The organism is Nostoc sp. DedQUE05 (assembly GCF_034530955.1).
Lineage (GTDB): Bacteria > Cyanobacteriota > Cyanobacteriia > Cyanobacteriales > Nostocaceae > Nostoc.
Window position 1 is genome coordinate 1 of record NZ_JAVRCB010000014.1, and the last position, 115,343, is coordinate 115,343.

The 115,343-nt window shown below is 41.7% G+C and carries 95 protein-coding genes, 28 tRNA genes and 1 pseudogene (1 of these 124 running past the window's edge); 51 read left to right on the forward strand and 73 right to left on the reverse strand.

All coding sequences use genetic code 11. From position 1 onward, the window contains the following. Positions 1–197 (forward strand): hypothetical protein (locus RMZ42_RS12300; protein WP_322671848.1); only part of this gene is annotated, 197 nt, incomplete at its 5' end. A gap of 110 nt (positions 198–307) precedes the next feature. Here the strand turns inward: RMZ42_RS12300 and RMZ42_RS12310 are convergent. Further along, positions 308–511 (reverse strand): type II toxin-antitoxin system HicB family antitoxin, encoded by a 204-nt coding sequence (locus RMZ42_RS12310; RefSeq protein ID WP_322671711.1) that lies wholly within the window; start codon positions 509–511, stop codon positions 308–310. 75 nt (positions 512–586) lie between these two features. Between RMZ42_RS12310 and RMZ42_RS12315 the strand changes: the two genes are divergently transcribed. Next, on the forward strand, positions 587–715 hold the full coding sequence (locus tag RMZ42_RS12315; protein WP_322671712.1) for a hypothetical protein: 129 nt from the start codon (positions 587–589) through the stop codon (positions 713–715). Positions 716–718: 3 nt separating this feature from the next. On the opposite strand, the gene RMZ42_RS12320 is transcribed toward RMZ42_RS12315, so the two are convergent. The 4 genes from RMZ42_RS12320 to mfd all read right to left on the reverse strand — a co-directional run bounded on the left by RMZ42_RS12320 (position 719) and on the right by mfd (position 6,278). Then, positions 719–1,378 (reverse strand): hypothetical protein, encoded by a 660-nt coding sequence (locus tag RMZ42_RS12320; RefSeq protein ID WP_322671713.1) that lies wholly within the window; start codon positions 1,376–1,378, stop codon positions 719–721. Between the two features lie 54 nt (positions 1,379–1,432). After that, on the reverse strand, positions 1,433–2,041 hold the full coding sequence (locus RMZ42_RS12325; protein WP_322671714.1) for a hypothetical protein: 609 nt from the start codon (positions 2,039–2,041) through the stop codon (positions 1,433–1,435). A 161-nt stretch (positions 2,042–2,202) separates the two neighbouring features. Further along, positions 2,203–2,640, reverse strand: coding sequence for a VapC toxin family PIN domain ribonuclease (locus RMZ42_RS12330; RefSeq protein ID WP_322671715.1), 438 nt, complete (start codon positions 2,638–2,640; stop codon positions 2,203–2,205). 56 nt (positions 2,641–2,696) lie between these two features. Further along, the gene (gene mfd, locus RMZ42_RS12335) at positions 2,697–6,278 is read right to left on the reverse strand and encodes a transcription-repair coupling factor (protein WP_322671716.1); all 3,582 of its coding nucleotides are present in this window, start codon (positions 6,276–6,278) and stop codon (positions 2,697–2,699) included. 240 nt (positions 6,279–6,518) lie between these two features. Between mfd and RMZ42_RS12340 the strand changes: the two genes are divergently transcribed. After that, entirely contained in the window at positions 6,519–7,847 is a 1,329-nt protein-coding gene (locus RMZ42_RS12340) for a hemolysin family protein (protein WP_322671717.1), read from the forward strand. Between the two features lie 91 nt (positions 7,848–7,938). On the opposite strand, the gene RMZ42_RS12345 is transcribed toward RMZ42_RS12340, so the two are convergent. The 3 genes from RMZ42_RS12345 to RMZ42_RS12355 form a co-directional block, all read right to left on the reverse strand. Further along, positions 7,939–9,120, reverse strand: a complete 1,182-nt coding sequence (locus tag RMZ42_RS12345) for an aldo/keto reductase (RefSeq protein ID WP_322671718.1) — start codon at positions 9,118–9,120, stop codon at positions 7,939–7,941. A gap of 302 nt (positions 9,121–9,422) precedes the next feature. Then, the gene (locus RMZ42_RS12350) at positions 9,423–15,374 is read right to left on the reverse strand and encodes a non-ribosomal peptide synthetase (protein WP_322671719.1); all 5,952 of its coding nucleotides are present in this window, start codon (positions 15,372–15,374) and stop codon (positions 9,423–9,425) included. Between the two features lie 251 nt (positions 15,375–15,625). After that, positions 15,626–16,528, reverse strand: coding sequence for a methyltransferase domain-containing protein (locus tag RMZ42_RS12355; RefSeq protein WP_322671720.1), 903 nt, complete (start codon positions 16,526–16,528; stop codon positions 15,626–15,628). 973 nt (positions 16,529–17,501) lie between these two features. Between RMZ42_RS12355 and RMZ42_RS12360 the strand changes: the two genes are divergently transcribed. From RMZ42_RS12360 to RMZ42_RS12385, 6 genes are all read left to right on the forward strand, one after another. Then, a complete protein-coding gene (locus tag RMZ42_RS12360; protein ID WP_322671721.1) occupies positions 17,502–18,944 on the forward strand; it encodes a sugar transferase in 1,443 nt (480 codons plus the stop codon). Between the two features lie 214 nt (positions 18,945–19,158). Beyond that, complete coding sequence (locus RMZ42_RS12365) at positions 19,159–20,592, forward strand: oligosaccharide flippase family protein (protein ID WP_322671722.1); 1,434 nt, start codon at positions 19,159–19,161, stop codon at positions 20,590–20,592. A 97-nt stretch (positions 20,593–20,689) separates the two neighbouring features. Beyond that, positions 20,690–21,793, forward strand: coding sequence for a glycosyltransferase family 4 protein (locus RMZ42_RS12370; RefSeq protein WP_322671723.1), 1,104 nt, complete (start codon positions 20,690–20,692; stop codon positions 21,791–21,793). 53 nt (positions 21,794–21,846) lie between these two features. Continuing rightward, positions 21,847–23,019: an O-antigen ligase family protein gene (locus tag RMZ42_RS12375; protein ID WP_322671724.1), complete on the forward strand. Its 1,173-nt coding sequence runs from the start codon at positions 21,847–21,849 to the stop codon at positions 23,017–23,019. 276 nt (positions 23,020–23,295) lie between these two features. Further along, positions 23,296–24,492, forward strand: a complete 1,197-nt coding sequence (locus RMZ42_RS12380) for a glycosyltransferase family 4 protein (RefSeq protein ID WP_322671725.1) — start codon at positions 23,296–23,298, stop codon at positions 24,490–24,492. Positions 24,493–25,141: 649 nt separating this feature from the next. Next, positions 25,142–27,370 (forward strand): GumC family protein, encoded by a 2,229-nt coding sequence (locus RMZ42_RS12385; RefSeq protein ID WP_322671726.1) that lies wholly within the window; start codon positions 25,142–25,144, stop codon positions 27,368–27,370. A 263-nt stretch (positions 27,371–27,633) separates the two neighbouring features. Here the strand turns inward: RMZ42_RS12385 and RMZ42_RS12390 are convergent, their stop codons facing one another. The 5 genes from RMZ42_RS12390 to fabI form a co-directional block, all read right to left on the reverse strand. Next, the gene (locus RMZ42_RS12390) at positions 27,634–29,019 is read right to left on the reverse strand and encodes a choice-of-anchor Q domain-containing protein (protein WP_322671727.1); all 1,386 of its coding nucleotides are present in this window, start codon (positions 29,017–29,019) and stop codon (positions 27,634–27,636) included. A gap of 829 nt (positions 29,020–29,848) precedes the next feature. Next, positions 29,849–31,318: an SLBB domain-containing protein gene (locus tag RMZ42_RS12395; protein ID WP_322671728.1), complete on the reverse strand. Its 1,470-nt coding sequence runs from the start codon at positions 31,316–31,318 to the stop codon at positions 29,849–29,851. A 498-nt stretch (positions 31,319–31,816) separates the two neighbouring features. Next, positions 31,817–32,800 carry an ABC transporter ATP-binding protein gene (locus RMZ42_RS12400; RefSeq protein ID WP_322671729.1) on the reverse strand — a complete coding sequence of 328 codons (984 nt, stop codon included), beginning with the start codon at positions 32,798–32,800 and terminating at the stop codon, positions 31,817–31,819. Between the two features lie 497 nt (positions 32,801–33,297). Continuing rightward, entirely contained in the window at positions 33,298–33,939 is a 642-nt protein-coding gene (gene hisB, locus RMZ42_RS12405; protein ID WP_322671730.1) for an imidazoleglycerol-phosphate dehydratase HisB, read from the reverse strand. Positions 33,940–34,020: 81 nt separating this feature from the next. Further along, complete coding sequence (gene fabI / locus RMZ42_RS12410; RefSeq protein ID WP_322671731.1) at positions 34,021–34,797, reverse strand: enoyl-ACP reductase FabI; 777 nt, start codon at positions 34,795–34,797, stop codon at positions 34,021–34,023. Between the two features lie 379 nt (positions 34,798–35,176). Here fabI and ntcA point away from each other — a divergent pair, with 379 nt between their 5' ends. The 3 genes from ntcA to RMZ42_RS12425 all read left to right on the forward strand — a co-directional run bounded on the left by ntcA (position 35,177) and on the right by RMZ42_RS12425 (position 38,083). Continuing rightward, positions 35,177–35,848: a global nitrogen regulator NtcA gene (gene ntcA / locus RMZ42_RS12415; protein ID WP_017652326.1), complete on the forward strand. Its 672-nt coding sequence runs from the start codon at positions 35,177–35,179 to the stop codon at positions 35,846–35,848. Positions 35,849–36,016: 168 nt separating this feature from the next. Next, positions 36,017–37,507 carry a DUF3084 domain-containing protein gene (locus RMZ42_RS12420; RefSeq protein ID WP_322671732.1) on the forward strand — a complete coding sequence of 497 codons (1,491 nt, stop codon included), beginning with the start codon at positions 36,017–36,019 and terminating at the stop codon, positions 37,505–37,507. 123 nt (positions 37,508–37,630) lie between these two features. Further along, the gene (locus RMZ42_RS12425) at positions 37,631–38,083 is read left to right on the forward strand and encodes a resolvase (protein WP_322671733.1); all 453 of its coding nucleotides are present in this window, start codon (positions 37,631–37,633) and stop codon (positions 38,081–38,083) included. A 79-nt stretch (positions 38,084–38,162) separates the two neighbouring features. Here the strand turns inward: RMZ42_RS12425 and RMZ42_RS12430 are convergent, their stop codons facing one another. Further along, positions 38,163–38,426 carry a DUF3146 family protein gene (locus tag RMZ42_RS12430; RefSeq protein ID WP_069070640.1) on the reverse strand — a complete coding sequence of 88 codons (264 nt, stop codon included), beginning with the start codon at positions 38,424–38,426 and terminating at the stop codon, positions 38,163–38,165. 900 nt (positions 38,427–39,326) lie between these two features. Between RMZ42_RS12430 and RMZ42_RS12435 the strand changes: the two genes are divergently transcribed. From RMZ42_RS12435 to RMZ42_RS12455, 5 genes are all read left to right on the forward strand, one after another. Next, positions 39,327–39,527, forward strand: coding sequence for a heavy-metal-associated domain-containing protein (locus tag RMZ42_RS12435; RefSeq protein ID WP_104908368.1), 201 nt, complete (start codon positions 39,327–39,329; stop codon positions 39,525–39,527). A gap of 587 nt (positions 39,528–40,114) precedes the next feature. Then, a complete protein-coding gene (locus tag RMZ42_RS12440; protein ID WP_322671734.1) occupies positions 40,115–40,981 on the forward strand; it encodes an aldo/keto reductase in 867 nt (288 codons plus the stop codon). A 171-nt stretch (positions 40,982–41,152) separates the two neighbouring features. Continuing rightward, positions 41,153–41,692, forward strand: coding sequence for a GNAT family N-acetyltransferase (locus tag RMZ42_RS12445; protein ID WP_322671735.1), 540 nt, complete (start codon positions 41,153–41,155; stop codon positions 41,690–41,692). 83 nt (positions 41,693–41,775) lie between these two features. Then, positions 41,776–41,940, forward strand: coding sequence for a hypothetical protein (locus tag RMZ42_RS12450; protein WP_322671736.1), 165 nt, complete (start codon positions 41,776–41,778; stop codon positions 41,938–41,940). A 142-nt stretch (positions 41,941–42,082) separates the two neighbouring features. Continuing rightward, the gene (locus RMZ42_RS12455) at positions 42,083–42,574 is read left to right on the forward strand and encodes a hypothetical protein (RefSeq protein WP_322671737.1); all 492 of its coding nucleotides are present in this window, start codon (positions 42,083–42,085) and stop codon (positions 42,572–42,574) included. 44 nt (positions 42,575–42,618) lie between these two features. On the opposite strand, the gene RMZ42_RS12460 is transcribed toward RMZ42_RS12455, so the two are convergent. Beyond that, on the reverse strand, positions 42,619–43,317 hold the full coding sequence (locus RMZ42_RS12460) for a Crp/Fnr family transcriptional regulator (RefSeq protein WP_322671738.1): 699 nt from the start codon (positions 43,315–43,317) through the stop codon (positions 42,619–42,621). 2 nt (positions 43,318–43,319) lie between these two features. Beyond that, positions 43,320–44,723, reverse strand: coding sequence for an amidase (locus RMZ42_RS12465; RefSeq protein ID WP_322671739.1), 1,404 nt, complete (start codon positions 44,721–44,723; stop codon positions 43,320–43,322). A gap of 205 nt (positions 44,724–44,928) precedes the next feature. Between RMZ42_RS12465 and RMZ42_RS12470 the strand changes: the two genes are divergently transcribed. Then, positions 44,929–46,407: a hypothetical protein gene (locus RMZ42_RS12470; protein ID WP_322671740.1), complete on the forward strand. Its 1,479-nt coding sequence runs from the start codon at positions 44,929–44,931 to the stop codon at positions 46,405–46,407. 114 nt (positions 46,408–46,521) lie between these two features. Here the strand turns inward: RMZ42_RS12470 and map are convergent, their stop codons facing one another. The 5 genes from map to RMZ42_RS12495 form a co-directional block, all read right to left on the reverse strand. Continuing rightward, on the reverse strand, positions 46,522–47,349 hold the full coding sequence (map, locus tag RMZ42_RS12475) for a type I methionyl aminopeptidase (protein WP_322671741.1): 828 nt from the start codon (positions 47,347–47,349) through the stop codon (positions 46,522–46,524). Positions 47,350–47,569: 220 nt separating this feature from the next. Beyond that, positions 47,570–48,094 carry a plastocyanin/azurin family copper-binding protein gene (locus RMZ42_RS12480; protein WP_322671742.1) on the reverse strand — a complete coding sequence of 175 codons (525 nt, stop codon included), beginning with the start codon at positions 48,092–48,094 and terminating at the stop codon, positions 47,570–47,572. A gap of 103 nt (positions 48,095–48,197) precedes the next feature. Beyond that, positions 48,198–51,059 (reverse strand): pitrilysin family protein, encoded by a 2,862-nt coding sequence (locus RMZ42_RS12485; protein WP_322671743.1) that lies wholly within the window; start codon positions 51,057–51,059, stop codon positions 48,198–48,200. Between the two features lie 142 nt (positions 51,060–51,201). Beyond that, a complete protein-coding gene (locus RMZ42_RS12490) occupies positions 51,202–51,648 on the reverse strand; it encodes a VOC family protein (protein WP_322671744.1) in 447 nt (148 codons plus the stop codon). Between the two features lie 78 nt (positions 51,649–51,726). Beyond that, a complete protein-coding gene (locus tag RMZ42_RS12495; protein WP_292868208.1) occupies positions 51,727–52,239 on the reverse strand; it encodes a TIGR02652 family protein in 513 nt (170 codons plus the stop codon). 239 nt (positions 52,240–52,478) lie between these two features. On the opposite strand from RMZ42_RS12495, the gene RMZ42_RS12500 reads away from it, so the two are divergent. The 3 genes from RMZ42_RS12500 (at position 52,479) to RMZ42_RS12510 (ending at position 54,819) form a co-directional block, all read left to right on the forward strand. Next, on the forward strand, positions 52,479–53,006 hold the full coding sequence (locus tag RMZ42_RS12500) for a gamma carbonic anhydrase family protein (RefSeq protein WP_322671745.1): 528 nt from the start codon (positions 52,479–52,481) through the stop codon (positions 53,004–53,006). 242 nt (positions 53,007–53,248) lie between these two features. Next, a complete protein-coding gene (locus tag RMZ42_RS12505; protein ID WP_322671746.1) occupies positions 53,249–53,374 on the forward strand; it encodes a photosystem II protein Y in 126 nt (41 codons plus the stop codon). Between the two features lie 146 nt (positions 53,375–53,520). Beyond that, complete coding sequence (locus RMZ42_RS12510) at positions 53,521–54,819, forward strand: folylpolyglutamate synthase/dihydrofolate synthase family protein (protein WP_322671840.1); 1,299 nt, start codon at positions 53,521–53,523, stop codon at positions 54,817–54,819. 64 nt (positions 54,820–54,883) lie between these two features. On the opposite strand, the gene RMZ42_RS12515 is transcribed toward RMZ42_RS12510, so the two are convergent. Continuing rightward, on the reverse strand, positions 54,884–56,182 hold the full coding sequence (locus RMZ42_RS12515; RefSeq protein WP_322671747.1) for a sugar ABC transporter substrate-binding protein: 1,299 nt from the start codon (positions 56,180–56,182) through the stop codon (positions 54,884–54,886). 152 nt (positions 56,183–56,334) lie between these two features. Here RMZ42_RS12515 and RMZ42_RS12520 point away from each other — a divergent pair, with 152 nt between their 5' ends. The 9 genes and pseudogenes from RMZ42_RS12520 to RMZ42_RS12560 all read left to right on the forward strand — a co-directional run bounded on the left by RMZ42_RS12520 (position 56,335) and on the right by RMZ42_RS12560 (position 66,733). Continuing rightward, the gene (locus RMZ42_RS12520; RefSeq protein ID WP_322671748.1) at positions 56,335–57,441 is read left to right on the forward strand and encodes a type IV pilus biogenesis protein PilM; all 1,107 of its coding nucleotides are present in this window, start codon (positions 56,335–56,337) and stop codon (positions 57,439–57,441) included. 4 nt (positions 57,442–57,445) lie between these two features. Further along, positions 57,446–58,222, forward strand: a complete 777-nt coding sequence (locus tag RMZ42_RS12525; protein WP_322671749.1) for a PilN domain-containing protein — start codon at positions 57,446–57,448, stop codon at positions 58,220–58,222. Further along, positions 58,219–58,983 (forward strand): pilus assembly protein PilO, encoded by a 765-nt coding sequence (locus tag RMZ42_RS12530; protein WP_322671750.1) that lies wholly within the window; start codon positions 58,219–58,221, stop codon positions 58,981–58,983. Before RMZ42_RS12525 ends, RMZ42_RS12530 begins: the two co-directional genes overlap by 4 nt. 279 nt (positions 58,984–59,262) lie before the next feature. Then, positions 59,263–61,440 carry an AMIN domain-containing protein gene (locus RMZ42_RS12535; protein WP_322671751.1) on the forward strand — a complete coding sequence of 726 codons (2,178 nt, stop codon included), beginning with the start codon at positions 59,263–59,265 and terminating at the stop codon, positions 61,438–61,440. Positions 61,441–61,806: 366 nt separating this feature from the next. After that, positions 61,807–62,382 (forward strand): annotated as a pseudogene (locus RMZ42_RS12540) (Uma2 family endonuclease). Positions 62,383–62,435: 53 nt separating this feature from the next. Then, entirely contained in the window at positions 62,436–63,077 is a 642-nt protein-coding gene (locus RMZ42_RS12545; RefSeq protein WP_322671752.1) for a Uma2 family endonuclease, read from the forward strand. 686 nt (positions 63,078–63,763) lie between these two features. After that, complete coding sequence (locus RMZ42_RS12550; RefSeq protein ID WP_010998076.1) at positions 63,764–64,048, forward strand: HU family DNA-binding protein; 285 nt, start codon at positions 63,764–63,766, stop codon at positions 64,046–64,048. A gap of 26 nt (positions 64,049–64,074) precedes the next feature. Next, positions 64,075–65,133, forward strand: a complete 1,059-nt coding sequence (gene cobD / locus RMZ42_RS12555; protein ID WP_322671753.1) for a threonine-phosphate decarboxylase CobD — start codon at positions 64,075–64,077, stop codon at positions 65,131–65,133. A 148-nt stretch (positions 65,134–65,281) separates the two neighbouring features. After that, positions 65,282–66,733, forward strand: a complete 1,452-nt coding sequence (locus RMZ42_RS12560) for an NAD(P)/FAD-dependent oxidoreductase (protein ID WP_322671754.1) — start codon at positions 65,282–65,284, stop codon at positions 66,731–66,733. 256 nt (positions 66,734–66,989) lie between these two features. Here RMZ42_RS12560 and RMZ42_RS12565 read toward each other — a convergent pair whose 3' ends face one another. The 4 genes from RMZ42_RS12565 to RMZ42_RS12580 form a co-directional block, all read right to left on the reverse strand. Continuing rightward, on the reverse strand, positions 66,990–67,553 hold the full coding sequence (locus RMZ42_RS12565; RefSeq protein ID WP_322671755.1) for a hypothetical protein: 564 nt from the start codon (positions 67,551–67,553) through the stop codon (positions 66,990–66,992). 111 nt (positions 67,554–67,664) lie between these two features. Beyond that, entirely contained in the window at positions 67,665–68,258 is a 594-nt protein-coding gene (locus RMZ42_RS12570) for a DUF4360 domain-containing protein (RefSeq protein WP_322671756.1), read from the reverse strand. Positions 68,259–68,940: 682 nt separating this feature from the next. After that, positions 68,941–69,648: a phosphatidate cytidylyltransferase gene (locus RMZ42_RS12575; protein WP_322671757.1), complete on the reverse strand. Its 708-nt coding sequence runs from the start codon at positions 69,646–69,648 to the stop codon at positions 68,941–68,943. A gap of 111 nt (positions 69,649–69,759) precedes the next feature. Further along, positions 69,760–71,529: a DUF3685 domain-containing protein gene (locus RMZ42_RS12580; protein ID WP_322671841.1), complete on the reverse strand. Its 1,770-nt coding sequence runs from the start codon at positions 71,527–71,529 to the stop codon at positions 69,760–69,762. 143 nt (positions 71,530–71,672) lie between these two features. On the opposite strand from RMZ42_RS12580, the gene RMZ42_RS12585 reads away from it, so the two are divergent. Continuing rightward, positions 71,673–74,702 (forward strand): pentapeptide repeat-containing protein, encoded by a 3,030-nt coding sequence (locus RMZ42_RS12585; RefSeq protein WP_322671758.1) that lies wholly within the window; start codon positions 71,673–71,675, stop codon positions 74,700–74,702. 179 nt (positions 74,703–74,881) lie between these two features. Here the strand turns inward: RMZ42_RS12585 and RMZ42_RS12590 are convergent, their stop codons facing one another. Beyond that, positions 74,882–75,328, reverse strand: coding sequence for a Fur family transcriptional regulator (locus tag RMZ42_RS12590; RefSeq protein ID WP_322671759.1), 447 nt, complete (start codon positions 75,326–75,328; stop codon positions 74,882–74,884). 663 nt (positions 75,329–75,991) lie between these two features. On the opposite strand from RMZ42_RS12590, the gene RMZ42_RS12595 reads away from it, so the two are divergent. Then, positions 75,992–76,462 carry a CRR6 family NdhI maturation factor gene (locus tag RMZ42_RS12595; RefSeq protein ID WP_322671842.1) on the forward strand — a complete coding sequence of 157 codons (471 nt, stop codon included), beginning with the start codon at positions 75,992–75,994 and terminating at the stop codon, positions 76,460–76,462. 440 nt (positions 76,463–76,902) lie between these two features. On the opposite strand, the gene RMZ42_RS12600 is transcribed toward RMZ42_RS12595, so the two are convergent. Then, a complete protein-coding gene (locus RMZ42_RS12600) occupies positions 76,903–77,862 on the reverse strand; it encodes a glycosyltransferase family 9 protein (RefSeq protein ID WP_322671760.1) in 960 nt (319 codons plus the stop codon). A 69-nt stretch (positions 77,863–77,931) separates the two neighbouring features. Here RMZ42_RS12600 and ispD point away from each other — a divergent pair, with 69 nt between their 5' ends. From ispD to RMZ42_RS12615, 3 genes are all read left to right on the forward strand, one after another. Then, entirely contained in the window at positions 77,932–78,621 is a 690-nt protein-coding gene (gene ispD, locus RMZ42_RS12605) for a 2-C-methyl-D-erythritol 4-phosphate cytidylyltransferase (RefSeq protein ID WP_322671761.1), read from the forward strand. A 240-nt stretch (positions 78,622–78,861) separates the two neighbouring features. Continuing rightward, positions 78,862–79,410: an SMC-Scp complex subunit ScpB gene (gene scpB, locus RMZ42_RS12610; protein ID WP_322671762.1), complete on the forward strand. Its 549-nt coding sequence runs from the start codon at positions 78,862–78,864 to the stop codon at positions 79,408–79,410. Positions 79,411–79,578: 168 nt separating this feature from the next. Continuing rightward, on the forward strand, positions 79,579–79,926 hold the full coding sequence (locus tag RMZ42_RS12615) for a DUF760 domain-containing protein (protein ID WP_322671763.1): 348 nt from the start codon (positions 79,579–79,581) through the stop codon (positions 79,924–79,926). 97 nt (positions 79,927–80,023) lie between these two features. On the opposite strand, the gene RMZ42_RS12620 is transcribed toward RMZ42_RS12615, so the two are convergent. Next, the gene (locus RMZ42_RS12620) at positions 80,024–81,232 is read right to left on the reverse strand and encodes an HhoA/HhoB/HtrA family serine endopeptidase (RefSeq protein WP_322671764.1); all 1,209 of its coding nucleotides are present in this window, start codon (positions 81,230–81,232) and stop codon (positions 80,024–80,026) included. A 321-nt stretch (positions 81,233–81,553) separates the two neighbouring features. Between RMZ42_RS12620 and RMZ42_RS12625 the strand changes: the two genes are divergently transcribed. Continuing rightward, the gene (locus tag RMZ42_RS12625) at positions 81,554–82,444 is read left to right on the forward strand and encodes a M23 family metallopeptidase (protein ID WP_322671765.1); all 891 of its coding nucleotides are present in this window, start codon (positions 81,554–81,556) and stop codon (positions 82,442–82,444) included. A 64-nt stretch (positions 82,445–82,508) separates the two neighbouring features. Here RMZ42_RS12625 and RMZ42_RS12630 read toward each other — a convergent pair whose 3' ends face one another. From RMZ42_RS12630 to RMZ42_RS12640, 3 genes are all read right to left on the reverse strand, one after another. After that, positions 82,509–83,546: an isochorismatase gene (locus tag RMZ42_RS12630; RefSeq protein ID WP_322671766.1), complete on the reverse strand. Its 1,038-nt coding sequence runs from the start codon at positions 83,544–83,546 to the stop codon at positions 82,509–82,511. A 73-nt stretch (positions 83,547–83,619) separates the two neighbouring features. Then, the gene (locus RMZ42_RS12635; RefSeq protein WP_322671767.1) at positions 83,620–83,901 is read right to left on the reverse strand and encodes a type II toxin-antitoxin system mRNA interferase toxin, RelE/StbE family; all 282 of its coding nucleotides are present in this window, start codon (positions 83,899–83,901) and stop codon (positions 83,620–83,622) included. Next, on the reverse strand, positions 83,901–84,119 hold the full coding sequence (locus RMZ42_RS12640; RefSeq protein ID WP_190955524.1) for a hypothetical protein: 219 nt from the start codon (positions 84,117–84,119) through the stop codon (positions 83,901–83,903). Before RMZ42_RS12640 ends, RMZ42_RS12635 begins: the two co-directional genes overlap by 1 nt. On the opposite strand from RMZ42_RS12640, the gene RMZ42_RS12645 reads away from it, so the two are divergent. The 4 genes from RMZ42_RS12645 to ctpC all read left to right on the forward strand — a co-directional run bounded on the left by RMZ42_RS12645 (position 84,118) and on the right by ctpC (position 87,956). Then, positions 84,118–84,285, forward strand: a complete 168-nt coding sequence (locus RMZ42_RS12645) for a hypothetical protein (RefSeq protein ID WP_322671768.1) — start codon at positions 84,118–84,120, stop codon at positions 84,283–84,285. The two genes, RMZ42_RS12640 and RMZ42_RS12645, sit on opposite strands and share 2 nt — an antisense overlap. Before the next feature lie 44 nt (positions 84,286–84,329). After that, positions 84,330–84,908: an SMI1/KNR4 family protein gene (locus RMZ42_RS12650; RefSeq protein WP_322671769.1), complete on the forward strand. Its 579-nt coding sequence runs from the start codon at positions 84,330–84,332 to the stop codon at positions 84,906–84,908. Between the two features lie 246 nt (positions 84,909–85,154). Continuing rightward, positions 85,155–86,381, forward strand: coding sequence for a (E)-4-hydroxy-3-methylbut-2-enyl-diphosphate synthase (gene ispG, locus RMZ42_RS12655; protein ID WP_322671770.1), 1,227 nt, complete (start codon positions 85,155–85,157; stop codon positions 86,379–86,381). Positions 86,382–86,672: 291 nt separating this feature from the next. After that, positions 86,673–87,956, forward strand: a complete 1,284-nt coding sequence (gene ctpC, locus RMZ42_RS12660; protein WP_322671771.1) for a carboxyl-terminal processing protease CtpC — start codon at positions 86,673–86,675, stop codon at positions 87,954–87,956. Between the two features lie 78 nt (positions 87,957–88,034). Here ctpC and RMZ42_RS12665 read toward each other — a convergent pair whose 3' ends face one another. Then, a complete protein-coding gene (locus RMZ42_RS12665) occupies positions 88,035–88,220 on the reverse strand; it encodes a DDE transposase family protein (RefSeq protein ID WP_322671772.1) in 186 nt (61 codons plus the stop codon). A gap of 135 nt (positions 88,221–88,355) precedes the next feature. Between RMZ42_RS12665 and RMZ42_RS12670 the strand changes: the two genes are divergently transcribed. Further along, positions 88,356–88,493 carry a hypothetical protein gene (locus tag RMZ42_RS12670; protein ID WP_322671773.1) on the forward strand — a complete coding sequence of 46 codons (138 nt, stop codon included), beginning with the start codon at positions 88,356–88,358 and terminating at the stop codon, positions 88,491–88,493. Next, a complete protein-coding gene (locus RMZ42_RS12675; protein ID WP_322671774.1) occupies positions 88,490–88,690 on the forward strand; it encodes a DUF6887 family protein in 201 nt (66 codons plus the stop codon). Before RMZ42_RS12670 ends, RMZ42_RS12675 begins: the two co-directional genes overlap by 4 nt. An 82-nt stretch (positions 88,691–88,772) precedes the next feature. Here RMZ42_RS12675 and RMZ42_RS12680 read toward each other — a convergent pair whose 3' ends face one another. Both RMZ42_RS12680 and RMZ42_RS12685 read right to left on the reverse strand, forming a co-directional pair. Then, positions 88,773–90,500 carry a succinate dehydrogenase/fumarate reductase flavoprotein subunit gene (locus RMZ42_RS12680; RefSeq protein WP_322671775.1) on the reverse strand — a complete coding sequence of 576 codons (1,728 nt, stop codon included), beginning with the start codon at positions 90,498–90,500 and terminating at the stop codon, positions 88,773–88,775. Positions 90,501–90,740: 240 nt separating this feature from the next. Then, positions 90,741–91,058, reverse strand: coding sequence for a hypothetical protein (locus RMZ42_RS12685; RefSeq protein WP_099102821.1), 318 nt, complete (start codon positions 91,056–91,058; stop codon positions 90,741–90,743). A gap of 543 nt (positions 91,059–91,601) precedes the next feature. Here RMZ42_RS12685 and RMZ42_RS12690 point away from each other — a divergent pair. Beyond that, positions 91,602–92,423: a hypothetical protein gene (locus RMZ42_RS12690; RefSeq protein ID WP_322671776.1), complete on the forward strand. Its 822-nt coding sequence runs from the start codon at positions 91,602–91,604 to the stop codon at positions 92,421–92,423. Between the two features lie 139 nt (positions 92,424–92,562). On the opposite strand, the gene RMZ42_RS12695 is transcribed toward RMZ42_RS12690, so the two are convergent. The 4 genes from RMZ42_RS12695 to pds all read right to left on the reverse strand — a co-directional run bounded on the left by RMZ42_RS12695 (position 92,563) and on the right by pds (position 96,651). Further along, on the reverse strand, positions 92,563–93,885 hold the full coding sequence (locus RMZ42_RS12695) for an ABC transporter substrate-binding protein (RefSeq protein WP_322671777.1): 1,323 nt from the start codon (positions 93,883–93,885) through the stop codon (positions 92,563–92,565). 192 nt (positions 93,886–94,077) lie between these two features. Continuing rightward, positions 94,078–94,169: transfer RNA gene (locus RMZ42_RS12700), tRNA-Ser, on the reverse strand. A gap of 126 nt (positions 94,170–94,295) precedes the next feature. Continuing rightward, complete coding sequence (gene crtB / locus RMZ42_RS12705) at positions 94,296–95,228, reverse strand: 15-cis-phytoene synthase CrtB (RefSeq protein ID WP_322671778.1); 933 nt, start codon at positions 95,226–95,228, stop codon at positions 94,296–94,298. Continuing rightward, complete coding sequence (gene pds, locus RMZ42_RS12710) at positions 95,212–96,651, reverse strand: 15-cis-phytoene desaturase (RefSeq protein ID WP_322671779.1); 1,440 nt, start codon at positions 96,649–96,651, stop codon at positions 95,212–95,214. The genes crtB and pds overlap by 17 nt, the downstream gene beginning before the upstream one ends. 409 nt (positions 96,652–97,060) lie before the next feature. On the opposite strand from pds, the gene RMZ42_RS12715 reads away from it, so the two are divergent. Next, positions 97,061–98,149: a glycoside hydrolase family 3 protein gene (locus RMZ42_RS12715; RefSeq protein WP_322671780.1), complete on the forward strand. Its 1,089-nt coding sequence runs from the start codon at positions 97,061–97,063 to the stop codon at positions 98,147–98,149. Positions 98,150–98,236: 87 nt separating this feature from the next. Here RMZ42_RS12715 and RMZ42_RS12720 read toward each other — a convergent pair. The 26 genes from RMZ42_RS12720 to RMZ42_RS12845 form a co-directional block, all read right to left on the reverse strand. After that, a tRNA-Lys gene (locus RMZ42_RS12720) sits at positions 98,237–98,307 on the reverse strand. A gap of 136 nt (positions 98,308–98,443) precedes the next feature. After that, positions 98,444–98,526, reverse strand: a tRNA-OTHER gene (locus RMZ42_RS12725). Positions 98,527–98,533: 7 nt separating this feature from the next. After that, positions 98,534–98,607: transfer RNA gene (locus RMZ42_RS12730), tRNA-His, on the reverse strand. 9 nt (positions 98,608–98,616) lie between these two features. Continuing rightward, positions 98,617–98,690, reverse strand: a tRNA-Ala gene (locus tag RMZ42_RS12735). Positions 98,691–98,742: 52 nt separating this feature from the next. Then, positions 98,743–98,816: transfer RNA gene (locus RMZ42_RS12740), tRNA-Arg, on the reverse strand. 6 nt (positions 98,817–98,822) lie between these two features. Beyond that, positions 98,823–98,898, reverse strand: a tRNA-Val gene (locus RMZ42_RS12745). 5 nt (positions 98,899–98,903) lie between these two features. Next, a tRNA-Gly gene (locus RMZ42_RS12750) sits at positions 98,904–98,975 on the reverse strand. Between the two features lie 101 nt (positions 98,976–99,076). Next, positions 99,077–99,149: transfer RNA gene (locus tag RMZ42_RS12755), tRNA-Thr, on the reverse strand. Between the two features lie 7 nt (positions 99,150–99,156). Beyond that, positions 99,157–99,233: transfer RNA gene (locus RMZ42_RS12760), tRNA-Met, on the reverse strand. A 10-nt stretch (positions 99,234–99,243) separates the two neighbouring features. Continuing rightward, positions 99,244–99,317 (reverse strand) — tRNA-Leu (locus RMZ42_RS12765). A 3-nt stretch (positions 99,318–99,320) separates the two neighbouring features. Beyond that, positions 99,321–99,393 (reverse strand) — tRNA-Pro (locus RMZ42_RS12770). 1 nt (position 99,394) lies between these two features. Further along, positions 99,395–99,472: transfer RNA gene (locus RMZ42_RS12775), tRNA-Leu, on the reverse strand. Between the two features lie 6 nt (positions 99,473–99,478). Next, positions 99,479–99,555 (reverse strand) — tRNA-Leu (locus RMZ42_RS12780). Between the two features lie 5 nt (positions 99,556–99,560). Continuing rightward, positions 99,561–99,636 (reverse strand) — tRNA-Gln (locus tag RMZ42_RS12785). Between the two features lie 3 nt (positions 99,637–99,639). Next, positions 99,640–99,712, reverse strand: a tRNA-Gln gene (locus RMZ42_RS12790). A gap of 5 nt (positions 99,713–99,717) precedes the next feature. Continuing rightward, a tRNA-Asn gene (locus RMZ42_RS12795) sits at positions 99,718–99,792 on the reverse strand. A gap of 6 nt (positions 99,793–99,798) precedes the next feature. Further along, positions 99,799–99,874: transfer RNA gene (locus RMZ42_RS12800), tRNA-Phe, on the reverse strand. Positions 99,875–99,962: 88 nt separating this feature from the next. Further along, positions 99,963–100,037, reverse strand: a tRNA-Arg gene (locus tag RMZ42_RS12805). Positions 100,038–100,041: 4 nt separating this feature from the next. After that, a tRNA-Ser gene (locus RMZ42_RS12810) sits at positions 100,042–100,131 on the reverse strand. 4 nt (positions 100,132–100,135) lie between these two features. Next, a tRNA-Tyr gene (locus RMZ42_RS12815) sits at positions 100,136–100,218 on the reverse strand. A 7-nt stretch (positions 100,219–100,225) separates the two neighbouring features. Next, positions 100,226–100,296 (reverse strand) — tRNA-Glu (locus tag RMZ42_RS12820). A 91-nt stretch (positions 100,297–100,387) separates the two neighbouring features. After that, positions 100,388–100,459: transfer RNA gene (locus RMZ42_RS12825), tRNA-Trp, on the reverse strand. 3 nt (positions 100,460–100,462) lie between these two features. After that, positions 100,463–100,536 (reverse strand) — tRNA-Ile (locus RMZ42_RS12830). Positions 100,537–100,543: 7 nt separating this feature from the next. Further along, a tRNA-Cys gene (locus tag RMZ42_RS12835) sits at positions 100,544–100,616 on the reverse strand. Positions 100,617–100,619: 3 nt separating this feature from the next. Then, positions 100,620–100,696: transfer RNA gene (locus RMZ42_RS12840), tRNA-Glu, on the reverse strand. Between the two features lie 4 nt (positions 100,697–100,700). After that, positions 100,701–100,774, reverse strand: a tRNA-Asp gene (locus RMZ42_RS12845). A 177-nt stretch (positions 100,775–100,951) separates the two neighbouring features. Between RMZ42_RS12845 and RMZ42_RS12850 the strand changes: the two genes are divergently transcribed. Further along, on the forward strand, positions 100,952–101,074 hold the full coding sequence (locus RMZ42_RS12850; RefSeq protein ID WP_322660210.1) for a hypothetical protein: 123 nt from the start codon (positions 100,952–100,954) through the stop codon (positions 101,072–101,074). 200 nt (positions 101,075–101,274) lie between these two features. Further along, complete coding sequence (locus RMZ42_RS12855; protein ID WP_322671781.1) at positions 101,275–102,120, forward strand: polysaccharide deacetylase family protein; 846 nt, start codon at positions 101,275–101,277, stop codon at positions 102,118–102,120. Positions 102,121–102,301: 181 nt separating this feature from the next. Here the strand turns inward: RMZ42_RS12855 and RMZ42_RS12860 are convergent, their stop codons facing one another. Both RMZ42_RS12860 and RMZ42_RS12865 read right to left on the reverse strand, forming a co-directional pair. Continuing rightward, positions 102,302–102,691, reverse strand: coding sequence for an alr0857 family protein (locus tag RMZ42_RS12860; protein ID WP_322671782.1), 390 nt, complete (start codon positions 102,689–102,691; stop codon positions 102,302–102,304). A gap of 16 nt (positions 102,692–102,707) precedes the next feature. Further along, positions 102,708–103,214 (reverse strand): HNH endonuclease, encoded by a 507-nt coding sequence (locus RMZ42_RS12865; RefSeq protein WP_322671843.1) that lies wholly within the window; start codon positions 103,212–103,214, stop codon positions 102,708–102,710. A gap of 437 nt (positions 103,215–103,651) precedes the next feature. Between RMZ42_RS12865 and RMZ42_RS12875 the strand changes: the two genes are divergently transcribed. The 3 genes from RMZ42_RS12875 to RMZ42_RS12885 all read left to right on the forward strand — a co-directional run bounded on the left by RMZ42_RS12875 (position 103,652) and on the right by RMZ42_RS12885 (position 107,460). Next, on the forward strand, positions 103,652–103,987 hold the full coding sequence (locus tag RMZ42_RS12875; RefSeq protein ID WP_094347436.1) for a hypothetical protein: 336 nt from the start codon (positions 103,652–103,654) through the stop codon (positions 103,985–103,987). Positions 103,988–104,815: 828 nt separating this feature from the next. After that, positions 104,816–106,864, forward strand: a complete 2,049-nt coding sequence (locus RMZ42_RS12880) for a GAF domain-containing sensor histidine kinase (RefSeq protein WP_322671784.1) — start codon at positions 104,816–104,818, stop codon at positions 106,862–106,864. Between the two features lie 8 nt (positions 106,865–106,872). Next, complete coding sequence (locus tag RMZ42_RS12885; RefSeq protein ID WP_322671785.1) at positions 106,873–107,460, forward strand: SRPBCC family protein; 588 nt, start codon at positions 106,873–106,875, stop codon at positions 107,458–107,460. 93 nt (positions 107,461–107,553) lie between these two features. Here the strand turns inward: RMZ42_RS12885 and RMZ42_RS12890 are convergent. Next, positions 107,554–107,626, reverse strand: a tRNA-Glu gene (locus tag RMZ42_RS12890). A 326-nt stretch (positions 107,627–107,952) separates the two neighbouring features. On the opposite strand from RMZ42_RS12890, the gene RMZ42_RS12895 reads away from it, so the two are divergent. After that, entirely contained in the window at positions 107,953–109,872 is a 1,920-nt protein-coding gene (locus RMZ42_RS12895; RefSeq protein ID WP_322671786.1) for a cation:proton antiporter, read from the forward strand. Between the two features lie 156 nt (positions 109,873–110,028). On the opposite strand, the gene RMZ42_RS12900 is transcribed toward RMZ42_RS12895, so the two are convergent. Further along, on the reverse strand, positions 110,029–110,661 hold the full coding sequence (locus RMZ42_RS12900) for a cytochrome b N-terminal domain-containing protein (protein WP_322671787.1): 633 nt from the start codon (positions 110,659–110,661) through the stop codon (positions 110,029–110,031). A gap of 100 nt (positions 110,662–110,761) precedes the next feature. Then, a complete protein-coding gene (locus RMZ42_RS12905; protein WP_322671788.1) occupies positions 110,762–111,457 on the reverse strand; it encodes a lipase in 696 nt (231 codons plus the stop codon). 615 nt (positions 111,458–112,072) lie between these two features. Here RMZ42_RS12905 and RMZ42_RS12910 point away from each other — a divergent pair. Further along, a complete protein-coding gene (locus tag RMZ42_RS12910; protein ID WP_322671789.1) occupies positions 112,073–113,590 on the forward strand; it encodes a hypothetical protein in 1,518 nt (505 codons plus the stop codon). Positions 113,591–113,947: 357 nt separating this feature from the next. On the opposite strand, the gene petJ is transcribed toward RMZ42_RS12910, so the two are convergent. From petJ to psbV, 3 genes are all read right to left on the reverse strand, one after another. Continuing rightward, a complete protein-coding gene (petJ, locus tag RMZ42_RS12915; protein ID WP_322671790.1) occupies positions 113,948–114,292 on the reverse strand; it encodes a cytochrome c6 PetJ in 345 nt (114 codons plus the stop codon). A 244-nt stretch (positions 114,293–114,536) separates the two neighbouring features. Next, a complete protein-coding gene (petE, locus tag RMZ42_RS12920) occupies positions 114,537–114,956 on the reverse strand; it encodes a plastocyanin (RefSeq protein WP_322671791.1) in 420 nt (139 codons plus the stop codon). A gap of 234 nt (positions 114,957–115,190) precedes the next feature. Then, positions 115,191–115,343, reverse strand: partial view of a photosystem II cytochrome c-550 gene (psbV, locus tag RMZ42_RS12925; protein WP_322671792.1) — the final stretch only. It continues 339 nt past the right edge of the window; only the last 153 of its 492 coding nucleotides appear in the window; its start codon lies beyond the right edge, outside the window; the stop codon is at positions 115,191–115,193.

A 115,343-nucleotide genomic window follows, 5' to 3' on the forward strand; every position in this document is an offset into this window, starting at 1 on the left:
GAGTTTTTTCTTTTAATCCTTTTATTCAGAATACTCGGAAAGTGACAGAAGAGGGGTATAACAATGTTGCCAATTCTTCTAAGCACGCTTTAAGCCGTTCTTGTTTATCCTGCTTCATAGTTATTGAGGCACACGGTTTTATCTGTTGTTATATTCTCCCAGAATTTGTATATCTTCCAAAAGTGGATGCTCCCTAGGATTTTTTCTACTTTGGGGTTTTCATCAATATGATGACTGCCAGTAATTCTTTGTAAAACCCAACCTTTTTGTTCCGCAATCTTACAAAGTTGCTTGCCCGAAATAGATTTCATACAGCAATTTCGACAACTCGATCTGTTGACTCAATTGCATTACGACTGTTGGCAACTTCAAGCCAACCCTCAATAGCATCTTTTAAATTAGCCATCATTTCTTCTATAGTGTCTCCTTCGGTAATACAATCAGGAAGCGCGGGAACCTCTGCCCAATAACCACCTTCTTCTGCTGGATGAATGATTGCTCTGATTTTCATAAACTTGTTGAGCTAGTTTGTGAGAATATGCTAATAAGGATACCTGTTTGCTCTCAATTGTGGCTGCTTAAATTAATGTTGCTACAGTTCAAACAACAGCTGTTTGTGCGATCGCTCTTCATCGCAGAAGTAGTTAGGTTTGAGTATAAGCAAATATTCGGCTTCCTGCTATCAACCAAATCTAGGCAAAGGCGATCGCACTAATTACTATAAAAGTTGAGGGTTGATTCTAAGATCATCAGTGAATAAAGACAGTTGAACTCCTACCTTAAGCCTTCTCTGTTTTACTACTTTTCTAAGGCGCTTATCTGCTGTGTACACATTCTCAATAATGGGTAATGGCTGCGGTATATGTTTAGGGAGATAAAGCTCGAAACCAATACGAACAGCTTCTACTGGGTATGAAGAGCGATCGCTAGACTTCCATCCAGTTTTTTTATGGATGAAAAGCCTCATCCCAAGATGTTTGATCAAATCCAATGTTTGTTGAGCTTTGACTTGGCTTTCTTTGTTTACCTGCTTTGAGTATGAGGCATAATACTCAATCATAGCTGCACAAAAACCATCTGTAAGAATGTTTCTCCCTTCGATATCAAAGTATCCTGTGAGAACAAGATTCCATCCAGCAAAGGGCTTCAAGCAATTTGGTAAAGAATTTTCTGCACGATTAGCTTCTTGGACTCTTTTCACCCATTTCGAGATTCTCTGGTGTGGCACTCCCAGAAACCTAGCTAATCCAGAGTGAGACATCCCAGATTGACCTGTAGCTTTGACTGTGAAGTACTCCGCACCATCGGGATCTACATGGCGCAGTAAGTCATCTGAGCGGCTATCTCTGCCACCAAGTTGTGCTGCAAGTTGACGCATGGCGATTCTCCTTGTATTTCATTAACTTTGATTTATGACACGGGTAGCTAAACCTTAATTGTTTGTGCGGTTTCCATTGCTTGAAAAATCTGATGCAACTACATTTTTATCGCTCAAATATTTTGCTTGAATTGAAGCGAAAAAACCACGTCCTATTTGTTGCCATCTGCCTTCTCTAGCCCCTCGACGCAATTCAGTAGATAAAGAATTTCTAGCACGCACATACTCATCATTATTCTCTGTAATAAATATCGCTCGTGCAATGTCATCAGCAGTCAGAGCCTCATTACGGCTATTCAAAACAATTTCAGCTACCTCTGCTAACGTTTTGTTTGCAAATTCAGTGCGTAGCATTTCTTTCGGAGAACGCTTGTTATCATCTCCAACTCCATATCTGGCATTGTCGGCAAATGTATTATTGTTTGTTTGACTTTGGTTGGACTCTCCGTTAGAACTTTCATCAGAGTTAAACATTATAGAGGTATCTTGATTCAGGGCATCGGTATTAGCCTTCTCGTGTATGTTTAACATCAACTTAAAATACTCAATGTCATCTTGTAGCTGAGATACACGTACTTCAGCTTCAGTCAGGGCAGACATTTTCTCTTCTATTTGCTTGTTTAACCAACTAATGTGTTGTTGACGGGCAGTATCGTAACTCATAAGCTTGCCCCTAAACAAATATACTGTTTTTCAAAACAAGCATAACAAATAAAAAACAAAATAGGTATATTAAAGTTTATTTAGTTAAACAAATTTGTTAGTTAAACAACTAATCAAACCACAGCTACACAACGTAGACCTTCAGTAGCTTGCTGTAGGCATCACATCTTACATTTATATTCAAAACATCGCAGTGTTGAGTGGCTGTTAACGTGTGTAGGGTTGTGCAATAACAAGACCGGGAACAACACGGTAATGTTTAACATTGATGTACAAAGTGTTGCACCTTGCCCAACAGCACAAGCAGCTATCAGCGCATCTAACAACCCTAAACTGTGAGAGAAATGGTAGGTCGTAAAGTCAGACAAGGCGCGAGTCAAGTCAGCTTCAGTAGCCCAGACTACAGGTAGCGGCGCAACCTGTTTTAAAGCGTTACTCAATTGTTGCTTGTTTTGAGAATCCTGAATCAGTTCCATGACTACAAAGCCGGGCACACTGGGCAACTCTGATAAACTGGCAAACAGAGGAAGGTTTAGCCGAGAAGCTTCAGTAAAAAGCTCGTTTTCTAGCTCTGGTGGCAAATCAAGATTAATACTCACTCTGGTTATCCTCTGTAGGTTTGGTTCTTAATTCATAGAAACTTGAGCAAAGCTGCTCAAACACCAACCGCCTCTGGAATCGCACCCTGCATTCTCCCGAAAGCATCAATCAAATTTTGCAATTGTTGATCTGCCTTAAAAACTCCTAACCCGCGCACTGTCACTTTACCAGGAGAATACACAAAGCGCGTCTTGAGATTGTCTGGTAAATTCGCCGCCAACAAATTCCAAGCGGGTTCCTCCATTGGTGTTTCTAAAACGACGTGCTGCTTTTGTTCTGGTTTAATCCGGCTAAATCCAAGTTTTTTCGCTAGCTGTTTGAGTTCCATGACTCGCAAAAGTTGATTTGCCGACACTGGTAAAGTACCATAGCGATCGCTCCACTCGGCTGCAATCTGCTTTAATTCTGATTTAGATTTAGCTGTCGCTACCGCCCGATATGCACTCATCTTTTGATCCAAATCGGTGATATAATCTGCCGGAATAAATGCTGTCAAGTTGAGGTCAATCTGGGTATCCTCCACTTTCGGAATTTCTTGTCCGCGGATTTCCCGAATTGCTTCTTCAAGCATTTCCATGTATAAATCAAAACCGATGGCATCCATTTGACCGGATTGTTCTGCACCTAGCAAGTTACCCACGCCTCTGATTTCCATGTCGCGCATTGCTAGCTGATACCCAGAACCTAGCTGAGTAAATTCCTGAATCGCTCGTAATCGTTGCCGTGCCGCATCAGATAATGCCCGTTGCTTCGGATAAAATAACCAAGCATGAGCTTGTATCCCTGCACGTCCCACACGACCGCGTAATTGATACAGTTGTGCCAATCCAAAGCGGTGAGCATCTTCAATCAAAATCGTGTTGACTCGCGGAATATCTAAGCCAGATTCAATAATTGTCGTACAAACAAGGATGTCTGCATCGCCATTGCTGAAAGTGAGCATGGTTGATTCTAACTCGCTTTCATCCATTTGACCGTGAGCGATCGCAAACCTAGCCCCCGGTATTACTTCTCGTAAATTGGCTGTTGTCTCTTCAATCCCATCTACTCGTGGAACTACATAAAATACTTGTCCACCTCTATCTAATTCTTGACGAATAGCAGTACGGATACTTTCAGAATTAATCGGTGATAGATGTGTTTTAATCGGGCGTCTGGTTGGGGGTGGCGTGGTAATCAAACTCATTTCCCGAATTCCTGACAAGGACATATACAAAGTTCGGGGAATGGGAGTGGCGGAGAGGGTAAGCACATCAACTTGAGTTTTCAAGCTTTTAATTTTCTCTTTTTGGTTGACCCCAAATCGCTGTTCCTCATCTACTACCAAAAGTCCTAAATCTCGGAACGTCACGCCTTTACCTAAAAGTTGGTGTGTACCAACTACTACATCTAATTCACCTGTTGCCAATCGCTTTTGAATATCACGGCGTTCTTCGGCGGAACGGAAACGGTTGAGCAAACCGACATTCACAGGGTAGGGTGCAAAACGTTCTTTGAGTGTATGGTAATGCTGCTGTGTTAAAATAGTCGTTGGCGCAAGGAGTGCCACTTGTTTACCGGCGGTGACTGCTTTGAAAATAGCACGAATCGCCACTTCCGTCTTTCCGAAACCGACATCGCCACAAACTAAGCGATCCATTGGGCGATCGCTTTCCATGTCGCGTTTTACATCTTGTACAGCTTTGAGTTGATCCGTTGTGGGTTGGTAGGGGAAAGAATCTTCTAATTCCTCTTGCCAAGGCATATCATTTGGAAAGCTAAAACCTTGTTGTTGCGATCGCGCTGCATACAGTTTCAACAAGTCCACCGCCAATTTTTTGATCGCTTTGCGGACTTTATTCTTGGTATTTTCCCAAGCTTTACCAGTCATCCGGTTGAGTTCCGGTGCTTTATCACCTCCGGCGCGGAACCGAGATAAAGCACCTACTTGATCGGCTGCGACTCTGAGTAAGCCATCAGCATACTGCACTACCAAATAATCACGGGTTTCATTATTAATCGTCAAACTTTCCAGCTTGACAAATTTACCAACACCATGATTTCTGTGAACTACATAATCGCCTGGACGCAGCTTATTGGGATCGACTTGTTTAGATGTCGCTTTGTGGCGCTTGCGGATATAGCCGGGAGTCGCCAAGGAATGCTGCCCAAAAAATTCCCGATCTGTAACGATTACTATTCGGTACGTAGGTAAGATAAAACCTTCTAGTTCCGCAAGCCCAGAATATTTTAGAGCTATAGGAATATGGTTGATTTGCAGCTTATCTATCGCTTGGTAGTCGCGGGGGTTGGGGATAAACTGAGCCGGACAATCATGTTCTTGCAACAGTGAGACAGAACGCGAAGGTTGAGCAGAAAGCAGCCAGATCGAAAAATTGCGATCGCGTTCTTGGCGGATGGTTTCAGCTAGTTTAGCAAACTGGTGTGGCGTGACTGGAACAGGACGGCTGGCAAGATTGATCCCATCATTTTCCTCTGACAATTCCGATAAATATAATGTTTTAAATCTGGCAACATCAACCAGACACTCATCAAACGAACGGTGAATTTTCGGCAATGTTAGAGGAGTAGATTCTTCCCCATACGCCATTCCCCATTGTTCCTGGGCATTTTCTACCCAGCGATCGCTATGAGCATGACACTGTTCTGGCTCATCAATGGCAATCAGGGTATTTTCTGCTAAGTAGTTTAGCAGAGATGCTGGTTGCTCAAACGCTAACCCCAAAAAGCGACGGCTACCCTCCAACATTGATGAATTCGCAGTGCTAAGTTCTGAGTCAGAATTTAACTCAGCACTCAGCACTCCAAACTCAGCACTATTTTTCAGTGCAGCCATCACGATGGGAGTAAAGCTAGTGGGTGTAAGAATTAACTGGTCAACTTTGTCGAGGGCGGAACGTTGGGTTGCTGGGTCAAATTCCCGCATTTGCTCGATTTCATCACCAAACCATTCCAACCTGATTGGAAATTCCGAGGAAACCGGGAACACATCAACAATATCGCCCCGCCGACTCCATTGCCCCTCCATTTCCACCAAAGGAACTCTTTCATAGCCCAAAATAGTTATTTTTTCACTGAAGCTATTCAGGTCTAATTCCATCCCTTTTTTTAGGGTAAGACAGAATTGCCCAAAAGCTTCTGGTGGTGGTAAATGAGGTTGCAACGCCCCTTGAGTAGCCACAATCGCTAAATTTGTCCTTTGTCCTACCCTGCGGGAAGCCGCTGGCGCGTCTATGTCCCTTGTCATTTGTTCTTGGTTTGTTTCTAATGACAACTGACTAATGACTAATGACTCTTGATTTTTGAGTAAATCTGCTAAAACCTGCATTTGCCCCCAACTCATTTCAGTTTCCGGGTCAAAAGGTTCGTAGGGAGAAGCCTCGGAGGTGGGGTAAAAATGTACTGTTTGCCATCCCATTGCCTCCAGTTGTGCGTAAACGCGTCCAGCTTCTTCTAGGGTGGCGCAAACCACAAACAAATCTTTACCCTGAGACTGCGCTAATGCCGAAGCCACTAGAGTCTTGGGCAGCCTGGGAATGCCATTTAACCGCAATTCTTGTTGTCGATTCAGCTTAGAAATAAATTCAGTGGTGAGCGGCGATCGGCCTAAGGCACGCACAATAGAAGAAAATGACATAAGTACTACTAGCGATGGGAGTCTTTGTGGATCAGCAAATCTTGAGGCAGTTTATGTCAACTATTTTAAAAGTGTTAACAGCTTTCTTATTCTTTAGGTGGAAGAATAATGCACAGTGACTAATAAATTTAAGAACTATAACTACTACTTTGTGTATAGTCAAAGTATTTATCGAAGCACCTTTAATACTAGATACTAGGGATTGAGCTACGTTTGCTCTGATAAGCGGCAATTTTAAACATGTCCTCCATCACTTTTGAAATTTTAATCATTTTGGTGCTAATTATTGCCAATGGCGTGTTTTCTATGTCTGAGATGGCGATTGTCTCGGCACGGAAAGTAAGGTTACAACAGCTTGCCAATCAAGGAGATGTCAAGGCAATGGCAGCATTGAAATTAGCGGAGTCTCCAAATCATTTCCTGTCAACTGTTCAAGTGGGTATTTCCCTGATCGGTATCCTAACTGGTGCTTTTGGAGGAGCAACAATTGCCAATCGGCTGGCAGTCTATGTGCGACTTGTACCTTTGTTAGCACCTTATAGCGAACCGATATCTTTTGGAATAGTGGTTTTAATCATTACCTATTTGTCACTGATTGTTGGTGAATTAGTACCAAAGCGTCTGGCATTAAACAACCCAGAAAGAATTGCATCGACTGTAGCTATTCCAATGCGTGCCTTATCGGCGATCGCTTCGCCAATGGTATATCTATTAAGTGCTTCTACAGATTTGATCCTGCGAGTGCTAGGAATTACAGCTTCTACTGAGCCGCAAGTCACCGAAGAAGAAATTAAAATCTTAATCGAGCAAGGCACAGAGGCGGGAACCTTTGAGGAAGCTGAACAGGATATGGTAGAGCGAGTCTTTCGTTTAGGCGATCGCCCTGTTAGTTACTTAATGACACCCCGTCCTGATATTGTTTGGCTAGACTTAGACGACTCTGCCGAAGAAAATCGCCTAAAAATGGTTGATAGTGCTTATTCTCGGTATCCAGTTTGTCAGGGTGGACTTGACAATGTGCTAGGTGTTATCCCTGTCACCGACTTATTAGCCAGGAGTTTCCGAGGGGAACCACTAGACTTAACTATCGGATTGCGACAGCCTGTATTTGTGCCAGAAAGCACCCGTGGCTTGAAAGTTTTGGAATTGTTCAAGCAAACTATCACTCATATGGCGCTGGTAGTGGATGAATACGGCGTAATTCAAGGATTAGTCACTCTCAACGACATCATGAGTGAAATCGTAGGTGACGTTCCTTCAACGGATGGACAAGATCAACCACAAGCTGTACAACGCGAAGATGGTTCGTGGCTTTTGGATGGGATGTTGCCTGTAGAGGAGTTTTTGGAACTTTTTGGGATGGAAGAGTGGGAATCTGAGGAACGCGGTAGTTATCAAACATTAGGTGGTTTTGTGATTACCCATTTAGGTCGTATTCCTGCCGCAGCAGATCATTTTGAATGGCAAAGTATGCGAATTGAAGTAATGGATATGGATGGTAATCGCGTTGATAAGGTGCTAGTCGTACCGAAGGCAGTTAAATCAGCAGATACGAAAAAATCTGATTAGGATTGGGCATTGGGCATTGGGCATTGGGCATTGATAATTATTGTTTACTATTTACCATACGCCATAACCCATGCCCGATTTACGCGATTTATCAAGTGCGAGATAAACGTTTGACCTCTTCACCCGCCAACATCTGATGAGCTTGTTTCAGGAGTTGGGGGATTTTATCGGCGTAGGGATTACGGGTAAGAGATTTCCCTAAATCTAATTCATCTAGCCGATCGGCTTTGTTGCCGGGGAACCAGTGACCGCCATTGCCAAGCAGGTTATAGCGCATTTTAGCGTAGTCTACTAAATCGTAGGCGATCGCTAAATTCCGCAGCCACAAAATCACCCGAATATTTACCTCACCAGGGGTTTCGTCAAAGGTTGGTAGATTTGTTTCCCAAGATTTTACCCAATCTTCTCCCAAAGTTGCGATCGCTTCTTCTTCCAATCTTGCTAAAATTGGCGGCAAAATTTCTGATGCTCGATCTAGTAATTCTAAAGTCTTTAGGTGTTCATCAAAATCTTGTGGTTTTGCTGCTCCCAAGCTCAGGGTATGTACCTCTTGATGGCTCAAACAAAACAAATCATTAAACACCATTGGACTCAACGGGGCACAAAGATTTACTAATTTTTGGGAAGGCTCATACAACAAACCTCCTTTATTAGATGGGCTAATAATAAACACCCCCATATCGTGGCGTTTAGCTGCTTCGATTGCCGCCCAATTCCATTGATTAATGTAGTACCAGTGCAGGTTTACGTAATCAAATTGATTGGTATTAATTGTCTGCACAATCATATCTGTCGAGCCATGTGTGGAAAAGCCAATAAATCTAACTTTTCCCTCTGCTCGCAACTGCTGTGCTACTTCCAAACAGCCGCCAGGACGGATGCTTTCATCTAACGACTCAGGATGATTAATGCCGTGCAACCCTAAAAGGTCAATATAATCTAGCTGAAGATTTTTCAAGGATTGTTCAAATGTCTCCCGAAATTCTTTCGCATCTGCCTTTGGATTGATTTTTGTCTGAACAATCAACTTTTCGCGGGGAAACTTGGGCAATATTCTCCCCAATTGCATTTCAGAAGTGCCATAACCACGGGCAGTTTCAATATGATTAATCCCAACCTCGACTGCCCTTCTAATAGTCGCTTCTAAGTTTGCCTGGTTATCAGCAGGAATTTCATGATTGGGAACATCCTCCCATTTGAACTGATATCTCATGCCACCGCAGGAAAACACTGGCATCTCTAATTCTGTGCGTCCAAATCTTCTATATAGCATCAGTGGATTGTGGATTGCTTACCAACTTAAAATCTAAAAACGATACTCATTCCAGCTTCTAGTGCCACAATCATTTCCTCTGTTCAATCTGTGACACTAGCAATATTCATCGCATTCTTAAATCGGTCAGGTCTTTTGGTTATTGGATTTTTACCAATATTCCAGTTCCACAGAATAATTATCTCACTCTAGTTACCACTAGCAAGCGTTTTTCTATTATTATTTCAAGTTTAGACCAAAAAATAGCAAAACAACCCAGCAGTGCTGAGTTGTGCAAAGGTGAATTCACGGAAAAGTTCAAATTAATTTTTTACAATTTGAGATTGTGCCTGAGTTAAGCAAGTTTTCAATTTTTCAGCTAACACTTTTACATGAGGTTCTTTAAGTATGTTAAGGTGAGATCCGGGAATGTAATGGATATCTAATCCTCCAACTACTACCTCGTCCCAGCCAAATTGAGGATCGTATTCTATACCTATAGCTTCGTCCCGATTTTTATCCTCTGTCCGCAAAAGAATAGCTCGACCAAGGTAAGGTGAAAAAATATAGTCACTAAGAGCTTGAGTGTTAGTGTCTATAATCTTTAAATGCTTGTCAGTTTCAGGTACATGAAGTACGTCTTCCAAGTAACGGTTATATGTATTTTGCAGTTCTTGCTTACGCCAATAGCTCCATCTCACAATCTTTTGCCAAAGGTAGTTAGGCCCTTGCTGAACAATATTTTTTAAATGCAAAAAAACTCGTTTGAGAAATGGCGCCTGCCAGCTATAACCTGGACGACAACTATCAAGCATAACTAAAATGCCAACTTCTTCGCCTTGCTCATGGAGTTGTTTAGCCATCTCGAAGGCAACTGTACCCCCAAAAGAATAACCTCCGAGAAAATAAGGGCCATGAGGTTGAAGGGCCTGAATTTCTTGAATGTAGTGCGCTGCCATATCTTCAATGCGGGTATGGAAAGGATGTTTTCCATCTAATCCCCGTGGTTGTAATCCGTAAAATGGTTGTTCTGTTCCCAAATGTAATGCCAATTCACGGAAACACAAGACTTCTCCACCTAGCCCGTGAATACAGAAAAAAGGTGGCTTGGAACCGTTGGATTGAATTTCTACTAAGGATGACCAAGATTTTGATTGGTCTAAGGTATTTACTAAAGCCGAGTTTTTTGTTAAATCTTCTTCTTGGCAAATTATTTTGGCTAGAGCCTCTACAGTCCCTGACTGGAAAAGAATAGCAAGAGGCAGGTTTTTATTAAATGTCTTTTCAATTTGCCAAAACAGTTTTACTGCTAGGATAGAATGTCCTCCTAGCTCGAAGAAGTTATCCTTAACACCAATCGGTTGGACGCCTAAAATTTGTTCCCAAATCTGGGTTAACTGGCGTTCCACTTGGTTACGGGGAGCAATAAAGCTTGCTTCTGGTTCTTGCCTTGATAAGTCTGGTGCTGGTAAAGCGCGACGGTCTACCTTGCCGTTGGGAGTTAAGGGCATGGTGTCCAGCGCGACAAAAGCCGAAGGTAGCATATACTGTGGCAATTTTTTCGACAGGAAGCTACGAATATCAGTAATTGCAATTGCTGAGTCTTGATTAGGTATAATGTAAGCCACCAAACGTCGATCGCCAAGAACATCTTCACGGGCAATCACTACAGTCTGGAGTACATCTGGGTGTTGGGCTAACACCGTTTCAATTTCCCCAGGTTCAATGCGTATCCCTCGGATCTTGACTTGATGATCTCGGCGACCGAGAATTTCTAGAGAGCCATCTGGACGATAGCATCCGCGATCGCCTGTATAATAAAGCCAATCCTGGCGATCGTTCCGAAAAGGGTTCTTGACAAACCGAGAACGGTTTTCTTCTTGGGCATTGATATAACCCAAACTGCGGAATGGAGTTCGGATTACAATCTCACCCGGTTCACCAATACCGCATGGTTGGTTATTTGATGTGAAAACCAGTGCTTGGGTTTGAGGCAACGGCGATCCTACTGGCTGTACACCTGGTGTACACTCAATAGGTACTCGGTAATAACACTTTGCCAAAGTTGTTTCTGTCGGGCCGTAGAGATTAACTATTTCACCTGATTCTGGAAAAGCATCCCGCCAGCGAACTACAAGGGTTTCTTTCAAAGGTTCTCCAGCCAAGAATAACCAGCGTAAGTTACGTAAAGAGACTCCTGACGGCACATTCGCTAACCATAATTGCGCCAGCGAAGGAACTGTATGAAGTACGGAAATTTGCTCATTTTCCAAGTAACGCAGAATTCGAGTCGGTTCTAGATTATCGCCTTCTTCTGGCAAGCATAGAGTTGCACCACTAGTTAAAGGTAAAAAGATATCTCTAAGAACGACATCAAAAGAAAGACCAGTTAATTGGGCAATGCGGTCTTGCTGATTAATTTCAAAGGTCTGTCGCTGCCAGTTCAGAAAATGCGCCAACCCTTTATGACACCCCAGCACCCCTTTGGGTACACCAGTAGTGCCGGAAGTAAAGAAAATATAAGCTGCATCGTCGTCAGCGATTTCAGGTAGATTTACGGTTTCAATCCTTTTTTGGGAATTTATCGCTTCTCCTGTGTCTCGGTTAACACAGATGCTAGTTAAAGACTCCCCTATATTTTCGTCTTCTGGACGCTGACCATCAATATATAATATGTATTTAGCTTTAGCTTCCTGTAGCATCAGGCGCTGGCGTTGGCTGGGAAGTTTCGGATCGAGGGTGAGTAGCACACCACCACTCAAGAGTACACCAAGCATACTGGCAATTAGCCCAAAGCTGCGTGTACCATATACGGCTACAACATCTCCCCGCTTTATTCCGTAGGATAACAAAACCTGTGCTAAAGTTTGAGCGATTTTGCCTAATTCCTCATAATTCCAAGTGCGAATTCCTTGACGAAGTGATGAATGTTCTGGGGTACGGTTTACCCAAGAGGTAAACATTGTTGTCGTCAATTCATACTGTGGTTCTGGCAAAACCGCCCTTGGCTCTGGCAGCAAAGGTCGCGCTTCTGGTGTCACCAGAGAATATAAACTAATTTTCCTCTGTGGAGCAGCAACAATTTGATTTAGCAAGTGATGGAATTGATGAAGCATTTCCATCATCCGCTCGGAAGTAAACAGATCGGTGTTGTAGACTAAATCAAGTTGGATTCCTTGATTTTGTTCTGTAACGTAAAGGGTTAAGTCAAACTTAGAAGCTGTTTCTAGAATTGAGACTGGTTCGATAGCCACTCCAGGTAGTTCTAGTTGGATATCCCTTAAGTTGAGCATATTAAACCACACTTGAAACAGTGGGTTGCGACTGGTATCTCGCTCTGGTTGCAGTTCTTCTACCAGCTTCTCGAAGGGCATATCTTGATGGGCATAAGCAGCTAATGCCATCTGGCGAACTCGATTTAGCACTGAACGAAAACTGGGGTTGTCGGCAAAATCAGTCCGTAAAACAACAGTGTTAATAAAAAATCCAATTAACTCTTCAATCTCAGAACGGTTACGTCCGGCAATGGGAGAACCGATAAGAATGTCTTCTTGCCCAGTATAGCGGTGTAGTATTGTCCCAAAAGCTGCCAGCAATGTCATGAATAGAGTGACACCCTCCTGATGCGAGAGTTCTGTGAGTGATGCACTCAAAGTTGGCGGTAGCATCAGAGATTGGGCTGCTCCTTGGTAAGTTTGCACTGGTGGCCGTGGTCGGTCGGTAGGCAATTCCAGTACAGTATTAGCACCTGCTAATTGGGTTTTCCAATAGTTAATTTGCTTAGAAAGTACTTCACCTGATAGCCATTGGTGCTGCCACACAGCAAAATCCGCATACTGAATGGGCAATTTTGCTAATGGGGAAGGCTTACTACTCAAAAAGGCTTCATAAAGCGCTATTAACTGCTGCCAAAGAATACCAATTGACCAACCATCTGAAGCGATGTGGTGCATCATTAACAAGAGTATATGCTCCTGTTCGTCTACTTGGAGCAAAGTAGCACGCAGCATCAAGTCAAATTCTAAGTTGAAGGGGCGTTGCACCTCTTGATTTAGGAGCAATTCTACTTGCTCCTTTGTTACCTGAATGATTTTAAGTTCCACTGGCCGAGGCGTACCAATTACTTGTATCGGGCTACCATCAGGTGATGTAATAAAGTTGGTTCGCAATGCCTGATGATGGACAACGATCGCATCTAATGACTGTTGTAATATACTCAGGTTTAACTTGCCCGTTAAGCGTTGTGCATTGGAGACAATATACGCTCGGCTGTTGGGTTCCAACTGCTCCAAAAACCAGACTCGCTGTTGGGCAAAGGATAGAGGGGCTGATTGCCGATTGGCTATTTGAGGAATGGTCTGATTTTGGGGGTCGTTTTTTGGAGTTTGGTTTTGGGTAATTGCTTGAGCTAAAGTAGCGATCGTGGGATTCTCAAATAAGAGTTGCAACGCTATTTCTATTTGAAAAGCTTGACGAACTCTAGACATCACTTGAGTGGCCAGGAGTGAATGCCCTCCCAATTCAAAAAAATTGTCGTGGATGCCTACTTGTTCCAGACACAAAACTTTCGCCCAAATACCAGCTAAGACTTCTTCTGTCGAATTCTGAGGTGGAACAAAGTTATTTGACAGCCTAATATAAGATGTATCCGGTGCAGGTAAGGCGCGGCGGTCTATTTTACCGTTGGGATTTAATGGTAGGGTGTCCAAAAAGACAAAGAAAGCAGGCACCATGTATTCTGGCAACCGAGCTTCCAAAAAGCAACGCAATTCAGCTTGACTAGGAATTTGCTCTGGACTGGCAACAATATATGCTATGAGTCGCTTGTCTCCAGGCGCATCCTCTCTGGCTATGACTAAAGTCTGCGTCAGTGCTGGATGTTGAGCTAGTATGGCTTCAATTTCTCCTAATTCAATTCGGAAGCCACGTATTTTAACTTGGTGGTCAATCCGACCAAGGAATTCGATATTACCATCGCTCAAATAACGTGCTAAGTCCCCAGTTTTGTAAAGGCGTGCCCCAGGTTCAGAGCTAAAGGGGTCAAAAATAAACTTCTCTATGGTCAATTCTGGACGGTTAAGATAACCTCGCGCTAGACCAATACCGCCAATGTGCAGTTCACCTGATTCACCAATAGGCACTGGCTGCAAATTGTCATCGAGGATGTGAATCTCTGCATTGGTAATCGGACGGCCAATGGGTGCAGTAGCATAATTCATGCCACGTTGGCAACTCCAGAAAGTGGTATCAATAGAAGCTTCTGTCGGGCCGTAACAATTATGTAAAACATTGTCCAAATTCAGTTGGGCAAAGAAGCGTTCTATAAGTTCGCCAGGTAAAGCTTCACCACCGCAGGTAATGTGTCTGATGAATCGGCAATTTTCAATTCCCTTCTCTTCTAATAAGACACGCAGGATAGAAGGTACTAAAGCCAGAACTGTGATTTGCTGCTCAGTAATCACCTTCACAAGATAGGCTGTATCTTGATGTCCACCAGGGCGAGCTATAAATAATTGCCCCCCAAAGCACAATGGCCAGAATATCTGCCACACTGAAGGATCGAAGCTAAAAGAAATAGTCAGTAAAACTTTGTCTGCGTGAGTTAATCCAAAAGTTGTTTGCTTCCAGTGAAGTTGATTGCAAATACCACGGTGAGAAATCATCACACCCTTGGGCTGTCCTGTAGAACCAGATGTGTAGATTACGTAGATGAGGTTATCAGCTGTAGTTTGATTTACAGGATTTTCTTGACTGTTTTGGATATTCCCTTGCCAGTTTGAGTCCAGACAAACCACTTGTGCCTGATGCGGTGGTAAGTTTTTGACCAATTTTTCTTGGGTTAACAATACTGCTGTTTGGGTGTCTTCCAAAATAAAGGCTAAACGTTCTGAGGGATATGCTGGATCTAAAGGCACATAAGCGCCTCCAGCTTTGAGAATGCCCAGTAGTCCTATAATCATCTCTAAGGAGCGCTCCAGACATATACCCACAAGTACTTCCGGTCCAACGCCTAAAGAACGTAGGTAGTGCGCTAATTGATTCGCCCGCTGGTTTAACTGTTGATAAGTAAGTTGTGTATTTTCGCATATTACTGCAATGGCTTGGGGCGATCGCTCTACTTGCATCTCGAACATTTGATGAATGCACAGATACTGATGATAAACTACTTGGGTATCATTTAATTCCTGTAAAACTTGAGTGTCGATAATGTTAGTTAAGGTATTTAAGGTAATCTTTTGCTTATATTCTTCTGATGTCTGACTATTTATCTGCATTTTATATATTAAGTTCCAGTGGGCATAAATAATTAAAGGTTTATGACTAAAAAAGATATGAGCAAATACAGTTTCCAATCTCTAGAAAATAAGCAGAATACTATTAGTTATCATAGAACTGATATACAGCAATATTAAATGATACAGACGCTAGGAGCACACAGACATCTTGTGCACCCCTACTAATTATTTGAACTCCAAAGAATTGCAAACAGCTATAACACTTATCAAACTAAAAAGTTGCTTGCTCTTTAGTTTTTGACTATTACCAGTGCCTTCATTTCAGCATTGAGCAGAGGTTGATGATAATTTTTTTGGAGGTCTGGCACAGGTTTCCCATCTACAATAACTTTGTAGATTTTTGCATAGCAGTTGCTCGGTAAATTTTCAACAATTCTTGTTTTAAATGCATCAGGACTATAAGTTCTAGCAAAGCCTTCATATGCACCCCATCCAGCAAAGCTTGCAGTATTGTCAAAAATTGTAATTGCTTTGTCAACATTGGGCTTCTGAATCCGTTTATTGTTCCAGATTTCTGCATATTCGTTAGTTAAAAATAGCGGTGCAATGACAAGTTTTCTGCCCACTTTCAATAAACGTACTGCCTCTTTAATAAACTTAATATCCAAATCATCTTGAAAATGCTCAAAAGAATGATGACAGCTAATTCCATCTAAAGATTCATCTGGGAGAGGGATCGCATCAATAGAGCCACCAATGTACTTAATTCCATCTGTGACTTTTCCGTCCAATAAGGAGTCTTGACAGTAAGCATTCAATTTGAACTCCGAAACTGCCATTAAAGCCTTTATATATTCAGCTTTCTCACCACCAGCAGCATCTAGTATTTCATCACCTTCTTTCAAATCTAATAGACTCATTGTCGTCAGATATTCAAGTGGCTTAGAATGGATGTAATCAAGCTGATTATATTTACTTAATACATCCGAATTTATAAAATCCCTATAATCTTTTTCAGAAAAATATAAATTGTTTATCTCTATTTGGACTTTGCCTATTTCCGAATCATTTGTTGGTCGTAAAATCTTATTAACTTTTAAATTGTTTAGACGCAAATTTGTCAGCAAACGCCATTTTTTATTGTTTAAAAACCTGCCCAATCGATCTACTATATCTAATTTGCTAGTCACCATACTTTCACCCTGTGTCTTATTGATTGAAATGAAACTCGAAATTATTACAGTTGAATCCCAAAAATCAAATTTCTGTTTTATCGAATAAATACAAACACTTACACGTAATTATAAAGGTACATTATCCTATCTCAGTAAAATCTACTTGATGAAAGATAGTTTTTACAAAATCTTCATTTTGTCTCTAATTATATAAATTTAATGTAAAGTCATAATCTTATTTTTTTGGATAATTTAGCCAACCTCATAAAACTCAATTAAGTTTGTAACATCAGTCTTCTACTCTAAACTACAGTCTCATCTTAAGGTTGCTGCCCTTTTAAGACTTCATTTAGAAATATCTATGAAACTGACTTAAGTCAGTAATGTAAAGTTTCATTACAAAAATCAAACTTTTAATGCATTTTGTTATAAGTTATGTAATATAATTTTTAATCAGTAATTCTGCGTAAGAACAACAGATAGAATAAGACAACTTTATATTCAAAGCTGAATTAGTCTAAATAAATATGCTAGAGTGATTTCTGAGGTTATATCAATAATTCTATACCTCGAACAAAGAAGTGAAACTCTCCAAGATATCTGCGATATCCACGATCTGATGTATTAGTGACTTGGAAAATTATAATATTTTATTTTTATGTTTGCCTACTTGCTTGATTCTTAACATCCGCAGTTTTGTTTAATTACTAATAATCTAAATTGGTCAACAAATCCTTTTTTTTCATTAAATTTGTACAGACTAAAATGTGATTATATACTGCAATCAAACCTAAATATCTCGTTAGTAAAACAGCACTCAAACCGACCTGGAAAATGTTTTGATCGAGAACTTAAAGTTACTCTAAAGAAAATGATTAAGACTAAGACTAAAAATTCCAGGTTTATTTGTAAATAAAAATAGTGAAATAGCTAAATTGTCTTGTATTTTTAAGCTCCTATCAAATTTTACCTACACCAAGTGTTCCTACTCATGAGTAATCAAAGCATTACAACAAATAAATTCAGTGAAGTACCTTTGGATTTACGTGCATCGACGTTTGTCACAGTACGTAAGGGTTCGTGGTGGTTAAGATTAACAACATTATTCTTAGTAGACTGTACTCTTTTATTTTTATCTTGGGTTTTAGCAGCATATCAATCTACTGATGGACACTTTAGTTGGTATATACCGAGCCATTATTTACCTATTTTAACAGCTATTGGGATTCAAATAGGATCGCTAGCTATCGAAGGAATTTATAGAGAAGGTCAAAAACGTTATGACTATTTCAATATTATCAAATCGCTAACTTTTGCTCATGGATTAATACTATTAGTTAGTTTTTTGTATAAACCAGTTATTGATATAACACGTCCAAAATTAATATTATTACCTTGGTTGCTAAGTGTATTTTTTGTTTGTACTGGTAGATATGCTGTAAATATTACTCTTGAATATCTACGCAAACAAAAAAAAATAGTTCGTTCTTCTGTTTTCATTATTTGCGATCCTCAGGATCACGAGCAGATAGAGAGTTTTATAAAAAAAGAAAAGCATTACATTATATCTGGAACTGCGAATGCCAATTCACTAGACAGATATCAGCGTCAGCAAACATTGACTCAGCTTAATCAACTAGGAGTGACAGAAGTTTTTATATCTTGGGATGCACTAAAAAATAGAATGTTTTTGTGCTGGTTGTTTCAAGCATCTGGGATACAAGTACATATTTTACCGATGGAATTAAAACCAATTTACAAAAACGTACAATTCAACAAAATAGGAGGAATGCCTTGTTTAAGTTTGGATTGTCCGATAATTACAGGTAAAGATTTTTGGATAAAGCGTAGCTGTGATTTTTGTTTTGCAACTTTATTTGTAATGTTCTTATTCCCCATTTATATAGCTATAGCTATAGCTATAAAACTTGACTCTCCAGGCACAGTATTCTACAAACAAACGCGTATAGGTCTACATGGTCAACAGTTTAAAGTATGGAAATTCAGAACAATGAGGTCTGATGCGGAAAAGTTACAAAAAGAATTAGAAGCATTAAATGAAACAAAAGATGGGATTATATTTAAAATTAAAGATGATCCTCGCATTACCCGTGTTGGAAAATTTCTCCGTCGTTACAGTTTAGACGAATTACCTCAACTTTTTAACGTTATCCTTGGAGAAATGAGTATAGTGGGACCTCGCCCTTTACCTACCAGAGATGTTGAAAAGTTTGCCGAACATCATTTTATTCGACATGAAATTTTACCTGGTATTACGGGTCTTTGGCAAGTCTCAGGTCGCTCAAATATTTTAGATTTTGAACAAGTGATTCATCTCGATATTAGCTATATCGAAAATTGGTCACTAAGGTTAGACTTTGAAATTCTCCTTAAAACAGTTATGGTGGTTTTGCAAAAAGATGGTGCTTACTAAGACAAAAAATCTCTAGCTGGGCAGCTATGATTAGAGAATTTACTTTTCGTATAAATCAATAAAATTATTGCAGTTTTCAGTTTAATTTGTGGCGGATTCAATTTAGATTTTTTTACATTACACAGAGGATGTTCTAAAAAATCTAGCAGGATATATCCGAAAAAATCATGATGACTCAAAATGAAAGAATTAAGCTGAATTAAGAATTATAAGAATGGTAGAAAAGTACAAATTCATAAGTAATTCCTTCTCAATGATACTCAATCGGTTAGTACAAAGTATTACAGCCTTTGTGTTAACCGCTTCGATTGCTCGTACTCTAGGAGCTGAGGCTTTAGGGCAGTATCTACTAGCATATAGCTACTATTTTATTTTTGTAGGCATTGCTTCACAAGGGCTAAAAACATTGTTCACTAGAGAACTAGCTCGTGAACCACAAAAAACATCAGTCTATTTAATGAGTGGTACTTGCTTACAGCTAATATTTAGTTTTTTCAGTTATGGAGCATTGGTGATTGTAGTATTTTTACTTCCCTATAGTACTAAAACCTCGACTGTTTGTTACATAATGGGTTTAACGATCATCCCCTTTGCGCTTTCTAATATCACAGAGGCAATTTTTCAAGCGAAAGAAAAGATGCATCTGATTGCGATCGCTACAGTGCCAGTTTATATTTTACGCCTAATAATCATGATTTGGGCGATGCAACTAAAATATGGAATTGAATATTTAGGGGCGATCCTAGTTTTTTCTGAAACACTAATTTTAGTAATTGAATGGATTTTTATCGCTCGGTTAGTAAAAATAAAATGGCAAATCGATAGAAATTTTGTCTTGAATACAATCAAAAATGCGCGCACATTTTTTGCTATTGAAGCAATAGCTGTAGTAATTGGCAGAATTCAAATACTGATCCTTTCATTATTAGGAAACGAGTTTTTAGTAGGTTTATTTGGCGGAATAACACAATTATTACAACCGTTTTTGATTATTGCTAACAGTATGAGTTTAGCAATATTTCCAAGGCTTTCAAAAGCAGTAGAGCAAGGAAGGGAAAAGCAGAGGCAGATAGCTGAAAATCTTATCGAAATCCTACTAATCATCGCATTGCCCTTATTTCTTGGGATCTTATTGTTTGGCAAAGATTTATTAGTTTTTCTCTATAATGCTAGCTTTGCTGAAGCAAATATAGCTCTTACGATCAGCGCTGCATCACTTATTTTTTTGCCGTTTACCCGCTCACTGACTTATTTACTTGTAGCCAATGGTTTCGAGATAGTGAACCTACGTGAAGTAGTTATTACCAGTACATTAGGGAGCTTAGGAGGTGTGGTATTAGTTTCGCGCTATCAGTTACTAGGTGCAGCTTTAATGGTATTATTGATGACTATTTCTGGTTTTAGCCAGTATATTTATTTCACCTATACTCGCCTATTTTCATTAAATTTATGGCGAATTGTGCGCCGACCATTAATAATAACTATTGTAATGCTACCTATATTAATATTTTTACAAAAACTTAGTTTAAACTTTATATTAACTCTAATTATTGCAACTTGTGTTTATACTTTATTTGTAACTTATTTAGGTATTCGTGCATTTGGAGGGTTTCGGTTTTTATGGTTGAAATTGTTAAGATCGCAGTAATGTAATTAGTCTCAAATAAATTATTATTAACTCATAAATAAAAAAATATAAAAACTGATGAAATAAAGAATTTAAGAGGGAGGATATAATTGTAATTATGATTAAAGTTGCTTTATTACATTTTAGCTTTGAAGATTACACTATTGAATTAGCAAACAGTCTGGTTAAATATGTTGATTTAACACTAATTCACCCGGAAAAAGTTTCAAATGTCTGTAGCAATGTTCTCGATCCCAACATCCGCGTAATTAGCTTTAAAAAACCACGGATTCGCGATCCACGCAACCTATTGTCGATGTACGCGATGATGCGTATTATCAAAGACATACAGCCGGATATCTTGCATGTGCAAGAAACTAACGATCCTTGGTATGATTGGACTTTGTTACTCAACAAAATGCCGCCATTGGTGACAACTATCCACGACATATTCCGTCACCCAGGAGATAGCATGGCTGTATTCGGTTCAGAGTATACTAGGCGTATTGCCTTCTATCGTTCCCAACAATTGATTGTTCATACTCATCAACTAAAAAAGATTCTAATTGAACAATTTCGTATACCTCAAGAGCGAGTCAATGTTTTACCACATGGGGAACTTGGTAGTTTGTATCAGCGTCGGGGTAAGAAATATAGTCAGACTCGCGATCCAAATACGTTACTATTTTTTGGCCGCATCTGGCCATACAAAGGATTGAAATATTTACTTCAGGCTATGCCTTTAATTGCTGAACGTATACCTGAAGTCAAACTGATTATCGCTGGACGGGGAGAAAATATCAAACAATATTTCCCTAATGGTTATGATGAGAAACACTACGAAATTATCAATGACTTTATCCCCCTTGAAGAAGTAAGTAATCTATTTCAACGCAGTACGATAACAGTTCTACCATACATAGAAGCCTCTCAAAGTGGAGTGGCAGCCTTATCTTATGGGATGGGAACCTTGGTTGTAGCCTCTGAAGTAGGGGGATTAAGTGAGATAATTCAGCATAAAAAAGATGGGTTGTTAGTTCCACCTTGTGATGTTCAATCTTTAGCTGATGCCATTATTTATTTGTTAAGCGATCGCGATTTGCAACAACGTATGCAAGCTGCGGCATTAGCTCGCTGTCAGGAAGATTTAAATTGGTCAAATATTGCCGCTCAAACAGTTCAAGTTTATTATAAAGAACTGAATATGCAAAATAAATATTAGTTAATTTATTTATGAGGAAAATACTAATTTTTGCTGAACAGGTATTCACAATTTTGAGCTTGCTGATGTATTCAGGGGCAATTTTTGTTGTTGTACTGTCAGGAGGAGCAGGGCAGACTGATTTAGTAGAATATGATAGCTCTGTGATTCGAATTATTTATTCTTTAATCTACCTAGTTACCTTAGTACTATTAGTTTTGCGTTGGAAGAAAACTCTTTATTTCCTTAGGAAAGACTTTTGGCTTTATTCTTTAATTTTATTGTCAGCTTTTTCTATTATTTGGTCTTTTGAACCATCAACAACATTAAAAAATAGTTTTTCCCTAATTAATTCCAGTTTGTTTGGACTATATTTTGCTTCGCGATATAGCTTAAAACAGCAGTTACATTTACTTGCTTGGAATTTTGCAATTATTATAATACTCAGTTTTGTTTTTGCCATAGCTTTGCCTAAATACGGAATACAGAGCGATTTGGATGGTTCAAAGTGGCGTGGAGTATTCACGCACAAAAACGGTCTGGGAGCAAGAATGGTAACAAGTAGTATGACTTTTTTTATACTTGGTTATCAAACTCAAAGACGTAATTGGCTTTTCTGGGCAGGGTTTGTCTTGTCAATACTACTCTTACGGCTTTCTGCTTCCGGTTCATCTTTAGTTAACCTATTAATCATAATATTGACATTTTTTGCTTTTCAAATTTGGCGTTGGTCTTACCAGTTCATGGTACCAACCCTAATAATGATCGCTACTATCGGCCAAAGCTTATATTTTTGGTTGTCTAGTAACGCGAATGTCCTGTTCAATGCAATTGGTAAAGATGCGACGCTGACGGGTCGAACAGAGTTGTGGCCATTAGTAATTGATAAGATTTGGAAACATCCTTGGCTTGGTTACGGTTATGGTGGATTCTGGCAAGGATGGAATGGCGAATCTGCCGATATTTGGCTTGCAGCTGCATGGACGCCAAGCCACCCCCACAATGGATATCTGGCTCTTTGCCTAGATTTGGGTCTTTTGGGCTTAGGAGTCTTCTTTTTTGGATTTTGGCGCAATTATCTGCAAGGATTTGCTTGGGTGCGTAGTAGCAAAACAGCATTTGATATTTGGCCACTTATACACATGACATATATACTTTTATCTAGCCTCACTGAGTCTAACTTAATGGAATCAAATAGTTTGACTTGGATACTCTATGTGGCGGCATCTCTCTCAGTCAAAATCTAAAAATCAGATGATTAATCAATATAATTGTAACCAGCTAATAACAGCAAAACTGATAGCTGTCATGATGTGTATATGCATATTTATTATTTAATCCAGTTTCGCCAAGTTCTGAATATAAGTTCCATAAATAAGGTATATTTTAGACTTGACGACTGAGTGTTTTACTAAAGTAGCCTTTCACATTTACCCTGGCTATACCCATAAATTCAGGGTTTCAACCATTTTTCCGAGTGAGTGAATAATTACTGACTAAACTAATTAAAAATTGAAATTATTATGGCATCACCGAAAAAAGTATTAATTATTGTTGAAAATCTCCCAGTTCCCTTTGATAGACGGGTATGGATGGAAGCAACTACTTTGCAAAAAGCTGGGTATGAAGTTAGTGTAATTTCACCTACGGGTAATGGCTTTGAAAAAGATTACGAAATTATTGAGCAGATTCACATTTACCGTCACCCTCTACCACCGGAAGAAAGTTCTGTCATTGGCTATCTCCGAGAGTACAGTTGGGCGATTAACTGGCAATTCCGTCTAGCTCAAAGGGTATGGCGAGAGCGTGGTTTTGATGTCATACATATTTGTAATCCGCCCGATTTACTTTTCTTGGTAGCAGCATGGTTTAAATTATTTCATGGTATATCTATTATCTTCGATCATCACGATCTCAGTCCAGAAATGTATGAAGCTAAGTATCGTCGGCGCGATATTTTTTATTATGGATTACGCTGGGCTGAACGCTTAACCTATGCTACAGCAGATATGGTAATTTCAACGAACGAGTCACACCGAGAAGTAGCTCTTAAGCGTGGGCACAAGAAACCAGAGAAAGTATTTGTAGTTCGTAGTGCGCCGGATCTTTCGCGCTTTCGCCGAATGCCTCCAAACCCCAATTACCGCAGAGGTAGAAACTACTTGATAGGTTACATGGGTGTCATGGGAGAACCAGAAGGTATCGATTATCTCTTAAGAATGGTATATTACATTGTCCACAAAAAAAATCGCTCTGATATTCACTTTATGCTAATTGGTAGTGGTCCTATGGCAGAAAAGCTCAAGGACTTATCCAAAGAGTTAGAAGTGAATGATTTTGTAGAATTTACAGGGTTTAAGCAAGGTGAAGAACTTTTAGAGCGGCTTTCCAGCTGCGACGTGTGTGTAGAACCTTCTCCAACATCTGCTTATAACGAAAACTGCACTATGAATAAAATCCTTGAATACATGGCAATGGGAAAAGCAATTGTCCAGTTTGATTTGCGAGAGGGAAGACGTTCTGCACAAGAAGCATCTCTTTATGCCAAACCTAATGACGAGGTAGAATTTGCCGAGAAAATTTTGGAACTTCTAGATTCTCCTGAACGTAGACAAAAGATCGGAGCCGAGGGCCGACGTAGAATGGAGGAAATTCTTGAATGGCAATATCAAGCTCCAAAACTGTTAGATGCTTACGATAAAGTTTGGCAAAGTAGGTAGCTACTTTAACTTTCAGAATTACTATATTGAGTAGTAAATGAGTTGACTAATGAGTAGATGTTTATGGTCAAAATTACAAAATGACTAAAGAACGGATTTTTTACTTGACTTTGAAATTTTGGCTTTGGCTAAGATAGTTGATCTGACAAGGAATCTAGCCGTATAATATCCAAGCCAAAAATCAAGTCTTTGATAATCCAGAAATAAATGTGAATGAATATTAGTGGTTGATGGCTAATGCAAAAAAAATTTAATTTAACCTCCTGTTACTAAAGGGTTGATTTATGGGAAGGTCGTTATAGTTAGGACGTAGTTAACTCATCTGAAATTCCAAAATTAACAAAGGTTTTGCTCAATAAAGGTACACACCACCGTTACACATTTCACTCAATGGGGACTAAATTTTTCACTTAAATATATACTACAATACATTTCATTTAAGCACTTCTTGCTTCTTTTATTTGCGCCTTTGGCGGTTCGTTAAAAAAAGGATTTCGATAAAGAGTTAAGCTTTAACTGAACCGTATTCGTCTATACTATGTTTTATATTGTAAAATTATACATAATCAGTATTGTCAATTGCACTGGTTTGTGACTGTTATAAGTCAATTTTGAGTTTCTTGCTTAAGACCTGTACTTTGGAAGATTTATGTCAGAAAAATCTATGGAATCTAGAGAATCTATTGATTTAGACCTTAATCGTTACTTATTGATATTGAAACGCTGGTGGTTGCCTGCTTTCAGTATATTTGTGGCGACAGTTATTCTGAGTGCCATATCTACACAATTTCTGAAGCCAGACTATGAAGCAGAAGGAAAACTGTTATTCAGGATTCCCAGTTTTAAAGTAGCAGGCAATAATCTTTACCCTGATACCTCTGAAGGAGGAGAAGCAGGAGATTTGAAACCATTGGTAGCAACTCAAAATCCCATAAGCAGTCAGATAGAAGTTATTTCTTCCCCAGCTTTATTACAACGGACAATAGACAAACTACAACTAAAAGACAACGAAGGTGAACCTTTGGAGGTGAAAGCACTACTAAAAGCCCTGAACCTAAAAATTGTTGGTGGGACAGATGTATTGCGTATTACTTATAAAAGTCACAATCCTGAAGAAGCAGCAGCAGTAGTCAACACAATTATGAGGTTTTATTTAGAAAATGATATTCTGACAAATCGCTCTGAGGCAGGAGCGACTCGTCAGTTTATGGCCAAGCAACTTCCTACAACTCAAGCTGCTGTTAATAATGCAGAAGTAGCGCTACGTATATTTAAACAAAAGCATCAGATTGCAGATTTATCAGAGGAAACAAGGTCAGCTGTTGCGACTATTGGAAATCTAGACAATGAGATGAATACTGTCAAGGCTCAACTGGATGAGGTAAATGCCCAAACCAATCAACTACGGCAGAAAGTAGAGCTAAATTCTCAAGAAGCGATCGCTGTGAGTGCCCTCAGTCAGTCACCAGCAGTACAGGGAATTCTTACACAACTCCAAGAGACCGATCGGCAGTTAGCGGTTGAGCGCAGCCGTTTTCTAGATGATAACCCAGTAATTATTAACCTAGAAGCAAAAAAAGCGAATTTAAAATCTCTCCTACAACAGCAAGTTGGTCAGACTGTTGGCAATCAAACACAAGTTCCCCAGAGCCTATTGCAGATTGGAGAACTCAGACAAAGCCTGATACAAAACTTTCTGCAATCAGAAATACAACGTTTTGGCTTAACTCAAAGACTCTCGTCACTATATAATTCTCGTGCCAGCTATGAACAGCGGGTGAAACTCATACCCCAGTTGGCTCAAAACCAGCGGGAGTTAGAACGGAAAGTTGAAGTTGCAGAATCGACCTATCAAACTCTATTGAAAAAGGTTCAAGAATTACAGTTAGTTGAAAATACAAATACCCCTAGTTCCCGAATTATTGCTCAGGCTTTAGTGCCTGAAGATCCTACATTAACCAAAAAAATAATTGTTTTGGTGCTAGGAGTCATGTTCGGTTTGTTTTTTGCTACCACAACTGTACTTTTTCTCGCGATGAGAGATAGATCTCTAAAAACACTTAAAGAAATTAGAGATGTATTTGGATATACTTTGCTAGGAATTGTTCCTTTGTCTGTTAAAAAGCTTCGTTCCCGTGATTCAAATGCAGAATCAACGTCTCAAACAGTTGCCGTCAGAGATACTCCCCACTCTTTAACGAGTGAAATGTACCGAATGATTCAAGCAAATCTGAAATTCTTAAGTTCAGATAAATTGCTTAAAACCATTGTGATAACTAGTGCAATTCCTAAAGAAGGCAAGTCTACAGTTTCAGCTAATTTGGCAGCAGCGATCGCTCAACTAGGACGTCAAGTTTTATTAATAGATGCAGATATGCGAGTTCCTTCTCAACATCATCTCTGGCAATTAACCAATGAAGTTGGTTTAAGTGAGGTTCTCGTAGGTCAGGCTGAATTTAACATTGCCGTATCTAAGGTAATGGACAACCTTGATGTTTTAACTGCTGGAGTTAGGCCTCCCAACCCACTTGCTTTGCTTGACTCAAAACGGATGGCATCACTCATTGATAGTTTCTCATCCCAGTATAAGTATGACTTTGTAATTATTGATGCTCCTCCACTGCTTTTGGCAGCCGATGCTTTGACTTTAAGCCAAATGACTGATGGTATTTTGTTAGTAGCCCGACCCGGAGTAATTGATTCCAACAGTGCTAATGCTGCTCAAGAGATATTAGAGAGATCCAATTACAACGTTCTAGGTTTAGTAGTCAATGGAGTCATTGATAAAAATGAATCTAGTAGTTATCGATATCATTCTCACGAATACTTTAACCCAAGAGAGTTGAAAAAAGAGCTTAAGGGACTGGCGAAGAAATAAAGCTTCTAAAAAATTATTTTAGGAGTTACATCAAGTCCGGATAAATATTTATTAATAAAGACTGACGTAAAGACGCCAGAAGTTTTAAATAATAAGTAATTAACCGGACTAAGAATTATTTATATAGCGCTCCTAGATCGGATAAGATATATCTTCACTGTTTTGCTTCGTGGCTGTTGCTGGCCTTCTTGAATTGAGTTGTAGACAAAAGCTATATATCAATAAAAACTTTATCCTACAACCCAATGCCATACTTTTAACTACTACCGATTTTCGTATGCTCCTCTATCAGGTGCAGAACCGGACACACGAGGATTGCCTAGAAAATCAGTTTTCAAACTACTCCACTTTAAGCCACTATTAATTGCCGGACTTGTTGATTTCAATCTAAAGTCACGAGCCGAGGCATTAACAAACTGTGGATCTGCAATCATATCGTTAGGCCCTGTAATCTTGATTGTCGAATTATTACGATAAACATTGTAGTTATAACTGACGTTGACATTTTTCATATTGCTATTCGCAACATTACCAGGGGAAGGATACATAATGTTATTGAAAATTTTGACATCAGACGAATAACCCGCATAAATTTCGCCTTTTCCCTTTTTTTTAACTTCTGGACTTTGCTGATTCAAATATGCCGTGTTGTTGATAATATCGATATGCTGACTATCATGGGAATGAATACCTGAACCGCCATTATTGTAGGTGAGATTGTTTGCAATTAAAATCCGTCCTCTATATCCTTTTGAAACATCAACAATAATACCATTACCGTCTGAAATCGTTCCGGAACCAATCCAAGGAACGTACATTCGATTATTGTAGCTTCTGTTATTGGTCACAAATATCTTGTATCCCTGCTTGTTGTCAGAACTCCAATTATTAAGCAGGGAAATGCCACTGCAACCATGAACTGTGTACCAAGCGTTATTGAAAACAGTGTTATTATCCACTTTCACATAATCAGCTTGGATTGCTGAGATACCTGCTCCTCCACAATCATGCACTTTGTTGTTTAGAATATTTATATGATGAGAACGGCCTTTGTTTCCTCCATCAATGCTTATGCAATTTCCGCTAGTAAGCTGATTTGATGTGTTATATTTCTGACTTAACGCATAATTACGGGTGATATTAGCATTGTTCCCTATAACCTCCAGCTCGTTAATCTCGATGTATGAAGCTCCATTTGAAATCGAGATACCATTCCACGTATTGTGCTGAATTTTTGGAAAATGCCCAGGATATGCTTTATATTTAATCCATGCATTTGCAGTTCCAGAACGTTTAATACTTAGTACAGCACCGTTTTTGGGCCCATTTTTGTATTGCCCGTTCATAATAAGTACCGTGTCGCCAGGATTAGTCAGGTTTGCTGCCCTTTGAAGTGTTCTAAAAGCGGATGAGGTAGAAAGTCCGCTATTTCTGTCGTTTCCGTTACCACTAACATAGTATGTTGTCCCAGTTGAAATACCACTGATCAACTTGCGGTTAGGTAGTGGTGTTTCCTGAATAGTGGATGGCTGAGGAACATCTTTAAAGAAAGACTCTGTTATTCTCTGCCCTTGAACCAGACCTGTTAATCCCCAGGGAAGTACAAGAGATGCGCTCAAACTGAGAAAACCGAAACCATGAATCATCATAGGGAAAAAATAGGGTATGTTGCAAAAACTCAATCGTTAACGGTTAGTAACTCTAGCCTTAGTTAATAACCCAGTATTGGATACGGTCGTATCACTGCCACTTGTAAGTTTATACACGGTTTTATAGGTTTAAACCTGCGCATTTTCGCGTAAATATGGCTGAACCACCTTTCGAGCTTGTGTTCCAAAAAATTGCAAACATCTGATAAAGTCACTGAATAAAAATATCAGTATCCAGAGTTACCCTATTCATGAACACCAAGCAACCGTACAAATGGCGTCATTTCCAATTCGACATCATTCTACTGTGTATACGCGGTATCTGTGGTTAAAATAGTATATCTGTCATCAATTAGTTGATTTACTTAAATAATTCTTATGATAATAAGAATCACTGAATGACTAAAAATCAGTGATGAACTAGTATTTACGAAATCTGCTTTCTAAAATATTCTCATTATCATAAGAAATCCGAGTACCTACAATAAAGATTTCAAAAGCCTATCAATGCACATTATGAATTTACAGTGAGAGTTTTAAAGTTTACAGTATTTTTTTATAGGTAATATTACTTAAAATTATTATAATGACGGATATATAAAAGTGGTCAGATAGCTTAGAACATTGGCAAATCAGAAGAGAGCGGCTGTCAGAGTATTTATAGCAGACTTGTATTAACAAGTATCACAGCATTTAGAAAACGCAAGTTGGAAGAAGCAATGTCTTGTGAAGCGTTTGTTATGTGTAACTTGCTTTTGATTAAAGGATAGTGCAATTTTAGGGACGAAGAGGGTTGGCTAACGTCCCCAATTTGCATCTATCTTTTAAACTAAAGTCCGAATAAGTTCAAAAGATTAAAGATAACACCTAGAGGTCCAGTTATGGTGTTGACGGTATCGCCAGTCTTAGCTGAACCAGATCGGTTGACTACTACAACGTCATTATTGCGGAGTATGGGATTAGTTTGCTCATTAATCCCAGCCGAGAAATCCACTTTTACTATACGTTTAGTGACAGAACCATTAGGGTTGAGGCGAATTAAATCAACAGCACTACTACTAGCTCTGGCATCATTAAATCCGCCAGCAGCGAGTATAGCTTGATTTAAAGAACTATTTGGTTGAACGTCTGTTAGGCCTGGTTTTTTAACTTCGCCTACCACACCAACCTGAATTCGTGTAGGAGACAAAGTAGTGGTAGCTAATTGAGTCGCTTCTGCGGGGTTAATTTCAGTTGCCGTCGGAATAACAATTGTATCTCCGTCTTGCACAATGATGTCTTGATTGGCATCACCACTCTGTAACAGTTGCCAAAGATTAATATCTATAGATTGTTCTGAGCCAGTTCTTGTAGGTCGGCGTAGCTTGAGATTACGCACATCAGCTTGTGCTGTAATCCCGCCAGCTAATTGAATTACTCGTGTCACATTTGGTAAACCAGTGGGACTGGCAGTGCCACTGTTAGGGGTTGCGCCCACTTGGCTATCTGTATTACCTGGGGTGACAAGATACGAACCAGGACGGTTAACTTCACCAATAATTGTTACTGTGCGGGGTGTGGTTTGACTGGCGGCAAAGTTGGATGCAAATATATTGCGAGATTCTGCGACGTTGAAGTTGGTTGCTGTTGGCACAACTATAGTGTCTCCATCCCGCAAGGTAATATCCTGCGATAACTTGCCTGTTTGAATGAGTTCTTTCAAATTGAGGGTGACAGCTTGCTCTGAAGAACGTCCTATTCTACGCCGTAATTGAACTTGAGTCACATCCGCAGCTAAAGTCACCCCCTGCGCTGTTGTTAATGCGGCTAATACAGTGGGGTATTGTACGCCTGGATTGTTCCCGGCGCCTCCGCTCAAGTTTAGAGTGTAAGCTCCAGGACGTGTCACCTCTCCAGCAACAAAAATATTGATGGGACGAGGAGACAAGAGATTGACTGAGATTAAGGGGCGTTTGAGGAAGCGAGCATATCTTCTAGCTATTTCGTCAGAAGCTTGTTCAGTTGTTAGCCCTAATACCGATACACTGCCAATTAAAGGTAGGTTGATTGCTCCACCGGGGGGAATTTGGTATTCACCTGTATATTCAGGTACTTCAAATACATTTACACGGATGAGATCGCCGCCTCCTAATGAATAATTAGTATCTAATTGTGTTTGTGTAATTGGTGGTTGTGTTGTTGGTGGTAATGGTTGTCCCTGAGCTAGACTGGCAGATGACACAGCGGCATTGACAGCAGTTAACAAAGCCATACCTACAGCTGGCTGAATTAGGAATTTAGACAAACTTTTGTTAAGCATATTTACTTGAGACTCTGAAACTACAATCAATAAAGTACTGTCTAAACATTTTTATTTTGACTATACCTAAGTATTCATGTTCCCCGACACTCTTATTTTCCTAGAAAAGTGTGATTTTCCGGAGGAAATTTGTTTATTGAAGTTAAATTTTTAGTGAAGTTAGCTTAAATTTAATGTTGCTTGAATAGAGTAATATCAAAAAACATAAGATTTACGCCAATAAACCCAGTTTCTACAATAAATTATCTGTTAGCTAACAATCAAGTAGTCACGAATAAATTTTTATTGTCAGAGTTAATTTGATGACATTTAAAATCTGCGATGAGTAGTAAAGGACTACTAAAATTAGGAACGAGTTCATTAAATAAATACAAATAACCTTGAAAAGATGTCGGAATTTTATTTTTTGTGGATTGCGTTGGCAAAGAGAACTCAAAAAGGCAGAATTTTGGGTTTTGTTCTTCAAGCCAGTAGACAATTTACTACTTAGCAACAAGACTAATTCAATGGGTTGTTTTTTCTTTGGATCTGTTGAATAAAAAATTCTTCTAAGGATTGACGTGACAAGTTAATGGCGATAATTTTACCTTCCATAAGACGAAGACTGGCAAGAAAATCATAGTAACCATCTTGTAATGTACCGTGCCAGGAACCATCAGGCTCAAATATGAGAGTGGGTATCCATTTTTTGAGAATTTCCCAGTCACCACCTTGACCTTTTACTTGATATGTGTGATTTATGCCTAAGAGTTCATTGAGCGAACCAGAGCAAATTAGTTCACCTTGAGCGAGGATGGCAATGCGATCGCAAATCTGTTCTACTTCACTAAGAACGTGGCTGTTGAAAAAAATCGTCTTACCAGCAGCTTTGAGCGCCAGAATAATTTCTCGCATTTGGTAGCGTCCCACCGGATCGAGACCAGACATTGGTTCATCTAGAAAAACCAAATCTGGTTCGTTAATTAGCGCCTGTGCCATACCAACACGCTGGAGCATTCCTTTGGAATAGCGGCGCAAAAGCTTTTTACGGGCATCAGCTTGGGATAAACCGACTAATTCCAATAGTTGGGGAATGCGCTGGCGTTGGACACTTTGGGGAATTTGGAATAACCCAGCAGCAAGCTGTAAAAACTCCCAACCAGTGAGATAGTCATACAAATAGGGATTTTCTGGCAGATAGCCAATATGTTGCTTAACACTGCGATCGCCTATTGGCTTATCCAATAATAATCCCCGTCCAGAGGTAGGATGAATAATTCCCAGCAATAATTTTAAAAGGGTGGTTTTACCAGCGCCATTAGGCCCCAACAACCCAAAGGTTTCGCCTTTGTAAACCGTTAAAGAACAGTTTTTGAGAGATACGACTTTTTGATTTAGCCAAAAACCAGTGCGATAGACTTTTCGCAACTCAGAAGTTAGGACTACTGGCGGAGTGTCTGTCGTATTAAGTTGAGAATTAGGGTCATCTGCAACAGACTTCATCTCGGTTAAATCACTATTTATCAGCTTGGTATTAATTAAAAATTACCCAGTAGGCTGATAATAACCATCACAAACGAGTGTGTCAATTAGCTCAAACTGGTGAGTGGGGATTGGGAGGACAAGGGTATAGTTTTCCCAATGCCGAATACAACTCTTGAAGAGGCTGCGCCCGAAGCGTAGCTATGCCGCAGGCTTTACGACTACGCGGTAGTTGAGCGCAGTCGAAACTCAGTACAAGTGCCCAATGCCCAATGCCGCATGGCACGCTTGTTAACGGCAAACCTATTATTCGTAAGGCTTTTGGGTGTGGGGTGTGGGGTGTGGGGTGTAGTGAGCAAGAAGTTCATTGATGTTCGCACGAGGATTGTACTTTTCTTACTTTTTCCCTACACCCTACACCCTACCCCCAACACCCAGCCCTAGCAGGGGTTTTATCTTTTCTTAGTGCCATTCGCCCAATGCTCAATGCCTAATCCCAATATTCAATTTGACTCCTGTCATAGAACTCCCTTAGAACTGGGAATAAAGCCAGCACGTCGGGGGTCAATTTCTACCGCCTGCCGTGTTGCTCTTGCAAAGGCTTTAAATGTCGCTTCAATAATGTGATGGGAATTAATACCATCCAGTTGCCGAATGTGCAGTGTCATTTGGCTATGGTTCACCAAAGCTACAAAAAATTCTCGCACCAGTTGGGTGTCATATGTTCCTACCCTCTGAGTAGGAATTTGCAAGCCGTAGCTGAGGTGAGGCCGTCCAGAAAAGTCTAGCGCTACCTGAACTAAGGCTTCATCCAGTGGTGCAAGAAAATTACCAAAGCGGACAATGCCTTTTCTGTCGCCTAGTGCTTGGTTGAAAGCTTGCCCTAAAGTAATGCCTACATCTTCATTGGTGTGATGGTCATCAATTTCCCAGTCTCCCTTGGCTTGGACATCTATATCAATCAACCCGTGGGAGGCAATTTGATGCAACATATGATCCAAAAACGGAATGCCTGTTCCTGCTGTGCAAGTTCCTCTACCATCCAGGTTGATGGTAACTTGCACATCAGTTTCACCAGTAGTGCGGTGAACAGTGGCAATCCGAGAAGTTTCAGTTAGGCGATCGTAGTTTGAATTAACTTGGCGATTGGTTGTTTGCATGGGGAGTGAAAAGAGTTAGGAGTTAGAAGTTAGGAGTTAAAAATTCATAACTCATAACTCCTAACTCCTAACTTTATCGCGTCACATTCCCATAATTTCATATCCTGCATCTACATATAGAATTTGTCCGGTAATCCCACTGGACAAATCACTACACAAGAAAGCCGCAGCGTTGCCTACTTCTAGCTGAGTGACGGTGCGTCGTAGGGGAGCTACTTCTTCTACATGATGAATCATATCCAAAATTCCACCCACTGCTGAAGATGCCAATGTACGGATGGGGCCTGCGGAGATGGCATTCACGCGAATATTTTGCGGCCCTAGTTCAGCAGCCAGGTAACGCACACTCATTTCTAAACCCGCTTTAGCAATTCCCATAACATTGTAGTTGGGGATTGCCCTAACACCACCTAAATATGTCAGGGTGACGATACTACCTCCCTCTGTCATCAAAGGTTTCGCTGCACCACTTAATTGCACTAGTGAGTAAGTACTAATTTCTAAGGCGGTGTTGAAGCCAGAACGAGAGGTTTGGCTAAAATCTCCACTTAAATCGTCTTTGCTGGCAAAAGCCAGACAATGGATGAGGATATCTAGCTTTCCCCACTGTTCGCGAATTGTCTCAAAGGTAGATTTAATTTGGTCTTCATCTTGGACATTACAGGGAAGAAATAAGCTGGGGTTAAGAGGTTCTACCAACTCCGCGACTTTTTTCTCCATCTTGCCGCGTTCATCCGGCAGGTAAGTAATACCCAGGTTTGCTCCAGCTTTGTGCAGTTGTTGGGCGATGCCCCAAGCGATCGAGCGGTTATTGGCAATACCTGTAACAAGGGCATTTTTTCCAGTCAGATTTAGCATATAAATTGTTAATGCGATCGATCATTAGGAGCATACTAGAATCTGAGGCACGTTTTGTCTTTGTTTTATACAGGCTTGACAAAAATGAATATTGCTAAGGGTGTTTGCTGTGACAAAAACCTTGATTTTTTATAAAGATATTCTCAAGATATCTTTATTTGTTCTTCAAAAAACCTTTTGAATATAGCTATTGGAAGTACTTATCAACAATTAGTAGCTGAAAGGATCAACAATTATGTATCATTATAAACAAAGAGTTATGAAGAGATTAGTTGGAGTATAGGAAAGTACAGAAAGGTTGACGGTGCTTTATTCATTTTTCGGGTGTATTCTTAGGTAATCAGTTTTTGTTTTTCCGGCATTGGGTAGGGGAAGGGAGATGATCGTGACACAAGATAAAGCCCTAGCAAATGTTTTTCGTCAGATGGCGACCGGGGCGTTTCCGCCAGTTGTGGAAACGTTTGAACGCAATAAAACGATCTTTTTTCCTGGCGATCCTGCCGAACGAGTTTATTTTCTTTTGAAAGGTGCTGTTAAACTTTCCAGGGTGTACGAGGCAGGAGAGGAAATAACGGTAGCGTTGCTGCGGGAAAATAGTGTTTTTGGTGTATTGTCATTGCTGACAGGAAATAAGTCGGATCGGTTTTACCATGCGGTTGCATTTACGCCTGCGGAATTACTGTCAGCACCAATTGAACAAGTGGAACAAGCACTCAAGGAAAATCCAGAATTATCAATGTTAATGCTGCGAGGTCTGTCTTCGCGCATTTTACAAACAGAGATGATGATTGAAACTCTTGCTCACCGAGATATGGGTTCTAGGTTGGTGAGTTTTTTGTTAATTCTTTGTCGGGATTTTGGCGTTCCTTGTGCAGATGGGATCACAATTGATTTGAAATTATCTCATCAAGCGATCGCAGAGGCAATTGGTTCAACTCGTGTTACCGTTACTAGGCTACTGGGAGATTTGCGTGAGAAAAAAATGATTTCTATCCACAAAAAGAAGATTACTGTGCATAAACCTGTTACCTTAAGTAGACAGTTCACATAAAAACAATTGGAGAAAGGGGAATCGGCGCGTGTTCTATTTTGAAAAATGACACTAATAGCTAGAGGTAAATCTAAAATTGAATAATTTCAGCTATTGCCAATTTCCACTTCTTTCCAGACAATGCTTAAAAGTAGTAGGCTGTATCAGGAAGGATTTCGGTAGCTAAAGATGACCACCGGATACATCCTCATCGCAGCAATTTTGATTCTGGGAGGCGTAATTGCCACCGTGGGCGATCGCATCGGCACACGAGTTGGCAAAGCCCGCCTCTCACTTTTTAAGCTTCGTCCAAAAAACACCGCCGTACTAGTAACAATTTTTACTGGTGGTTTGATTTCAGCATCCACTTTAGGGATTTTATTCGCTGCCGACGAAGGTTTGCGAAAAGGAGTCTTTGAGTTAGAAGATATTCAAACAGACCTCAGACAGAAGCGAGAACAGCTAAAAACCGCAGAAACGCAGAAAAGTCAGGTAGAAAGCGAGCTAAACCAAGCAAGAATTGCTCAAGCAAAGGCACAACAAGACTTGCAGGCAATTAATCAATCCTTGCAGGCGGCAAATGCTAAACAGAGGGAAACGCAAGCCCAGCTGAACCGTACCATTAGTCAACAAGCTCAAACTCAAACTCAACTCCAACGCACTCAAGGCCAGCTAGGACAAGTTGTAACTCAGTACCAAAAAGCCATAGCTGAGTTGCAAAGCGTTTCCAATCAGAGAAAACAGCTACAGGCGGCAGTTGAACTCTTGAAGACAGAACGTCAAAGACTATATGCAGAAGCGAAAACAGCCATTGACGAAGCCAAAACAGCAATTGAAAAACGCGATCGCGAACTTGCTAACCGTCAAGAAGCGATAGAAGCGCGCGATCAAAAAATTGCTCAACTGGATCAACTGATTCAAAAGCGTAACGTAGAAGTTGCAGCACGAGAGCAAGTGATTACCAAACGGGAATCGCGCCTCAAAGAATTGGAAGCACAACAGGAGGAACTAGAACAGGAAGTTGCCAGACTGGAAAAATATTATCAGTCCTACCGCGACCTGCGTTTGGGTAAGCTGGCCTTAGTTCGCGGTCAAGTTCTGTCCGCTGCTGTAATTCGTGTTACTCAACCTGCCGCTGCTCGTCAAGCAGTGGTACAACTTTTACAAGAAGCCAATCGCAACGCCAACCTCGAATTAAGCGAACCTGGTGCAAATTCGGCAAACTTAGAACTGCTGCGCGTGACCCAGGATAGGGTCGATCAATTAAGCAAGCAAATTGGCGATGGTAAAGAATACGTCGTGCGAATTTTTTCTGCTGGTAATTACGTCAGGGGAGAAAAGCAGATCGAATTTTTTGCGGATACAGCCCAGAATCAACTGGTTTTTTCGGGAGGCACGGTGTTAGCCACGACTACTGCTGATTCCCAAACCATGACATCTTATCAGTTACAGCAGCGGCTAGAAATACTGATTTCTGCTTCCCAATTTCGTGCCCGTAATGCCGGAATTGTCGAAAATGTGCAAGTAGAGGGGACTTTTCTGCGCTTTGTCAGCCAATTAAGACAGTATAATCAACTTTTGGAGATCAAAGCGATCGCAGCAGAGGATACTTATACAGCCGGGCCATTGAGAGTAAAATTGGTAGCAATAGTTAACGGAAAAATTATTTTTAGTACTTAAAAAATTATTTGCACACTGTTATTAGTAAGATTTAAACATATTGAGCAGCAGTCAAAATAATTGCTGTAGCTGCATTTTTTATTTAGCAGATACTATGCGAACATTTTTAATTTTTAATTAATTATGAATTTCCGTGAATTTTCACCAACACAACCAGTCATCTTGGGGTTCGATCCAGGTCGAGATAAGTGTGGTTTAGGGGTGATGGGACTGGATCGGCAACTGTATTATCATCAAGTCGTGTTAGCAAAAGAGGCGATCGCTAGCATTGAGACACTGCGCCAAAGGTTTCCGATCTCTTTGATGGTCATGGGCGACCAAACTACAGCCAAACAGTGGAGACAGAGATTATATCAAGAATTGACAGAACCGTTGAGTATTATTTTAGTAGATGAGCGCTACACAACCTTAGAAGCACGCGATCGCTATTGGCAAATGTTCCCGCCCAAAGGGCTAATCAAGCTATTGCCACAGGGTCTACGACAGCCTCCAAGACCCATAGATGACATTGTTGCCATCCTTTTAATCGAAAGATACTTAAATCGCCTCACTGAATCAGCAACCAGCCAATTTTAGATTTTAGACTTCGGCGTGAGCGCTCAGTCGAATACTTTTTTCTTCAATCCAGAATCCAAAATTGAATAACTCCAAACTTTTAAAGTTCCGCCCGAATCGTAAAAGCATAGTCTCCTCCAGGCTCTAGCTGGTAATCTTGTTGCTCTAAGAATCGACCCAGAGGTTCTTTGATTAAGGCGCGACCTTGGGAAGGCTTGACGGCAAGTTCTCCCCGACGAAAATGCCACTGGAAATGCCACTCAAACTCACCCGCACTCACTTCACCCTCAAGGAAGCCGTGTTGCCAGGATTGGCGGGTAATTCTGACATGGGCAATGGTTTCTGGCAGACGTTTTGCACTCACAATGCTTTATGTCAAGTGTGGAATAACAGCCGATGATCTAGGCTACTTATTTTATTTACCAAACATATCTCAATTAGACAAACTGACAAAGTGGGTATTTGTAGTTAACTAGGTTGTGTTTATGAGTAAGATGACTTCAGCATCCTGGAGTTGCGCCACCGATAGCGTAAGCAAATTAGGCGTAGCCTCTCCTAGAGAAGCGTTAGCGAGTTTTACTTCGAGGGTCATAGTTCGTCATAGATATTGGAAAATAAATCAAACGAGAAATGCTAATTTTTTCGTTGCTTCTAGCGATCGCATTTCAACTACTGGTACATTTCAGGAATCGTTCCCACTCGCAATGTGAAGCAGTCTCTAGCGTAAATACCCAAATTAAGCAGTGTCTAACACTCGTATCATAATTATGTCGCTGAAAGTTTTTGTTGGGAACCCACAATATATTTATGCCGCAAGATAGCTGTTTTTTGAATCTATATGTACTTCAAATGTTGGGCAAAAGTATCTGAAGCATACAATAAATTAAAAACTACAGATAAAAAGATTTTGTGAATTACGCATAGACTCTTATACGATTGGGTAGTCTTACTAAAATAACTATCTCTAACACCAATGCCTAAAAAAGTAGGGAGAATGTCTTGTGGAGTCCTCATCACAAACTAAAAAAGGCTTTTTAAAAGTTAGTGGTTTCTAAGTGGATTTTCATAAATAACTTTATATATTTTAGCATTTCATTTAGTTTGACTGCTTCAATAGTTTGTCAAAAACGATTTAGGTAGAACTATTAGTTATTACTATTTATGTGATGCTCAATTCCCTAACTCAAGTAAGATGTGCCCTCACTCTCAAAATAGATATTATATTTATTAAATGTAAATTTCAGTTTACGTAATGAGGTAAGTAATGGCAATTAAATTGAAAGTTCCCGATATTAAAGGTGATGAGTGCGCTAAGAAAATAACTAAATCTATTCTGACTATGGAATCTGATGCCAAAGTAGATGTGAACGTTGATACTAAAACCGTAACTGTAGATGCTGCGGCTTCTGAAGAATCAATTAAACAGATGGTTCAATCTGCTGGTTATACTATAGAGGGCTATTAATTAAATTTCTAAATTTCCTAATAAATTTAGAGGAAATAATTTAGCCAGCACAATTACTTAATGATATTTACGTCCGTTTGACGGGCGTAAATGTTAATATATTACTTTACTCGATCGCAACTATTCCTACTCTGATAGCATGGCAAACGGCTATAAATATTGGTAAGTATCAATAATAATTAATTTCACTAAGAGGATGTTTGAAAAGTCATGATTGATGTATTAAATATTTTTTACCCCACCCTAACCCTCCCCTTGTAAAGGGGAGGGAACTGGATTTTTGGTTTCCCCCAATGTATCGGGGGGATTAAGGGGGGTAATTTTAATCACAGCCAACCACTTTTCAAACAACCTCTAAGACCCAATCAAAGATGACTTTTAGAAAATGAAATTAAAAATTTCATGTCAATCATCTTTATTAAGTATAAGTTAGAGTAAATCGTCGTTTATCTGTCAAATAATGTGGTATGTCACACATAGCAGAAAGAAGAATTACATTCACTTATCCTCAAGTCTAAGTACTAGGGAGGATTTCTGATGAATAACTAACTGATAGATAATTGGGGCAGAAAGCTATAGCTAAAAGCATGGAAACCAAACAGCTAGGAAAAACTGGTATCTTTGTAAGTGCGATTGGTTTGGGTGGTATGCCGATGTCAATTGCTAATCGTCCTCCTGAATCGGAATCAATCCAAGTTATCCATCGGGCTTTGGATTTGGGTATTACATTTATTGACACAGCCGATTCTTACTGCAAAGATGAGTCAGATAAGCACCACAATGAGCAGCTAATTCACAAAGCACTTAGTAGTTACAAAGGCGATGTTAGCCAAGTGATTGTAGCAACTAAGGGCGGGTTGATGCGTCCCAATGGCAACTGGACAAACAACGGCAACCCAGAACATTTGCGCCAAACAATTCGAGCCAGTTTTGAGGCTTTGGGCAGTGCTAAACCCATCGATGTTTGGCAATACCATTCTCCCGATCCTAATTACACCATTGAAGAATCTCTTACGCCAGTTAAAGAAGCAGTGGAGGCTGGTTTGATTCGGTTTGTAGGAGTTTCTAACTTTTCCGTTGAACAAATTAAGCGGGCGCGGGATATCGTCGATATTGTTTCGGTGCAAAATCAATACAGCCCTTGGCAGCGACAGCCAGAAAATGACGGCGTATTAGAATATTGCGAACAGCAGGGATTGACCTTTTTACCTTGGAGTCCCTTTGGTGGTAGGCGTCGCCATCAGGATTTGCAAGATATTTCTGCGATCGCTAAATTAGCTAAAGAAAAAGGCGTGTCGGTGTATAATATCGTTTTGGCGTGGTTGCGTTCCAAGTCGCCTATTATTTTGCCTATTCCTGGTGCTAGCAAGGTTTCCAGCATTGAAGACTCAACACGTGCTATCAACGTGAAATTATCTGACGAAGAAGTGCAAAAAATCGATCGGGCAACTTAATTATTCGGCGTTACTAATTCAATCTATGAATCTGCGTGTAAAGACGTTGCTATGTAACGTTTTTACAAAGATTTTGAAATCATGCAAAAGCATTTTCCTACCTGAATTCAGTAACGCCAATCATTCCACTGGCTAATATAAATATGGTAGAAATTGCCTATCAAAAAAGACATGATATTAGAAACACACCGCTTGCTAATGCGTGACTTTGTAGAGGCAGATTGGCAGGCGGTTTTTGCCTATCAATCCGATCCTTTGTACTTGCGTTATAACTACTGGACACAACGCACACAGAACGATGTTTGCGAGTTTATCCAGATGTTTATCAATCAGCAAAAAGAGCAACCTCGGACTAAGTTTCAGTTAGCTGTTGTCCTCAAAGAAGAAAATCGGCTAATTGGCAATTGTGGTATTCGTGTAAATGACCCAGAAATGCGGGAAGCAAATATCGGCTATGAACTAAATACTCAATATTGGGGACAAGGTTATGCAACGGAAGCAGCACAGGCAATTTTAAAGTTTGGCTTTGAAGAATTGAGAATGCATCGTATCTGGTCTTGGTGTGTTTCAGAAAATGTTGCTTCTGTAAAGGTATTAGAAAAAATTCGTATGCGTCGTGAAGGTCATCTGCGGGAAAAAGAGTTAATCAAAGGCAGATGGTACGACAACTTTCTTTACGCGATCCTTGAGCATGAGTGGCAAGCGAATTAATATCGCTTCTATGAGCTACCTCAGAGACAATATCATAAATTACTGAGAAATTGAGGATAAGACAAGTTCAGAGGGTCGCACAGATGATCAACCCTATCCTCTATTTTCAAACAGCTACAGAACACGAAGCATTAGCAGCAGCGGGTAAAAAGTATCTGCATTCTCGTAGACGAATAGCTACAGAGAAATTATCTCAGCGGGCAAACTTTCAGCCTGGAAGATTATCAGCTTTTATTTACAGTTCATAATCCGAAAATCTTATGAATTGGTGTTTTTGTCTTGATATCTACTAATCTGATGCTTGAAAAATTGAAGAAAACCTGACATTTTTGCTCACCCTCTCAGAGAAAGTCACAGCGAAAACTTAATTAATTTTGGAGTCTAAAAAAAATGCGATCGCTACTTTTAACTTTTGCTCAAAATTTGAACTTTTCTGAAACTCAGTTGGAAGAAATACTATCACAACCTTTAACTGAAGTTCTCAATTCACCTGGATTGCAACAAGAATTAAACAGCTTAGATACCAGTTTACTTAAGGAAACTTTACCCACCGCCGGAGGAGTTTTAGCTAAGGAATTACCACCTTTTTACAACTGGTTAAAAAATGAGTTGGGAGTCAAACGGGTTCCTGATAGTCCCGATCACACTACAAGATGGGTAATTGGTTTTGTCCATAATCAAGAAAGTTTAACTCATTTAGTTGAGTTGCACCGTCCAGTACCTCGTCTGGCTTTAGAAGCTTCTATTCCCCGCTTGGTAGGGTTGTTTGAAGGTGTCGAAGATGCGCAAGTTAGGCAGGAATGGCAAAAAGCGATCGCAGCTCTATGTCTAGTTTTAGTTGTGGCTGCACGCGAACAAGATAGAGCAGCTGTAGCAGTCTGAATTGCTGTCTCCCGCGTGTAGTGGCGCACATCTGTGCGCCACTACTAATCTATATCTCCAGATGCGATCGCATCTAATTTCTCAGTATCAAGTATAGTAATTGTCCCACCACGATGATAAACAATTACTGACTTGAGACTTTTAATTAATCGCACGCATTCTTCGTAAGTAATGCCGCTACTTCGAGCCATCCGATAATAAGATAATTTAACTTTTAAACACTCGCCTTGTGAAGTAGATTCAGTTCCCGATTCAGCAGCAAAATATTGAATTAATCTCGCAAGGCGAACAATCGCTCTTTCAGAAACTAATCCGTGGACTGTTTGATGTAATTGCTGAATCCGACTGTTAAAAACCATCAGCATTCGTAAGGCAATTTCAGGATTTTCGCCAATAGCTTTTAATAAAGCATCTCGCTCTACAGTGAGGATTTCACAATCAGATTCAGCAGTGACAGTTGCCGGAGAAATTCCATTTCCCAACAAAGCAGGAGCCGCAAAAATTTCCCCAGCAGCTAACGCACGGAGAATTGTTTCTTTCCCCGTTGTTGCTGTTTTAGTAACTTGAATCGATCCATTGACAACAGCGTAGAGTTTTGCTGGTAAACGATCGCCTTCATGGAGAATAATCTCTCCTTTGCGATAGCCTTGTACCTGAGTGTAAGCTTGTAAACCGATCTTCTCTGCCGTTTTTAAACCCGCAAACACGATAATTTGTGAAAGTTGTTCCAGGGACGCTTGCACGATCAGCCTGATATTGCCCAGGCTGGACGATGATGAATCCAAGGATTAGCCGCTTCTAATTGTGCTGCTAGGCTGATGATTGTGGCTTCAGCGGCAGGTTTACCAATTAGCTGTACACTGATGGGTAAACCTTGATTATCAAAGCCGACAGGAATTGCGATCGCAGGTTGTCCAGTTGCATTCGCAGGCGGACAAGGAGCAACCCACTCAATAATATTTTGGAATGTTTCTTCTGGACTGAGCGAAGCCCATTCCCCAACGCGGATAGGTGAATGTAGATAAACTGGCAATACCAGCACATCCACGGTATCGAAAAACGCCACAATTTGACGTGCTACTATCTGCATTTGAGAAACTGCTTGCAAGTATTCTCCAACGGAACCTGTACGTGCAAATAGCCAGCGATTTAATGGCTGCAAAGCTTCAGCAGGAAGTCCCGATGCGGCTACCCCAGCTTGCCAAACGATTTGAAATGGTTCAACTAAACTACTAAAATCTGGGGATTTTTGTTCAACGTGGTGGCCGAGTTGTTCTAACAACTGGACTGTTTCGCGGACACCTTGCTGACAGTTAACGTCAGCTTCTCCCAAAGGAGAAATGCTAGTGTCAAAGGCAATTCGCAAAGCACCGAGTTTTGTCTGAGTGGCGGCGAGAAATGATGGTTCGGGATCTGGCAACCAGTAAGGATCGCCTGTCATGTAACCAGATATGGCATCCAAAAGGGCAGCAGCATCAGCAACAGTGCGGGCGATCGGCCCGTTGACGGCAATTCCAGCGAGGCGTTCGCCTACGGGTGCTTTACTCACTCTGCCTCTGGATGGTTTAAGTCCCACTAAACCACAACAAGCCGCAGGCCCGCGAATTGAACCACCGCCATCAGAACCTTGAGCGATCGCACACAGTCCCGCCGCTACCGCCGCCGCCGCGCCACCACTGGAACCGCCAGGGGTGTATTCTAAATTCCACGGATTTCTGGCTGGGGGAAAACCCATAGGTTCGCTGTAGGGAAAAGAACCTAATTCGGAAGTGGCTGTTTTACCAAGAATAGTAAATCCAGCTTGCTTAATCCGCGTTACAACCCCATCATCATAGTTAGGGATATTGTTCAGTAATGCCGGATTTCCATAAGTACAGGTAACACCTGCTACAGCATTGAGGTCTTTAATGGAAATCGGTACGCCAAAAAATGGCGGTAGTTCTGAGGTAGTTGTTAATAATTCTGTTTTGGCCTTGGCATCTGCGATCGCTAACTCTGCCGTCACCGTAAAATAACTTCCTAATTGGGGATTTAATTGCCCAATCCTTTCTAAATATATTTCTACCAACTCTAGCGGTGATATTTCCCGGCGACGAATTAATTGCGCCAACTCTAGTGCTGGGGTAAATGCTAAATCAACTTCATTCATAGGTTAGTGAATGGGTAATTTTGTCTTTCTCTGGGATTTTTAAACTGAAATTGTTACTTTAGCAGGATTTCCGGGAACTATAAATTTTATAGCTCCTAAGATTTGTGACTTGTTTAGGATGCTCAGATGCAATAAACGTGGTTGTATTACTCAAGCTATTTTAATTGTTCTGCATAAACTTTCGACAAATCCCCAAGGGGTATTTATGGCTAACCTAGAAATACTTGTTAGTAAATTGCCAACACTAATTCAAAATTTAAAACTGACTATTGGTGATTCTAATCAAATTATGGAACAAATTATCTTAATCAATAATGCTCAGGAACAGCTACGGAGTATTAAAAAAATAATCGCTCAGGAATTGAGATTCGAGCGCACTAAGAATTCTGCGATCGCTACACTTCCTCCATTGAGCGCAGCAGCTACTTTATTTATACCTAATTTGGGATTAGTCGAGCCAGCGAGCGCAGAAAAGTTTGGAAACTCAGAAACTAAAATTTCATTAACTGATTTACAATCAAAAATTGATGATTGGATTGAATGGGGTTATTTTTTACAAGCGATAGCTGCTGATATTCTTAGCGACATTCAATTAGTAAATCAACTAAATTCTGATATTCTTAATTTAAGTATATCTAATGAATTTCAAACCTTGAATGACAGCTTACAAATTGACTTAGCCTTGGCTAAATCTAATATTTTAAAACATCAAATTGAAAAAATTGGCGATTATCAAACACAACTCTTACAGTTACAGCAAAAATTAAATTATATTTTTGATACTATTAAAAATAGTCGTAGCTTATTAAATATTTTATTAGGTGTCTCAGCTTTTTATGGTAAATCTGGTTTCGCTTTAGAGTGGTTAGACGATGACCACGAATTAATTATATCGAGTGAGGGAAAATTTCAAGAATTGACAGATATTCTCAATGATTGTGATTCTTTCCAAGAACAAATTGCTGCTTTAATTATTAGGGGTAATACTTTAACTCAACAGGGAGAACAAGCCCTGAAAAACATTGAACAGGAAAGTAGTAGAGAAACAACTAGTAGCCAGGAAGTAGGAATATTAACAAAGTTTTCAACACCAAAAATAATACGTTCAGCTTTGATTATCGCTTCAAGTTTATTAATCTTAACTTTTGCTGGTTTGAAAATTAGAGAACAAAGTCTAAGTTTAACTCAAGAAGGAAGTGCGATCGTCGCAGACGATGGCGCAGCCATCGCCAACTTTAAATCTGCTCAAAAACTTGGTATGGAGGCTGCTTCTCTAGTTCAAAAGCCACCGCATCCTCTAAAAGTCTGGCAACAAGCAGAAACCAAATGGTATCAGGCAATAATTTTGTTAGATAGTATTCCTGATAAAACATCAGTTTATGATCGGGCAAAGAAGAAATTAGCTTACTATCAAATTAACTATAAATTTATCAGTCAAAGAGTGCTAATTGAAAAGAAAGCTGTAGCAAACTTAGAATCAGCTCACAAGCTAGCAACAGAAGCTAATTTATTTGTTCAAAATTCACCTCATTCACAATTAAGTCGTCAGCAAGCACAAGATAAGTGGCAACAAGCAATTAATTTATTACAAGCTATTCCAGAGAGTACATCTGTCTCTGTACAAGCTAAAGAGATGCTTTCTATTTATAAAACTAACTATGCGGCGACTAATCAGCAGTCCTAAATCATTGATGAAAATTAGATAATATTACTATATAGCAGTTATTGAATAAATAAAGAGGTAAATCGTCCTTTTTCAACGCTTCACCTCTCAACAACAGATAATTACAACTGACAATTACAGCTTAGAACGGTCAGTCAAAATCTCATAACCAGTCTCTGTCACCAAAACTGTATGCTCAAACTGAGCCGACAAAGAATTATCCATAGTGACTGCTGTCCAACGGTCAGATAATGTTCGTGTGTGTCTGGAACCCGCGTTTAAAATTGGCTCAATTGCCAGCGTCATCCCTGCCCGGAGTTTAACATTTGGCATCTCACGAGTACGGTAGTTGAATACTGAAGGTTCTTCATGCAGGTTACGACCGACACCGTGTCCAGTAAACTCTTCAACTATACTAAAGCCGTTAGATTTCACATGATCTTCAATTGCTCCAGCTAAGTCAAGTAGGTATACACCAGCCTTTACTTGTTCAATGCCTTTATATAAAGCTTCTTCTGCTACGCGAATTAATTTAGCAGCTTCTTGCGTCACTTCACCGACAGCAATTGAAATGCAAGAATCACCATGAAAGCCTTGGTAATAAGCACCCGTATCTACTTTTAATACATCCCCGACGCGAATCACTTTTTTGGGGCTAGGAATGCCATGTACTGCTTCATTATTAATACTGGAACAGATAGAACCCGGAAAACCGTGATATCCTTTAAAACTCGGTGTTGCACCCATTTCGCGGATGCGTTTTTCTGCATAAGCATCCAAATCAGCTGTTGTCATTCCTGGCTTTACTAGCTCGGAAATTTCTTTGAGGACAGTTGCGACAATTGCCGATGATTGCCGCATGATTTCTATTTCACGCGGCGATTTAATTTCAATTCCTCGGCGCTGTTTTTTCGCAGGTGCAGGCTGAGTCGCTTGAGAAAGTAAGTTACTGAAAATGTTCATGGGAAATTAATAATTACTGGTGGCTGTGACGCTGAAGTATGAATGCTTTCTCTAGATTAATTGAGAAATAATATCTATAATTTAACACTATGGGAGTTAGTACAGTTTAGTCTAAAATTGTGGTGAATTGAGGTTTCAAATTTAAACGCAAAGGGGCGCAAAGTTAAGCGCAAAGGTACGCAGAGAATTTCATGAAATGTTGTATTTATCTCAATTATTTTTAATTTTTGATGGCAATTTCTCCAATCATACCCGCTTCTGTATGTCCTGGTATTGTACAACGTAAGCCATAAGTACCAGATTTCAAGGGCACAAATACCCATTCGGCTTCAGCACTGGGTTTGAGTTCCAGTTCGTGAATGGCTCCTTTGATTTCTACTTTGCCTGCTTCAACTTTTTGTGTCCAGATGCCATCGGCAAAATCTTTAGCAGTAAAATAGTGTTTCAGTTGGCTGGGATTATTAAGCCGTAGTTGATAACGTTTACCAACCTCAAATTCCAAATGATTTGGCTCAAATTTGAGGTCGTTAGCCGCATTACCCAAGCTAACTGTAATTTCTGTGGCTGGTTGCTTGAGCAAATCAAAAGACTTATTCGCCGCCATTGCTGGAGTAGCAGCGATGAAATTTAGAGCTAGAAGTAACGTTAATATCACGTAGTTACACCGTAATATTTGTACCCAAGTATGAATTGTGAAAGTAAGGGATTTAATTACAATTTCGTAAAAATAGTTATAAATTTTCATCACTAATTCTCAAAAGGCAATGCTGATGAGCAATAACAATTAATAGGGAACGGGGAAAACCACTTTACCTATTCTTTATATTATCCATGCTCAGTGCCTATTTCTACCTAATACTTTTCTCTGCTAACACAGATGGCCCAGCAGTAACGACTACGATTTGATCTGGGTGGAGTAACTCACGAGCCGCTTGGTTAACTTGGGCAAGAGTAACTTTCTGGATTTTATCAGTGAAGGAGTGTAATTCTACTTTATCTAGTCCATACACCTCATTCATCAGAATTCTATCTGTTAATTCCTCTGGGTTTGCTAGGGAAACGTTGTAGTTGCTGATAAGGGTGTGTTTAGCTGTTTCAACTTCCAGTGCCGTGACACCTTGTTGATGGATTTGTTGTAGTATTTGGCGGGTACTAGCGATCGCTTTACTGCTATCTTCAGGACTAGTCTGCATCTCAATCAAAAATGTCCCTGCATTCTTAAGAGCTTGGAAGGAGCTATAAATTCCATAGCTCAAACCTTGGCGATCGCGCACTTCTGCACCTAGTCTACTAGATAAGGTATCGCCTCCCAATATCTGGTTTAATACTAAGGCTGCATGAAACCGAGGATCGTAACGGTTAATGCCTGTGTAACCCATATAAGTTACAGCTTGGGTTTTATCTGGTAAAACTGGGTTGACACTGACAATTTTCTGCGGCATTGCCACCGGGGGATATTTTAATGTGGGTGCTTGGCCGCTAACTTCCCAGTCTCCCAACTTATTTTTAATCAGCGATCGCACTTTGTCTAGATCGAAATCTCCCACCAGCGCTAGCACTGTTGTATCTGGGCGATAATGTTTAGCTTTGAAATCAATCACATCCTGGCGCTGAATCTGCTGTAAACTCTCCTCTGTCGGGAAGGTATGTAAGGGGTGTTTTTTCGGATAAATTGACTGAACAAATACTCTTCTGGCTACTTCTGATGGCTCATCTAATTCCTGTTGCAAATCAGTTAAAGTTTGTTGACGATGCAGTTCTAACTCTTTGCTAGGAAAGGTACTATTCTTCACAACATCTGCTAATATCTCTAGGAGTATTGGCAAATCATCTGCTAAACTATCACCTTCAATATGTACACCTTCGCGGTAGGTTTGAAAGTCTAGACTTACCCCTCGTTCTCCTAAGACTTTAGCAATAGTTAAAACATCCTTGCTCTTAGTACCATTTAGCAAATTATCTGCCACAAAAGCAGCCAATCCGGCTTTATTCTCTGGATCGAATTCCGTCCCAGCTTGAATATAACCGCTCAAGGTAACGGTAGGAGTACTCCGATCGGGTAACAGTAATATCCGCAATCCGTTAGTCAATTTAAATTCCTGGGGTAAGACTTGGGCAATCGCATCTGTAGCCAAATCCGCCGACGGTAAGTACTTTATCACCTCAGAAAAAAGCACGGGTACGCCAGGAGAGAAGTTTTCTGTAGTTTGGGCTGAGTCTGGTTTGTCAGCAACTTCTGTTATCCGCTTCTGGGTTGGTTCAAAAAAGCCAACTGTCCGCGCTTCTTTTGTCAGATATTTGTTAATCACAGCAACAACATCCGTCGGCTTCACCAAACGAACAGCTGCCAAATAGCGGTCTGTGTAGCGATAATCACCAACAGTTGTCTCATCAGTGCCCAATCGGATTGCTTGAGAAGTTATATCACGGTTACTCAAAATTACATCTGCTGTTAATTGAGTTTTGGCTCGTTCTACTTCCTCAGATGTCACACCTTTTTCTGCTACATTGGCGATCGCACTACTCAACATTGAGTCAATTTTTTTCAAATCTTGTTTAGCTCCAGCCGTTACCAACAACTCATACCAGCCAGATTCTCGCAAACTGGTAACGGATGCTGTAAGTTCACTAGCTAAACCTGATTCCACCAATGCCTGATAAAGTCTAGAATTCCGTCCTTCTGTCAAGATGTAATCCATCACATCCAGCGCCGGGACATCCGGTTGGTTTGCATCCGGTAACAGATACACAACTTGTAACAGCCGCCCTGCTCCCGGTTCTCGCAATACGATGGGAGTGCTGAGTGAGGTAGATGGGGTAAAAGTATTTTTACTGCTAACTTCTAACTCCTCACTCCTAACTCCTAGCTCCTCACTCCTAACTTTTTTTGGTAATTTACCAAACACTTCTTTAATTGTTTCAAGAGCATTTGCAGTTTGAAAATCTCCAACAATCACTAAGACGGCATTATCGGGACTGTAAAAATTGCGGTAATATTTTTCTACCTGCTCAACTTCAAATTTCTCGACATCAGCTTTGGTGCCACCTACAGGCAACCCATAAGCATGATTGGGAAACACCGCTTGCATAACGGCGCGGTTGAGGCGATATTCTGGACTATTTTCGTAACCCTGTAACTCGGAAATTACTACCCGCTTTTCACTGGCTAATTGCTCCGGCTCAATCTGGGAATTTCGCATTCTGTCTGCTTCCAGCACCAAGAGCGCTTTCAGCTTGTTTCGTTCCACAGTACCGTAATATGCAGTTTGATCGTAGCTGGTGAAAGCATTAGAATCACTACCTAAAGCACTAAACAAACGTCCAAATTGAATTGGACGGTTTTTTGTACCTTTAAACATCATGTGTTCTAGCTGGTGGGCAATGCCATTCACGCCTGGTTCTTCGTTACGCGAGCCAACCTTGTACCACACTTGCACCGTCACCACTGGCGCAGTATGCACTTCCTTTGTCAGGACAGTTAGACCATTCTCTAGTACTGTCTTGCGGACATTTTCTGTCAGTGTTGAGGGCATTATTCTTTTTGCTAGCAAGGTTGACTGATATTTTTCTTTGTTAGTAAATATAACTGGATGTTGGCTATGAGCAGGTCGATCGCTCAACAAAAAAACAGCTACTAGCCATAAACTTAAAAGTAATATCGGCAAGGGATATTTATAAAATTTAGAATAAAATTTGGAAAATCCATACATGTATTTAGCAGATTTATCTGTAAATTAAGTTACATAGTTATTTTTAAGAATGACTACACTCTAATCTGACGAAAAAATCTGTGACTTCAGTAACAATACAGAAAAAAAATATATTAGCAACAAAGCTAATAAAAAAGCTGAATTACGAGAGTTTTGCTAAAATCCGAATGAATTCCAGAGGTAAGCCATCAGTATCGGCGATGAAAGCCACTTCGTAAATGCGATCGCCTATTTGCTGTTGTGTCGGTTCTAAAAGCACCTTCAACGGTTCTAATCCTTCGGTTTGACTCTCAGCCGCCAATAATACACATTCTTGCAAATTTGTCAACCAGCTAGGTAAATCTGGTGTAATCTCTGTTAAATCGAACGAGAGATGATAATACCCTACATAATGTTCGTCAGCAAACGCGTCTGGGGCTGGCTTTGGTTCGGGAATTTGGATCAGTTCAATTCTGCTGCCGCCCAATCCTTCCATCCAGCAAGCTAGGGTGTAGCCTGTGGTAAAGCGTTCTGAGATTGTAAACCCTAGAAGTTCGTAGAAAGCGATCGCTCGATGAATATTCGCAGTCCGAATAGAAGCGTGGTGCATATTAATCCTTAGTCCTTAGTCCTTAGTCATTTGTCCTTTGTTATTCACTAATGACAAATGACTAATGACAAATGACCATTACTCAAACAACCTGAAATAAGGGTAGCGTACAGGGACACCAGGCTCTTTTTCCAAGTCAAAATTAATCACTTCCCAACAGGCATCATCTGAGGTATCAGGGCTAAACTCCACGGGTAAACCGTACAAACGTGCCGCAGTAGCTTCTGGTTGTCCAGAACGCCAAGGCGTGCTGCGTTCTAAGTAGCCACTCATTAATTCCTGATAGCGTCGAGCAATAATCACTCGTGTTGCTCGAAAACCTTGGGTATAGAGCTTGTCTAATGCTTCGTGAATTTCAAAGCGAATACCATCAGGATGAGTATGTTGTCTATACCATTCATTATTCCATCTCCGCCAATGACGCCCCGATTGCAAATGGATTAACTCTCCATTTTTAGGATTAGCTTCAAACGCGCCATGACGCGGACACAGATAGGTATCTGTGAGTGTCAACGCCGGAATAGTCTGGCGACAATGGGGACACTGTATTTCCGGCCCAAACATCGGGTACTGCAAACCTGGATTCATCATGAAGTGCGTACAAACATAGTTTTGTCTTCACCAGCACTAGTGGGTTGGATTATACACTTCGGCTCAACCACTTTGGGTTACTTGCTCGCTGCTGCATAGACACGGTGTTGCGGCAGGAACATTGTTCACTAGTGTTTTCCTCAGCGTAGAGGCTTGACGCTGTGATATCCTGGTTGTGCAACCAGCCTCAAAGGTTGGTGTTTCTCCAGTGTTCCTGGGTACCATATTCATATTCTATCGTGTCTACCGCTTCTTACTGGACATCTCCTGATTTTTCTCAAGCTGCCTTCATTGCGGACAATGCTGTTGTTATGGGTTCGGTAAATATAGCAACAGGAGTGAGCATTTGGTATGGAGCAGTGGTGAGGGGAGATGTAGAACGAATTGAAATTGGCGAATGTACCAATATTCAAGATGGTGCAATTCTACATGGTGACGCTGGTTTTCCAACAATTTTAGAAGATCATGTTACCGTAGGGCATCGCGCTGTAGTACATTCTGCTTACATTGAGCGTGGAAGTTTGATTGGCATTGGCGCAGTGATTTTAGATGGGGTACGAGTGGGCGCTGGAAGCATTATTGGTGCTGGCGCAGTGGTAACTAAAAATGTACCGCCTTTGTCATTAGTTGTCGGTATTCCAGGTAAAGTATTACGGCAAGTAACAGATGTTGAAGCCGCAGAACTGATTGAACACGCTAAACGTTACCAAAAGTTAGCTTTAGTTCATGCTGGTAAGGGTACTGATATTGGTTTTAGCAAGGCTTAGAGAGTAGGGAGTAGGGAGGCAGGGGGGCAGAGGGGCAGGGGAGCAGGGGAGGCAGGGGAGGCAGGGGGAGAAGAATTAATAACCAATGCCCAATGCCCAATGCCCAATGCCCAATGCTCAATACCCCATAATTTAAACATTCTTTACATTTGGATTTGGAAAAATTGCCCACTTCAGCTAAAAATAAAAATGAGAGCTGTTGACAAAACTTTAATTTCTACTTAAAAGAGGGGTTCTTAGATATGGATATCGATTTTCGTATAGCGATCGTTTTAGCACCAGTAGTCATTGCTGCTAGTTGGGCAGTGTTTAATATTGGCGCTGCGGCTTTAAGACAATTTCAAGGCTTTTTCGATAGAGAAGCTTAAATTCATTAATGGGGCATGGGGCACGGGGTACTTGTACTGAGTTTCGACTGCGCTCAACTACCGCGAAGCCGAAGTATTGAGCATTGATTATTCATCTTGTCCCCTTGTCCCCTTGTCCCCTTGTCTCCACTCCCTACTCCCATTCCTTGGATATCGATTCTGTAATACAACCCCTGCAACGCTTTGGTGTTCATTTGGGACTCGATCGCATTGTCAACCTATTGGCAAATCTCGGCAATCCCCATCACCAAGTCCCGGTAATTCATGTTGCTGGCACTAATGGCAAAGGTTCTGTCTGTGCCTATATTTCCTCAGTACTCACAGAGGCTGGTTATCGTACAGGACGCTACACTTCACCCCATCTAGTTGATTGGACGGAACGTATTTGTCTGAACGAGCAGCAAATTTCCTCTGAGGAATTGAGTCAATTATTAGAAAAAGTCCAAGCGGTTATTCGTCATCAGGACGAATCGGCAACTCAGTTTGAAGTAATTACGGCGGCTGCTTGGTTATATTTTGCTCGGCAGCAAGTTGATGTAGCTGTGGTAGAAGTCGGACTGGGAGGGCGCTTAGATGCAACCAATGTCTGCTTGGAACCTTTGGTTACACTCATTACTTCCATTAGCCGGGAACACTGGCAACAACTTGGCCCTACTGTCGCTGACATTGCTGGAGAAAAAGCAGGTATTCTCAAACCTGGATGTCCCGTTGTGGTTGGGCCATTACCACCAGAGGCAGACCAAGTGGTGCGATCGCGCGCCTTAAAATTACAATGTCCAATTTTTACACCTCAACCCGCCCGTGAAATCGCTACAGGATGGGCAGAATATCAAACTATTCAAAATTCAAACTTAATTAAATACCCTTTGCCGTTAGCGGGACAAATTCAGTTAACTAATTCAGCTTTGGCAATAGCTGCTTTAGAAATTCTCCAACAACAGGGTTGGCAGATTTCAGAAGAAGCCATAATTAACGGCATGGCCAAAACTAAATGGCCAGGGCGGATGCAATGGATTACTTGGAACAACCATAAATTATTACTTGATGGCGCTCATAATACCGCCGCCGCTCAAGTTCTTCGCCAATATGTTGATAGCTTAGACTCAGTTAACCATAAGCCCGTCAATTGGATTGTGGGAATGTTTGCCGATAAGGATCATGCTGATATTTTTACCGCATTACTGCGACCAGGCGATCGCCTTTATTTAGTGCCAATACCAGTAGAACCCTGGCCCGGAAGAACTTCTGCGGATCTAGACTACTTATCAAATCTAGCTTACAGCCTCTGTCCCGAATTAAGCGATCGCCGAATCCATCCAGATTTATTCACAGCACTAGCAGCTGCAACCTCAACCGCTACCACAGACGATTTAATCGTTTTGTGTGGTTCCCTTTATTTAATCGGCGACTTTTTAGCAACCACCAATATATTTCATAAATCATAATTACGAATTACGAATTACGAATTACGAATTACGAATTACGAATTACGAATTACGAATTACGAATTTACCTCTGATTCCACTCTTGCGCCGCATCTTCTACAGCTTTATCTACAGTTTTCTCCCCTAACATTGCTGCTTGCAAGTTTTCGTAAACTGCCTTTTGCAGTTTATTAAAATCCTTCAATGTCGGGGTCAATATTTCTGCCTTTGGCAGTTCTTGAGCACTCATTACTCGTGCTTTTTCTATTGTTGAAGCATTAGCTGAAACATCTTTAAAGTAACTATCAGACAATGCTTTGATTGTAGAAGGCAGAACATTTGCAGCTTTAGCAAAGGCTAACTGATTTTCGTCATTGGTGACAAATAAAGCAAACTTCACAGCGCCATCTGGTTGTTTGCTATCGCGAGGAATAACTATGTTCATCACCGCGACGTTCTTCTTACCTGTGTCACCAGTGAGTTGAGGTGCTATTTCCGAAGCTTGAGCAATTTTGGGGGCATTATTAGCGATCGTTTTCAGGAACTCTGGCCCAGAAGCTAGAAACGCAGTCTCTCCAGATTGGTATAAATCGATCGCGTGGCGATGTCCTTGAGTTAAAGCCTCTTTAGGAAGCAAACCTTTTTTATACAAGTCTACCCAATACTGAAACGCAGCTTTTCCTTGTGCTGAATTAAACGCCGCTTTACCTTCAGCATCTATGAGAGTGACTCCCATTTGCACGAAAGATTCCAACACTTCACCAGAATCTTGCGGTACGAAAGTTACAAAAAAGGCATATTTCCCCGTCTTGTCTTTAATTTGTTGCGCGGCTTGTGCCAACTCTGCGTAGGTTACGGGGACTTTATTGATACCTGCCTGTTTTAATAAATCAGTGTTATAAATGGTTAACCGTGTGGTGAGATACCAGGGAATCCCAAAACTCTTACCATTAAGCGTGCTTGCTTTCCAGATATTCGGTAAATAGGAGGAACGTACATCATTCGGGACTTTCGCATCTAAATCTAACCAGGCATTTCGTCCGGCAAGTTGGGAAGCAAAACCCGGATTCAAGTTAACTACATCAGGTGGCGTTTTTGCGGAGACAGCTGTTAATATTTTGTTCTCCATTGCTGCCCAAGGTATATCGACCCAGTTAATCTTTATACCTGGATTTTGCGATTCAAAATTCGCAATTAGGCTTTTGAAGTAGTCGGTAAATTGAGGTTGGAGTTGCATTGTCCAAAACTCAACAGTTCCCGCTCCTGAAGTAGCTTGTTTTGTACTTGTATTAACATTACCTGTACTGCAACTTACAATCCAACTGGTTAATAAGCCAAGCAGTACAAAAGCAACAAGTTGTTTAAATTTTCGCAATTGAATCATTTTCCCAGTATTTTTACGCTTGATCGGTGTGAAAAGCTTAGACAGAATTGTTGAGATTATAGGCTAAATAAATTACCCATAAAGACGTAATATATAACGCCTTTACTGCAACAAATTTAAATTTTCAATTTAGCAGTCCAGCGGGCACAACTGTGGTAAAAAGCTTCAATAGTCTGTTTGGCAAATCGAAGAAAGGGGTAGGCATTGAACTTGCTCCCGAACGGGTGAATGTAGTTCAGCTACGCAAGCAGGGTCAAGGCTTGAAACTAGAAATCTATACATCGGTAGCAGTTCCAGAAGGGATAGTTACCGATGGTCAAATCAGCGACCCTCCAGCAATGGCGCAATTAATTCAGCAGGCGCTAGCTGAGAGCAAAATCAAAACTTCTCGCGTTGCTACTGGTGTCCCAGGACGAGATTCTATCGTTCGGATTATACCAGTACCAGCAGAGTTAGACGATAAAGAACTGCGAGAAATGGTGCTGAACCATGAAGCAGGTTTGTATTTACCTTATCCTCGTGAAGAGGCTGATGTAGATTATCAGAAACTTGGGTATTTTGTAGATGAAGATGGCATTGAAAAAGTACACGTACTCCTAGTTGCCACCCGCAAGGAGATTACAGATACCTATATAAGTACCTTCGAGCAGGCAGGATTACAAATTGATGTTTTAGAAATTAACAGTTTTGCTCTAATTCGGACTATTCGCGAACAACTGCGACAATTTGGGCCGCAAGAAGCAGCAGTACTAGTTGATATCGAGTTCGATAGTACAGAAATAGCCATCATCGTTAACGGAGTGCCGCAATTTTCGCGCACAGTCCCCATCGGGACTTATCAAATGCAAACTGCCTTAGCAAGGGCAATGAGCTTACCTACATCACGAGATATGGAACTGTTACACGGAATGGTTATTCCTGCAACTCCCATAGACGGGGGTAAAACTGGCGTTACCGAACTCGATCCTGGCATGGCTGCCATATTGAGAGTCTTGGGAGAACTAACGGATGAACTGCGCCGTTCCATCGATTTTTACCTGAATCAAAGTGAAAATTTGGAGGTAGCGCAGATTTTATTAGCCGGGCCAGGAGGTGGACTTCAACAGCTAGATGAATTTTTTACCCAACGATTGAGTTTGCCAACTACCCAAATAGATCCAATTGGGTCTTTATCTTTGGAAGTTGACACTGATAAATATCCACAGGTACAACGCTCTGGCTTGGCGATCGTACTAGGTCTAGGAATGCGGGAGGTGTAATAAAATGTACAGCCTAGATGTTAACTTTCTTAAAGACCGCCCAGCATACCAGAAAAAGCCAGAGAAACAAGGAGGAATAGCCCTAAAACTTCCTACGGGGGATTTGACACTACTGTATGTAGGAGTTGCAGTAGGTATAGGTCTTCCGGTTTTATTTGGAGTTGGTTGGTGGTTGCTGCAAGGGAAGATTGTTGAATTAGATGGTCAGATTGCACAACTAGATCAAGAAAGCAAGAGGTTAGATACAGAAATAGGAAATATTAACAAAATCAAAGACGAGACAAAGGCAATTAAAGGGGAAACCCAAGCTTTAGTTACTGTATTTGACCAAATTCGACCTTGGTCAGCAATGCTGCAAGATTTGCGCGATCGCATCCCAACGGCAGTGCAAATCGAGAATATCAAGCAAATCCCACCCATTGCAGTAGCGGCAGGTCAGCCACCAAATAATCCCGCAGGGGGATTAGAAATTAACGGATTGGCTCGTTCCTTTAATGATGTCAATGATTTCTTATTGAGTTTACAACAATCTCAGTTTTTGAAGCCCACAGAAACCAGAATTCTGACAGCAGCGTTAGTAGATGCTCCCTTAACATCAAGTGCGAGTCAATCTTCTAATAATGTCGTAATTAAGCCACCTCAAATAGTTAAATACACTATTCAATCGAGCATGAACGACGTTCCAGCGTCGGAATTAATTCGAGAGTTGGAAAAAAAAGGCACAGTGGGGTTAGTAACTCGAATTCGTAATATGCAACAAACAGGAGTCATTTCAAAATGACGCTGAGTGATGATTTAAATTTTTCCGAACAAGGTGGGGAATTCGATCAGGCAACGCCAGCCGCACCCGTAGTATTTGGTATTGCCTTCACACCAAAAATTATTGGGATCTTGGTAGGGGTAGTTGGTTTAGCGGGAGCAGCTTATATATTTTTAAACCTGCTGATGCCAGCTTGGGAAAGCTATCAGCAGCAGCAAGCCAAAAGCTCTGAACTGCAAGCGCAAATTGAGCAAAAAAAAGCCAATATTAAACAGATTGACAAAGTTAAAGACGAACTAGCACAGGCAAAGCAGCAAAAAGTTCAGGTTTTAAGTTTATTTGCTAACGAAAAAACCTTAGATACATTACTGTTGGATTTGAACCGCTTAATTGAGTCTGGCAATAGTGCAACTTCTATTAATGCAGTAAGAGCCAAACTGAAGAGATATGTGCCGATTTCCCAAAAACCAGAACCGATTACCGATGGAAGTCTAGGACTAGGGGTTGACGGCAAGCTGCAACGCAGTACGATCAGCGCTGAGATTACAGCAACTTATGAACAAACACAATCGATAATTCGTAACATTGAGCGGTTACAACCTTTGTTAATAGTTAAAGATTATCAAGCAACTTTGGCTCCAGCAGAGACAAGATCCCCATTAGATAAAACGCCGATGCAGGTAGGCCCAGCAGCGATTAATACATCATTCCAGTTACAGGTATTGATGCCACTTAGTCCAGAGGAAATTGCCGCAGCAGCGAAAGCTGCCCCGAAAAAGTAGTCAAATTAGAGCTAGGACGAATAGAATTCGCGGCTACACAAGCGTAGACAAACCCTTCCCACACACTAAGGAAATAATTGAGGATTTTGAAACTCACTTTCGCCCTTGGTCTTTCCGCAGGGTAGGTGGGCAAAGTCTCGTGTAGTTAAGCCAACGCGATCTTCTTCAAAAAAGAGAGGTTAGCGCCAATGGGAAACCCCATAAGCAATTGGCGTGTGGTTTCTAAGCGCCTACTCAAAATTGTTTGTAAACAAGGTTTTATAAGGTGAGGAATGAACTGTGAAACAGCTTCACGGTAATAGTTTTATTTTAGCTACTGCTGCTTTTGTATTTTTGGCAGCTCAACCAGTTTGGGCACAAATTAGTCAAGTTACTGATGTCCAGTTAAATCCAGTTAATGGTGGAATTAACGTCGCTTTGAAAACTTCTTCCGGATCGCGCCCCCAAGTTTTCACTACAAAAAGAGGCAAGGCTTTAGTCGCTGATGTTATCAACACTCAATTACGATTACCACAAGGTAATAGCTTTCGTCAAGATAACCCAGCACCAGGAATTGCCTCTGTTGAGGTTAGTCAGCTTGATGCTAATAGTATTCGGGTGACGGTAACTGGGAGCAACAATGCACCTGGCAGTCAACCCGTGATGCGATCGCCAAATGGAATTACACTCAGCTTTAGCCCTTCAACAGGCTCTACAGCATCAGTGCCAACGCCAACAGCCCCAACAACCCCAACATCCACAGCACCACCTGTTACAACTCCAGCCCAACCTGGTCAAAATCCAGGTGTTCTCGTTCCTAACCCGGAAGTCACCATTGACGGACAACCTGCACAAGCTGCTGGGCCAGGTCAACCTGTGAGTCAGGCTCCACCGTTCTTACCTCGAGCCGTCGCCCCACCAGTGGGAGATATTGCTATTTCTGCTACTGATGCGTCTCCTAGTACCGTTGACTTAGCAACTCAGGAACGTGTACCTCGTCTAGTACTGCGAGATGCCCCAGTACGTGAGGTTTTGTCATTGCTTGCTCGTGCTGCCGGTTTGAACTTGGCTTACGTAGGAGGTGAGCAAGGTGGTGGAGGTCAGCCAGGTGGCGGTGCTAATGCACCAGCAGTTTCTCAAACTATTTCTTTAGACATAGAAAATGAGCCAGTGCAAGATGTATTTAACTACGTTTTGCGCTTGAGTGGTTTAGAAGCTAACCGTAGTGGTCGTACAGTTTTTGTCGGAGCTAAACTACCTAATGCAACGCGTGACATGGTTATGCGTAGTATGCGACTCAATCAGGTAACGGTGGGAACCGCTCTGAATTTTTTGGTTGGCTTAGGAGCAGAAACTGCTGTCAGCCGCGAACGACAAGTTACTAGTGTTAGTGCTGTAGCCGTGGGTAATACGGCTGCTCCCATCACCCAAACTCAGACGACCACAGAAACCAGACTGGAAACCCAACGCGCTAGTTTTCAAGACTCTAATCCATTACTAAGAGGTTTACAGGCATTAGGAGACGAGCGCACCAATTCACTTACCTTAATTGGCCCTCCTAGACTCATTGAGATTGCGATGGCTCAACTAACTCAGCTTGATATCCGCCGTCGTCAAGTGGTAGTCAACGTCAAGATTATTGATGTCAACCTCTCGAACATTCAAGACTACAACACTAGCTTTTCTTTTGGGGTTGGTAACAATTACTTTAGCAATGATGGTGGTATCGCCTCTCTGAATTTTGGAGGTAAAAGACCAGCTACTAGTGATGAAGTAAGAACTAGCTTGACTAGTACACCGATCGTGAATGATGTCTTTAGCACTGTTGCAAAGCCAATAACATTTACTAAAAGTCTTCTCGCTAGCTTGCAGGCTCAAGTGACAAATGGCAATGCCAAGATTTTGACCGACCCAACCTTAATTGTGCAAGAAGGTCAGCAGGCTCTGGTGAATCTGACTCAAGAAGTAGTGGGAAATATAACCCTGGAAACAACGGATACTTCTGGTGGTTCTAGAACAGAAAGAACAATTGAGAAACAAAAAGTTGGCTTAACCTTGAGTGTCAAAATTGAGCGGATTGACGATAATGGGTTCGTTTCTTTATCGGTTGCTCCTACTGTCAGCGCTCCTTCCGCCTCAGAAAATACAGGAAATGGACAAATTATTTTAGTGTCTGAGCGCTCTCTTACTTCTGGCTTAATTCGCTTACGAGATGGTCAGACACTAATCCTAAGTGGTATTATTCAAGACCAAGATCGGACAGCTGTCTCCAAAATTCCTATCTTAGGCGATCTTCCACTGATTGGTTCGTTATTTAGAAGTACAAACCGACAAAACCAGCGTCAAGAGGTGATTGTGTTGCTTACACCTCAGATTATGGATGACTCTGAGAACTCCTCCTACGGCTATAACTACGCCCCTAGCCCAGAAGTGCGGCAAATCCTTGAGCGTCGGGGGTTGAAGGTTCCTGGCAGATAATTAAAGATAACGAGTAAGTGAGTCATTTCTGCTAAAGGCTCAGATCCCCGACTTCTTTAAGAAGTCGGGGATCTTCTTGTTCGCAAGTAGGATTAAATTTAAACGTTATTCTACAATAAAAATACCCAATTACAATAAAAGTAATGGTAGTGGGTAAATACTAATGATTTCAGAATAAGAGTTATTAACAAAGTGGCACTTTCTTCCACAAGACAAACAAGAGGAAGTTTTAGATTTTGTTGAATTTCTTGGTTTGAAAAACTTTGCAAATAAAACCCCATTGGGAAAATGTTATTTATAATTTTCATTAAAAAACTTTAACTGAAGATTTGTAGCCAGTCAGCTAACAAAAAGGTAAATACTCTGATGACAGCACTTACATTAAACCTCAATTCTGTAATTCAACTGACAAGAGAGCAATTTTATCAATTGTGTGAAGAAAACCCAGATTTAAAATTAGAACGCAATGCGGAAGGAGAGTTGATTATAATACCACCTACGGGAGGAGAAACAGGAAAAAGTAATTCTACTATTAACGCTCAAATATGGTTTTGGAACGATCAAAATAAATTGGGCGAAGTTTTTGATTCATCAACTGGATTTACTTTACCATCCGGGGCTGACCGTTCTCCAGATGTTTCTTGGGTGGAAAAATCTCGTTGGGATGCTTTGACTAAAGAACAAAAAGAAAAATTTATTCCCCTATGTCCTGATTTTGTAATTGAGATACTTTCGCCTAATGACAGCTTGAAAAAAACTCAGAACCAGATGCAAGAGTACATCGAAAATGGTTGTCGTCTAGGTTGGTTGATTAACCGAAAAAAACAGGAAGTATAAATTTATCGTCCAGGACAAGATGTGGAAGTTTTAAAATGTTCTCAAACTATTTCCGGCGAAAATGTTTTACCTGATTTTGTACTCAATATACAACGAATTTGGTAAAAGGTTCGTAGGGATACAGTACTGGAAAAAGTTTTGTTGCAAAGAACTGAACTATGGTGGCAATAACAACATCCGCAGAAAATCGGGTTTTACTCCAAAACATTAGCTGGCAGACATTTAAAACCATACTGGCTGAAATGGGTTCAGATCGTAATTCCCGACTGACTTATGACAGTGGAACGATAGAAATTATGACCCCACAAATGCCGCACGAGAACTCAAACCGTGTCATTGAAGGTTTTGTTGGTGTCCTGTGCGAAGAGTTGGGCTGGGAAATTAGACGCGCTGGTTCATTAACTTTAACGCGGGATGATTTGCAGCGGGGAGCCGAACCAGATAGTAGCTATTACATCCAAAATGAAGCCCTAGTTCGAGATAAAGAAAATATTGACATAGCTATCGACCCGCCCCCTGACCTAGTGCTGGAAGTGGAATATTCTAGGTCTGCAATAGACAAGCTGAGGCTTTATGCTGCGATGGAAGTCCCTGAATTTTGGCGCTATAACGGCAGTGTGTTGCGAGTCTACACGCTTGCAGGTGGGCAATACTCAGAAGTCGAAACCAGCCCTACTTTTGCACCTGTCTCGGTCAAGGAGATTCCTCGGTTTATCCAAGAAGCTAAGAAGAATGGGGAAATTGCTACTACCCGTGCTTTTCGGGCTTGGGTGCAACAGAAAATTTCTGCTAGGGAATAGGTTTGTTCAGTGCCTACGTTCGTTGTACCCCTACGGTAAGCTACGCGTAACGGATGCACCAGAAAAAGTTTTTGCAGCGTAGTTTACCGCCGTAGGCATCGCCCCATAAATGTTAAGAAACATGTAACTAATGGATAGCCTTCTAGGGGAGAAGTTTTAATTTTTCCCTCTTCGCTACTAAAGAAGCTTGCTATGGGGTTAAATTTCGCATTGGATTTTCCACATCAGATAAAAAGTGAGCAAAATCTGCGACTTTTTAGAGAAATTGGGAATCTGAGCCTTCAATTTCCATAAAAATTGGTTAATCTCAGCAATAACTCTTCAACATCGTTAATCAATGCCAACAAACATTGACCATCTTCCACCTCCTACTCCCCTGTTTTCTTTGCAATTGCGGGATTTACTAAGTATTTTTTCCTACTTTTGGGGTGGTTTTTAGTGAAACAAGTACCCTAAAATTACAAAAAATCCTGAAATCTATATAAATTAATGGTTTCATCTATCCACATCAGGCTACTACACCTTAGAATGATTCATTGAAAAGTCGAGCCGATGGGATGTACAGCCGTTTTGAGAAAAAATACTCCCAAAGGATGATTTTTGTATTTCCGCAAACAAAGATTCCAGTACGGATGTATTAATGTGCATCCGTACTGGAATCTCAAGTAAACCTTCAGGAGTTTGACATGAACAAAGGTGAATTAGTTGATGCCGTAGCTGAAAAGGCTAGTGTTACCAAGAAACAAGCGGATGCAGTCTTAACTGCTGCTCTAGAAACGATTATTGAAGCGGTTTCCTCTGGTGATAAGGTGACATTGGTGGGATTTGGCTCATTTGAATCACGGGAACGTAAAGCCCGTGAAGGTCGCAACCCGAAAACAAATGAAAAAATGGAAATTCCAGCGACGAGGGTTCCTGCCTTCTCCGCAGGAAAACTGTTTAGAGAAAAGGTAGCACCCCCAAAAGCATAGGTTCTGTCTTCGGGAACCCTTTTTTAATGCGGCAACCTGCACACGGGGGAAATTTAGCCTGGGCAGCAGCACTGGCTGGCTGTCCCCCTGATGCTATTCTGGATTTTTCTGCTAGCATCAGCCCGTTGGGGCCTCCAAACAGCGCGATCGCTGCTATTAAGTCCCAAATTGGTAATCTTAAGCACTATCCAGACCCAAACTATAGTGAACTGAGACTAGCTCTCAGTCACTTCCATCAATTGCCGTCTGAGTGGATTCTGCCGGGTAACGGCTCCGCAGAATTACTCACTTTAATCGGTAGGGAATTAGCTCAATTAGCCGCAACAATTTTGATTACTCCAGCCTTTGGCGATTACTACCGAACCTTGGCAGCGTATAACGCTAATGTGCTGGAGTGTCCTTTGTCATTGGTCATTGGTCATTGGTCGTTGACAAAGGACAAAGGACAAAGGACAAAGGACAAAGGACTATTGCTGAATAATCCGCACAACCCAACTGGAAAACTATTTTCACGGGAGTCTATTTTGCCCTACCTGGAGCAATTTGCTTTGGTTGTGGTGGATGAAGCATTTATGGATTTTGTGCCGCCCAATGAGGAACAAAGCCTGATTCCGGTGGTGCAGGAATATCCGAATTTAGTAGTGTTGCGATCGCTGACCAAATTTTACAGTCTCCCAGGACTGCGATTGGGATATGCGATCGCACACCCCGACTGCCTAGCTAAGTGGCAGCTATGGCGTGACCCTTGGCCTGTAAACACGCTAGCGGCAGCAGCGGCAATTGCGGCACTCCAAGATACGGAGTTTCAGCAGCAAACCTGGGCATGGCTACCACCTGCACGAAACCAACTGTTTCAGGGTTTAGCTGAAATCCCAGGATTGCAACCCCAAGCAAGTGCTGCTAACTTTTTACTGGTTGAGTCCCAAGAATCTACTTCCCATTTACAGCAACAATTACTTAAGTATCACCAGATTTTAATCCGCGATTGCCTTAGTTTTAAAGAACTAGGCGATCGCTTTTTCCGGGTTGCTGTACGTCAAGAGTCTGATAACCAACGCTTACTAACAGCGCTAAAAGAGAGTTAGGAGTTATAAGTTATAAGTTAGGAGTTATAACTTATAAAAGGTTTTAATTCTTAACTGTTAATTCCTAACTCTTAACTCCTAACTCCTAATTCTTAACTCCTAACTCTTAACTCCTAACTGCTAACTCCTAACTCTAATCTAAATTCACGTGACCGTTGACTACGATGTTGTAATTATTGGTGGCAGTCTTGCTGGATACTATGCTGCACTTGCTGCAACCCAACTACATGCTACAGTTGCCCTGGTACAACCCAAAGTAGACTACGGGTTTACTCATCACCATGCTCTTACCGAAATTGGTAAACTAGCGCAGAAGTTGAAGGATGCGGCTGGTTTTGGTATTCATGCCACACACACTGATACCTCACAAGAATGCCAAATATCTATGGCATGGCAAGAAGCGATGCTGTATGCTCAATGCGTCGCTTCAAATCTCCAAGAACAGTATTCCCCAGCCATTCTAGCTGCGCAGGGAGTCGATGCGATCGTTGGCAGTGGTCAGTTTCAATCTTCACCTCAATTGGCATTTGCCGTTAACAATCGCCTACTACGTGCCCGTACTTATTTGCTAGCCAGTGGTTCGCGTCCAGAAATTCCAGAGATTGAAGGATTACAAGCCACTGGCTATCTAACCCTTTCTAATATTTGGCAATCGTTCCAGGGAACGACATTACCCAAAAATTGGGTAATTATCGGTGGAATTCCCCAAAGCATTGAAATTGCTCAAACTTTAGCAAGGTTTGGTTGCAGTGTGACGCTGGTAGTCAAGCATCCTTATGTTCTTCCATATCTAGACCCTGAGATAGCTACATTGCTTCAGGCGCAGCTAGAAGTCGAAGGTGTGCGCGTACTCACCGAAAAACCAGTAACTCAGGTGAGGGTAATTGAAAATAAAAAGTGGATTCAAGCAGGAGATAAGGCCATTGAAACTGATGAAATTTTAGTGGCGACTGGCCAACAGCCGAATCTTGAATTTCTAAATTTGGCAACAGTAGGTGTGAAATGGCATCGGCGTAGCTTAGTAGTAAATGATAAACTGCAAACCACTAACCACCGCATTTATGCTTGTGGTGATGTAATTGGTGGTTACGACTTTGCCAATATCGCTAATTATGAAGCAAAAATTGCCCTGAACAATGCACTATTTTTCCCTAGATTACGAGTAAATTATTCCTCAATTCCTTGGGCGATATTTTCTGCGCCGATGCTGGCGCAAGTGGGTTTGACAGAGGCACAGGCAAAACGCCAATTTCGTCGAGATGAAGTTTTAGTTTTGCGACAGTATTTTAAAACAGTGGCAGCAGCCCAACTTCGGGATGAAACCACTGGTATGTGTAAATTAATTGTGCTACGCAATGGAGAAATTTTAGGGGCTTCGATATTGGGGGCAGAAGCTGGAGAATTAATTAATTTGATTGCCTTGGCAATATCACAAAAAATTAAAGTTAAACACCTAGCAAATTTATCTCCTGCCTATCCCAGTTTCTCAGAAATTCTGGAACAAACTGCAAGAGAGTGGAGTAAGCAAAAGTTAAATACCAACATTCCTTTGCAAGAGTTTTTAGAAGGCTTCTTCCATGTCCGTCGCAATTGGAATTAGCACTTACGTACGGAATTGTCACTATAATAACTTAAACAAGGTATTGATATAGGACTCCAATTTAATTTCTGAAAACATTTTGAAACTGAAAACCCCGTTTTCTAAGGGTTTTATCTAAAATATCGTTCAAAAATCAGATATTAGTCCTATATCATTACTGACTTTGCAGTTCTCGCTGCCTTTGCTAATATTGACAGCACCTCGATCGCAGACCAACCTCATCAGAATTGGGGAGCATTCCTCAAAATTGAGCTTATTATTTTTGTTGAAGTGTAAATTTGAAATCTGTCAACTCTAATTCTCCTCCGGTTGTTGTTAATACTAAATTAATGCCTAAAACACTTTTTCCTGTAGTTGTATAGTTAGTTGGAAGTATTTGCTTGGTCAAATCAAAATTTATAGTACTTTCATATCTTATTTGATATGGAGTTGGTTTATCGCCAAGTAAAAACGATGTGATAGCTACTTGTGCTGGTGCTTTCTTGACTACACCTTTTACAGCTAAAGGCACGAGTCTAAATTGCTTTTGAGTATTAGAGGTATCAATTCTAATGATACATCTAGCCCTTGACGATTGTGCCTTTACAGTTATAGGAGCGCGAAGCGTAAACTGATTTATTTGCGGATTGAAGCTTATATTACATCCTCTGTTAACCGAAAATCGCGGCTGGTCGTTTACTGGAGCAGCAGTGCTAGATGAATTGGCATCATAACAGAAAAAAAACAAGCACATTAATATGAAAAAATTACGTGCATTACTCAATCTCAACATAACTTCGTCTCCATGAACAGAAATTTGTAATTTTAAAGAAGAATACATTCGGTAGATTCAATGAGTGGGGGATTTAGACTCACCACTCATTGAAGACCACTAAATTTGGAATTTGGTGCGTGTATCACCATCTATCCCCAGAATCGCTAAAAGCAACTATTAACAACGCTTTAGGTCAAAAGAAAGTATCACATCTCCAGCATTGAGATCGGCTGTATCAACAAAAATAGAACTTCCTGCTGAGGATTGTGCAGTCAGATTAATACCTAATAATCCTTGTCCACCACCACTACATAAACCTGTAGCAGCTAAAACAGTAATCTCATCTTGCTCTGCAAATGCCTTACTAGATGTAAACTTGCTAGTTTTAGGGGAAGCTACGGCTTGACCAAGAGCACCACCACTAAAGCTATAAGTTCTGCTTAAGCTGGTACCTTTACTCTTGCTATTAATATCAGTAGTTCCTTGGTACAGTACTTGTACATTTTGGATGATGAAACCACTTGGAATAAAACTTTGAACGCGTAAAATACACTTTTTACGGTCACCACTGAATGCACTAAAGTTATCCAAGATGAGCGATAAGGTTCTACCATCCTCTCCAACAAGCTGATCGGCAACCTTACATCCACCAGACCCGATTGCATCTCCAAAAGTAATACTAGGCTCATCAGCCAAAGCTTTGTTCGCGATCGCGTTGATTCCAAGAATTGTAGATAGAGACAGTAATACACCAAATTGTTTAAAGTTCATATTGATTGTACCTATGTTGCTAGAGTTGTTTTTTGATGAAAAATGCATTCAGAAGCTAGAAGGTACGAGATATGAAGGCATTTCTGCTTTAATCCCACCCTTAAAAGCATGAGATTGAAGCAAGGATGCTTTGTGTCTGTGTTATATCTCGACACAATTTTGTTCTAGTAATGGGCAATCACCCACAACTAAAGTTTTGATTGATACTTACAGGCTTCTGCCTTCTTCAATTGTGGGAAATCCTTTCAGGTATGCTTTGACAATTTCTGCTAAATCAGAAAATGAAGCATAACAGTGTATCGCTGGAGTTAAGAGAAACAAGATGGAAATCAGGCTACAAGATGTATTCTTGCTGTATTGCCCATGTGGGGAAGATCATATAGTTGTCTCAATCAAAAAATATGTGTTCTCGATCACAGATATCTTGTGTTTACGAACACTGCCAATTTCAAAATAGTAGTATTGTAGTATGAAGTAGCAGTACTCCAAAGTTAGGTGCTAAAAATTAGGGGTATAAATCGCCGAATTAATAGTGCGATACCGATAGCGCAGTGTTAGTGAGCCGTCAAGCGTCACAGCCCGCCGCAGATATCGCACTGAAATAGCTATTTTTATTGAGAATCTATATTATGAGTGGCTGAAATTCTAGTTGTAGATTGGGAACGAAGTAATTAAAAGTGCCTTAAAAACCCTGCATGAAAATCCAAACTACTCCCGCCGCTGTTAGAGGTACGCTGAGGTTATCTGTGCCGTGGGGCGAGACTGCCTCTGCTAAGGTTGCAAAAGTAGCAGTTATCACCGCCGTCAACAATGCCCATCCGAAACTTAAAGGCTTTGCTAGGGGACTTAGCAAAGAACCAGGTAGCAGTAACAGCACCAAGAAAATCACTACTGTACTCGCTACAAACATTGCTGCTGAACCTTCCCAGGAACGCACAGAACTTCCCACTTGGTATTTATGCTGCCCAAAACGTTTACCGATTAATGCTGCTAGTGCGTCACCCCAGGTCATCGCCATTATGCCAGCTACAGCGATCGCAACGCTATCTACTGGCCCATTTGGTCGCCACAGTAGCCCGAAAAGCAGTGTCACTGAGATAGCGAAATAAACCGTACCAGGTGAGCTATCCTGGGTATCCATTGCGCCGATGATTCGGTAGCGGTAAAACAAGTAGTTCAGTCCGATAAAGGTAGCAAAAGGTATAATTCCGATTTCCCAATTCTTAAACAGTAGCAGGACGCCGAAAGCCCACATCCCTGCACCAATATGGATTACTTTGCGGGTCAAATCCGGCTTTACACCAAACAGCCTACGTAGTCCCTCGCCAATCACAAGCAGACTGATAGCGTAAACATAAGAAATTGCTAGTCCGATAAAATCATTTGTCATTTGTCATTTGTCATTGGGCACTTGTACTGAGCGAAGTCGAAGTATTGGGCATTGGGCATTGGGCATTGAGTTATTTCCCTTGTCCCCTCCTTCTCATCTTTGCCTGCTGGTTCACTTAGATCGATCGCTATTTCGTCTAAAGTTCTTTTCTACTGACGAAACGCTACCAATACCTTGAAGAATACCACGACCGATTAAACCTAAACCCCGACCAACTATTTGGGTAAGGATAAAAACTATACCGCTACCGAAAACTGCTAATAGTGATTTTAAACGCGGTGCGATCGCATCACTAAATTCTAGGAGCAATGTCACTACTAAAGGAATATTAGAAAGTTTTACTAACTCCTGATTTCGAGGGGCATAAACTGAAGTATTGGCAATGCCACGAGGCGCAATTACAAATAGTTCATACCGACTTTCAAAAACTGCTTTTGGCTCGTTTATATAATTTTCTAATCTATATTTCCACGACAAATCATTTCTAAATCGTTCAATTTCTCTTGTAGAAATCAATTGGCGTCCATAAAAGTTTTGCTTAATCTCTTCTACATCTGCTAAATAATTTAATAGTGGTTGCACTACTCCATTCGCTACCTGAATCAATAAGTTCTCTAAAATCATTAATGCTTGAGACTTAGCTTCGGCACTTACTACTGGATAGGAAGTATTATCAATGTTCAATTCTGTTTGAAATAACAGATAAGAATATAACTCACAAACTAGGGGAATTTTATTGATAATCTCTTTCTGTACAATTTCTGTATTTTGTAGCAATAAATTAACAATTTCTATGTTTTGATTAACTATTTTTATTCGAGAAAATTTTCCAAAAAAATCTGTAATTGCTGCTTGCCATAAATCACATAGTAAAGTATTCTTTAGTTCATATAATTGATTTATCTCTATTTGAGAAGTACGCAGTTCATCCAACTGTCCAGCTAATTTTTGTAGGATTAGATAAAGTAATTCCCGTTTTTTATCTTCACGAAAGATATCAATTTCTAAAGGTATATCTGTGACATTTCGTAAAGAAAATTGAAGTTTAGCAACACAAGATGTAAACAAGGCAGATTGTAGGGTTCCCGGACTCAGTAAAGGTGATACAGTTTGCCTTTGCTGAATGGCACCACTTAATAAAGGAGTCAAAGGTGGCTCATCTGCAAGCGGAATCTGTTCCTCTTGCCTTTCTTGTGATGAAACCAACAACCGATTTAGCAACCAACGAGCCGCTAACAGTTCTCGCCGCTGTCCAGCTAGAATGGCTCGATCTAGTACTGGTAGTCCGGGAGTTTGTAATTGTGCTGTTACTGCGGCTAGGGTAGCATCAATGTTAGCGATTCCTGACAAACGTAAATGATTTCGCAGTTTAAAGAAGGGGAGTGAGGAGTTAGGAGTAGAGACGCGATTAATCGCGTCTCTACAGGAGTTAGGAGTTATTATTGCTTCTGTGTCCTGGAACCAGTAAGAACCACCATCTGCAACTTCTTGGATGGCGGCGATTAACTCAGGAAGTGGTGTACCTTTGGAGCAGTAGCCATTGATACCAATAGATTTCGCAGCTAATAGCAGTCCTTGTTCTTGAATAGAACTGAGGAGCAGGATTGGTAGGTTGGGATATAAGGCTCTGAGTTGCCGACAGAATTGTAAACCCAGCTGTTGACTGGTGGTAGAGCGACCATTGCCAAATTCTAAAACTATCAAATTTACCTGGTTAGGGTCTTTTTCGGCAATTTCTGCTAGAATCTGCAAGGCAATGGTATCAGTTTCTACAACTGCGATCGCTTCCAGGTTAGGAATCGCTTCCAGAGCTACCCGTAATCCCAGACGAAAAATTGGGTCTTGGTCGATTAACAATAATTTTAAAGGGCGATCGCTCATAATCCACTCAATTAGATCGGCACTGTTTTTTACCAATCAGAAAACAACTTTGATATAAAACTTTGTCTTCCCCATTGTCATCTGTTTTCGCAAACTGATAAATCGATCGTAATTGCCATAAACAGCTTTCACTGTGTGATTAAATGAACCTGAGTATTCGGCACTGGTTGGCAGAACGCCATATTGCAATCAATCAAATCAGAGAGTTTTCTGAGGGGCAATTGGCAGGTATTGCCTACCGTATTGTTCAGGATATGGAACTCAAAAGCCTGATGCCTTTTGATATCTGTATCTTGGTAGAGGTTTTAGAACTGCCCTTAAGTATTGTTTGGGAAGAAATTAGTGTCATTTCCCAGTTGACAGAAAAACTGTTGCGTAGCCTCAGCCAAAAAAAACCGTTAAAACGTAACGAAGGGACATGGCTAGCGTTTCAAATTGCCTATCTCCAAGCTTTGCAAGCAATTCTAGAGCAGGAAGCAAGCCTACAAAAACCGTGGTTAGACCGAGCAATTATACCCATACAAGCACACATACTTAAAGAAGATGTGGGTAAACTCATTTTCCAAGATTCGCAACTACAAGGATTGCTAAAAACTCTCAGCCCAGGTAAATTGACTGATACTCAAGCTGAACAAGCACTGTCTTCGGTTGCAGATTCATTACTAGTGCAACAAATAAATAATGCTACTATCGCTTGGTTAGTTGCCAATGGTGCAGAGGAACCGGAAGCAAAACTTCTAACACAGCGTTTAGTCAACTCACTTCCTGGTGACATACTAGTAGTCGTCACTGAGAATGCTGCACCTTTAGCCCAACTGCAAAAATTTTTCCGTTTGGGGATCTCATTATCTCCCAGTTTCATTACCCCAGAAGTTGGTTCTACAGTCAGTGAAAAAATTGATTTGCACCGAGAACATTACCGTGCAAGTTTGATTAAAAACCTCAGTATCCCTTTACTGATGGAATCCTTTGCTCTTAAGGATATCTATGTGCCACAAAAAGGCTTACCAATAGAAGAAAATATTTCTGAACAAGATAAAAAAGCTGTTAAACCAGTTGATTTAAAAACATGGGCGCAGCAACAGTTAACTGATTTAGAAACGATCGCTGTTATTGAGTCAGAACCAGGTTATGGAAAAACTAGTTTTTGCCAACTTTGGGCAGCACAGGTAGCACAGGAATTTTACCCTACTTGGATGCCTATAGTAATTAGGTTGCGAGATGTAAAATACGGTAAAACTTTAATCGAAACTCTAAATTCTGCCTTTGGTGTTAATCTTTCAACTTGGTTAGAGCAAGAAAATCTCCCTTGTCTGTTGCTGCTGGATGGTTTGGATGAACTGCCCCATTCTGTCCAGGGTATCAGGGCACAAGCAATTTTTATTCAGCAATTACTAAACCTTCAATCTCAGCACCGCCACAAAATTGTGTTGACAAGTCGCTCAACGACTTTACCAGAAATCGTCTCGGAACTACCGCTATTGTTGAAGCGAATTATTATTCAGCCATTGGATGTAGACGAATTCAAGCAATGGTTTCAACAGTGGGCAAAAGTGCAATCATTACCCATTGCTCAAAATTTATTTACATTATTAAAACAGGCAGGGTTATTTAATAGCCAATCAAAGTTAAGCGAATTATCTCCCCTTATCCGTCAACCCCTAATGCTGCATTTATTAGGCCTCTTGCACCGTGAGGGATTGCTAGATGATGAACTATTGCAGTTAGCAGCTAATACCCAAAAGTCTTTTCTGTTATGGGAAATTCATCATCGTCTGAGTCGATGGTTGTTGGGTTATCCGTTAATTGGTGGGATCAAGACGATGTTACTGCGTTCGGGTACAGCTCATATTCATCGGACTCCAGAAGCGATCGCTAATCTACTCGCTAATCGTCTTCCCCAAGATTTACTCGATCGGATGCAAGCGATCGCTCTCAAAATTTTACACTCGCAACGTCATCAAATTAATCTAACTGGTGAATTTAATACTTTACCAGCGTTTTATTTTAAAATTTGGGATGTAAAAAGCTCAGGTGAAAGCGCAGCGAAAAGTAGTTTAATTGAGTTTTCGCATCTCAAATTAGGAGAATCTCTTTGTGCAGATGCTATTGTTGCCCAACTTAAACTTCTGACTCAGTACCAAGATGAGGCTTATGGTACGCACACTTTTGTACTTGATTCCAGTAGCGTAGCTCAGAATATTTATAATTTATTAGGTTACGGGATACTTAGCCAAGAAATAGAAGAACTAGCGATCGCCGGATTGCGTCGCCAGCAAAAGCACAAATTTTCGTTTGAAGTTTTATTTCAACGTCTTTTATCTTTCTGGCGTGCTTACTGTCAAGGACGTTGGTTAGATGAGGGGATAGCGCACAACGCTTTGACTAATTTTCATGCACTGCAAAACCCTGTGAATGTTGAACAGGTGAATGCTGCGGTGGGACTGAATGTATTTTTATTGCTTTGTGCTTGCTACCGAGAAACAAAAGTTCCATTTTGGCCTTGTGGGAATCCAGTCAATTTGACAGAATTCAATCCAGAAGTGTTGAGTGTGCTAATTGCTAGGACAACGGTTTTACATAAAAGTGCTTTCGCAACCCGAATCAAGTCTCTGGCTGGACTGAATTTATCGGGAGCCTCTTTATTGCAAGTGATGTTAACTGGGGTAAATCTTGAGCAAACAAATTTATCTAATGCGGAGTTAACAGGGGCGAATTTGGCTGGAGCCAATTTGCAACAGGCGAACCTCGCAGGTGCTAACTTACAACACGCAAACCTTGCAGGTGCGAATTTACAACAGGCAAATCTCACAGGCGCAAACCTGCAACAGGCAAACCTGATGGGGACAAATCTTAATTCTGCCGATCTCACCAACGCCTGCTTATTTGACGCTATCCTTGCGGCGAGTGACAAAAAATTGGCTGCTGATAATGGAGCCTTGTTCTCTAAAGAGTTGTTTCAAAAACTGAAACATTTGCGTAGTTTACCGCCGCAGGCATCGCAGCAGCGCTTTTTAAACACTGTGAAAATCACGCCAAACACAAACGTTAATTGGAACGAAACCCCTGCGATCGGACTAATTGAAAGCTGTGAAGGCGCAATTTTGTCAGTAGATTTAGATGATGATGTCGATGATGAGACAGTTTTTAGTAAGAATTCGATTGGAGAATAGGGCATGGGGCATTGGGCATTGGGCATTGGGCATTGGGCATGGGGCATGGGGAAGAGACAAGGTAGACAAGAAAAAAGGAAAAGACTTGTTCAATAATTCCCCCTTGTCCCCTTGTCTCCCCTGCTCCCCTGCTCCCCTGCCCCCTGCTCCCCTGCTCCCTGCTCCCTGCTCCCTGCTCCCTAGACCTCTTGCGGATTGCGGTAGCCAAAAAAGTTAATACTGTACTCAGTAATCCGCACTCCTGTTTCTTCTTCAATTTTGCGGATCAAATCTTCTGGTAGTTCCACATGAACATCAAGAATTTGATTTGTATCCAAACAGTTTATATGACTGTGAGAGTCACTAATGTTGCCGTACAAACGTCCATCACAGCGTTCAATACACTCAATAATGCCTTGACTGGATAGTGCTTCTAAATTTTGATAAACAGAGGTATGACCGATCTCTTTGCCTTGTTGGTTCAAGCGATCGTAAATCTCTCTTGCAGCAAGATGTTCATTTGCTTGCCAAAGTAATTCCAGAATAAAGCGACGCTGACGACTGACGCGCATACCCAGGATTTGACAGCGCTCAAGTGCATCTTCTAAGGAACGAATTGGTTTTGTAGTAATTGTTTGTTTTTGCATATTACAGCTTGTTAACTGTTGGGCGGAATTTTCCCGTCTAAATGTTTATTGGTTATTTAATATATGCAATGATATTGCACACCGCTGTCTCACCTGTACTTATGTTTTGGCTTTTGATGCTGTGAAAGTGACAGGTGGCGATTATGATTTTTTTTGCTTGTTGACGGCTACTTTGTCAGACCTTAATCTAAAACAAACTCATTACAACTTTAACTTAAAATTGCTGTAAATGTCCACCTTGGGGCAGCCATTGCCTTGCCCAAGTAGGCTGATTCTAATGGCGTACCATATTAATCGTGTAGTAATTATTTAATTAGATGCGAGTAATTATAGCAATGATAAAAGTAACATTTAATTTTAGTAAAAATCAGTGAAGTGAATAGCGATAGCCAGTGGCTCATATCAAAGCTAGTAACTAAATGTATATTTGTTATAATCACCGAAAATTAAGCAAAAGTATCAAATAAATTTGATCGAGGTCAGACTTGTGTTTAAACCTTGTATGGGTTGACGAAATTATCAGCAAAAAGTATCAGTAAATACTAATTTATTTATGAAAAAGACATTGTGCGATCAAAAGTCAATGTAGCGTCAATCCCTGAAAGCTGCTACTGTATATTCTCGATCCTACAGTTGAGCATCAAGAAAGTGGCTGCTAAATCAATGACAATTGCGATCGCACTCAATAATGACTTCATTAACAATCTGGATCTGTCCCCTGCATCAACGGTGATTGAAAAAATGCTGCAAGATGGGATTGCATCCCACGAACAGCAGCTACGCTTTGATGTCAATTACGATCTCCAGCCTGGAGATCCACGGGAACTCTCAGAAATTCCAGAGGTGCGCCTGTGGTTTGTGCGTCTAGATGCCAAATATCCCTGGTTGCCATTTTTACTAGATTGGAAAGCTGGGGAATTTGCTCGTTATGCCGCCATGCTTGTACCACACCAGTTTAGTTCCCAAGAAGGTATTCAGTACAATCCTGAAGCCTTAGAGATATTTTTGATGCACAAAATCTTTATTTTAGGTGATTGGCTGAAACAACAAAACATACCCAGCCTCTCGCGCTTAAAGTCTATGGCGCAAATTCTAGGTTATGAATTAGATGATGCTTTTTTTGAAATATTTTAAATAGCTAATAGGTGATGGAAGAGTTTTGAGAAAATTTTCTTCGTTTTAGTAAACTGTGTGAGGTTATTCTGATATTGCAATATCGTTCAGTTAAACCCTAAATCTTCTGTAGAGAAGCGTTAGCCCATTGACCGACACAAAGTATAATTTCGCGCCTCTATTTGCCGAAATCAATACCAGAAACTTAATTGAATCGTATTGAACTATAGTATATTTTTAAGGATTTTGGGTTTAACTCAACTTTATTGTGGTATAACGCACTAGAATACGATTTGTCTAAATAAAAACTGAAAGCCGTTGCCAACTTGTGACAACGGCTGAGTGATAAATTATAGAGCTTTTCATTTGTATGCATTATATATTCACCTCTCTCTTTCCAGGAGAGAGGTTTTGAGGCTTACTGTCTGTTCTAGGTATCTAAGTTTGGGAAAACTACTGGTTTAGCCACCCCAAATTTTCTCTAAAACTGTGTTTGGTGAAATATCCGCCGTTTTTCCCGTAAGGGATTCAATAGCTAGGAATTTATCGTTTTTCGGCAACAACTTAGCTGGATTGCTGGGCCCAAAGATGGCAATGGTATAAGTTTGGACTGCAACACTCAGTTGTAGGGCCGCGCTATCAGTAGATAACATCAAATTTGCCCCAGCAATTATGGCAGTTAACTTACCAATATCATCTGGGGCAGTCACCTTGATATCTGGAGAAGACTCCAGAAGCGATCGCACAAACAGCTCATCATCAAGCCCCTTAATAAGCACCACAGGTAAATCCGGCTGCTTTTGTTGGAAGGCTTGAATAATTTGTTGCCAATTCTCGACAGGGTAGATTTTATCCAGTTCTTTAGCCTGGGATAACTGGCCAGAACCCCCATGAATCAAGATATAGCCTGTTTCATGAACCCCTAAACGTTTTTGTTCCTTTTGTGCCCATTCAATATCTGGTTTTGGTACATTTACTGCTAACTCTGGGACAGGGCTATTTATTTCCAACGGTTGCAGCAAGTCGTGATAAACTGCTGCGACATACTGGGATGATTTCAACGGCACAGTATGGGTAAGAAAACCCGATCCTTTGCCTTGGTAGCCAATGCGTATAGGAATTCCCGTCAACCAGAGTAAAAGACCCACCAACCAATTTTGCTTAACAGCAATGGCAACATCGTATTCGCGATCGCGAATTGTCCCAACTAAATTACCCCAATCTGCCAGACTGTTACGGTCATTAAAATCAAAGTTCAGCACCTCGTGAACTGACTTGCTCACTCGGTAGGCAGCCTTTGACCGGGGTTCAACAACGACATCTATCTGAGCATCAGGGTAATGGCGCTTCAGGTCATCTAGAGTCGGAAAGAAGAGAATTTGGTCGCCAATTCCGCCAGGTACAAGGGCTACTACTCGCATAATATTTATTGACGCTTACTCGCTCCCTATTTTAGGGGAAAATATATAGCTTAAAGATTGAGGAATTCTGTGTATTTACTAATTCCAGCTGCGGGAATCGGAAAAAGAATGGGTAGTAACCGCAATAAACTCCTGCTAAGAGTGCGATCGCAACCAATTATTGCTTGGACTTTATTAGCCGCAGAAGCCGCCAGTACAATCAGTTGGATCGGGATCATTTCTCAGTCTAGCGATTGGCCAGAGTTCAATGCAATTCTCGCCGATCTGAAGCTGACTAAACCAGTGGAATTGATTCAAGGTGGCTCCACCCGCCAAGAATCTGTTTACAATGGCTTGCAATCTCTGCCAATAGCCGCAGAACAAGTGTTGATTCACGATGGTGCTAGATGCCTGGTAACACCAGATTTATTTAACTCTTGTGCCGAGGCCATTCGCCACTGTCCCGGTTTAATTGCTGGTGTACCCGTCAAAGACACCATCAAAGTTGTCAACGAACAAGGCATAATTCAAGAAACACCCGACAGACGACAACTATGGGCGGCACAAACTCCCCAAGGATTTGATGTCAAGTTGTTGAAACAGTGCCATGCTGAAGGAGTCCGTCAAGATTGGGAAGTAACTGACGACGCTGCCTTATTTGAAAAGTGCGGCATCGAAGTCCGAATTGTCGAGGGAGAAGAGACAAATTTAAAAGTGACCACTCCACAAGATTTAGCGATCGCAGAATTTATTCTCACAAATAGAGGGACTGGGGATTAGGGACTGGGGACTGGGGGAGCAGGGGAGCAGAGGAGCTGAGGAGCAGAGGAGCAGGGGGAGAATAACTCCTAACTCAGCACTCATTACTCATTACTCAACACTGTTTTGCCCAATGCCCAATGCCCAATTTTAAAAAATACTTTGACAATTTACGATATAATGCCACACACTTGTTGATTGTTAGTTGTCATGTACTAATGACCAATGACTAATGACCAATGACAAACGACTAATGACTAAATGATTACAGCCACAGCGACGAAGATAGAAGCAATTCTCTATTTAAAGGGTAAACCCTTGTCGCTCGGCGAAATCGCCGAGTATGCCGCGTGCGATCGCGCCACTGTCAAAGAAGGCATAATTGAACTAATGGACAACTATGCCCACCGAGATAGTGCCCTAGAGGTAGTAGAAACTCCAGATGGTTACAGTTTGCAACTCCGGTCTGATTTTCATGACTTAGTGCAAACGATGATACCAGTAGAATTGGGTGTAGGTGCATTGCGAACTTTGGCAGCGATCGCCCTTAATAGTCCCATACTCCAAAGCGACTTGATTAACCTACGCGGTTCAGGAGTATATCAGCACGTCCCAGAACTTGTTGAACTTGGTTTCATCCGCAAACGCCGAGACAGCGATTCTCGCTCTTACTCACTCCAAGTAACCCCAAAATTCCATCAATATTTCCAAATCGAACAACTTCCACAAATACTTTCTACAAGTCAGAAGGAAGAACAACTAGAACTAGAACTAGAACTAGAACTAAAAACAGTGGCGAGTAGAGAATAGGGAATAGGGAGCACGGAAAAGAATAAAAATAACCTCTTTTCCCCTTGCCTCCTGCCCCCTGCCTCCTCTGCCCCACTCCCCTCCTCTTGACTTATACCCGTGGTGAATGCGCTACTCTTGTTCTATGGTTTAGAGTAGAGTTAGCAATTAAGCTAAATAAAACTGCCAATGGTGTTTAATCCTGACTTTTTGAATGACAACTCCGAGGAACACCCTAATCAACTTGTTTCCGACCACTCTGAGGAATACCCTAATCAGTTACTCAAATATCTACAGCATCAGTCTCCTGATGTTTTAGCTAGGGTTGCTCAGTCCGCCAGCCCCGAAATTAAACAAATCATCTCGCAAAATGTCCAAGGGCTAGTGGGAATGCTCCCGGCAGAAAATTTCAACGTGCAAATCACAACAGATCGGGAGAATTTAGCTGGACTTCTAGCGTCGGCCATGATGACGGGGTATTTTCTGCGCCAGATGGAACAAAGAATGCAGTTAGAGCATTTGTCTAATGGCCAATAGTTAATAGTCGCTAGTCAAACATTCTGGGACTATTGACCAAATAATCACTAATTCGTAATTCGGAATGACCCTCTCTAGAAATTACGAATGATTTTGATTAGTTCTTTTCAGGATAAGCTCCTGATTGGACTTTGAAGGTTTGAACTTTACCACTGCGGTTGACTTCGATCGCTATTATGTCTCCAACTTTGCTCGACTCTACCAGCCTCTGAACTTGGGCTGAAGTTTTGACTGGTTTCCCGTTAATTTTTTGAATCACGTCTCCAGGAAGCAGTCCTCCACGCTTGGCTGGGGAATCATCTGTGACTCCTTTAATCACAATTCCAGCATCCTGCTGAATATTCAGTTGATTTTCTTGATTAATCTGCTGTTTTCTGATGGGAGAAAGGTCTGCCATTTCAACACCCAGGAAGGGATGTTCTACACGCCCTTTAGTAAAAAGTTCATTAGCGATACGGGCGGCGGTTTCGATGGGGATGGCAAAACCGAGTCCTTGAGCATCAGCGCGGATGGCTGTGTTAATACCAATCACCTCGCCTTGAGCGTTTAATAAGGGGCCACCAGAATTACCAGGGTTAATAGCGGCATCAGTTTGGATAAAGCTGACTCGCTTATCGGGGACACCAACTTGAGTGCTAGTGCGATCGGTAGCGCTGATGATACCGATAGTGACAGTATTATCTAAACCCAAAGGATTGCCAATAGCGATCGCCCATTGCCCTGGAATCAGGTTTTGTGAATTGCCCAGTTTTACCGTCGGCAAATCATTCGCTTTTATTTTCACTACCGCCACATCTGTCACAGAATCAACTCCTACCACCTTCCCCTCTAAACTTCGACCATCTTTGAGGGTAACTTGCACTGTATCTGTATCTGCTACTACATGAGCGTTGGTGAGTAATTCTCCATCATCGCTCAAAATAAATCCCGATCCTGTACCGCGCTCAATGCGTTCTTGAGGAATTGGTTGGTCATCCTCTCCGAAGAATCGCCGCAAGATGGGATTTTTCAAAGCGTCAGAGATAGGATTGGCTACCTTGCGAGTCGCATTAATTCGCACTACAGCCGGGCCAACTTTTTGCACTGCTGTCGCAATAAAATTCACGTTATCGCCACCAGTAGCCCCAATAGCTCCGTTAGGAGAATTCGGAACTATGGATTCTGGAGGCGAAGCCATTGTTACATTTTTTAGCTGTTGGAACGAGCGATTTTGGGGAATGAGATAGCGACTGCCAAACAAACCTGCACCACCGCCAATTACCAGTAAAAACACATAAACCGCCAGTTGCTTTAAGGATAACTTCATATTGTTTTGCTCAAGAACAGCAATGCAGTTGCTAATTTCTAAGTGTAGTCAAGCGAACGGCAAGTGGACAGATCAATTTACGAGAAATTAGGGATTGGGCATTTGTCATTGGGCATGGGGCATTGGGGATTGGACATTGGGAATTGGGCATTAAGCATGGAGAAGAGACAAAAAAGACAAGAAAGAAGGGGAGACTTGGGAGAGATTTTCAATAATTCCCCCTTGTCCCTCTTGCCCCCCTTGTCTCCCCTGCTCCTCTGCTCCCCAATTCCCATTCTTCCCATCTAAAATCTAAAGTTAATGCGCTATTGACCTTTATACATGACTTTACCCTTTCGTCAACTATTTCTCTGTAGCTTAAGCGCCTTGGGCCTAGTAAGCATACTGCCATACTCAAACAGTGCTAACGCTGCTGTAAGTGGTTGCTCAACTCCAGCCCTATCTCGCTTCCAACGCCATAAAGTTGTTCGTGGCGAAACTTTGGAGAGCATAGCGCAGCGCTACAATCTCATTCCGACAACTATTATTGGCATGAATCCAGCTTTGCAGAACGGTGCAGCTGCCGCTGTTGGTAGTGTGCTTCAAATTCCTCCCTACAATGGGATTGTAGTCGAAGTGCCTCGCGGTCAAACTTGGCGACAAGTGGCAGCACAATACAAAGTTCGCGCTGATAGCCTGTTTGAGGTGAATGGCTGCCAACAAAACCCCAGAATCGTGTTTGTTCCGGGAGTAAATTGGTCGCCCAATGGTGTTGTAACTAAGTCCCCTTTACCTACTGATGCAGGTACACCAAACCGTGCTTCTTTGTCGGGATATCCCTTAGCGCAAATAGCAACTGTAGGATTAGCTTACGGCTGGCAAATAGACCCGGCGACAGGTGAAGTTTTCTTCCACAGTGGTGTTGACTTATTATCACCAGTTGGTAGTAATGTGGTAGCGATCGCACCTGGAACCGTAGCCTTTGCCAGCGATCGAGGTTCTTATGGCAAATTGGTCATTATTAACCACAGTGGCGGACTCCAAACCCGCTACGCCCAGCTTGACAGTATCAAAGTTACTGTCGGTCAACAAGTGAAAAAAGGAGACTCACTGGGAACAGTAGGCACTAGTGGAAAACCAAGTTCCAGTCAACCGCATCTCCATTTTGAAGTGCGCTCTAGTTCATCTCTGGGTTGGGTAGCAGAAGATCCAAAGGGCTATTTGAAAAAATGAAGTTAGTTTTGAAACGCAGAGGAAATCTCTGTGTTCCTCTGCGAAACCTTTGCGATCCTTTGCGTTAAAAAAAAGATGCTATATTTTCGCTAGATTTTACGATGTGCATTCCTGCTTCTGCAAACCTTTTAAATGCTGCATCTGCCTGTTCTGTGTAGTCCACAACACCAGGAACAACAACAGGAGAAGTGCAATCTTCTAGCAAATAGATTTTTTGAGCAAGGGCAGCATCTACCTGTTTAATTTCTGTTAATAAATCGTCAATTGTCCAGGCGACGCAATGACTTTTAGCTTGACCACCAATAATAACAGTATCAAATTCTAAAAGTTGCTGAATCAGTTGCGTGTTTTTTTGACCAAGTGGACGTTGCTCAAAATCTTCCAACACCTCTGGACGCAAAATAGAGTAATTTTCTGTTAAGGGATTCTCACCTTTGATTTCAAATTGCGTCTGACTCTGACGAGCAATACCGTGAAAAAATATCGCTTCTTCTACCGATGGAACTAAAGCATGACCAATACCACCCAACATAGAATGATAAGGCCAAACTGTGAGGGGATATTTACCGTCTTGACTTAGTTGCTTAACATAATGGTAAGTATGTTTTTCTAATAATTCATAATTGCCATTAGTAACAGTGTCAGCAACTGCTGGATTGACTTTCCAAATACCTTGTTCAATATCTGCTGGTGTAATGCTAGTCGCGGCTGGGGTGGGATGTTGTCCCGCAGCGTTCACCCAAAAGATCGGATGGAAGATTTGGGTTGCTGTGTGGGTATCTAGAGTAGGTACAATTTTTGTAATTACTCCCAAGTTGCGATAGATAAACTCACATAATCTGACATTATCATCCACCGCTCCTTTCCCAGATTTTCCACCTACAAATAGTTCAAATCCAGGAATGCAGAAGGTGTTTTGGACATCAATTAATAGTAGGCAAATACGAGTTTTATCTAAAGATGCAGGTTTGATATCGTGTTGTTTTGCCCAGATTTCAGCTTCGGCGGCACGTTCTTGGTAAGGTACGCGCCAGACTTCGCCGACTTCTTCAGGATTAAAATGTGGGGGAATTGGTAGTTGGGGTGTTATTTGGGTGTTCATAATTACAGCCGCTTTTATTCTGTAATAACATCTATGATTTCAATCCCCCAATTTTCTCAAGTCTAGCGTTACCTTAGTAAACATCATCATGAGAACCTAAGGTCAACAAAGAAATTACTAATTCCCCAGAATCGGGATGAGGAACAAACTCAAATAGAATCCGATTATTGTAGTCTATCGAACAAGCCCATGTACCCAATAAATCCCCTTTAAGTTTATGAGTACGCAAACCAGCGTAAAACGGATCTTCGGCAAGTTGCTGTAATCTTTGCTCAACTACAGAGCGTAATTCTGGATTTCGACGGGCTAAACGCTTAAAATCTCGAATAAATCTTGCACTCCATAGCAGTTGCATCAATCATCTAACTCCGCCATTAAATCAGCAACAGTTCCACTACGTACTTCCCCTTTAGCATAGGCTTCACGAGCTTCTGCAACCGCCTTTAATAAGTCATCCCGCCGCTGTTGTTTGAGGCGTTTTTGGATAATATCTACAAGAATAGCCTGAGCTTCTGGATCTAATGCTTCTACGGCTTCTATGGCTTTCTGGAATGTAGATGTTTTTTCTAGCATGGGCGTCAAAGAATTTGATGATAAGTCTAATTTAGCTGCTAGTAGGAGCGATCGCTCCTCATCCTCTTTACTTAATAGTATATTTGTATTACTAAATAAATTTAGCGATCGCTGTCATCCAAGCTTCGCAACATCACCAACCGTTGATTTAACCACTCATCTGTAAACCAACCATAAGGGAAAATATTTATATTCGAGGCAGCTACAGGTATGCAGGAAATTTGGACAAGAATAGAATTCTGGCTCAAAGCTAATACTCCACAAGTTCTTGATACATTGAACCCTGGAGCATCAGAGAGTCAGATCGAGGCAGTAGAAGATGCTCTGCTGATACAGTTTCCTGATGATGTCAAGAGTTCTTACCGTATCCATAATGGACAATTAGCTTACGATTATGGGCTGATTAATGGACGAGAATTTCTATCTCTTGAACGCATTCAAGATGAATGGCAAGTTTGGAAGGAACTTCTAGATGGAGGTAATTTCGATGATTCTGAAAGTCAGCCAGAACCAGGAATAGGAATTTGTACAGATTGGTGGAGTCCGTTATGGATACCACTAACCTATGACGGTGCTGGCAATCACGATTGTCTAGACTTAGCTCCTGCTAAAGGTGGCAAAATTGGACAAATTATTCAGATGTGGCACGATGACGCCAAGAGAAAACTCGTCGCTTCAAGTTTTCAGAACTGGCTAGAGGAATATGCCACTGGTTTAGAATCTGGTCAATATGTTTTCTCCCATGAATATGGAGGTATAGTCAAAGCGGATAGTATCTGGTGTCTGTAAATTTAGGAGCAACGCAACTTAGTCAGGTTAAAGCGATCGCACTCAAGCTACTCAGTTAAAAGAATTTTTCAGCAATATATCTTTAATAAATGAGCAAAACCTTTGAATTGCTCTTTATTTCTTTGCCTGTCTTATTTTCCTTTTTTTCTACCTAATCGCCCAAAGAGCCACCACCTGTGGCAATCTGGGAAACAGAGATTTATCAAATCTGATATTTTAACCACAGCAAATTTACCTAATCAGGTTATGCAAACTCTGCCCATAGTAGATACTTCAAATACTACATCCAGCCAACCTACCTTTGATACAACTATCAAGCGGCGCAAAACCCGTCCCGTAAAGGTGGGAAATGTCACCATTGGCGGTGGCTACCCCGTTGTAGTACAGTCAATGATTAACGAAGACACCCTTGATATTGATGGTTCCGTGGCTGGTATTCGTCGTCTGCACGAAATAGGCTGCGAAATTGTCCGCGTCACAGTGCCGAGTATGGCTCATGCTAAAGCTTTAGGGGAAATTAAACAAAAATTAATAAAAACTTACCAAGACGTACCCATTGTGGCTGATGTCCATCACAATGGGCTGAAAATCGCCGTGGAAGTTGCCAAGCACATAGAGAAAGTACGGATTAATCCAGGCTTGTATGTGTTTGAAAAGCCAAACATTAATCGCACTGAGTATACTAAAAGCGAATTTGACGAAATTGGCGATAAAATCCGCGAAACCTTAGAACCTCTAGTAGTTTCTTTGCGCGATCAAGGAAAATCGATGCGAATTGGGGTAAATCACGGTTCTCTGGCTGAAAGAATGCTATTTACTTACGGTGACACCCCCGAAGGAATGGTGGAATCTGCCATAGAATTCATCCGCATTTGTGAATCTTTGGATTTCCGCAACTTGGTAGTTTCCATGAAAGCCTCACGAGTCCCGGTGATGGTAGCCGCCTATCGCCTGATAGCCAAGCGCATGGATGAACTGGGTATGGATTACCCGTTACATTTAGGCGTTACGGAAGCCGGTGATGGCGAATACGGGCGAATTAAATCTACGGCTGGTATTGCTACCTTACTTGCTGATGGCATTGGCGATACAATTCGTGTCTCACTAACAGAAGCACCGGAAAAAGAAATTCCCGTCTGTTACAGCATTCTCCAAGCTTTGGGATTGCGAAAAACGATGGTGGAGTACGTCGCTTGTCCTTCCTGTGGGCGCACTTTGTTTAATCTAGAGGAAGTACTGCACAAAGTCCGGGAAGCCACTAAACACTTAACTGGACTAGATATTGCAGTGATGGGTTGTATTGTCAATGGCCCCGGAGAAATGGCAGATGCCGACTATGGGTATGTTGGCAAAACACCTGGTTATATTTCTTTGTATCGTGGTCGGGAAGAAATTAAAAAAGTCCCAGAAGATAAAGGTGTAGAGGAATTAATTAACCTCATTAAGGCAGATGAACGCTGGGTAGAACCTTAAAGGGAGCAGGGGAGCAGGGGAGGCAAGGGGGGACAACAGGGAATTATTGAACAAGTCTCTCCTTATCTTCCCCTTCTTCCTTGTCTACCTTGTCTCTTCTCAATGCCCAATGCCCAATGCCCAATGCCCCATACCCAATCCCCAAAAACTTTGTATCTTTTAACCATCAAGGTCGCCGGATTGTCAAGTATTTTGTTTAAATTAAGGATACATACTCGGTCTGTACAGTGGTAGCCTGTGTTAGATTGAGCATACTGACTATATTATTTTCCCTCTGACGCAGCTGTCATTATGGTGATTACAAAAAATAGGCTTGTTTTGGGTGCTACGGCAGTTACACTCTCCACGATCGCTGTTACTAGCCTTGGCATTCATTCGCGAGGTCAGGCTTTATTTAAAGCAAGTCCTAAAGAATTAGTAGATGAAGTTTGGCAAATTGTTCAGCGCCAATATGTCGACGGTACTTTTAATCAGGTAGATTGGCAAGCTGTTCGTAAGGAATACTTGAGCAAGTCCTACAGTAATCCGCAGGATGCATATAAGTCCATTCGGGAAATGCTGAAAAAGCTAGATGACCCATACACCCGGTTTATGAGTCCAGAGGAATTCAAGAATATGCAGGTGGATACCTCTGGAGAATTGACAGGGATTGGGATCACCATTAGTCAGGATGAAAAAACCAAGCAATTGGTTGTAATTGCGCCAATCGAAGATACACCAGCCTTTAAAGCTGGTGTTTTGGCAAAAGATATCATCCTCAAAATTGACGGCAAAGATACCAAGGGGATGGATACTAACCAGGCAGTATCCTTGATTAGAGGTGAAGCAGGATCGAAAGTCAACTTGACTATTCAACGCGACAAGCAGATAAAACAATTTGATATTACACGGGCGCGAATTGAAATCCATCCAGTTAAGTTTTCTGAAAAGAAAACTCCAGCAGGCAATCTTGGTTACATCCGTTTGAACCAGTTCAGTGCCAATGCTGGTAAAGAAATGCAAACCGCTATCAAAAATTTAGAAAGCAAAAAGGTAGCTGGATATATTCTCGATCTGCGTGGTAATCCAGGCGGCTTACTCTTCTCCAGTGTCGATATTGCTCGGATGTGGATAGATAAAGGTAAGATTGTCTCCACTGTTGAACGCCAAGGAGAGGCAGAAAAGGAAGAGGCAAACGGAAAAGCGTTAACAAATAAACCCTTGGTGGTGCTGGTAGATAAAGGTTCCGCTAGTGCCAGTGAAATCCTCTCAGGGGCTTTGCAGGATAATAAGCGTGCTACTTTGGTCGGTACTCAAACCTTTGGTAAGGGACTAGTGCAATCAGTGCGTCCCCTGGAAGATGGTTCAGGATTAGCGGTGACAATTGCTCATTACTATACCCCCAATGGTACGGATATCAATCACAAAGGCATTTCGCCAGATGTGAAGGTGGATTTGAGCAAAAAGCAGATGGAAGATTTGTGGCTCCATGAACGCGACAAACTCGCGACTCTTGCAGACCCTCAATTCGCTAAAGCGGTGGAAGTGATAGGTAAAAAAATTGCTGCTCAGGGCACATCTACAGCAGAAAAATGAAGAGTTAGGAATAAAGTTAGGAGTGAGTAGTGAGGAGTTAGGAATAAAGTCCATCACTGTCAACTTCTAACTACTAACTTAAACTGGTTTGCATTTTCCAGCCCTAATAAGTCCGACACGTCGAGCGATCGCTTCTTCTTGCGAACTAAAAGGCCCCCACTGTTCTATAATTTCTAGATTATCATCGCCAAGTTGGTCGCTGGAGATAATTTCACAGTTTCCAGCAGAACGCTTGACAATGTACCAAGTTTGTGAATTGCTCATATTTTAAATAAAAATCTTGTTTTTATAGTAAGAATTTTATGCCATACAGAAAATATCTTCGCACTTGCTGAATCTGGGATTTAGCAAATGTAATCGTATAATTAGTTTTTTTCGGATCAATAATATCTTAGATGCTTGAGGGTAGTTTCTGTAGCTAACTCTACACTCAAAAGATTTTCTCTGTTAATTCGCTATCTTTTGGGCTTTATATTAGCTGGGCAAAATGAAGAAATAGAGCTAGAAATTACACCAGATGGTAGTACAGAACCATGAATAAGGTAAACTATGCAGCAATGAGCGACCAAGAGCTAAAAAGTTACTTTATCACCCACAAGGATAATAAGGAAGCCTTTTATGCTTACATGGATAGACGAAAATCTCGTCATCGTGATGCTGCAATACAATTAAACGATCCGGCTTGGGAAGAAAAGATAATAGCTGTGATTCAGAAACAATTAGGTTCTGATTGATAACTTAATAATTTCATATTTTTAATCGAGGTGAACAAAATTTTTGTAATCACCTCGATTTCTCATATAAATTTACCTTTGGCTAATACTTCCGCTCTTTTGGCTCAAACATATTAATCGCTACCGGTCGATATTGAATATCAATTCCTGCTGGTGAATAGTAAGCCATTGTGTGTTTGAGAAAGTTCGTATCATCTCGCTGGGAATAATCTTCGCGGAAATGAGCGCCACGACTTTCTTGGCGATTTAGGGCTGATGCCAAAATGGTCTGCCCTACTACCATCAAACTTCTCAATTCCAAAGCTTCCACGAGTTCCGTATTCCAGCAACTACCTTTGTCATCTAAATAAATTTGCGGGTATTTTTGTTGTATTTCTTCTAATTTCTGCAAGCCTTCAGTCATTAATGCCTCAGTGCGGAAAACACCGCAGTACTCAGTCATACAATCCTGAAAAGCTTCACGGACTTGGTTAATGCGGTACTGTCCTGGTTGTTCTAGCAAAGCTTGAATTTGTTGCTGGGCTTCTGTTAGATACCGTTGCTCATCTACAGAAGGTAACTTCCGTTTTTGCACAAATTTGGTGATCGCAGCTCCAGTTCTCTTACCATAAACTACACACTCCAGTAGTGAATTACTCCCCAAACGATTTGCACCATGTACAGAAACACAAGATGTTTCACCAGCCGCAAAGAAAGCATCAACTAAACCATCACCACTACTGCGAACTTGACCATCGGTATTAACTGGGATACCACCCATACAATAGTGAATTGTCGGGCGGACTGGCATCGGTTGAGTTACTGCGTCAACACCTACTAAACGATGGGCTTCTTCCCAACAAAAGGGAACGCGACTCATAATTTTTTCTTTGCCCAGATGGCGCAGATCCAGATAGACAAAGGGGCCACCAGCACTGCCATTGAGATGAATACCACGTCCGGCGCGAATTTCGTAAGCGATCGCTCGTGAGGTAATATCACGAGGAGCTAGTTCCATCCGACTGGGTGCATAGTTCGCCATAAAGCGATCGCCTTCACTGTTAATCAGATACGCCCCTTCTCCCCGTACCGCTTCCGAAATCAGTACCCCTACTGGATATAAGCCAGTGGGATGAAACTGCACAAATTCCATATCTTCGAGAGGCAAACCTGCGATCGCAGTCATTGCCAAACCATCACCCGAAGAAGCGTAATCATTAGAGGTAGTGTTATAAACGCGACCATAGCCCCCTGTGGCAAACATCACCGCCTTAGCCCGCACCACCTCGATATGTCCATCCAAAAGATGGAACATGACCACACCCTTCGCCTCATTTTCTTCTAAAATGAGACGCATCACGTACCACTCTTCATAAACTTGCACCCCATAACGCCGCAAATTGTTAACCAATTCGTGCAAAATCGCGTGACCGGTTTTGTCAGCAGCGTAACAAGTGCGGTTGTGAGAATGTCCGCCAAAAGCTCTTTGGGCAATGCGCCCATCGGGTAAGCGAGAGAACAAAACGCCGAGATGTTCTAAGTCAATTACCACATCTGGCGCTTCTTGAGCGAGAATCGCTACAGCATCTTGGTCTGCCAAGTAATCAGAACCCTTGACAGTATCAAAGGCGTGTGCTTCCCAACTATCTTCGGAATCAACATTTTTCAGCGATGCAGCCATACCACCTTGAGCCGCCACCGAGTGAGAACGAATTGGGTGGGTTTTGGCAACCACAGCAATATTTAAACTAGGGTCAGTGCGGGCAATTTCTACAGCAGCGCGACATCCCGCCAATCCGCCCCCGACAATAATCACATCGTGTTCCAGCATAATTAGCCCTTTGATAGCAAACCACTGCTGTTCTATTGTAGAGACGTGATTAATCAGCTAGTGCGTTGTAACAGTAGCATCTCTACAAAAAAATTCCCTGCTTCTATACAGGGAGGTTGTAACAAATTTTGAAATTAGGAGTGAAAAGTTAAAAACAAAGAGTTATGGCACAGATAAAGTGGCTCATAACTCCTGTACAGACGCAATTAATCGCGTCTCTACTCATAACTCCTAACTATGTTAGCTAGTTGCTTGTACAGGTTGTTGCTGAGAGACATTACCTGGTATGGGTTCCATTTTGGTTCCTGGCCCTACAGGACTGACTTCAATATGATTTAACAAGGTAGTGACAAACGCGAACAACAAGAAAGGTAGCGATAGCAGAACAACGAGACCCGCTGTTGCTAAAGCGTACACGGGCCGTTTAGCACCCATCAACGCCAAAGCTGATGCCAAACTTAGGGTAATTGTAATCAACCAAACAATTATTTGACCGTAGATATCACCGAAAGTCAGGGTACAGACAAACCGGTACTTTTGAATATTATTTTCGCTCATCACATTTGCCTCAAGTCTCTCCTAATAGGTTCTACGTTAGAACTATGTTTGCCTTGTAGGCAATTTCTAAATATTTTTGCAAGCTTTGTAATATCACTTCACAATCTAGCTACCTTTAATGGCAAGGCAGTTATGTTAACAAACTTCTTTCGTTCATGGAAGAGATGGCGATCGCGTTGGCGCAGCCCGCTGTAGGCATCGCCTCCTTAACAAACACTATCTTGCTTCTAAGCAAAGAGACTATTTGTCATCTATCAAATTCAGGATATTTAAAATAAATATATTTATTCTATTTAATTTGTGAAAATTGCAACCCACAAATCCCCAATTTTGTAAAAGTTGTTGGGTATCTTGTTTCTCGCGAGTGATTCAGGATTACTATAGAATTTAATTTTTTGCTAGTAAATATTAACTAGAGAAATCAAGGAAATTCAGGATGTAAAACCGATTTTTTGGTGTTAAATTTTGAGTATTGCCGGAATTTGTTGACTGAAATCAACAAAAACCTTTATTTTTCGTGGTGACATTGTTTTAGGAGTGAACGTGAATACTATTTTTCTTCGTAAAGGTGTTTTTTGGTTGCCAAGTATAGCTGCTCTTACATTTCTCAGTAGCGGCTTATCTGCAAGTGCCCAGACAGTAGACAAATTGAGCGATCGACCATTAACTGAACCTTCCGCAACCGTAGCGTCTCCCAACGAGTTTAGCCAAAACCTCTCTACAGAAACAACTGAAACTTTTACAGTCACAAATTTAACTAAGGTAGAGCAATCGCCTAACGCTGCGATACAGAAAAACGCTAGTTTAACACCTACACCTGTTCCAGGCACAGTGGCGACCTCATCTGCAACGCTAACCTCTGAACCTGTACAACCGACTTCTCAAACTCCTGCTCAACCATCTGCTACCAAAGTGGCGCAATCAGATATTGATTTAGGTAGAACTACCAGTGGTGGTAGTAGCTATCTGGGCGTCGCTGCTAACATTGGTTTGAGTGGTGGTGACACGTCTTTAGGCGATGGTAACTTTGCCGTAGTCAGTAAAATCGGACTGACAAATTCTATATCAATACGACCCTCAGCCATATTTGGGGATAACACCACAGTTCTACTTCCGATCACCTACGATTTTACCTTTAAACCAGCAGATGCTTTTAGCGAACCATTAGCGATCGCACCTTACGTCGGAGTAGGTGCAGCTTATAAAACTGGTGATGATTCGCAATTTGCCTTTTTGGTGTCTGGTGGGATAGATGTGCCTCTAACTTCTCAATTTACGGCAACAGCTGCTATCAATGCCGGATTCTTCGATCAAACTGATGTGGGCTTGTTATTAGGAGTTGGTTACAACTTCAGTGGGCTTTAAAAGTTAAGAGTTAGGAGTTATGAGTTAGAAGTTAAGAGTTCGTAATGTTTCACTTATAACTCATAACTCTTCACTCCTAACTCCTAATTCTTAATTCATAACTCATAACTCTTCACTCTTGACTCTTGACTCCTAACTTCTACTTAGGGGTAACTTTGTCAATCACCTTAATTGTGCCATCGTCTCCTACTGTCCAAACATCGTATACACCAACGACATCGCCGTTAGCATCAACATCTACATTGCCGCTAGCTCCTTGGTAGTTAATCTTTTTACCATCTTTAAGTAACTTTAGTCCCTCGCAGACATCGGTAACTTCTGTGCCAGGGCCATCAGCAACTTCCCGAATTTTGCTGGCTATACCAACGCCTGTATTTTCCTTAGCAGCTTGCGCCGCCAATGTTAATAAAGCAGCTGCATCCCAAGCTTGAGGAGCGTATTCCCCTGGCGCACCACCTTTTTTATCCTTCCACAGTTTGTTGAAAGCTTCTAGTGCTTTACCATCGGAACCCGGTACTGTACCGATCGCTCCAGTTAAAATATATTTACCATCATCGCCCTTGCCAACTTGTTCGGGAAAAGTAGGTGATTTTACCCCATCTGTCAGCAGAATCTGTACTCCCTTCGCCACACCTTGCTGATAGGCGGCTTTCAAGAACAGACTACCAGTTTCCGCATACATTACAGCTAGGACTGCATCTGGCTTCCCAGCAAAAGCAGCAGCCGCTTCTGTATCAAATGTCTGGGCTTTTGGATCGTAGCGGACAGGCTTATCTTTATTAACTATAGTTCCACCCAATTTTTCAAAAGTTTGCACGAATGCTTTTTCAAACCCTACGCCATAATCGTTATTAATCACGACTGTAGAAACTCGCTTGAAACCTTTTTTGTTAGCAAGTTGGGCTAAGGCTAGTGCTTGGTAGGTATCGGGGGGAGCTGTACGTGCCCAAAAGCCTTTATAGTCGCCTTTTTGTGCCTTTTCGGTAAACACGGTACTGGTACTACCAGGAGAAACCAGCATGACTTTATTAGGTGTGGCAATGGAGACTGCTGCACTAGAAACGCTACTGGCAAAGGAGCCAACGACACCTGCAACTTTATCTAAAGTTGCTAGTTTGGTCATACCGGCAGCTCCAGCTTTCGGGTCGGTTTGGTCATCTACTTGCACTAAAGTAACAGGTTCGCCATTTACCCCACCGCAAGCGTTGACCGTATCGACCAGTAAAGGTATGGAACCTAACATTTGCTGTCCTACAGAAGCCAAATCGCCTGTCGTCGGTAACAGGGAACCAATTTTTAGTCCTTTAGCACTGCTTGTAGTAGTTGAGTTTGCCGCTGGAGTTGCGGTACTTCCGTTGTTAGCTGTGCCGTTGGGGTTACTGTTATCACCACAAGCCCCAAGTAGAAACCCAGCCGCAAGGGTAGCTATACTTAAACTTAAGGCGGCACTAATTTTTCTCATAAATTACTTTCACTCCTCAAAACACTTAGGAGCCTAAAAATAAAATCCAAACTAGATTTGTAACTTAGCTGGATCTTATCAAGATTCCAAAAGATAGATCATATCATCTATCTTTAGGAGTAGAAATATTTACGCCGATATTAGTATTTCTTTTTTACACAGAATATACTCTGTGTATCAAAAGCTGAAAAACGGAGAGGGAGGGATTCGAACCCTCGGTACGGAGTTGCCTGCCGTACAACAGATTAGCAATCTGCCGCTTTCGACCACTCAGCCACCTCTCCTGACTCACGAATATCAATGTTACCAGACTTGCTCTTAAGAGTCAATAGTCATTTGTCATTGGTCATTTGTCGTTGGTTATCTATAAAACACTGATGACTAAAGACTAGGGACAAATGACTAATTTTTTAAAGGACTTGCGATCGCATCCAAGCTATGGGCAAGGTGCGTAACTTTTTCCACTGGGGAACAAAAGCCCGCTGACTGAATACATCGTAATCGTTGCCTTCAATCGCCTCCAAAATTTGACCGTACAGCATTGATGCTGCCCATACAGGCCAACGGGCATCGGATGCTAAATAAGTAATTCCCTGGTCGGATGTGGTGTAAAATTGACGGGCACGGTCAATTTGAAAGCGCATCAATGCCCGCCAACGCTCATCTACCACACCTTTGAAGAAGTCTTGCTCGGTATAGTTGAATTTTGCCAAGTCTTCTAGGGGAATGTAAATCCGTCCGCGTTTGGCATCTTCTCCCACATCCCGCAAGATGTTGGTGAGTTGATTGGCAATTCCGAGAGCGATCGCTTCTTCTATGGGAATATAAGGTTGTTTGTTCTGTTGCCACGGTGCTGCATATATGGTGTTATCCACACCCATAACTGATGTTGACATTAAGCCAACAGTGCCAGCAACGCGGTAACAGTAGAGGTATAAATCCTCAAAGGTTTCATAACGACTGCGATATAAGTCCATGCGCTGACCGGCAATCATATCCCGAAATGGCTGAATGTCCATCGGAAAGCGCTGGAGGGTATCAACTAAAGCTACATCGTAATTTTCTAATGGACGCCCCGCAAAAATCGATTCCAGCTGCTGTTCCCATAGGTCTAGGGTTTCTGGCGTGGTAATAGCAGATGCGGGGCCATCCACCAATTCATCTGTACGGCGACACCAAGCGTAAATTGACCAAATAGATTGACGTTTTACCGGACTCATAAGCAAAGTACCCAGGTAAAAAGTCTTGGCATACTTTGCTGTGAGATGCCGACAAAGTTTGTATGACTCGTCTACAGAGACCAGCGTTTTCATGCGCGGCGGGGAATCAGGCAGTTGCAGCATTCGTTGCGGGCGGTCGGGTGAGCGTTTGCAGGTTTGAGGAATTTGCTACCGGGAGGGCCTCAGAAATCGCCTGCGCTGTCAGCTTACCAGAAAGTACGGCACCTTCCATACTGGCTAAGTAGCGTTGCATGGTGTAATCCCCTGAGAGATAGAAATTACTAATGGGGGTTGTTTGCGAGGGACGGTACTGTTGACGACCAGGGGTCGCTTTGTAAACTGAACGGGGCGTTTTCACCACATGAGATTTCAGCAATGTTGCTGGATTGTCTCCCCCAAAGTGGTCGGGGAAGAGTTTTTCTAACTCGGCAATAGTTGCAGCCACAATCTCCTCATCGGATTTGGCAATCCAATCTTTTGCCGGGGCTAGAACTAATTCCAGCATCGAGCGTTCGGGATTGGCGTATTCACGGCAGGTATTGCTCATATCAGCATAAACGCTTAGGAGGGGCGATCGCGAGAATAGCAAGTGATCAATTTGCGTAAGTTTACGATCGAACCACAAATGCACGTTAATTACAGGTACGCCTTCCAACCCGTCTAGCTTTTGGAAAAACTCCATTTCTTTCCAAGGTGCTGGCAAAATCACCTTCAGAGGGTCAACTGGCATAGCCGATACATACAAATCTGCCGTGAAAATTTCATCTTCGTCTCCATTCAACCCCCGCATCAAGTAACCTTTGACGCTACCATCGGCGTTTAGCAAAATCTCTTTTAAAGGGGCATTCAAACGGACTTCTCCACCGCGTTCGGTGATGTAATCCACTAGAGGCTGACACAATCGTTCTGTTGGCGAACCATCCAAAAAGGCCATTTTCGAGCCTTTTTTTTCTTGGAGGAAACGATTGAGGGCAGTTAAAAGAATGGTTGCCGAAATTTCATCTGGCCCGATGAAGTTCAGCGACTTGGCCATAGCAATAAAAACTTCTTTATTGACCCGTTCTGGTATGTTGTGTTTACGCAGCCAATCTGTCCAGGAATATTTGTCCATTTCTTCAACGTACTTTTGCCCCTGAATCATGGCCGGCAATAATCCGATGCCAAAGCGGATTTTTTCTGGCCATGTCAGCATGTCGTTGTTTCGCAGAATCGCCACTATACCATTAATTGGTGCTGGCAAATCTGGGAAATCAAAGCGGCTGTAAGTACCTGGTGCATCCGGCTGGTTGAAGATCATTGTGTGTTCTTTCCACTGCAATCGATCTTCAATGTCCAGTTCTTTGAATAACTGCAACATATTCGGATATGCGCCAAAAAAGATGTGCAGACCTGTTTCGTACCAGTCTCCATCAGCATCTTTCCACGCGGCCACTTTACCGCCTAGAACGTTTCGACGTTCCAAGACAATGGGTGTGTGACCTGCGTCTGTAAGATATTTCGCGCAGGAAAGTCCTGCTAGTCCCGCTCCCGCGATCGCTACTCGCATGTAACCCTACTGCTCTTCAATATTTCTTAACCGTTTTATCGTTTTCATTATACGTTGCAATCCGTTACATTTGGCAGTTATTGTGCGATCGCTTCCCCAAAAAACTTTTGCCAAAGGGAATTTTACCTATGCGCACCTGTCCAAACAAATTGCCAATACCATTGTTGGCAATAGCTTTGCGGCGTGCACTTTATCTATATTTACATGCAAGTGATTTCGGGAAACAAAAGTATTTCCTTTGACTGAAAATAGCTAATTTTAAAAGTTGTCCTCAAGTAGTTGATTTCTTGGCTAATTTGTGTATTTGCTATTAGGAAATATCAGGGGCATTACTTAAAGAAAACTTTCCTCTCTCTATAAGGGTGTAGGATAAATGTTTATGTTCTCTAGGTTGAACAGGTAAAAGATTATGGCTGTATCGCAGGAGCTAAGGCGCTTTGGACATCACTTAATTTTAGGTATTTCCGGCACTACATTAAGCGATGACGATAAACGCGCACTCAATGAATTAAAACCGATTGGGGCGATCTTTTTTGCTAAGAACTTTTTGGATGGCACCCCATATCAGGTTTGGCTGGAAAGCTTCAAAGATTTGAATAACCAGATACGAGAATATACTGAACGTGATTCCATGTTCCTCACTCTCGATCATGAAGGAGGTCGTGTAATTCGTACACCATCGCCAATTACCCGCTTTCCTCACGCTTTTTTGCTGCGATCGCACGCTTACGAAGTAGCAAAAGCCACAGCAGTAGAACTAAAATCACTGGGAATAAATTTATCTTGGGCACCTGTAGCAGATATTTTTTCCCATCCTGACAACCCCGTGATTGGGCCTCGCGCCTTTGGTAACACACCCGAAACTGCCACTCAAGGTGCGCGTGACTATTACCTTGGACTTCGAGATTCCGGAATTTTGGGATGTGCCAAACACTTTCCCGGACATGGAGACACCAGCAAGGACTCTCACATTGAGCTACCAATACTGAATTTAACTATAGAAGACCTGCGACTTCGAGAACTTATACCTTTCAAAGCCTTAATCGAAGTACAAATTCCTTTGATTATGACTGTCCATATCTTATTTCCCAAGATAGATCCTGATGTCCCAGGAACGCTTTCTCAGGCTATCCTCAAAACCATACTTAGAGAGGAACTTGGCTTTGAGGGAGTAGTTGTATCTGATGATTTGGATATGAAAGCGATCTCAGATATGTTTATGAAAACAGGTACTGTGGCGCGGTCATTTAATGCAGGCTGCGATCTATTTATTGTGTCGCGTAATATTAATTCATCATCTATTGAAAGAACTTATCGGATTGCTGAAGATTTTGCTGATTCGCTCAGTAACGGTAGCTTAGATGAAGCAGTCGTAGAAGCAGCCAGAGAAAGAATTGAGAAACTACTGGCAGTAACACCGCAATATCCCATACATGCTTTGGATAAAGATGTATTATTGCAACATGCTCAACTAGCGATCGCTAGTTGCTATTCATAACCCAAAACGTATTCAAGTAGCATATTAGCAATTGCCAATAGACTAACTAAGATTGCAATTTTTAATTCTTAATTTTTAATTGTTTAGTGGGTGGTATAGGGGTCGAACCTATTTCTGCGGGTTAAAAGCCCGCTGCACAGCCGGTATGCCAACCACCCTAGTTAATTTGAAAAAGAAATGAGCAAGTGCGATTTGTAATACCAACATTAGATATAAATCCACCAGGGAGGTACTGCCCCTCCTATTTCTGTGTTATCAGCACAGCGCCTCGCTTTTCGGCTCCAGGTGGATAGGTGGAAGATGGAGGAATCGAACCCCTACAGTTGCCCATACCCTGGTTTTCAAGACCAGTTGCCGTCCATTCAGCGGCATCTTCCATTCAAGGGTGTCTGACGGGGCTTGAACCCGCTATGACTGGTTCCACAAACCAGCGCCTCGACCATTTTGGCTTCAGACACCATCATCAGTGGAATCAATGGGACTTGAACCCATAACCTCCTGCTTGCAAGGCAGGCGCTCTAGCCATTTGAGCTATGACCCCATAAAAATTCAAAATTCAAAATTCAAAATTCAAAATCAAAGACATTTTCAAGCGGGAGTGGTAGGACTTGAACCCACAACTTTCGAGGTAGAAGCTCGAAGCTCTATTCCATTGAGCTACACTCCCAAGATTTGGTAGTCCTGGCAGGATTTGAACCTGCAACCTCTTGCTTGTAAGGCACTTGCTCTACCGTTGAAGCTACAGGACTACGCAAGCGAGTGGAGGGACTTGAACCCACGCGCTGAGTATGGCGCACTCAGATGCTACCGATTACATCACACCCGCAAGTTCGAGCGGACGGCGAGATTTGTAGCTTGCTTCCCGCAGGGTACTCGCACGAAGACGGTGGAAACGTCTCATGCTGCCGTTACATCACACCCGCATCAAGCTGGTAACAGGAATTGAACCTGCAACCTACTGATTACAAGTCAGTTGCTCTACCAATTGAGCTACACCAGCACTGTTTTGGCGACGGGGGCAGGAGTTGAACCTGCCGATGTTCAGGTTATGAGCCTGACGAGCCACCGTTGCTCTATCCCCGCATATTCACCAATACCCCTGACTGGATTTGAACCTGCAAAATCTGGACTCTGATTCCAGCACGTATGCCAGTTCCGTCACAGAGGCATATCGGGATGGCAGGATTTGAACCTGCGACTCCATGCTCCCAAAGCATGGCTTCTGGCCACTGAATTACATCCCGTTGGTACTCCTGGTGGGAGTCGAACCCACAACCAAACAGATTTTAAGTCTGTCACCTCTTCCAATTGGGCTACAGGAGCAAATTTTGGTACTCTTGGTGGGAATCGAACCCACAACATACCGTTTTTGAGACGGCAGCCTCTTCCAGTTGGGCTACAAGAGCAAGTTTGGCAGCCCCACCAGGACTCGAACCTGGAATCTTCGCCTTCAAAGGGCGCTATGTTGCCAATTACACCACAGGGCTTTATTGCCAGGGCAGGGTTTGAACCTGCAACCTCATCGTTCAGAGCGATGCGACTTACCAATTCGTCCACCCGGCAATGAATGGCTGCCTCAGTAGGACTCGAACCTACAACCGCGCGGTTAACAGCCGCTTGCTCTGCCATTGAGCTATGAGGCAACGAAGCCCCCCAGGTCGGAATCGAACCGACGACCTCCTGTTCTTCAGACAGGCGCTAACTACCAAACTGAGCTACCAGGGGATAAGAAATAAGAAGGAGAGATAGGTTTTACCCAGTGGACTGGTTTAATTCAACTCGAATCAGCCACTCCATCATCTCTCCCATGTAACGAGAGTGGAGGGATTTGAACCCTCACGTCTTCAGTTTCGTAGACTGAGATGTTATCCAGTTACACCACACTCTCAAAACGGAGAGAACAGGATTTGAACCTGCGACGGATATTAACTACCCGTTTCCTCTTAGCAGGAGGACGCTTTGAGCCACTCAGCCACCTCTCCATAGTGGGTCGAGCAGGATTTGAACCTGCGCGCAAAAAAGAACAGTTTTACAGACTGTCGCCTTCAACCAGACTCGGCCACCGACCCATAATCATTCCCTCGACGAGAATTGAACTCGCATCTGTGCTTTGAAAGAACACTGACTTAACCATTTGTCCACGAGGGCAGAATTGAGAGAATTTTAGATTTTAAATTTTGAATTTTAGATTAAAAAATTTAATCCAAAATCTATAATCCAAAATCTAAAATTCTCTGACGCAGGGACTAGGATTTGAACCTAGAACATCGGATTTGGAGTCACGAGGTGTTACCGTTACACCATCCCTGCATTTGGTAGCAGTGGCGGGACTTGAACCCGCATCGACCCGGTTATGAGCCGGGGGCTTTACGTTAAGCTACACTGCGGCACCAAAGGCTGAGGTGAGATTTGAACTCACGATGTCGGTTTTGCAGACCGATGCCTTCGACCACTTGGCTACTCAGCCATTTGGGAGTCCCGACGAGATTCGCACTCGCAATCTTCAGCTTGAGAAACTGACGGCTTAAACTATTCGCCTACGGGACTACAACCAGGGTGACGGGATTTGAACCCGCAACATTTCCGCAGACAACGGAACGCTCTAGCCTGTTGAGCTACACCCCGATTTTTGAGAATCTGTGCTTAAACTTTGAGGTTTTTAGGCACAGATTTTATTGGTGAACTTGCCCATTTCTTATTTAGTTTTCAAGGTTCAGATAATTGACTTTTAACTGTTAGGAAAACAACCGAAATTCTAGGTAGCAAGCCTGTTGTGTATTACGGATGTATTCAGTGGTTTTGATGAGTGCAAACTTAGAACTTTTTTCGTTTCTTGCTTCTACTGCCGATGGTTTGCAAGTAGAAACAGCTTTATTGACTGAGGACTTTGGTTTATTCCAACGCCTGTCCTTTAGTTGGATGTAGAACATAACTTTGACTCTTGAGAAGCTTTGTCTTTCGCCTCACTACAAATATACTACAAAATACTACAAGAGGTGTCAAGGGGTTTTAGAAAAAACTTTTAAAATTGTCTAGAAAAGCTTCTACGCTTAGGTTTGAACTTAACTAACCACTCTGAAAAGTAAAACTACAGTTATGCTTGGTTGAGTTTTTGAAAGCCTGACGTGACAAACAACTCCTTCAAGCGACAACAGATAATTAGTTTTGTCGCGATCGCCTCTAGTATTACAGCTTGTAGTATTGCTCCAACTATTTCCCCACAATTGGGGTTGAACCAGCCAGTAAGCAAAATCCATACTGCACTTCAAGATCCAGCAAAGGGCCAAATTAATGCCCAGGTACCGCCATCAGCCAAAGTAGAAAATCCTACCTTTACAGTCCCAGCTAAATTTCAGGGAAAAACTGTTTATAAGGTGCAACCCAGCAACAATGAAAAGGTTATTGCTCTCAGCATTGATGATGGGCCCTGGCCAAAGACAACCCTAGAAATGCTGGATATCTTGAAGCAAAATGATGTTAAAGCCACATTCTTTTGGGTAGGACAAGCTTTACAAGCAAATCCAGACTTAGCCAAGCGTGAAGTAGCCGAGGGACACGCCATTGGCAACCATACTTGGCATCATTGGTATCGGCGAATGGATGAAGCCACAGCCAAAAGTGAAATCGATCGCACAGCGGATCTGATATACAAAATTACAGGAGTCAAAACTTCTCTGTTTCGTCCTCCTGGAGGCTTCTTAAATAACGGACTAGCTGCTTACGCCAAAAGCCAGAAAGATACTGTAATTATGTGGTCGCTAACTTCCGCTGATACCGATCCTCATGCCAAACCGCAGGCATTTGTAAATAATGTCCTCAAAGGCGCGAAACCTGGTTTTATTGTTTTAATGCATGATGGTGGTGGCGATCGCCAAAGAACTGTAGAAGCTTTGCCACAAATCATCAGCGGACTCAAACAGCAAGGTTACCGATTTGTGACAATTCCTGAACTACTAAAAATGACGCAATAAAGGGTGAGAAATTCTCCTCACCTGATTTTAGATTTTAAATTTGGGATTTTGGATTGAGTAATCCGAAATCCCAAAATGTTTGTTCTCGCAGGTCTCCAAGAGTTACCCCCGAATTTCAACGTGAGAACAAATCTAAAATCTAAAATCCAAAATCCAAAATTGAGTCACCCGACTATTTGGTTTATTCGCTCATGACAGAAGCACAAGATTGAGCTTCCTGCCAAAGTTTGTGCAAAAAGAACTCAGCGCGATCGCTCATAGTGGTGACAAACACACCGACAGAATCCTTAGAACTAGCTGATAGCCAAGAACCCCGCAGGGTGACTTCCATATATTCGGCATCGCACGCACAGAGGGCAATGATTTCTCTGTCATCTCTTTTTACCTCAGCCCTGAGTACTTCTACTCCTGGTAAATCAACAGGAAGCAAAAAGGAAGCGGTACTGGGTTCAATGCACAAACTTTGCCCAACTCGCAGGGCTAAAATCACTCGTTGCGCTACCCATTCTTCTAGCGACAGAGTGACACATTCCAAATCAAAACTGCTTTCAGTGTAAGTTAATTTCAGCATTCCTTATGCTCTCCTGTTATTCCAGGTTTGCTTGCATATCTATCCAAAACTGTTCAGCAAAAGAAATCGCGGGGTGGATTGGCGCTTTTGGTTTGGTACGCAGTTGCATACCAGCTTCAAACAGGGTGCGATCGCCTTTACAGGAGTTACATCTTTCACAAGCTGCGACTACGTTATCCCAAGTGTGAGAACCGCCTTTAGAACGTGGCATCACATGATCTAGTGTTAGATGTTTGCTGCTGCCACAATATTGGCAACTGTGATGGTCTTGTCGCAATACTTCTCGCCGATTCACTGGCGGAACTTTCCACATCCGCTCATTAGAAGTGATTGTCAAGCGAATATGTTTTGGCACATCAATTACCAAACTGGGTGAGTGAACTTGCCATCCGCTTTCTGTGGTAAAACCCAACGGTTGCGCCTTGTTGGTTACTAACAGCACAATCGCCCGCTTGATATTGACCCGACATAGTGGCAAGTAATTTTGAGAAAACACCACCACAGATTGCTCTAACACTTGCATTGCGTTCGCGCCGCGCATGGGAGATATCGTCACAGCTTAACTCCTTATAAAAAAACCCCCGCTTCAAGTTTTCGGTGAAGCGGGGGTTAGAATTGACCGGAAAATTTTCTGGTCTCATATCGGTACAGGATTCCTTTGCCTGTACCCCCCGCTTTTTTGATCTAGTTGTGGTTTTGCAATTAGTGCACTAATGGCTACATACTTATAATCATCATTACCTTCTGTGATTTGCCCATGATTTCGGCTACCATCGCCCATAAATAAATACTCCACTTCCATAGCAGCTGATTCCCAATTGGTTCGACAATTGGTGGCACACAAAATTGAAGTAGAGATGGGGTAGATTGATTTCACAGAAAATTTCACCTATTGAACATTCCTTTAAACATACTACACTTGTATTACTATCCTGTCTATACCTTTAAGGAGAAAAACTGATGCATACGATCGCTCGCACCCCAACCACCGATATGGAAGTTACCAGCATTCGCCTAGAACGGGAACTCAAAGATAAACTCAAAGAAATAGCTGGGAATCAGGGATATCAAGCTCTGATCCGAGATATCCTTTGGAATTATGTCCAGCAAAAATCAGGTGAGTGGAAGCCTCGATTTTCGCGATCCGACATTCGAGCTAGCATAGCTGCCACAGCTCAGCAAGAAGAACGCTGTGTGCTTACAGGTCAACTAATTCAACCCCAAGAACCGATGTTGTTAGGACTAACGAGGAATGGCGATATGGTTCCTCTGAGTGTCGAGAGCTTGGCTGGATAAACTTCGTCTATTTTGAAACCTGGTGTGGGGAGGGCATCTAGCCCGCCCTACCAGCAGGGAGTACAAAATGCTGTTACTACTTTAAAAAATATAGTTCTGAAAATAGATGTAGTTTTTTATATTCAGACGAATGCAGCCTAGTTATTTTTACTAATAACTGGGCTGCATTCACCATTTAGCCAGAACAGCTGCAACCTCTAGCGAGCAAGAATTTATTTATATTTAAGCTCTACTCCAAATTTCTGCCATAAGTTGGGAACAAGACGCTTATGAACTCGCTACCATAGTTACGCTATCAGTGTAGATCGGGTCTGAACACGAGTGCGTCTCGTTGATGCAGCCTTTTTTAGAGAAGAGAAGCCTACACTGCAAGAACAAGCTCCTCGTGCCTCCTTTACTTTTGTTGATATTTTACTGAGAGTTACGGAGATCGAGGAGTAGCTTGTTAAACCTACTAGTTTTTTCAAGGAATGTAATAAAGCTTTATAAACCAAGTTACGTAATTTTACGCGCTTAAAAGGGGAATTTTGCTGTAATTCCAGAGAAATTACGGTTTATGTATACTTACAGACAGGATAAAGTTAGTAAATTATTTCCAGACAGTGCAGTTAAAAATAAGCTAACTTAAGCATTTATAGGATATTTTGAGTATTTTATTACTTATGTTCCAATGTAGCAATTTGCTTGATGTGGTGGAAATTTGGCCATCTGATATAGAAAAGGGCTATAACAGGTGAGAGAAAGTATTCACACAAAATTTGTCAATTATCAGGGTATAGCAACACAACTAACGGTGAAGAATATGCCAAGAGGTTGGGTGCAAGAACAATGGGGTTACTATCCGAGGGCGTGCCAGAAATGAAAAAGCCTTTATCATCGCTGCCACATTACGTAGATGACATAGATCGACTACAACCTTATCAAGTCAAGCTGATGCAGCATCAGGAAGAACCTGCCCGCGAGTTGGTACAAAAGATTAACCAAATCATTGCTAATAACTCTGCTACGGCTTTGATGCTGCAAGAGATTGCCCAATTGCTAGGAGTTGCTTTTCAAGTGGATTGCTGCTGCTTGGTTTCTGTGGCGGGTGAGACATCAGACGAAACAACTACGACTAATTGGTGTGCTGATGAGTATCTAGGGTTGCCACACCCAGAAGAAATGTTTTCGATGGAACAGTTGCTTATGCACTCGCCAGTGCTACAATGTGCTGCCCAACCATTGACTATTGAAGACATTTCCATAATTCAAAATAGTCTGGTAGTTGGGTGTCAATATTTACCACTACCGATAAAAGCGGTTTTGGCAATTCCGACTCGGTTTGGTGGCAATAATAATGGAGTGATTAATCTGATTAAATTCCAACCTTATGAATGGAGTGAATCAGAAAAACAATTGCTCAAAGAAGTGGAGTCGGCTTGCGCGATCGCTTTTTCTGGAGTGGCACAAGCTCAACAAATTACTCATCAAGAGCAGTCCCTGCAAAAAAGCAAGCACCATCAAAGCTTGATCAAGCAATTAACCATATTGAGTCGTAGCAACTTGGAGCTGAATCAAATGCTTCAGTTAGTTATCGCCTCAACAGCCGAATCTCTACAGGCAGATCGGGGTTTGCTCATCTTACTAAAATATACAGATCCACTATTTAAGACTCAAGCTAAAAAACAAATCCCCAAAGCGAAAGCTAATGTAATCGCCCAATGGGCTAGAGAAACACAAAATTCTAGCACTAGTAAACTAGACACCTTAACTGAGTCTTTCTTGATTTCAGACTGTGGTTTATGCCAGCGTGCCTTCATGGATTCTGGAAAACCAGTAATCTTCGATGACTATACAGATCAAAACGATACCTTAACAGCTGCTCCATTATTTGCGATAGAGAAATTGCCTGCGGTACTTTTAGTGCCATTGGAAAGTCAAGGTAAAATTTTAGGCTTCTTGGTGCTACAGCAAGCTGTGATTCGCAATTGGCAACCAGAAGAATTAAATCTTGTGGAAATGGTTTGCGCTCAAATGAGTAACGCCATCATTCAGTCACAGACATTGCGTCAAGTGCAAACTTTGGTAGACGATCGGACGGCGAAACTCCAGAGTAGTATAGAACTCCAAGCGAAATTGCATGAAAGAACCCGGCAGTATGTCGAGCAGCTGCGGAAACTTAATGAACTCAAAGATGAATTTTTGAGTAATATGAGCGATCGCCTACGCTATCCTTTGACAAATATGCTGATGTCAATAAAAAACTTGCGTTTGCCAGGAATAGCGCCAGAGCGTCAGGGTAGATATCTAGATATTCTTGAGCAGGAATGTTCAAAAGAAATCAACTTGATTAATGACTTGTTGACACTCCAAAAGCTAGAGTCGCCTCACGAAGCCCCGCAATTAGAATCTATAGATTTAAATACTAGAATTCAAGATATAGCAGCATCTTTTGAAAAAAAACTTGGCGAAAAAGGATTAAAAATTTCTATAGATTTGCCGGAGGAATCGCTCAAACTGCAAACTGAACTGGAGAGTTTTGACCGTATCCTGCAAGAATTATTAACTAATGCCTGTAAATATTCAGAGTCTGATACAATAGTTCGCCTTGAAGCGTCTCACCGAGTCGATCAGCAAATCGATCAAGTTATCATGAAGGTGACGAATACAGGACGTGCCATCTCTGAAGAAGAAGCGACCTACATCTTTGATAAGTTCCGCCGTGGGAAAGGTCGCTGGACTCCAGGGACTGGCTTGGGACTTGCTTTAGTCAAGTCTTTAGTGCAGCATTTAGATGGAGCGATCGCTGTTGAAAGTCTCCCAATATCGGATTCTGAACAGAGCGAAATTTGCTTCACCTTGACTCTGCCCCAATTTTCTGACGAAAGCAAACCATAATTCTGAAAGTGACTAAAAAACAGAACACAACAGAGAACCCTGATTTGCAGTCTTCTACTGATGACACTAACCTAGAAGAGGATTTGCTTGCTCAGGTAGAAGTTCAAATTGAGAAAATAGCAGAGCGGCAGCGGCAAATCAGCGCTAAAGTCCAAATTCCCCATCCAGTGGAGCAAATCTGGAAGGTTTTGACAAATTATGAAGCCTTACCAGACTTCCTCCCCAACCTGGCCAAGAGTTGTTTAATCGAGCATCCCGATGGTGGAATTCGACTGGAGCAAGTAGGCTCCCAACGCTTACTGAATTTCAACTTTTGTGCGCGGGTAGTTCTAGATTTGGAAGAATGCTTCCCTAAAACAATTAATTTCCGCATGGTAGAGGGAGATTTTAAAGGCTTTTCTGGTAGCTGGTGCTTAGAGCCTTATTCTTTCGGTGAGTCTTTAGGAACAAATCTGTCCTACACAATTCAAGTTTGGCCTAAACTCACTATGCCAGTGGGAATTATTGAAAATCGTCTGAGCAAAGATTTGCGGTTAAATCTTTTGGCTATTCACCAACGTGTAGAAGAACTAGCCAGCAAAGAACCGTATGCATAACAACAATAAAACATCATTCAGATGTATTCCTGAATGATGGTTTTTATTGCTAAATTTCAAATAAAAAAGCTTTTGCTTTTTATTCTTTTTAAGTACCCCCAGGGGAATTCGAATCCCCGTTACCTCCGTGAAAGGGAGGTGTCCTAGGCCTCTAGACGATGGGGGCATCGGACTCAGACCTTTTATAAGTTAACCAATTTCCTTGCCTTTGTCAACAGGTTTTGCCAAAAAAAGTTTGTGGCAGCTAAACTGGGTGGAAGCAAAAGCTTGAAGAAGATACAAAGATATGGAGACAGATAAAAAAGTTCGTAGATGCTTCTGCGGTCAGCCGCAGGGTGTGTCAGCATTGGGCGCCGGGATTTTCGGAGCATACACATCTCTAAAAAACACTGAAGACAGCAAGGAACAAAGGGTATGATGTTGTACCCTGTAGAGTTAATATCTACGGTTTTTTACAAGAGATTTTGAAATAAATCGCTCAAAATCTACAATATGGAAGCATCTTTTGAAATCACCATACAGATGGCGATCGCTGTCTTTGCAGGCATTAGCGCCCAAGTGCTGGCTGCATACCTTCGTGTACCCAGCATCGTCTTGTTATTGCTGTTGGGCATTTTGTTTGGCTCTGATGGTATAGGGCTATTGCATCCCCATTCGCTAGGCACTGGACTGGAAGTTATAGTTGCCCTCGCAACGGCAATCATTTTGTTTGAAGGCGGACTTAACTTGGATCTGCGTGAGTTAGGTAGAGTTTCAGTCAGCCTACAATTGCTCGTCACTCAAGGAACGCTAATCACCCTGCTTGGCGGGAGTATGGCTGCTCACTGGCTGGGTGAATTTCCCTGGAACATAGCTTTTCTCTATGCTTCCATAGTCGTGGTGACAGGGCCAACCGTCGTTGGGCCATTGCTCAAACAAATCAATGTAGATCGACAAGTGGCAACACTTTTGGAAGGAGAAGGGGTTTTAATTGACCCTGTAGGGGCTATCCTCGCCTTCGTTGTCCTCGATACGATTTTGAACGGCGATGCTGACCCGATTAATGCGATCGTCGGCTTACTGATGCGTCTGGGTGTGGGAGCAGCAATTGGTGGTGCTGGCGGTTATCTGATGAGTTTGATTTTCAAACGCGCCAGTTTTCTGTCATTTGAGCTAAAAAACTTAGTGGTGTTGGCGATACTTTGGAGCTTGTTTACCTTATCGCAGATGATCCGCAGTGAATCGGGAGTCATGACAACAGTAGTTGCAGGAGCAGTCTTTGCTAACTCCTCAGTCCCGGAAGAACGTCTGTTACGCAGCTTTAAAGGTCAGCTGACAATTCTCAGCGTCTCGGTGCTATTTATCTTATTAGCTGCTGACCTATCCATTGCCAGTGTGTTTGCTTTGGGTTGGGGTAGTTTATTCACCGTTTTGGTACTAATGTTTGTCGTTCGCCCGATCAATATTCTCTTGTGTACCTGGAACAGTGACCTCAACTGGCGACAAAAACTGTTTTTAAGCTGGGTTGCTCCGAGAGGAATTGTTGCTGCCTCTGTAGCTTCTTTTTTTGCGATTTCACTGACACAGCGAGGCATTAACGGTGGTGATTCCATCAAAGCTTTAGTTTTCCTGACAATTATCATGACTGTTGTCTGCCAAGGGCTAACAGCTGGCTGGGTTGCCAAATGGCTGCAAATCACCTCCAAGGACGTAACTGGGGCAGTGATTGTGGGTTGTAATCCCTTGAGTCTTCTGATTGCCCGCTTCTTTCAAGAACGGGGAGAAAACGTGGTGATGATTGATACTGACCCCGAATGTCTTGTACAAGCCGAGGCGCAAAATCTCCGGGTTATTGCCAGTAGTGCTCTAGATGCTGCGGTTTTAGAAGAGGCCGGACTTGCCTCTATAGGTACCTTTTTGGCTATGACAAGTAATGGCGAGGTGAATTTTGTTTTGGCTCAACGAGCAGCTGAGGAGTTTAAACCCCCACGCGTCTTAGCTGTTTTTCCCCGCGATCCGCAAGCGAGTACCTCGACTAGTAATAAAGTTAATCAAGCTTTTATTCCAGACTTAGCAATTAAAACTTGGAATGAATATTTGAATGATGGACGAGTGAAATTAGGGACAACTACGCTAGATGAGTTAGAGTTTTCGACTCAATACGATCGCATCCAAGAAAAGATTCGGACTGGGGATTTGATACCGCTATTGGTAGAACGAGCAGAACGCTTACAAGTAATGCCAGCGAACCAAGATTGGGAAATTGGCGATCGCATTATTTATCTATTGCATGACCCCAGACCTAGCCTTTTAAAACGCTTATCTGGTGCCACCCAATCCACTCCCCTCTCTCTAGAAAAGTTACCAGAGGTTGAAGACCTATCCCTTGCTCAATTATCTCAACTTTCTACTAGTGAGGCTTCTGGGGGATGAGGGGATTGGGGCAGAGGGGCAGGGGAGCGGGGGAGCAGAGGAGCAGGGGAAGTAAGGGGACAAGGGGGAGAAGGGGAAATTATTGAACAAGTCTCCCCCATTTACCTTGTCTCTTCCTTATACCCACTGCCCCTTTTACTCTTCTTTGACTCTTTATTAGCCTTGAGAAGGAATAAATTCGCTTTCTGGTTTTGGCGCTTCTTGATACATTTGCCATTCCTGCCAGAGTAAAGCAGACAAATGTACTATGGCAAGAATTAGCGTCGTTACCGAAATCAGATAACTGTGGATTGTGTAAAGGTGTTCGACGGTAATTGTGTTAATGGCTCCACCACCAGTCAGGATTTCGCGCAGTTGCCCACCAATCAAAGGAATGGCTTCGATGGTTCCTAGCTCAATGCTAAAACGCCAGTACCCTTCCTGAGTCCAATCTAAAATCATTGCTGTCCAATCCAGCCCGATCGCACTTAGGGTTAACAAAATCACACTAATCCAAGCAGCCAGCCAACTCTTGCGAAATTGTCGACCCAAAAACATCACCACAATTTGAATTAGAGCGATCGCAATTACCGCGTTACCAGCAATATCATGCGCTCTCCAAAACAACCAACCGTATGGCAGTTGTGTATTAATCATCTTTAAGGAGTTATAAGCTCCGCCTGCTGTCGGTTCATAGTAAAAAGAAAGCAAAATTCCGGTAGAGATATAAATTAAACACAGAGTCAAAATCACGACTGATAATATCGTCGCTATTCGTCGCAAAATCTTATCGAACTGGGTGCTTTGCATAGCTCACCCCTCCTGTTCTTAACTAAGTATTTATTCTTATTACGATTTTAGCTAAGAAATTTTAATAGTTTTTACTTTTCTTATATAAAAATAAAGTTTTTTAAATCAAATACTGTACCCAAGCTTTTAAGGCTTCTGGTGAGCCATACCAAATCCCAGGACTTCTGGGAGAATGCTTGACACCTTCAATCACCAGATTTTCCGCCCCCTGCAAATGAGCAGCTTCAATGGGCGTAATCCCATCTCCCCAAGTGTTACCCTTACCACAGGTTAATTGGTAACTACTGTAAGCTAACCAACTACCAGGCCGCCTTTTCCCAAAGATACTTTTGCCAGCCACACAAACGTAACGAACGTTTTTGTAAAAAGCTCCAGGGTAGTTATTGGTAACAAAATCCAGATTGGAGCGTGTCCAGCGTTCTTGGCTAATATGGGGTGTACCCAAGGTGACGAAAGTAGCAACCAAGGGATGTCCTTGCCAGAGAAATGGTTTGACATCACCGCGCGCTAAATAGGGCTTTTCTCCCATATAAATGCGGGATATCCAACCTCCGGCTGAATGACCAATTAAGTTAATTTGAGTAGCATTATGTTCACGTAATATATGCTTGATTGTGTAATCGAGATGTTGCAAAATCAGTATTACAGGTGTTACTCCCAGAGTGGGGAGCCAGTCACGCCGTCGCAGTGGGACTGTAACCGTGGGAAAATTCAACTGCTGTAAAGATTGTTCTAGTTGGCGATAAGCGATCGCACTTTCTAGATATCCAGGCAAAATAACTGTCGGTAACGGCATTTTAAATTTTGGATGCAATGATTGAGGGTTTGAACTTTTTTGACGAAGAAGTAGTCATATTCAAGAGCTAGAATTGCGATCGCCTGACTCACTCCTTGAAGAAAAAAGCAATAGCCTTGGTGACATTTAAGGCTAAAATGTCAATAAAATTGTACAATTTGCAACAGTTTGAGGAGCTGCTGATGTGGTAGTATTCTTAAATAGGGCCCAGTCTCGGACAAACACATGTGTCATCTGTTACAGAAGTGTAGTTGACTGAAAAACAGTTGAAAAAACAAGGTCACTTCGGCAGATGTTTTGATGTATTCAAACTTGTGCATTTACTTAAACTTTAATAAAACTCCCAGATATTAATTTTAATTGTGTGCGTCATAAGAATAAAAAATCAAAAGTAGTAATTTTTCAAAGAACTCTTTAGCAAGCTCGAATTTTGAAAATATGATGCAGCGTCATTGATTAATTAAAAACTTGAATAAATGGCAATTTTGGCGTTTTGATTGCCAGCAGAGGAAGTTATCATTTCCTTATGAATAACGCATATATTGCAATATCTTGCAATGTCGGAAAGATAAAATCGCTAGTCAACTGTAACTGAGTGAGTGAACGATAACAGCCATGTCTTACGTCTCCCTGCTGAAAAATATACCAGAAATCTTAAGCCAGCCAATTGGGATAGCAGCTATAGCCTCCCTTGGTATCCACGGTGCGATCGCCATGATCGTACCATTGATGCCGATGGAGTCTGACAAGCCTAAAGAAACAGCATCATCCAAAACAGTTGGGCTTTTGGAATTGAGCCAAGCCGACCAAAACCGTTTGCCGCAAAGCACACCCAAAATTGGTTTACAACAATTACCTCCAGTCGCCCCACTTGCGGCTCCAAACTTTAGCCTCCAACCGGGATTAACCCCATTAGCGCCATCACCATCCAGTCAGCTAGTATTACCTCCGCTACCAGCATCATCGAATAACTATCGAGTCTCTTCCTTGCCTACAAAGCAGTCTTTGCGGATGATTCCGAGTGATAATTTGCGGTTTGACGCGTCTAAATTTGATAGTTCTAAATTTAATACCAGCGCCAGATTCTCTCGACCAGTTCCTCGGGTGAATGTAAGTGAGAGCGTCGCCAAATACGAGCCACCTAAGCCGCTACCTGTAAATAGGTTGCCAGAATTGCAGTCACAGCAAATACCTGCCGATCTTCTGCGGAATCCCCAGCCTCCAATCTTATCTGACAGTACACCCATTGCAACAGCACAGGTAAATACAGCACAGCTAAATACGACTTCGCAAATGACGCAACCAATTCCAAATGCGTCGTCTACAATTGCTCAAAATCCGCTAATAAATTCTCTAAAACAAGCTCCAACGAATGGGGGTACTTTAATTGGAACTAGGGGAAGCACATTACAAGCAACGGATTTATCAACGAAGGGAACTCAACAGGCAATTGCACAGCTAGACTCTTACGCCAACCTGAGAAAGGAAGTCCAGCGACAATACCCCAACGCTGAACAAAAACCAGTCATCCGCCAAACATTATCCACGAATAAGTCAAATCTTGAAGGTGCTGTTTTGGGAGTATTGGTTGTAGATCCTGATGGTAAAGTCTTAGATATCAAATTTCAAGACAAGTTAATTTCCCCAGAATTGCAATTAAAAGCAAGACAATACTTCAACAAGCAATCCCCCAAGGGTGATAAACAGATTAGTTCCTATCCATTTAACCTACGTTTCCAAAACAGCACGAGCAATCTTACTGGGACTACTCAAGAGCAAAACCCCTCGTCATTATCTACACCGGGAATCAATAACAATCAGCTTACTCCCTCACCAGCAGCTACTTTTAAACCACTACCTAATTTACAAATCAGAAATAACCCGCCTACATCCTCACCAACAGGTACTCTCAAACCATTAACTACACCAGCAGCTACTCCCAAACCATTATCTGAATTGCAAATTAAAAATAATCAGTTTACGCCTTCATCGGCAGCTACTACTTCTGAACCTTTATTGTTGCCGAAAATCAATCAGGGTCAGTCTACATCTGCTCCTGAATCGGATAAAAAATTAGTAGAACGGTTGCGCGAAGTCAAGGAAAACAGACAAAAGTCTAATCCAGAAAAATAATTGCCCGTTGATAATTTCGGATTCAGGTAGGGATAATTTATCTAGACGCATTTGCAGCGTCTTGTTTAAAATACAATCCGTTTGAGTTAAGGGTTATTGATGTAGAGACGCGATAAATCGCGTCTCTATATCAGGATTTTGGATTTAAAATATTGTTTTTGGTAGTTGACAAATTAGCGATCGCTAGTTCGTCATACATAACACTTAACTTAGAAGTTCGTTAAAAGGTTCCAAGAAGGAAATGCACTGAGGGATTTCCAACAAATAAATTCTCCAATGTTTTGGGGGTGAGCGTCTAGCTATGTAACTAAAGATAGGCAAACGCTCACCCCAAAAAAACTATACGGTATAGCTACTTTACCAACCTTGTTCTGCATTTTGAAAAACGTAAGCAGCTACCTCCACGATCTCCTCAGAACTTAACTTGCTTTTAAAGGCAGGCATAGCATTTTTACCATTTTGCACTTGGTGGATAATCGCCTCGATTGAGTCTTGATTGTAATTTTCTAGGTACTTTGACAATGCTTCCTTTTTCAAAGTTTTCTGGTTGATAAGGATGTTACCGCCACCTATATGGCAAGAAGCGCAGTTAGCCTCGAAAATTTTAGCACCGTTGGATGTTTCGGCAGCTAGTGCTGGACTAATGAATGTGAATTTGAATAGGGCGATCGCCGACAGTAGAATTAATAAAAGTATTCTCAACAGTATTTCCTCGCAACAAGCCTCCAGCAAGAGTATAAACGCGATTAATCCCTGATTAAGTCAAATTTGATCAAAATTGGCGGTAACAAGTTCACTCCTCGATCGCTACAGATTGTTTAGCGTCTTAGGTAAGGATAGAACTCGTTACCGCCATTTCTGCATTTTATGCGTCACTCTAGGAGTGTAGCGTGTGGCGATGAGCTAATTTCATTGAGTAATCATCTCGTGTCAAACGCTGGTGTTTCTAGCCTTGGACAGTAATTGTACCAACCATGCCAGCACCACGATGAGGTTCACAGTAGAAGGTATAGTCACCAGCAGGAGCGTCTGCTGCAAAGGTGGTTGTTTCCTTTTGACCAGGACTCATAAGCAACTTCTTATGAGACAGAGATTTAGCTAAATCAGCGCTCTTAGTGGGGTTTTTGACCGCATCAAACACAACATTATGGGGAGGAACTTTATTGTTCACCCATTCAATAGTGTCACCTGGTTTGACGGTCAACTTTTTCGGTTCAAATGCTAGCAGTCCTTTATCGCTACCCAATTTCACCTGGTAGGTTTCAGCCGAAGCACTGGGAGTAAAAACAGCAAAGCTGCTAACAACTAAAAGGATTGTCAACACAGCTAAACTAAGGCGTCGCCAGCTTGCCGAAATTAATTTCATAGCTCTCTCCTAACAAACAATTTTTTTCCCTTTCTCATTTTAAATAAAATCAACACCAAATATGACAATCTGTCATAGATCAATTTTTTTTTAAGAATGGAGAGCAATTTATTGCAAAAAGCTGTCCAATAATTAGTCAATGGGGAATGGGGAATTAGGAGTAGGGACTGAATTCTTCCCAATTCTCTATTCCCAATGCCCAATACCCTATTCCCAATGACTCAACTCCAGGATTTAGTAATAGATTTTTCCGCCTCCCCACTTAGTACCAACGATTTTGGGTTGTAAGAGAATATGACCGGCGATCGCTTCCAAGTCATCATCCGTCAGATTTCGCACTGCTGTGAAAATATCTGCGCTTTTGAGACTGGGGTGTATTTCGGAAAT

Excerpts from the sequence above, each read along its gene's own strand:
- RMZ42_RS12370 (WP_322671723.1), top strand. The coding sequence starts at position 20,690 with ATGATTAAAGTTGCTTTATTACATTTTAGCTTTGAAGATTACACTATT.
- RMZ42_RS12365 (WP_322671722.1), top strand. The coding sequence starts at position 19,159 with ATGGTAGAAAAGTACAAATTCATAAGTAATTCCTTCTCAATGATACTC.
- RMZ42_RS12685 (WP_099102821.1), bottom strand. The coding sequence starts at position 91,058 with ATGAGCGAAAATAATATTCAAAAGTACCGGTTTGTCTGTACCCTGACT.
- RMZ42_RS12665 (WP_322671772.1), bottom strand. The coding sequence starts at position 88,220 with ATGAGCAATTCACAAACTTGGTACATTGTCAAGCGTTCTGCTGGAAAC.
- RMZ42_RS12495 (WP_292868208.1), bottom strand. The coding sequence starts at position 52,239 with ATGATGAATCCAGGTTTGCAGTACCCGATGTTTGGGCCGGAAATACAG.
- petE (WP_322671791.1), bottom strand. The coding sequence starts at position 114,956 with ATGAAATTAATTTCGGCAAGCTGGCGACGCCTTAGTTTAGCTGTGTTG.
- RMZ42_RS12695 (WP_322671777.1), bottom strand. The coding sequence starts at position 93,885 with ATGAGAAAAATTAGTGCCGCCTTAAGTTTAAGTATAGCTACCCTTGCG.
- RMZ42_RS12895 (WP_322671786.1), top strand. The coding sequence starts at position 107,953 with ATGGAAGCATCTTTTGAAATCACCATACAGATGGCGATCGCTGTCTTT.
- RMZ42_RS12445 (WP_322671735.1), top strand. The coding sequence starts at position 41,153 with ATGATATTAGAAACACACCGCTTGCTAATGCGTGACTTTGTAGAGGCA.
- RMZ42_RS12875 (WP_094347436.1), top strand. The coding sequence starts at position 103,652 with ATGCATACGATCGCTCGCACCCCAACCACCGATATGGAAGTTACCAGC.
- RMZ42_RS12490 (WP_322671744.1), bottom strand. The coding sequence starts at position 51,648 with ATGCACCACGCTTCTATTCGGACTGCGAATATTCATCGAGCGATCGCT.
- RMZ42_RS12545 (WP_322671752.1), top strand. The coding sequence starts at position 62,436 with ATGGTGGCAATAACAACATCCGCAGAAAATCGGGTTTTACTCCAAAAC.
- RMZ42_RS12320 (WP_322671713.1), bottom strand. The coding sequence starts at position 1,378 with ATGCGTCAACTTGCAGCACAACTTGGTGGCAGAGATAGCCGCTCAGAT.
- RMZ42_RS12360 (WP_322671721.1), top strand. The coding sequence starts at position 17,502 with ATGAGTAATCAAAGCATTACAACAAATAAATTCAGTGAAGTACCTTTG.
- RMZ42_RS12880 (WP_322671784.1), top strand. The coding sequence starts at position 104,816 with ATGGGGTTACTATCCGAGGGCGTGCCAGAAATGAAAAAGCCTTTATCA.
- scpB (WP_322671762.1), top strand. The coding sequence starts at position 78,862 with ATGATTACAGCCACAGCGACGAAGATAGAAGCAATTCTCTATTTAAAG.
- RMZ42_RS12425 (WP_322671733.1), top strand. The coding sequence starts at position 37,631 with ATGAATTTCCGTGAATTTTCACCAACACAACCAGTCATCTTGGGGTTC.
- RMZ42_RS12675 (WP_322671774.1), top strand. The coding sequence starts at position 88,490 with ATGAATAAGGTAAACTATGCAGCAATGAGCGACCAAGAGCTAAAAAGT.
- RMZ42_RS12440 (WP_322671734.1), top strand. The coding sequence starts at position 40,115 with ATGGAAACCAAACAGCTAGGAAAAACTGGTATCTTTGTAAGTGCGATT.
- ntcA (WP_017652326.1), top strand. The coding sequence starts at position 35,177 with ATGATCGTGACACAAGATAAAGCCCTAGCAAATGTTTTTCGTCAGATG.
- RMZ42_RS12615 (WP_322671763.1), top strand. The coding sequence starts at position 79,579 with ATGGTGTTTAATCCTGACTTTTTGAATGACAACTCCGAGGAACACCCT.
- RMZ42_RS12650 (WP_322671769.1), top strand. The coding sequence starts at position 84,330 with ATGCAGGAAATTTGGACAAGAATAGAATTCTGGCTCAAAGCTAATACT.
- RMZ42_RS12850 (WP_322660210.1), top strand. The coding sequence starts at position 100,952 with ATGAGTGCAAACTTAGAACTTTTTTCGTTTCTTGCTTCTACTGCCGAT.
- RMZ42_RS12450 (WP_322671736.1), top strand. The coding sequence starts at position 41,776 with ATGATCAACCCTATCCTCTATTTTCAAACAGCTACAGAACACGAAGCA.
- RMZ42_RS12315 (WP_322671712.1), top strand. The coding sequence starts at position 587 with ATGTTGCTACAGTTCAAACAACAGCTGTTTGTGCGATCGCTCTTCATC.
- RMZ42_RS12525 (WP_322671749.1), top strand. The coding sequence starts at position 57,446 with ATGTACAGCCTAGATGTTAACTTTCTTAAAGACCGCCCAGCATACCAG.
- RMZ42_RS12310 (WP_322671711.1), bottom strand. The coding sequence starts at position 511 with ATGAAAATCAGAGCAATCATTCATCCAGCAGAAGAAGGTGGTTATTGG.
- RMZ42_RS12645 (WP_322671768.1), top strand. The coding sequence starts at position 84,118 with ATGGGCGTCAAAGAATTTGATGATAAGTCTAATTTAGCTGCTAGTAGG.
- pds (WP_322671779.1), bottom strand. The coding sequence starts at position 96,651 with ATGCGAGTAGCGATCGCGGGAGCGGGACTAGCAGGACTTTCCTGCGCG.
- RMZ42_RS12480 (WP_322671742.1), bottom strand. The coding sequence starts at position 48,094 with ATGAAAATTTATAACTATTTTTACGAAATTGTAATTAAATCCCTTACT.
- RMZ42_RS12625 (WP_322671765.1), top strand. The coding sequence starts at position 81,554 with ATGACTTTACCCTTTCGTCAACTATTTCTCTGTAGCTTAAGCGCCTTG.
- RMZ42_RS12400 (WP_322671729.1), bottom strand. The coding sequence starts at position 32,800 with ATGAAGTCTGTTGCAGATGACCCTAATTCTCAACTTAATACGACAGAC.
- RMZ42_RS12455 (WP_322671737.1), top strand. The coding sequence starts at position 42,083 with ATGCGATCGCTACTTTTAACTTTTGCTCAAAATTTGAACTTTTCTGAA.
- RMZ42_RS12595 (WP_322671842.1), top strand. The coding sequence starts at position 75,992 with ATGACAATTGCGATCGCACTCAATAATGACTTCATTAACAATCTGGAT.
- RMZ42_RS12515 (WP_322671747.1), bottom strand. The coding sequence starts at position 56,182 with ATGATTCAATTGCGAAAATTTAAACAACTTGTTGCTTTTGTACTGCTT.
- RMZ42_RS12905 (WP_322671788.1), bottom strand. The coding sequence starts at position 111,457 with ATGCCGTTACCGACAGTTATTTTGCCTGGATATCTAGAAAGTGCGATC.
- RMZ42_RS12470 (WP_322671740.1), top strand. The coding sequence starts at position 44,929 with ATGGCTAACCTAGAAATACTTGTTAGTAAATTGCCAACACTAATTCAA.
- RMZ42_RS12340 (WP_322671717.1), top strand. The coding sequence starts at position 6,519 with ATGTCCTCCATCACTTTTGAAATTTTAATCATTTTGGTGCTAATTATT.
- RMZ42_RS12640 (WP_190955524.1), bottom strand. The coding sequence starts at position 84,119 with ATGCTAGAAAAAACATCTACATTCCAGAAAGCCATAGAAGCCGTAGAA.
- ispG (WP_322671770.1), top strand. The coding sequence starts at position 85,155 with ATGCAAACTCTGCCCATAGTAGATACTTCAAATACTACATCCAGCCAA.
- RMZ42_RS12420 (WP_322671732.1), top strand. The coding sequence starts at position 36,017 with ATGACCACCGGATACATCCTCATCGCAGCAATTTTGATTCTGGGAGGC.
- RMZ42_RS12865 (WP_322671843.1), bottom strand. The coding sequence starts at position 103,214 with ATGCAAGTGTTAGAGCAATCTGTGGTGGTGTTTTCTCAAAATTACTTG.
- RMZ42_RS12680 (WP_322671775.1), bottom strand. The coding sequence starts at position 90,500 with ATGCTGGAACACGATGTGATTATTGTCGGGGGCGGATTGGCGGGATGT.
- RMZ42_RS12465 (WP_322671739.1), bottom strand. The coding sequence starts at position 44,723 with ATGAATGAAGTTGATTTAGCATTTACCCCAGCACTAGAGTTGGCGCAA.
- RMZ42_RS12380 (WP_322671725.1), top strand. The coding sequence starts at position 23,296 with ATGGCATCACCGAAAAAAGTATTAATTATTGTTGAAAATCTCCCAGTT.
- RMZ42_RS12395 (WP_322671728.1), bottom strand. The coding sequence starts at position 31,318 with ATGCTTAACAAAAGTTTGTCTAAATTCCTAATTCAGCCAGCTGTAGGT.
- ctpC (WP_322671771.1), top strand. The coding sequence starts at position 86,673 with ATGGTGATTACAAAAAATAGGCTTGTTTTGGGTGCTACGGCAGTTACA.
- RMZ42_RS12345 (WP_322671718.1), bottom strand. The coding sequence starts at position 9,120 with ATGCTATATAGAAGATTTGGACGCACAGAATTAGAGATGCCAGTGTTT.
- mfd (WP_322671716.1), bottom strand. The coding sequence starts at position 6,278 with ATGTCATTTTCTTCTATTGTGCGTGCCTTAGGCCGATCGCCGCTCACC.
- cobD (WP_322671753.1), top strand. The coding sequence starts at position 64,075 with ATGCGGCAACCTGCACACGGGGGAAATTTAGCCTGGGCAGCAGCACTG.
- RMZ42_RS12565 (WP_322671755.1), bottom strand. The coding sequence starts at position 67,553 with ATGTATTCTTCTTTAAAATTACAAATTTCTGTTCATGGAGACGAAGTT.
- RMZ42_RS12860 (WP_322671782.1), bottom strand. The coding sequence starts at position 102,691 with ATGCTGAAATTAACTTACACTGAAAGCAGTTTTGATTTGGAATGTGTC.
- RMZ42_RS12910 (WP_322671789.1), top strand. The coding sequence starts at position 112,073 with ATGTCTTACGTCTCCCTGCTGAAAAATATACCAGAAATCTTAAGCCAG.
- RMZ42_RS12570 (WP_322671756.1), bottom strand. The coding sequence starts at position 68,258 with ATGAACTTTAAACAATTTGGTGTATTACTGTCTCTATCTACAATTCTT.
- RMZ42_RS12485 (WP_322671743.1), bottom strand. The coding sequence starts at position 51,059 with ATGTATGGATTTTCCAAATTTTATTCTAAATTTTATAAATATCCCTTG.
- RMZ42_RS12390 (WP_322671727.1), bottom strand. The coding sequence starts at position 29,019 with ATGATGATTCATGGTTTCGGTTTTCTCAGTTTGAGCGCATCTCTTGTA.
- RMZ42_RS12630 (WP_322671766.1), bottom strand. The coding sequence starts at position 83,546 with ATGAACACCCAAATAACACCCCAACTACCAATTCCCCCACATTTTAAT.
- RMZ42_RS12505 (WP_322671746.1), top strand. The coding sequence starts at position 53,249 with ATGGATATCGATTTTCGTATAGCGATCGTTTTAGCACCAGTAGTCATT.
- RMZ42_RS12635 (WP_322671767.1), bottom strand. The coding sequence starts at position 83,901 with ATGCAACTGCTATGGAGTGCAAGATTTATTCGAGATTTTAAGCGTTTA.
- RMZ42_RS12435 (WP_104908368.1), top strand. The coding sequence starts at position 39,327 with ATGGCAATTAAATTGAAAGTTCCCGATATTAAAGGTGATGAGTGCGCT.
- RMZ42_RS12575 (WP_322671757.1), bottom strand. The coding sequence starts at position 69,648 with ATGACAAATGATTTTATCGGACTAGCAATTTCTTATGTTTACGCTATC.
- RMZ42_RS12550 (WP_010998076.1), top strand. The coding sequence starts at position 63,764 with ATGAACAAAGGTGAATTAGTTGATGCCGTAGCTGAAAAGGCTAGTGTT.
- RMZ42_RS12580 (WP_322671841.1), bottom strand. The coding sequence starts at position 71,529 with ATGAGCGATCGCCCTTTAAAATTATTGTTAATCGACCAAGACCCAATT.
- RMZ42_RS12900 (WP_322671787.1), bottom strand. The coding sequence starts at position 110,661 with ATGCAAAGCACCCAGTTCGATAAGATTTTGCGACGAATAGCGACGATA.
- RMZ42_RS12590 (WP_322671759.1), bottom strand. The coding sequence starts at position 75,328 with ATGCAAAAACAAACAATTACTACAAAACCAATTCGTTCCTTAGAAGAT.
- RMZ42_RS12600 (WP_322671760.1), bottom strand. The coding sequence starts at position 77,862 with ATGCGAGTAGTAGCCCTTGTACCTGGCGGAATTGGCGACCAAATTCTC.
- hisB (WP_322671730.1), bottom strand. The coding sequence starts at position 33,939 with ATGCAAACAACCAATCGCCAAGTTAATTCAAACTACGATCGCCTAACT.
- RMZ42_RS12715 (WP_322671780.1), top strand. The coding sequence starts at position 97,061 with ATGGCTGTATCGCAGGAGCTAAGGCGCTTTGGACATCACTTAATTTTA.
- RMZ42_RS12350 (WP_322671719.1), bottom strand. The coding sequence starts at position 15,374 with ATGCAGATAAATAGTCAGACATCAGAAGAATATAAGCAAAAGATTACC.
- RMZ42_RS12530 (WP_322671750.1), top strand. The coding sequence starts at position 58,219 with ATGACGCTGAGTGATGATTTAAATTTTTCCGAACAAGGTGGGGAATTC.
- fabI (WP_322671731.1), bottom strand. The coding sequence starts at position 34,797 with ATGCTAAATCTGACTGGAAAAAATGCCCTTGTTACAGGTATTGCCAAT.
- crtB (WP_322671778.1), bottom strand. The coding sequence starts at position 95,228 with ATGCTGCAACTGCCTGATTCCCCGCCGCGCATGAAAACGCTGGTCTCT.
- RMZ42_RS12355 (WP_322671720.1), bottom strand. The coding sequence starts at position 16,528 with ATGGTGACTAGCAAATTAGATATAGTAGATCGATTGGGCAGGTTTTTA.
- RMZ42_RS12385 (WP_322671726.1), top strand. The coding sequence starts at position 25,142 with ATGTCAGAAAAATCTATGGAATCTAGAGAATCTATTGATTTAGACCTT.
- RMZ42_RS12325 (WP_322671714.1), bottom strand. The coding sequence starts at position 2,041 with ATGAGTTACGATACTGCCCGTCAACAACACATTAGTTGGTTAAACAAG.
- RMZ42_RS12620 (WP_322671764.1), bottom strand. The coding sequence starts at position 81,232 with ATGAAGTTATCCTTAAAGCAACTGGCGGTTTATGTGTTTTTACTGGTA.
- RMZ42_RS12585 (WP_322671758.1), top strand. The coding sequence starts at position 71,673 with ATGAACCTGAGTATTCGGCACTGGTTGGCAGAACGCCATATTGCAATC.
- map (WP_322671741.1), bottom strand. The coding sequence starts at position 47,349 with ATGAACATTTTCAGTAACTTACTTTCTCAAGCGACTCAGCCTGCACCT.